The 96,618-nt window shown below is 69.8% G+C and carries 82 protein-coding genes, 7 tRNA genes and 1 pseudogene (1 of these 90 running past the window's edge); 22 read left to right on the top strand and 68 right to left on the bottom strand.

Annotation, left to right across the window (positions count from 1 at the left end; translation table 11 throughout):
- On the bottom strand, nt 1–450 hold a 450-nt coding region (locus ABE487_RS09205), incomplete at its 3' end, for a helix-turn-helix domain-containing protein (RefSeq protein ID WP_346451224.1).
- A gap of 790 nt (nt 451–1,240) precedes the next feature.
- Between ABE487_RS09205 and ABE487_RS09200 the strand changes: the two genes are divergently transcribed.
- Nucleotides 1,241–1,317 (top strand) — tRNA-Asp (locus ABE487_RS09200).
- 198 nt (nt 1,318–1,515) lie between these two features.
- Here the strand turns inward: ABE487_RS09200 and ABE487_RS09195 are convergent.
- Both ABE487_RS09195 and ABE487_RS09190 read right to left on the bottom strand, forming a co-directional pair.
- Entirely contained in the window at nt 1,516–3,087 is a 1,572-nt protein-coding gene (locus tag ABE487_RS09195; RefSeq protein ID WP_346452062.1) for a serine hydrolase domain-containing protein, read from the bottom strand.
- A gap of 3 nt (nt 3,088–3,090) precedes the next feature.
- On the bottom strand, nt 3,091–5,874 hold the full coding sequence (locus ABE487_RS09190; protein WP_346442361.1) for a TonB-dependent receptor: 2,784 nt from the start codon (nt 5,872–5,874) through the stop codon (nt 3,091–3,093).
- A gap of 235 nt (nt 5,875–6,109) precedes the next feature.
- Here ABE487_RS09190 and ABE487_RS09185 point away from each other — a divergent pair, with 235 nt between their 5' ends.
- The 5 genes from ABE487_RS09185 (at nt 6,110) to arsC (ending at nt 10,918) form a co-directional block, all read left to right on the top strand.
- Nucleotides 6,110–7,537 (top strand): SH3 domain-containing protein, encoded by a 1,428-nt coding sequence (locus tag ABE487_RS09185; RefSeq protein ID WP_346452063.1) that lies wholly within the window; start codon nt 6,110–6,112, stop codon nt 7,535–7,537.
- A 23-nt stretch (nt 7,538–7,560) separates the two neighbouring features.
- Nucleotides 7,561–8,661, top strand: coding sequence for a dipeptide epimerase (locus ABE487_RS09180; protein ID WP_346442359.1), 1,101 nt, complete (start codon nt 7,561–7,563; stop codon nt 8,659–8,661).
- A 55-nt stretch (nt 8,662–8,716) separates the two neighbouring features.
- Nucleotides 8,717–9,196 carry a GNAT family N-acetyltransferase gene (locus ABE487_RS09175; RefSeq protein WP_346442358.1) on the top strand — a complete coding sequence of 160 codons (480 nt, stop codon included), beginning with the start codon at nt 8,717–8,719 and terminating at the stop codon, nt 9,194–9,196.
- Nucleotides 9,197–9,263: 67 nt separating this feature from the next.
- A complete protein-coding gene (locus tag ABE487_RS09170) occupies nt 9,264–10,565 on the top strand; it encodes a cation:dicarboxylase symporter family transporter (RefSeq protein ID WP_346452064.1) in 1,302 nt (433 codons plus the stop codon).
- On the top strand, nt 10,562–10,918 hold the full coding sequence (gene arsC, locus ABE487_RS09165; RefSeq protein WP_346442356.1) for an arsenate reductase (glutaredoxin): 357 nt from the start codon (nt 10,562–10,564) through the stop codon (nt 10,916–10,918). The genes ABE487_RS09170 and arsC overlap by 4 nt, the downstream gene beginning before the upstream one ends.
- Before the next feature lie 30 nt (nt 10,919–10,948).
- Here arsC and ABE487_RS09160 read toward each other — a convergent pair whose 3' ends face one another.
- The 10 genes from ABE487_RS09160 to ABE487_RS09115 form a co-directional block, all read right to left on the bottom strand.
- Nucleotides 10,949–11,929: a GGDEF domain-containing protein gene (locus ABE487_RS09160; protein WP_346442355.1), complete on the bottom strand. Its 981-nt coding sequence runs from the start codon at nt 11,927–11,929 to the stop codon at nt 10,949–10,951.
- Between the two features lie 145 nt (nt 11,930–12,074).
- Nucleotides 12,075–12,161 (bottom strand) — tRNA-Leu (locus tag ABE487_RS09155).
- Between the two features lie 117 nt (nt 12,162–12,278).
- Nucleotides 12,279–12,354, bottom strand: a tRNA-Gly gene (locus ABE487_RS09150).
- A gap of 45 nt (nt 12,355–12,399) precedes the next feature.
- A tRNA-Cys gene (locus ABE487_RS09145) sits at nt 12,400–12,473 on the bottom strand.
- An 80-nt stretch (nt 12,474–12,553) separates the two neighbouring features.
- Nucleotides 12,554–12,629: transfer RNA gene (locus ABE487_RS09140), tRNA-Gly, on the bottom strand.
- 36 nt (nt 12,630–12,665) lie between these two features.
- Nucleotides 12,666–13,265, bottom strand: coding sequence for a CDP-diacylglycerol--glycerol-3-phosphate 3-phosphatidyltransferase (gene pgsA / locus ABE487_RS09135; RefSeq protein WP_346442354.1), 600 nt, complete (start codon nt 13,263–13,265; stop codon nt 12,666–12,668).
- 16 nt (nt 13,266–13,281) lie between these two features.
- Nucleotides 13,282–15,165, bottom strand: coding sequence for an excinuclease ABC subunit UvrC (gene uvrC / locus ABE487_RS09130; RefSeq protein WP_346442353.1), 1,884 nt, complete (start codon nt 15,163–15,165; stop codon nt 13,282–13,284).
- On the bottom strand, nt 15,162–16,589 hold the full coding sequence (locus tag ABE487_RS09125; protein WP_346442352.1) for a hypothetical protein: 1,428 nt from the start codon (nt 16,587–16,589) through the stop codon (nt 15,162–15,164). Before ABE487_RS09125 ends, uvrC begins: the two co-directional genes overlap by 4 nt.
- Nucleotides 16,590–16,662: 73 nt before the next feature.
- Nucleotides 16,663–17,466 (bottom strand): 3-deoxy-manno-octulosonate cytidylyltransferase, encoded by an 804-nt coding sequence (gene kdsB / locus ABE487_RS09120; protein ID WP_346452065.1) that lies wholly within the window; start codon nt 17,464–17,466, stop codon nt 16,663–16,665.
- Between the two features lie 187 nt (nt 17,467–17,653).
- On the bottom strand, nt 17,654–18,025 hold the full coding sequence (locus ABE487_RS09115; protein WP_346452066.1) for a hypothetical protein: 372 nt from the start codon (nt 18,023–18,025) through the stop codon (nt 17,654–17,656).
- Nucleotides 18,026–18,528: 503 nt separating this feature from the next.
- On the opposite strand from ABE487_RS09115, the gene ABE487_RS09110 reads away from it, so the two are divergent.
- The gene (locus ABE487_RS09110; protein WP_346452067.1) at nt 18,529–20,160 is read left to right on the top strand and encodes an FMN-binding glutamate synthase family protein; all 1,632 of its coding nucleotides are present in this window, start codon (nt 18,529–18,531) and stop codon (nt 20,158–20,160) included.
- Between the two features lie 24 nt (nt 20,161–20,184).
- Here the strand turns inward: ABE487_RS09110 and lpxK are convergent, their stop codons facing one another.
- The 7 genes from lpxK to ABE487_RS09075 all read right to left on the bottom strand — a co-directional run bounded on the left by lpxK (nt 20,185) and on the right by ABE487_RS09075 (nt 29,303).
- Nucleotides 20,185–21,174 (bottom strand): tetraacyldisaccharide 4'-kinase, encoded by a 990-nt coding sequence (gene lpxK, locus ABE487_RS09105; protein ID WP_346442348.1) that lies wholly within the window; start codon nt 21,172–21,174, stop codon nt 20,185–20,187.
- The gene (msbA, locus tag ABE487_RS09100; protein ID WP_346442347.1) at nt 21,171–22,961 is read right to left on the bottom strand and encodes a lipid A export permease/ATP-binding protein MsbA; all 1,791 of its coding nucleotides are present in this window, start codon (nt 22,959–22,961) and stop codon (nt 21,171–21,173) included. Before msbA ends, lpxK begins: the two co-directional genes overlap by 4 nt.
- Nucleotides 22,962–22,965: 4 nt before the next feature.
- The gene (locus ABE487_RS09095; RefSeq protein WP_346442346.1) at nt 22,966–23,418 is read right to left on the bottom strand and encodes a biopolymer transporter ExbD; all 453 of its coding nucleotides are present in this window, start codon (nt 23,416–23,418) and stop codon (nt 22,966–22,968) included.
- Nucleotides 23,419–23,421: 3 nt separating this feature from the next.
- Nucleotides 23,422–24,063: a MotA/TolQ/ExbB proton channel family protein gene (locus ABE487_RS09090; protein WP_346452095.1), complete on the bottom strand. Its 642-nt coding sequence runs from the start codon at nt 24,061–24,063 to the stop codon at nt 23,422–23,424.
- 59 nt (nt 24,064–24,122) lie between these two features.
- Nucleotides 24,123–26,561, bottom strand: coding sequence for a DNA internalization-related competence protein ComEC/Rec2 (locus ABE487_RS09085; RefSeq protein ID WP_346452068.1), 2,439 nt, complete (start codon nt 26,559–26,561; stop codon nt 24,123–24,125).
- A gap of 158 nt (nt 26,562–26,719) precedes the next feature.
- Nucleotides 26,720–27,403 (bottom strand): DUF4431 domain-containing protein, encoded by a 684-nt coding sequence (locus tag ABE487_RS09080; protein ID WP_346452069.1) that lies wholly within the window; start codon nt 27,401–27,403, stop codon nt 26,720–26,722.
- Between the two features lie 301 nt (nt 27,404–27,704).
- Entirely contained in the window at nt 27,705–29,303 is a 1,599-nt protein-coding gene (locus tag ABE487_RS09075) for a TIGR02594 family protein (RefSeq protein WP_346452070.1), read from the bottom strand.
- A gap of 148 nt (nt 29,304–29,451) precedes the next feature.
- Between ABE487_RS09075 and ABE487_RS09070 the strand changes: the two genes are divergently transcribed.
- Complete coding sequence (locus tag ABE487_RS09070; RefSeq protein ID WP_346452071.1) at nt 29,452–29,958, top strand: DNA-deoxyinosine glycosylase; 507 nt, start codon at nt 29,452–29,454, stop codon at nt 29,956–29,958.
- A 183-nt stretch (nt 29,959–30,141) separates the two neighbouring features.
- Entirely contained in the window at nt 30,142–30,591 is a 450-nt protein-coding gene (locus ABE487_RS09065; RefSeq protein WP_346442341.1) for a hypothetical protein, read from the top strand.
- Nucleotides 30,592–30,613: 22 nt separating this feature from the next.
- Here the strand turns inward: ABE487_RS09065 and ABE487_RS09060 are convergent, their stop codons facing one another.
- The 3 genes from ABE487_RS09060 to ABE487_RS09050 form a co-directional block, all read right to left on the bottom strand.
- On the bottom strand, nt 30,614–31,465 hold the full coding sequence (locus tag ABE487_RS09060; RefSeq protein ID WP_346452072.1) for a pirin family protein: 852 nt from the start codon (nt 31,463–31,465) through the stop codon (nt 30,614–30,616).
- A gap of 189 nt (nt 31,466–31,654) precedes the next feature.
- Nucleotides 31,655–33,862: a bifunctional 23S rRNA (guanine(2069)-N(7))-methyltransferase RlmK/23S rRNA (guanine(2445)-N(2))-methyltransferase RlmL gene (gene rlmKL, locus ABE487_RS09055; RefSeq protein ID WP_346447530.1), complete on the bottom strand. Its 2,208-nt coding sequence runs from the start codon at nt 33,860–33,862 to the stop codon at nt 31,655–31,657.
- Between the two features lie 362 nt (nt 33,863–34,224).
- A complete protein-coding gene (locus ABE487_RS09050; RefSeq protein WP_346452073.1) occupies nt 34,225–35,154 on the bottom strand; it encodes an AraC family transcriptional regulator in 930 nt (309 codons plus the stop codon).
- A gap of 91 nt (nt 35,155–35,245) precedes the next feature.
- Between ABE487_RS09050 and ABE487_RS09045 the strand changes: the two genes are divergently transcribed.
- A complete protein-coding gene (locus ABE487_RS09045) occupies nt 35,246–36,076 on the top strand; it encodes an oxidoreductase (RefSeq protein ID WP_346452074.1) in 831 nt (276 codons plus the stop codon).
- A gap of 58 nt (nt 36,077–36,134) precedes the next feature.
- On the opposite strand, the gene ABE487_RS09040 is transcribed toward ABE487_RS09045, so the two are convergent.
- Nucleotides 36,135–36,659, bottom strand: coding sequence for a YqiA/YcfP family alpha/beta fold hydrolase (locus ABE487_RS09040; RefSeq protein ID WP_346452096.1), 525 nt, complete (start codon nt 36,657–36,659; stop codon nt 36,135–36,137).
- 17 nt (nt 36,660–36,676) lie between these two features.
- Nucleotides 36,677–37,180 carry an MOSC domain-containing protein gene (locus ABE487_RS09035; protein WP_346442338.1) on the bottom strand — a complete coding sequence of 168 codons (504 nt, stop codon included), beginning with the start codon at nt 37,178–37,180 and terminating at the stop codon, nt 36,677–36,679.
- A gap of 95 nt (nt 37,181–37,275) precedes the next feature.
- On the opposite strand from ABE487_RS09035, the gene ABE487_RS09030 reads away from it, so the two are divergent.
- The 4 genes from ABE487_RS09030 (at nt 37,276) to ABE487_RS09015 (ending at nt 40,911) form a co-directional block, all read left to right on the top strand.
- On the top strand, nt 37,276–37,848 hold the full coding sequence (locus tag ABE487_RS09030) for an N-acetylmuramoyl-L-alanine amidase (protein WP_346447533.1): 573 nt from the start codon (nt 37,276–37,278) through the stop codon (nt 37,846–37,848).
- A gap of 76 nt (nt 37,849–37,924) precedes the next feature.
- Nucleotides 37,925–38,812, top strand: a complete 888-nt coding sequence (tesB, locus tag ABE487_RS09025) for an acyl-CoA thioesterase II (protein ID WP_346442336.1) — start codon at nt 37,925–37,927, stop codon at nt 38,810–38,812.
- Between the two features lies 1 nt (nt 38,813).
- Entirely contained in the window at nt 38,814–39,647 is an 834-nt protein-coding gene (locus ABE487_RS09020; RefSeq protein ID WP_346447534.1) for a hypothetical protein, read from the top strand.
- Nucleotides 39,648–39,762: 115 nt separating this feature from the next.
- Entirely contained in the window at nt 39,763–40,911 is a 1,149-nt protein-coding gene (locus ABE487_RS09015; RefSeq protein ID WP_346452075.1) for a sigma-70 family RNA polymerase sigma factor, read from the top strand.
- A gap of 129 nt (nt 40,912–41,040) precedes the next feature.
- Here ABE487_RS09015 and ABE487_RS09010 read toward each other — a convergent pair whose 3' ends face one another.
- Nucleotides 41,041–41,694 carry an EF-hand domain-containing protein gene (locus ABE487_RS09010; protein ID WP_346452076.1) on the bottom strand — a complete coding sequence of 218 codons (654 nt, stop codon included), beginning with the start codon at nt 41,692–41,694 and terminating at the stop codon, nt 41,041–41,043.
- Between the two features lie 44 nt (nt 41,695–41,738).
- On the opposite strand from ABE487_RS09010, the pseudogene ABE487_RS09005 reads away from it, so the two are divergent.
- From ABE487_RS09005 to ABE487_RS08980, 6 genes and pseudogenes are all read left to right on the top strand, one after another.
- A pseudogene (locus ABE487_RS09005) lies at nt 41,739–42,598 on the top strand (arginyltransferase).
- Nucleotides 42,599–42,606: 8 nt separating this feature from the next.
- On the top strand, nt 42,607–43,833 hold the full coding sequence (locus ABE487_RS09000) for an endonuclease/exonuclease/phosphatase family protein (protein WP_346452077.1): 1,227 nt from the start codon (nt 42,607–42,609) through the stop codon (nt 43,831–43,833).
- Nucleotides 43,834–43,977: 144 nt separating this feature from the next.
- On the top strand, nt 43,978–45,234 hold the full coding sequence (locus tag ABE487_RS08995) for an HlyD family efflux transporter periplasmic adaptor subunit (RefSeq protein WP_346452078.1): 1,257 nt from the start codon (nt 43,978–43,980) through the stop codon (nt 45,232–45,234).
- Nucleotides 45,234–47,342, top strand: coding sequence for a peptidase domain-containing ABC transporter (locus tag ABE487_RS08990; protein WP_346452079.1), 2,109 nt, complete (start codon nt 45,234–45,236; stop codon nt 47,340–47,342). Before ABE487_RS08995 ends, ABE487_RS08990 begins: the two co-directional genes overlap by 1 nt.
- Nucleotides 47,343–47,478: 136 nt before the next feature.
- Nucleotides 47,479–47,637 carry a hypothetical protein gene (locus ABE487_RS08985; protein ID WP_183426482.1) on the top strand — a complete coding sequence of 53 codons (159 nt, stop codon included), beginning with the start codon at nt 47,479–47,481 and terminating at the stop codon, nt 47,635–47,637.
- 72 nt (nt 47,638–47,709) lie between these two features.
- Entirely contained in the window at nt 47,710–48,813 is a 1,104-nt protein-coding gene (locus ABE487_RS08980) for a hypothetical protein (RefSeq protein ID WP_346452080.1), read from the top strand.
- Nucleotides 48,814–49,468: 655 nt separating this feature from the next.
- On the opposite strand, the gene pnp is transcribed toward ABE487_RS08980, so the two are convergent.
- The 30 genes from pnp to tpiA form a co-directional block, all read right to left on the bottom strand.
- Nucleotides 49,469–51,577 (bottom strand): polyribonucleotide nucleotidyltransferase, encoded by a 2,109-nt coding sequence (gene pnp / locus ABE487_RS08975; RefSeq protein ID WP_346452081.1) that lies wholly within the window; start codon nt 51,575–51,577, stop codon nt 49,469–49,471.
- A gap of 121 nt (nt 51,578–51,698) precedes the next feature.
- Nucleotides 51,699–51,962, bottom strand: coding sequence for a 30S ribosomal protein S15 (rpsO, locus tag ABE487_RS08970; RefSeq protein ID WP_183426485.1), 264 nt, complete (start codon nt 51,960–51,962; stop codon nt 51,699–51,701).
- 150 nt (nt 51,963–52,112) lie between these two features.
- Nucleotides 52,113–53,084 (bottom strand): tRNA pseudouridine(55) synthase TruB, encoded by a 972-nt coding sequence (truB, locus tag ABE487_RS08965; protein WP_346442326.1) that lies wholly within the window; start codon nt 53,082–53,084, stop codon nt 52,113–52,115.
- Nucleotides 53,085–53,244: 160 nt separating this feature from the next.
- Nucleotides 53,245–53,607, bottom strand: a complete 363-nt coding sequence (gene rbfA / locus ABE487_RS08960; protein WP_241945861.1) for a 30S ribosome-binding factor RbfA — start codon at nt 53,605–53,607, stop codon at nt 53,245–53,247.
- A gap of 124 nt (nt 53,608–53,731) precedes the next feature.
- Entirely contained in the window at nt 53,732–56,335 is a 2,604-nt protein-coding gene (gene infB, locus ABE487_RS08955; protein WP_346452082.1) for a translation initiation factor IF-2, read from the bottom strand.
- 225 nt (nt 56,336–56,560) lie between these two features.
- The gene (gene nusA, locus ABE487_RS08950) at nt 56,561–58,072 is read right to left on the bottom strand and encodes a transcription termination factor NusA (RefSeq protein ID WP_346442323.1); all 1,512 of its coding nucleotides are present in this window, start codon (nt 58,070–58,072) and stop codon (nt 56,561–56,563) included.
- 8 nt (nt 58,073–58,080) lie between these two features.
- Nucleotides 58,081–58,704: a ribosome maturation factor RimP gene (gene rimP / locus ABE487_RS08945; protein WP_346452097.1), complete on the bottom strand. Its 624-nt coding sequence runs from the start codon at nt 58,702–58,704 to the stop codon at nt 58,081–58,083.
- A gap of 222 nt (nt 58,705–58,926) precedes the next feature.
- Nucleotides 58,927–59,003, bottom strand: a tRNA-Met gene (locus tag ABE487_RS08940).
- A 98-nt stretch (nt 59,004–59,101) separates the two neighbouring features.
- A complete protein-coding gene (locus ABE487_RS08935; RefSeq protein WP_346452083.1) occupies nt 59,102–60,427 on the bottom strand; it encodes a cupin domain-containing protein in 1,326 nt (441 codons plus the stop codon).
- Nucleotides 60,424–62,757: a DUF4135 domain-containing protein gene (locus ABE487_RS08930; RefSeq protein WP_346452084.1), complete on the bottom strand. Its 2,334-nt coding sequence runs from the start codon at nt 62,755–62,757 to the stop codon at nt 60,424–60,426. The genes ABE487_RS08935 and ABE487_RS08930 overlap by 4 nt, the downstream gene beginning before the upstream one ends.
- Before the next feature lie 136 nt (nt 62,758–62,893).
- Nucleotides 62,894–64,096 carry a hypothetical protein gene (locus tag ABE487_RS08925; RefSeq protein WP_346447547.1) on the bottom strand — a complete coding sequence of 401 codons (1,203 nt, stop codon included), beginning with the start codon at nt 64,094–64,096 and terminating at the stop codon, nt 62,894–62,896.
- Nucleotides 64,097–64,164: 68 nt separating this feature from the next.
- Nucleotides 64,165–64,344 (bottom strand): hypothetical protein, encoded by a 180-nt coding sequence (locus tag ABE487_RS08920; RefSeq protein WP_346447548.1) that lies wholly within the window; start codon nt 64,342–64,344, stop codon nt 64,165–64,167.
- A 196-nt stretch (nt 64,345–64,540) separates the two neighbouring features.
- Entirely contained in the window at nt 64,541–64,720 is a 180-nt protein-coding gene (locus ABE487_RS08915; protein ID WP_346442318.1) for a hypothetical protein, read from the bottom strand.
- A 320-nt stretch (nt 64,721–65,040) separates the two neighbouring features.
- Nucleotides 65,041–66,504 (bottom strand): NADH-quinone oxidoreductase subunit NuoN, encoded by a 1,464-nt coding sequence (gene nuoN / locus ABE487_RS08910; protein ID WP_346442317.1) that lies wholly within the window; start codon nt 66,502–66,504, stop codon nt 65,041–65,043.
- 28 nt (nt 66,505–66,532) lie between these two features.
- On the bottom strand, nt 66,533–68,044 hold the full coding sequence (locus tag ABE487_RS08905; protein ID WP_346452085.1) for an NADH-quinone oxidoreductase subunit M: 1,512 nt from the start codon (nt 68,042–68,044) through the stop codon (nt 66,533–66,535).
- Between the two features lie 13 nt (nt 68,045–68,057).
- Nucleotides 68,058–70,121, bottom strand: a complete 2,064-nt coding sequence (gene nuoL / locus ABE487_RS08900) for an NADH-quinone oxidoreductase subunit L (RefSeq protein ID WP_346452086.1) — start codon at nt 70,119–70,121, stop codon at nt 68,058–68,060.
- 7 nt (nt 70,122–70,128) lie between these two features.
- Nucleotides 70,129–70,455 (bottom strand): NADH-quinone oxidoreductase subunit NuoK, encoded by a 327-nt coding sequence (nuoK, locus tag ABE487_RS08895; RefSeq protein ID WP_337245097.1) that lies wholly within the window; start codon nt 70,453–70,455, stop codon nt 70,129–70,131.
- Nucleotides 70,452–71,105, bottom strand: a complete 654-nt coding sequence (locus ABE487_RS08890; RefSeq protein WP_346442314.1) for an NADH-quinone oxidoreductase subunit J — start codon at nt 71,103–71,105, stop codon at nt 70,452–70,454. The genes nuoK and ABE487_RS08890 overlap by 4 nt, the downstream gene beginning before the upstream one ends.
- A 3-nt stretch (nt 71,106–71,108) precedes the next feature.
- The gene (gene nuoI, locus ABE487_RS08885; protein WP_183426500.1) at nt 71,109–71,597 is read right to left on the bottom strand and encodes an NADH-quinone oxidoreductase subunit NuoI; all 489 of its coding nucleotides are present in this window, start codon (nt 71,595–71,597) and stop codon (nt 71,109–71,111) included.
- Nucleotides 71,597–72,721, bottom strand: coding sequence for an NADH-quinone oxidoreductase subunit NuoH (gene nuoH / locus ABE487_RS08880; RefSeq protein ID WP_346442395.1), 1,125 nt, complete (start codon nt 72,719–72,721; stop codon nt 71,597–71,599). The genes nuoI and nuoH overlap by 1 nt, the downstream gene beginning before the upstream one ends.
- A gap of 8 nt (nt 72,722–72,729) precedes the next feature.
- A complete protein-coding gene (gene nuoG, locus ABE487_RS08875) occupies nt 72,730–74,961 on the bottom strand; it encodes an NADH-quinone oxidoreductase subunit NuoG (RefSeq protein WP_346447549.1) in 2,232 nt (743 codons plus the stop codon).
- A 103-nt stretch (nt 74,962–75,064) separates the two neighbouring features.
- Complete coding sequence (gene nuoF / locus ABE487_RS08870; RefSeq protein WP_346452087.1) at nt 75,065–76,432, bottom strand: NADH-quinone oxidoreductase subunit NuoF; 1,368 nt, start codon at nt 76,430–76,432, stop codon at nt 75,065–75,067.
- Between the two features lie 14 nt (nt 76,433–76,446).
- A complete protein-coding gene (gene nuoE, locus ABE487_RS08865) occupies nt 76,447–76,974 on the bottom strand; it encodes an NADH-quinone oxidoreductase subunit NuoE (RefSeq protein WP_346442311.1) in 528 nt (175 codons plus the stop codon).
- Complete coding sequence (locus ABE487_RS08860; RefSeq protein ID WP_346447550.1) at nt 76,971–78,287, bottom strand: NADH-quinone oxidoreductase subunit D; 1,317 nt, start codon at nt 78,285–78,287, stop codon at nt 76,971–76,973. Before ABE487_RS08860 ends, nuoE begins: the two co-directional genes overlap by 4 nt.
- Entirely contained in the window at nt 78,284–79,057 is a 774-nt protein-coding gene (locus ABE487_RS08855; RefSeq protein ID WP_346442310.1) for an NADH-quinone oxidoreductase subunit C, read from the bottom strand. Before ABE487_RS08855 ends, ABE487_RS08860 begins: the two co-directional genes overlap by 4 nt.
- On the bottom strand, nt 79,050–79,628 hold the full coding sequence (locus ABE487_RS08850; protein ID WP_346452088.1) for an NADH-quinone oxidoreductase subunit B family protein: 579 nt from the start codon (nt 79,626–79,628) through the stop codon (nt 79,050–79,052). The genes ABE487_RS08855 and ABE487_RS08850 overlap by 8 nt, the downstream gene beginning before the upstream one ends.
- Nucleotides 79,619–79,975, bottom strand: coding sequence for an NADH-quinone oxidoreductase subunit A (locus ABE487_RS08845; protein WP_183426507.1), 357 nt, complete (start codon nt 79,973–79,975; stop codon nt 79,619–79,621). The genes ABE487_RS08850 and ABE487_RS08845 overlap by 10 nt, the downstream gene beginning before the upstream one ends.
- A gap of 345 nt (nt 79,976–80,320) precedes the next feature.
- Nucleotides 80,321–80,405: transfer RNA gene (locus tag ABE487_RS08840), tRNA-Leu, on the bottom strand.
- A 61-nt stretch (nt 80,406–80,466) separates the two neighbouring features.
- On the bottom strand, nt 80,467–80,901 hold the full coding sequence (secG, locus tag ABE487_RS08835; protein ID WP_346452089.1) for a preprotein translocase subunit SecG: 435 nt from the start codon (nt 80,899–80,901) through the stop codon (nt 80,467–80,469).
- Nucleotides 80,902–80,940: 39 nt separating this feature from the next.
- Nucleotides 80,941–81,693 (bottom strand): triose-phosphate isomerase, encoded by a 753-nt coding sequence (gene tpiA / locus ABE487_RS08830; RefSeq protein WP_346442308.1) that lies wholly within the window; start codon nt 81,691–81,693, stop codon nt 80,941–80,943.
- Between the two features lie 173 nt (nt 81,694–81,866).
- Here tpiA and ABE487_RS08825 point away from each other — a divergent pair, with 173 nt between their 5' ends.
- Nucleotides 81,867–82,580 (top strand): DUF481 domain-containing protein, encoded by a 714-nt coding sequence (locus tag ABE487_RS08825; protein WP_346442307.1) that lies wholly within the window; start codon nt 81,867–81,869, stop codon nt 82,578–82,580.
- Nucleotides 82,581–83,256: 676 nt separating this feature from the next.
- Here the strand turns inward: ABE487_RS08825 and ABE487_RS08820 are convergent.
- The 5 genes from ABE487_RS08820 to trpB form a co-directional block, all read right to left on the bottom strand.
- Nucleotides 83,257–84,195: a 2-oxoglutarate and iron-dependent oxygenase domain-containing protein gene (locus ABE487_RS08820; RefSeq protein ID WP_346442306.1), complete on the bottom strand. Its 939-nt coding sequence runs from the start codon at nt 84,193–84,195 to the stop codon at nt 83,257–83,259.
- Nucleotides 84,196–84,212: 17 nt separating this feature from the next.
- Nucleotides 84,213–85,562, bottom strand: coding sequence for a phosphoglucosamine mutase (gene glmM, locus ABE487_RS08815; RefSeq protein ID WP_346442305.1), 1,350 nt, complete (start codon nt 85,560–85,562; stop codon nt 84,213–84,215).
- A complete protein-coding gene (gene accD, locus ABE487_RS08810) occupies nt 85,559–86,440 on the bottom strand; it encodes an acetyl-CoA carboxylase, carboxyltransferase subunit beta (RefSeq protein WP_346442304.1) in 882 nt (293 codons plus the stop codon). Before accD ends, glmM begins: the two co-directional genes overlap by 4 nt.
- 79 nt (nt 86,441–86,519) lie before the next feature.
- Entirely contained in the window at nt 86,520–87,350 is an 831-nt protein-coding gene (gene trpA / locus ABE487_RS08805; protein ID WP_346452090.1) for a tryptophan synthase subunit alpha, read from the bottom strand.
- Nucleotides 87,347–88,564 carry a tryptophan synthase subunit beta gene (gene trpB, locus ABE487_RS08800; protein ID WP_346452091.1) on the bottom strand — a complete coding sequence of 406 codons (1,218 nt, stop codon included), beginning with the start codon at nt 88,562–88,564 and terminating at the stop codon, nt 87,347–87,349. Before trpB ends, trpA begins: the two co-directional genes overlap by 4 nt.
- A 97-nt stretch (nt 88,565–88,661) precedes the next feature.
- Here trpB and ABE487_RS08795 point away from each other — a divergent pair, with 97 nt between their 5' ends.
- Complete coding sequence (locus tag ABE487_RS08795) at nt 88,662–89,546, top strand: LysR family transcriptional regulator (protein WP_346452092.1); 885 nt, start codon at nt 88,662–88,664, stop codon at nt 89,544–89,546.
- 40 nt (nt 89,547–89,586) lie between these two features.
- Here ABE487_RS08795 and ABE487_RS08790 read toward each other — a convergent pair whose 3' ends face one another.
- The 7 genes from ABE487_RS08790 to prmB form a co-directional block, all read right to left on the bottom strand.
- Nucleotides 89,587–90,216 (bottom strand): phosphoribosylanthranilate isomerase, encoded by a 630-nt coding sequence (locus tag ABE487_RS08790; protein WP_346452093.1) that lies wholly within the window; start codon nt 90,214–90,216, stop codon nt 89,587–89,589.
- Nucleotides 90,213–91,001 carry a tRNA pseudouridine(38-40) synthase TruA gene (truA, locus tag ABE487_RS08785; RefSeq protein WP_346442299.1) on the bottom strand — a complete coding sequence of 263 codons (789 nt, stop codon included), beginning with the start codon at nt 90,999–91,001 and terminating at the stop codon, nt 90,213–90,215. Before truA ends, ABE487_RS08790 begins: the two co-directional genes overlap by 4 nt.
- A gap of 7 nt (nt 91,002–91,008) precedes the next feature.
- Nucleotides 91,009–92,811, bottom strand: a complete 1,803-nt coding sequence (locus tag ABE487_RS08780; RefSeq protein ID WP_346452890.1) for a FimV/HubP family polar landmark protein — start codon at nt 92,809–92,811, stop codon at nt 91,009–91,011.
- A 77-nt stretch (nt 92,812–92,888) separates the two neighbouring features.
- Complete coding sequence (locus ABE487_RS08775; RefSeq protein WP_346442297.1) at nt 92,889–93,917, bottom strand: aspartate-semialdehyde dehydrogenase; 1,029 nt, start codon at nt 93,915–93,917, stop codon at nt 92,889–92,891.
- A 75-nt stretch (nt 93,918–93,992) separates the two neighbouring features.
- Nucleotides 93,993–95,009 (bottom strand): D-glycerate dehydrogenase, encoded by a 1,017-nt coding sequence (locus ABE487_RS08770; RefSeq protein ID WP_346452207.1) that lies wholly within the window; start codon nt 95,007–95,009, stop codon nt 93,993–93,995.
- Entirely contained in the window at nt 95,002–96,120 is a 1,119-nt protein-coding gene (aroC, locus tag ABE487_RS08765; RefSeq protein ID WP_346442295.1) for a chorismate synthase, read from the bottom strand. Before aroC ends, ABE487_RS08770 begins: the two co-directional genes overlap by 8 nt.
- A gap of 78 nt (nt 96,121–96,198) precedes the next feature.
- On the bottom strand, nt 96,199–96,618 hold the 3' end of the coding sequence (gene prmB / locus ABE487_RS08760) for a 50S ribosomal protein L3 N(5)-glutamine methyltransferase (protein WP_346442294.1). The gene runs 552 nt beyond the window's last position; only the last 420 of its 972 coding nucleotides appear in the window; the start codon falls outside the window, past its right edge — the gene reads right to left on this strand; it ends in the stop codon at nt 96,199–96,201.

Raw genomic sequence — 96,618 nt, 5'->3', positions numbered from 1 at the left:
ATCCGGCGCCCGCACAACCTGCCGCAACTGGGCCTTATCGAGCGCCTTGACCGTGTGCCAACCCAGTTGGAAAAAGCGGGCAACAGCCAGGATGTTGCTGGATTCAAGCAGTTGGCTGACCGCCTCGGCCAACCGGTTGGTCACCCGCTGGTAGCGCCCCAGCCAGCTCAACTTTTCCAGTCGCGGACCGCCGCACTGGTCGCACCAGACGCGCCGGCGCGGCACCACCAACCGCACCTGAAGTGCCATCAGAGGTAGGTCACGCACCCGCCGCGCAGTCGTCTCATGCACCTGCCGGCACCGACTGCCGCAGTGCTGGCAGTACATCATGCGGGCGCTGGGCTTGAGGTAGATCGTCACGGTCCGGCTGCCGCCCTCGGGCCACGCGATGCGCTCCACCCGATAGCCTTCCCACCCGCCCAGCCTCTTGATCGTCTTCCGGTCGAACATCCCCTCACCCTTGCGCCCTGGAATCAGGCATCAAGCGTAACGGTGGCTGGCAAAGGACTCCCCGCTAATCTGCGAAGAACCTTTTTTTTTGCGTCTGGGTGCGGGTGTGGCGCGCTGTTGAACATGGGCGTCGAGTCCTACGTCGCGAGCCCTGCCCCCACCCAACCCTCCCCCGCATGCGGGGAAGGGCTTTTTCCGCTTCGATCAGAGGATGCAGTCGTCGAGCAGCGCACCACCTCCCCCGCTTGCGGGCGGAGGTCGACGCCGAAGGCGTCAGGTGGAGGCCTGGAGCCCCGGCCGCCAATGCCACAAGCCCCGCATCGACCTGCATCCGCCCCATCTACCCCACATGCGAAGAAGGCTTTCCGCGATCTCGATCAGAGGACGCAGTCGTCGAGCAGCGCACCACCTCCCCCGCTTGCGGGCGGAGGTCGACGCCGGAGGCGTCGGGTGGGGGCGCGGGCTTTTCGCGCTGTGGCAGCTCGAGACGTGCACTCGCATGACGTCACTCTCGATGCGCGTGCCGGTGTAGCGCCCCCGTCACTGTGGCGACCTCGACACGCGGGCCGACGATCCACGCGTGCAGTGACATCGCGCATCGCATGTCGCTGGTCGTCCCCACGTAGCAATCCGGCGACACACCACGCAGCCACGCACGTCGACCGATGCAGATCGCGGGCCTCGCAAACGCGCCGATTCGGGGAGCGCACGCACCGACGAAGGCGAGATGGAAAAAAGATCGCGCAACCCCCTTCCCAAGCGCGCGAATTCGCGTAGAATCTCGCGGCTCGGAGCGGTAGTTCAGCTGGTTAGAATGCTGGCCTGTCACGCCGGAGGTCGCGGGTTCGAGTCCCGTCCGCTCCGCCAGTGTTACGAAAAACCCCTGCAGCGATGCAGGGGTTTTTTCGTTCTGCACGCAGCCGCCCTGCCCCAACCCAACCTTCCATCCGTGACGGGCGCAATGTCCCGCACGCGAAGGGAAGGAGCAACGCACATCGCACGCATCTCCCAGGCACGCGGGGCCGCGCAGATGCACCATCGCCGCCAACGGCGACGCTGCATCGCTCAGTCGCAGTCGCCGACGCGCGTCAGTGCCAGGTCTTCGAAGTCGTAGCTGAAATCCGCGTCCGGATCGACCTTGGCCATTTGCAGCGAGACCGTGCGGCCAGCCGCTGGCGTGGGCCATAGCCAGGCATCGACGTCGACATCGGGCGCGCGCCAGCGCACCTGCAGCCCACCATCGACGGCGACGACATCGCCATCGAGTTTGGGCGAACGCGCCGCGATCCAGCGCAGGCCTCCGTCGCGCGGACACAACGCCACGTCACCAAACCAGGGATCGCGGTAACGACCGGCAAGTGAGGCGGCGACCGCGGCCGAGACGGCGACCGCATCGTGGGCGTCCGGCTGTTCGGCATGCGCTGTCGCGCCGCGCTCCGCCTCCAGCCGGCCGGCATAGGCGTCGACGTCGTGCGGACCACCGTCGGTGGCGACGAACTGCTTGACCAGCGCCTGAGTGAGCACCGTGCGCGCGGGATCGGCATCGCCGTTGATCAACACCACGATGCCGACGCGCTGCTCGGGCAGCAGCACCAGCGAGGACACCATGCCCGTCAGCGTGCCGGTGTGCGACACCTTCGCGGTGCCGTCGACATCGGTCAACCGCCAGCCGTAGCCGTAGGCCGAGAAATGGCTGCGGTCCCAGGCGCGCATGCGCGCAGTCAGCGGCATCGGCATATGCGCGGTCCAAGCGGCCTCGCGCTGCGCAGCCGACAGCCAGGGCTGGCCAGGGGTCCCGGCGTCCGGGTCGAGCCAGGCCTGCGCCCATCGCAGCATGTCGTCGAGACTGCAGCGCAAGCCGCCGGCCGCCATCATCGGTTCGTCGGGAATCATCGCCTCGTCGCCACGCACGACCGTATTGCGGCCATCGAAGCGGGCGTGTGGCTGGGCGACGTTGCCGACCGCATCGCGCTGCCAGGCGCCGGCCTGGCAACGGTGCATGCCGAGCGGCTCGAAGATCTCGCGGCGCACCAGCGTGTCGTATGGGGCGCCGCCCGCCGCAGCCGCGACTTCGCCAGCGACGATGTAGAGCGTGTTGTCGTAGGCGTAGCGTGACCGGAAACTCCAGCGCGGCCGCAGGTGGCGCAGCCCTTCGATCACCTGGGCGCGGGTGAAGGCGTTCGGCGACGGCCACAGCATCAAGTCGCCGGCGCCCGGGCTCAGGCCGCTGTTGTGGATCAGCAGGTCGCGGACCTGCATCTCGCGCGTGACCCAGTCGTCGTACATGCGGAACTGCGGCAGGTAACGCACCACCGGATCGTCCCAGCGCAGCTGCCCGGCATCGACCAGCCGAGCGAGCACGGCAGCGGTCATCGCCTTGCTGTTGGAGGCGATCTTGAACAGCGTCGCGGGATCGACCGCCTCGCCCTCGCCCGCACGCAGTTCGCCGCGCGTATGCCGCAGCACAACCTCGCCATCGACGACCACGCCGACCGCGATGCCGGGCAGCGCGTAGCGCTCGGCCGCAGCGTCGACCAGCGCCGCCAGGCGCGCAGGCGCGACGGGGGTGGCGGCGACTGCGGGCAGGCCGGCGACCAGCCAGCCCGCCAGCGTCCAGGCCAGGCAAGTGGCGCGCATGCCTCAGAAATCGAACGTGATGTTGGCGAACACCTGGCGACCGATCGCACTGTAGGAACTGGCGAAGTACGGCCACGCAGTGTGGGAATCGTCGCGCGGCGGCGTCTCGTCGAGCAGGTTCAGTACGCTCACGCCGAGCGTGACGTGGTCGGTGATGCGACGCGACACGTCGGCGTTCCAGATCACGTAGGCCGGTGTGCGGCCGGGGCGCAGCGTGCCGTTGTAGTTGGGGCGCCCGCCCCAGCGGTAGCCGTAGAGGCTGGTGGTCCAGTCGCCGACCGCCCAGTTGGCGCGCCAGTTGGCGCGGCTGCGGAAGGCGTTGTACTCGACCGTGCTGCGGACGTCGCGCGGCGCCTCGTCGCCGAACTGCGCGACCTCGAACGCGAGCACATGCGTGTAGCCCAATTGCACGCCCAGATCGCCCCAGCGGCCGAGGTCCTGCGCCCAGCGCAAGGTCGCATCGAGCCCTTCGGTGCGCATCAGCGAAGCATTGATCGGATAGGTCGCAAAGCGGGTGATGCGGCCTTCGGGATTGAGATCGGAGACCGTGCGCTCGACCGCCCCGGCGTAGAACTGGCACGCCTGCGAGGTGGTATCGACCGCATTGCCGGCGCGGTCGACACCGAGCCGGCAGTTCGCTTCCTGTTCGAGGTAGTAGCTGTTGGACAGCGCCTGGACGCGACCCTCGAGCTCGATCCGGTACCAGTCGACGCCGATCGACAGGTTCGGCAGCGCGTCCCACACCACGCCGAGCGTCGTCGACTTGCCCTCCTCCTCCTGCAGCAGGGGATTGGAGGATTGGGTCATGTAGGTCTGGTAGTTGTAGGCCGAGGTACACGCGGGCGTTTCGGCGGCGATGCCGTTGGCACGGCACAGATACTCGTCGTCGACAAAAGGATTGGAGCCGGTCGTGCCCGCGTAGATCCACAGCAGATCGGGCGCGCGGAAGCTCGTCGCGTGGGCGCCGCGCAGCAGCAGCGTGGTGAAGGGACGCCATTCCAGGCCCGCCTGCCAGGTGATCGCATCGTCGACCGAGGTGATGTCGTCGTACTTGTCGTAGCGGCCGGCCAGCGTGGCTTCGAGCTTGGAGAAGACCGGCACGCGGAATTCGAGACCGGCGGCGTAGCGATTGCGCGGGCCGCCGCCGGGCGTGCTGGTCAGGTTGTAGACGCGATCCGGGCCGGTGTAGTCGACGGTCGTGCGCGGGTCCGGCGTCAGCGTGTATTCCTGCCGCGCAGCCTCGACGACTGCGGCCATCTGCAAGGGGCCGGCCGGCAGGTCAAACAGCGGACCGCTGAAGACCAACTGCGCCTGGTCGGATTTCGACGTGCCGGAACTGACGACGGTCGTGGTCAGCTGGTCGTAGAGCTCGGGCGTGCCGGGTGCGAACAGCCGGTCGACGAGGAACTCGCGGATCTCGGTGCCATTGGCGGTATAGCCCTGGATCGGCCCCATGTAGTAATCGCGCACCGCGCGGGTCAGAAAGCGCGGCCGCCTGGTTTCGATCTCGAAGCGCGACGAAGTGAAACCCACGTCCCAATCGAAGCGGCCGCCGAACGCCGTGCCGCGCACGCCGGCATTGAGGTTCCAGGCGCGCTCGTCGTACTCGATCCGCTTCACCCCGCCGACCTCGTCGGGCAGGAAGATCCGCTGCGCGGTCACCAGCCCCCGCGTCGGATCCTGCACCGTGAACGGGGTTTCGCCGATGTAATAGTGCGTCTGGCTGGAGCTCTTGTCCTGCGAGCGGCTGCCCAGCACCTGGGCGTAGCCAGTCACCGATTCGCTGAAGTCGACGCTGCCCGACAGGTAGGCCGACGTCTTGCCGTAGGCGTTCTGGATCGAGCGGGCGTTGTAGTAATCCAGTGCGCCGCAGCGATTGGGCAGCGGTGCGCTGGTCGCCGAATGGAACGGCACGAAGCTCGGATTGGTTGCCGCGCACGCCTGCACCATCGCGTCGTAGCTGGGGGACAGCACGCCGTTGTCGCCGCGCCACAGATAGTTGGAACCGGCGAGGAAGTACACGCCCGAGATCGATGCGGTCGGACGCTCGGGGTTCGTGCGGTACTGCGGGTGCGCAAGATAGGTCAGGTCGCGTTGCGCGGCGACGATCTCTTCGCGATCCAGTCGCTCGAATGCGTAGGTCAGGCTCCAGCGGTCGCCGCTGCGGCCGCCGCTCCACTGCAGTTGGCCGGTGTCGCCACCGCCGCCGGATGTCGTGCCGCCGCGCAGGCGCACGGTGTCGCCACTGAAGTTCTCGCGGGTGATGATGTTGACCACGCCGGCCACCGCATCCGAGCCGTAGATCGCCGACGCGCCGCCACTCATGACTTCGATACGCTCGATCGCCGCGGCCGGAATGCTGCCCAGGCTCACCGCGGTACCGCTCGAGCCGTAGGGCTGCGGATAGTCGGCCAGACGCTGGCCGTTGAGCAGGATCAGCTGGTAGCCCGGCCCCAGGCCGCGCAGATTCATGAACTGGCCGTTGGGCGCGTTGCCAGTCTGATCGGATTCGTTGAGCGTGTTGCCGGTGAACTGGGTCAGCGTGCCCAGCGACTCCCAGACCGTGCTGAACCCCTGCTTCTGGATCTCCTCGGCCGTGATCACGGTCACCGGCGCCGGCCCCTCGACTTGCGTGCGCGCGATGCGCGAGCCGGTCACCTGGACCTGGTCGAGCGTGTTGACGTGGGCATCGGTCGACTGCGCCGCGGCCGGCATCGCGATGGCCGCCAACAACGCGATGGCGAGCGGACAACGGCTCGAGCACAGATGTCTGGACGATACGGGCATGCGGCGTTCCCCTGGCGATGGCGTGACGGGCACAGCCGGCGGCCACACGCGCCATCGCGCATCGATGCCGGCCTGCCATGTGTGTGCCCGCTCCCCATGCGCGCGACACGATGCCATTGTGATTACACCGCACCCCGAGCCTTGTCAATCGCGTCGGCCGGCTTGTCCGCTGCGCCAAAACACCTATGCTCGAATGCGTCCCCGCGGCCCGTGCGGCCGCCATGCAGGAGCTGCGATGCAGACGACAACGGCCACGATGCGGACGCGACGCGGCGCCTCGCCCGGGCGCCGCCGTCCCTGGCGATGTATGGCCGGCGCGCTGCTGGCCTCGCTGCTGGCGGCGAGCGCATCGGCGACGCCGCCGGCGATTCCCGGAATGACACGCGCGCAGCTCGATCCGCAGTACTGGATCGACCGGCTCGACGCGCCCGATGCGCGCCTGCTCGATCGCGCCGCGATCGCGACCCAAAACGCCGCGATGCGGCGCGTCGATCCCTCGATCCACGACGTGCTCGCATTGCCCGACACGCTCGACCGCGCCACCGTCGCCGGCTGGATCGAGGCGGTGTCGACGCGCCCCGCGCAGCCGCGCTACACGCTCGATGGCCGCGTGCTGGATGCAGCGGCGCTCGCCCGTCTGCGCGCCGATGTCGACCTGGCGGCCCTGCCCGCCGCGCCGTCGCCCCGTTTCGGTCTGGTCGTGCGCCGCGCGGACCTGCGTGCGTTCCCGACCCGCACACGGGTGTTCAGCCGCCCCGAGGACACCGACATCGACCGGTTCCAGGAAGACGCCCTGTTTCCAGGCGCGCCGGTCGCGGTGGTGCACGCGAGCCGAGACGGCGCCTGGTACTTCGTCGTCAGCGAGCGCTACGCGGCCTGGATCGACGCCACGCAGGTCGCACTGGGCACACGCGACGCGGTCGCCGACTACGTCGCGCGTGCAGCGCACGGGCCGATCGTGACCGGCGCGACCGCGCGGACCGTCTACACGCCGCAAGCGCCCGAGGTCTCCGATGTGCAGTTGGAGATGGGCGTGCGCGTGCCCGCCCTCGACTGGCCCGGCGATCGCGTGCTCAATGGCCAGATTCCGTGGTACGGCCGCGTCGTGGAGCTGCCGGTGCGCACCGCGACCGGCGGCCTGGCGTTCGCGCCTGCGATGCTGCCGCAGGCGGCTGACGTCGCCGACGACGCGCTCGCGTTCACCCGCGCCCAGCTGATCCGTCAGGCGTTCAAGTTCCTCGGCGAGCGCTACGGCTGGGGGCATTCGTACAACGCGCGCGACTGCAGCGGCTTCGTCTCGGAGGTCTACCGCAGCCTCGGGATCCTGCTGCCGCGCAACACCAGCGCACAGGGCACCAGCCCGGCGCTGGACCGGATCGCCTTCGCGCCGGCGATGTCGCGCGAGGCGCGCCTGCGCCCGCTGCGACAGACCGATGTCGGCGATCTGGTGTTCATCCCGGGCCACGTGATGATGGTCATCGGCCATGTCGACGGCGATCCCTATGTGATCCACGACACCGCCGGCACCTCGCTGCGCGGCGCCGACGGCGCGCTCGCGCGGCTGGCGCTCAATGGCGTGGTGGTGACCCCGCTGCTGCCGTTGCTGGGCAGCGACGGCGAGGCGACGATCGACCGCATCACCAGCATCCAGCGCGTGCGCTGAACGCCCTGCCCGGACCTGTCGCCATGAAGATCACCGACATTCGCCTGAGCATGCTGCGCGTGCCGCTCCGAACGCCGTTCAAGACCGCGCTGCGCACGGTCGAGCGGGTCGAGGACATCGTCGTCACGATCCACACCGATACCGGTCACGTCGGCCACGGCGAGGCCGCCGCGACCGCGGTGATCACCGGCGACACGCACGGCGCGATCGTCGCGGCGATCGCCCAGGTCATCGCACCGCGCCTGGTCGGCCGGGAGGTCGGGGATCTCAACCGCCTCGTGCGCCTGGTACAGACCGCGCTGCTGCGCAACACCAGCGCCAAGGCCGCGGTCGAGATCGCGCTCTACGACCTGTTCGCGCAGCTGCACGGCGCGCCGCTGTACCGCATCCTCGGCGGTGGCGGCGAGCCGGTGCTCGCGACCGACCTCACGATCAGTGTCGGCGATGTCGACACGATGGTCGCCGACGCGCAGGCCGCGCTCGCACGCGGCTTTCGCTCGCTGAAGGTCAAGGTCGGCCAGGACACCGCGCTGGACCTGGACCGCGTCCGCGCGGTCCATGCTGCGGTCGACGGCCGCGCCACGCTGCGGCTCGATGCCAACCAGGGCTGGACGCCCAAGCAGGCCGTGCAGACGATGCGCCGGCTCGAGGCGGCCGGTATCCATCCCGAACTGCTCGAGCAACCGGTCCCGGCGCACGACCTACACGGCCTGAAGTTCGTCACCGATCGGGTCGCCGTGCCGGTCATGGCCGACGAAAGCGTGTTCGGCCCGCTCGAGCTGATCGACTTGATCCGCATGCGCGCGGCCGACATCGTCAACATCAAGCTGATGAAGACCGGTGGCCTGTCGAACGCGATCCGGCTGGCCGACATCGCCGCCCTGCACGGCATCGACTGCATGATCGGCTGCATGCTCGAGAGCAGCATCAGTGTCGCCGCGGCCGTGCACCTGGCGGTTGCCAAGGCCGACGCGATCACCAAGGTCGATCTCGATGGTCCGTCGTTGTGCGCGTACGACCCGGTCGAGGGTGGCGTCCATTTCGACGGGCCGACCATCCGCATCAGCGAGGCACCGGGCCTTGGCATCGTGTCGATCCGCGATCTCGCCCCGCTTCCCGCCTGACGCTCGTTCGCCCACGGGCGACAATGGGGCGTCTGTCGTTGTCTGGAGTTGTCCGATGGTGCTTCCTGTCGATCCGGCGCCGCTTGCGCGCGACGCTACCGCCGCCGATCGCGCACATGTGCTGGCGATGATGCGTGCGTTCTATGCGGAGGACCGCTTGGTGTTTGACCCGGTCCGCGTCGGTGCCGGGCTCGATGCGCTGCTGGCCGACCCCGCGCACGGCGTGGTGTTGCTGCTCGGCGATGCCGGCGAGGACGGCTATCTGGTGCTGACCCGGGGCTTCAGCCTCGAACAGGGCGGCGCGTTCGCGCTGCTCGACGAGCTCTATGTCGCGCCGCAGGCGCGCGGCCGCGGCCTGGGGGCGCAGGCGCTGACCCTGGCAGCCGAACGCAGCCGCGCCTGGGGCGTGGCGATGCTGCGGCTGGAGGTGCATCACCACAACCCGCGCGCCAAGGCGCTGTATCTGCGCGCAGGCTTCGTCGACGGCCATCGGGACATGCTGACGCTGTCACTGGACGCCCCTGCGGCGCGATGACCGACCTGCATCGCAGGCGGCCGCCGGCATGGCATGCTCGCCGGGTCCGCCGCTGCCGACCCGACCGATGACGCCCAGCCCGTCCGCGCCCGCTCGCTTCCGCCTGTCGATGCCCGCGCGCGTGCTGCTCGCGCTGCTGGCCGGCGCCGTCATCGGCCTGTCGCTGGCCGCCTGGGACCCGGCGGTGGCGGTGCGCACCGCCGACATCGTCCAGCCGATCGGCACGCTGTGGCTGCACGCACTGCAGATGACCGTGGTCCCGCTGGTCGCAGCGCTCGTGGTCGTCGGCGTGAACGCCGCGTCCGATGCCGCGGCCTCCGGACGCACCGCGCGCCTGGCGATGACCACCTTCGTGGTGATGCTGGCGCTGTCAGCGACGTTCGCCGCACTCGCCGCGCCCGCGCTGCTGTCGCTGGTGCCGCGCGACGAGACCCAGACCGCGCTGTTTCGCGCCGCGATCGGCGCGCCGGACGTACTGCCGCAGGCGCCAGCGTTCGGACTGTGGATCACCAGCCTGATCCCCAGCAATGCGATCGCCGCGGCGGCCGCCAGCGCAATGCTGCCGCTGGTGGTGTTCTCGATGTTCTTCGGCTTCGCGCTGACCCGCCTGGAGGCCGCGCGTCGCGAACGCATGCTCGAGCTGGTGCGCACGGTCGCCGATGCCATGATCGTGGTCGTGCGCTGGGTGCTGGTCGCCGCGCCCTTGGGCGTGTTCGCGCTGGTGCTGTCGGTGTGCGCGCATGTCGGGCTGGGCGTGTTCACCGCGCTGGGCACCTACATCGCGCTGCAATGCGTGCTGTATGTGGCGATCACGCTGTTGATGTACCTCATCGCCGTCGTCGTCGCCGGCGAGCGTCCGGCGCGCTTTGCCGCAGCGCTGCTGCCGGTGCAGGCGATCGCGGCGAGCACCCAGTCGTCGCTGGCCGCGTTGCCGGTGATGGTCGACAGCGCGCGCAGCCGCCTGGGCTATCCGCTCGCGGTAACCTCGCTGGTGCTGCCGATGGCGGTGTCGCTGTTCCGCATCGCCAGCCCGGTCCAGTATCTGAGCGTGGTCAGCTTCATCGCCTGGATCTACGGGATCGAGCTGGGCGCCGGCCAATTGGCGATCGCGGTCGCACTGGCCATCGTGATCAGCATGGGCTCGGTCGGCCTGCCCGGGCAGGTCAGCTTCATGACCAACAACCTGCCGGTCACCCAGGCTGTCGGCCTGCCGGTCGAACCACTGGGCGTGCTGCTGGCGGTCGACACCCTGCCCGATGCGTTTGCGACCGTCACCAACACCACCGCCGACGTCACCGCGACCGGCGTGGTCGCACGACGCAGCGGCGTGCCTCCCTCCGCCTCCGATCCCGAAGCTCCCCCGACATGACCGATTCCTTCGTCCTCTATCACAACCCCCGCTGCTCGAAATCGCGTGCCGCGCTCGAGCTGTTGCAGGCGCGCGGCATCGCGCCGCAGGTGGTGCTCTATCTGGAGACCCCGCCCGATGCCGCGGCGCTGCGCGACCTGCTCCAGCGCCTGGACCTCGCACCCCGGGCGCTGCTGCGCACCGGTGAGGCGGTCTATGGCGAGTTGGGCCTGGCCGACCCGGCGCTCGATGACGACGCGATCATCGCGGCGATGGCGGCGCATCCGCGCCTGATCGAACGCCCGATCCTGCTGCACGGCACGCGCGCGGTCGTCGGTCGCCCCACCGAGCGCCTGCTCGACCTGCTGCCCTGACGCCGCAGCGCCGGGCGAGGCGACACCGCGTCAGTCCAGCCCTTTGGCGATATGCGTGCGGTTGCGCCCTGCGCGCTTGGCAAGGTACAGCGCGGTATCGGCCCGCCCGAACCAATCCTGCCAGTCCTGCTCGGCGGCGAGCATGGCGCCACCGATCGACACCGTGATGGGGCCGGCGGGACTGCGCAGGCGCCGCTCGACCTCGACCCGCACGCGCTCGGCCGCGGCCGTCAACCCCGCATCGTCGTCTGCGGGCAGCACGAGGACGAACTCCTCGCCGCCGAATCGGTAGACGGCATCGCCCTCGCGCAGCGTGTCGCGCAGGATCGTGCCCAGTTCGACCAGCACCGCATCGCCGACCGCATGGCCGAAGGTGTCGTTGACCGCCTTGAAGCGGTCGAGGTCCAGGACCAGCAGGCCGATCCCGGGCTGCCGGCGATCGTCCACGAGGCTGCGCAGATGCGCTTCCATCGCGCCGCGGTTGGGCAGCCGGGTCAACGGGTCGAGCATCGCCCGACGCTCCAGCGAGTCGCTGTAGTCGCGCAGGCGGCGCGAGAAGGCGAACGAGAACGCATACACCAGCGACCAGGTGATGACGGTCGCCCACCGCCCCAGACTGGCATCGGGCACGATCAGCAGCGTCGTCGCGCCCACGATCAGCAGCGCCCCGCACCACGCGGCGATCTCGGTCCGCGCAATGTAGAAGTTGGTCATCAGCACCACGTACACCCAGCCGCTGGCGGCATCGCCGATCAGCACGCAGGCGGTGAGGCAGAAGCCGGAGTTCAGAATCGCCATCAACCCGCCGGCCGCATTGGTCCGGCCCGTGCGCCAGGCACGCCCGACGATCAAGGCGATCACCACGATCACCAAGGCGTCGAACGCAGCCAGCGTCCATTCCCCACGCAGGCAGCGCCAGAGCATGAAGCCCGACAGCGTCAACAGCGTCGTCAGCCCGAGCAGGGAGACGATCGCGAGTTGAAAATCGTCGCGGACTCTGGAGACGGCCATACGTTGCATCGCATCCGCGGTTGCGATGCGCCTCGATCCCCAGTGAGCGTCGACAGGGAATCTAGAGCCCGCCGGGTGAAGGGGGAATGACACGATGCGCGGGCACGCCGCGGGTCCACGCGGCCGCCGCCCGCAGGGCTTGCGATGGTGCCCGGAGCCGGAATCGAACCGGCACGGCCTTGCGGCCAACGGATTTTAAGTCCGGTGCGTCTACCAGTTTCGCCATCCGGGCATGCGGCGCCAAGCGTGCCTGAGCGCCCGGGGAATTGAAACCCGAACCCCGGCAGGCCGGCGACGTCACGTGTCGCACAGACGAAAAACCCCGCTTGCGCGGGGTTGTTCATCGAACTGGAGCGGGAAACGAGACTCGAACTCGCGACCCCGACCTTGGCAAGGTCGTGCTCTACCAACTGAGCTATTCCCGCATGACTTCAATTGTACCCTGCCTGCGACCTGTGTGGTGCGCCGGCTGGAGGCCTGGGTCGGAATCGAACCGGCGTACACGGATTTGCAATCCGCTGCATAACCACTCTGCCACCAGGCCGGTGACCCGTCGCCGGGATCCGGAGGACCCTGCCGACAAAACGAAACCCCGCGTACCACCCGGGGTTTCGCGTTTGAAACTGGAGCGGGAAACGAGACTCGAACTCGCGACCCCGACCTTGGCAAGGTCGTGCTCTACCAACTGAGCTATTCCCGCTTGGGAGGCGAAATTCTACCGTTCGCCGGCAGGGTGTCAATACTTGTTGCGTTCGGCGGCGCGCATGATCGGCCAGGCCGCGCGCAGATACGCCAGCCCCGACCACAGCGTGAGCAGCGCGGCGAGCGCCAGCAGCCAGTCGCCGACGACGAAGATCTCGCGCCCCAGCCACGGCGGCGGCGGTACCGGCCGCTCGGGCGTGACCGAGTACAGCAGGCACAGCAGCGCGACCATCTGCGCGATCGTCTTGATCTTGCCGATCGCCGCGACCTTGACCGTCGCCCGCTGCCCCAATTCGGCCATCCACTCGCGCAGCGCCGACACGGCGATCTCGCGCCCGACGATCACCGCCGCCCAGATCGCCATCCACGGCGACGGGTGCCCCTGCACGATCAGAAACAGCGCCACGGCGACCATCAACTTGTCGGCGACCGGGTCGAGAAACGCGCCGAACGCCGAGGACAGGCCATAGCGACGCGCGATCCAGCCGTCGAGCCAGTCGGTGACCGCCGCCAGCCCGAACACGAACGCGGCGGCGAAGTTGGTCCATTTGAACGGCAGGTAGAACACCAGCACCAGCACCGGGATCATCAGGATCCGCAGCAGCGTGAGCCAGGTGGGAATCGTCAATTTCATCGCAAACTCGTGGCAATCAGTCCTGGCCGGCACCCGATGCGCCGGCATCGAGCCCGTGTAGGGTCGCATAGATGCGCTGCGCGAGCGCTGCATTGACGCCCTCGACCTGCGCGATCTGCTCGGCACCGGCCGCCTTGAGGCCGCCGAGTCCACCGAAATGCTTGAGCAGGTTCGCACGGCGCCGCGGGCCGATGCCCGGGATGTCTTCCAGCCGGCTGGTGTTGCGCGCCTTCTGGCGTCGGCCGCGATGGCCGGTGATCGCGAAGCGGTGGGCCTCGTCGCGCACCTGCTGCACCAGTTGCAAGCCGGGCGAGGCGGCGCCGGGCTTGAGTTCGCGGGCCGGCTGCCCGTCGGTGGCGGGCAACAGCAAGGTCTCGTCGCCCGGCTTGCGCGCCTCGCCCTTGGCCACGCCGACCAGACAGATGCCGGTGATGCCGTAGCCGTCGAGCACCGCGCGCGCCTGGGCGACCTGGCCGGCGCCGCCGTCGATCAGCAGCACGTCGGGCATCACGCCGCCCTCCTCGGCCACCTTGCGGAAGCGCCGGGTGAGCGCCTGGTGCATCGCCGCGTAGTCGTCGCCCGGTTCGATGCCGGCAATGTTGTAGCGCCGGTACTGGCTGCGCACCGGCCCTTGCGCATCGAACACCACGCACGAGGCCACGGTGGCCTCGCCCATCGTATGGCTGATGTCGAAGCACTCGATGCGCTGCGCCGGCTCGGCCAGGCCCAGCATCTGACGCAGCGAGTCGGCGCGCGCCTGCTGCGCGGCCTGGCTGCCGAGCTCGCTGGCCAGCGCGATCTCGGCATTGCGCCGCGCCAGATCGACGTAGCGCGCCCGGTCGCCGCGCACGTTGCACTTGAGCTGCACCCGGCGTCCGGCCGCCTCGCTGAACGCCTGCTCGAGCAAGGCGACATCCTCGATCGCGCGATCGAGCACGATCTCGCGCGGCGGCACCTGCTCGGCATAGTGCTGGGACACGAACGCGGCGAGCACCTCGGCCGGGTCCTCGCTGCCGTTGGTGCGCGGGTGGAACGCCCGCGTGCCCAGGTTGCGGCCATCGCGGAACGACAACAGCAGCACGCAGGCATGGGTGCCGCGCATCGCGCAGGCGAGCACGTCGAGCTCGGCGACCTTGCCGTCGACGTACTGCCGCGCCTGCATGCCGCGCATGTTGCCCAGCAGGTCGCGCAAGCGCGCGGCCTCTTCGAAATCCAGGCGTTCGGCCGCCGCTTCCATGTCGCGCGTGACCTCGTCGGTCAGCGCATCGCTGCGACCTTCGAGGAACATCGACGCGCGCCGCACCGCGTCGGCGTACTCGCGCTCGGACACCAGCCCGACGCACGGCGCGGTGCAGCGGCCGATCTGGTGCTGCAGGCAGGGCCGCGAGCGGTTGCGGAACACGCTGTCCTCGCAGTTGCGCAGCTTGAACAGCTTCTGCATCAGGTTCAGCGTTTCGCGCACCGCGGTCACGCCCGGGTACGGCCCGAAGTAGCGTCCGGGCACATTGCGCGGGCCGCGATGGACCGCGATCCGCGGCCAGGTGTCGCGGGTGACCAGCACGTAGGGATAGCTCTTGTCGTCGCGCAGCGAGACGTTGTAACGCGGCTTGAGCGACTTGATCAGCTGGTTTTCCAGCAGCAGCGCCTCGGCCTCGGTGCGGGTGACGGTGACTTCCATGCGCGCGATCTGCGCGATCATCGCCATCGTCCGCGTCGCCTTGGGCGTGGCGTTGAAGTAGCTCGCCACGCGTTTGCGCAGGTCCGCGGCCTTGCCGACGTACAGCACCGCATCGTCGGCCGCGATCATGCGATAGACGCCCGGCGCAGTGCTCAGGCCTGCAACGAAGGCCTTGCCGTCGAATGTCGGCCGCGCGCCGCGCGCTTTCGTCGTGCCGGTCATTCGCCCACCGGGACGCGGCGCAGCGCGCCGGTGGTCGGGTCCAGCCGCAGCACGGCATGGGCATCGGTGTCGGCGATCCACAGCCGCCCGTTCCCGACGGCCAAGGCCGCGGGCCCATGCAGGCGCTGGGGCAACGCGAGCGTCGACAGCGCGCCGCCGCCCAGACGCAGCTGGCGCAAGGTGTCGTTGCCGCTGTCGGCGATCCATAGCACCGGCGCCTCGGGATCGAGTGCCAACGCCTGGGGCGCCTGCAACTGCGCATCGTCGCGCGCGCCGTCGACGGCCCCGAATTGCCACGGTCCGCCGCCGACCAGCGTGGCGACCTGCCCGGTCGGCAGGTGCACACTGCGGATCGCCGAGCCCGCGGCATCGCAGACGTAGAGCGTGTGCTGCACGCACGCCAGTGCCACCGGCTCGGCGAATGCGGCCTGCGCGCCCACACCGTCGCGCGTGCCGAGCGCGCCACTGCCGCACAGCGGCGCAATCCGGGTCTGGCCCAGGTCGAGCTGCCAGATGCGGTTGTCGCCGGCGGTCGCGACATACAACCGGTCGCCCGACAACACGACGGCACGCGGCTGGTCGAGCGCGACCGCGCGCGGGTCGGCCAGCGATCCGGGCACGGTGACGCCGGGTCGGCCGGCACCGCAGACGGTGGACACGTCGCCGCTGCGCAGGTCGATCCGGCGCACGGCATGGTTGCCGGTGTCGGCGACATAGAGCGCGCCGCGCGCCAGACACAGCCCGTGCGGCCGGGTCACCGCGGCCAGTTCCATCGGGCCGTCGATGAAGCCGGCGCGTCCGCTGCCGAACTGGCGCAGGATGCGCCCGCGGGCATCGCATTCGAGCACGCGGTGATGGCCGCAGTCGGCGATATAGAGCAGATCGCCCGACACCGCCAGCCCTGCCGGGAACCGCAGCGGTAGCGCCGACTCGCTGTCCCGGCGCAAGCGGATCGGATCGCCGGCAAGCGGTTGCGGGGTCAGGCCCTCGACCAACATGCCGATCCGCGCATCGAGGTCGCGGATGCCGTTTTCGCCGACGATGCGCTCGCGCACCCGCCCTTCGCCATCGATCAACAGGACCGTCGGCCAGGCATCGAGCCCGAAGTGCTGCCAGGCCGTCCAGTCGCCGTCATGCGCGACCGGGAAGTCGTACTGCTGCAGGTCGACGCGGTGCGCACTGCGCCTGGCGTCGCGTTCGGCATCGAAACGCGGGACGTGGACGACGACCACCTGCAGGCGCTCGCGATGGCGCGCGCGCAGGTGGCCGAGATCGGCGAGCCGTTGCTGGCACCAGGCCGAGCTCAGATTGACGAACGCCAGCGCGCAGACCCGCCCGCGCAGCTGCGCCATGCGCAGCGGGTCGCGCAGGTTCAGCCAGGCCAGGCCGGCCGGGAATTCGGGCGCTGCGACAGCGTCGTTCATGACGCAATTATGCGGGATCCCGCCGCGGCCCCCTGTCGAGAGCACTGCGGTCAGCGCAGGCCGCCGAACGCGTTCAGGCAGGCGCGCCGGAGCCGGTGCCACGCCCGGCATCGGCACCCGACAACCGCGCCTGGGCCCGCGCCAGATCCTCGGGGGTGTCGACGCCCGGCGGGAACGGTGCAGGGGTCGGGCCGACCGCGACCCGAAGCCCGGCTTCGATCACGCGCAACTGCTCGAGCATTTCGATCTGTTCCAGGCGCCCGGGCGCCATCGCGGCGAACCGGCGCAGGAAACCGGCGCGATAACCGTAGATTCCGATATGCCGCCACCACTCGCCGGCCGGCATCGTCGCGCGGTCGCGGGCGAACGCATCGCGCGGCCACGGCACCGGCGCCCGGCTGAAATAGAGCGCATCGCCGCCCGCGCCGAGTACGACCTTGACCGCGTTCGGGTCGAGCAGCGTCTGGACATCGTCGATCGGGGCGGCCAGCGTGGCCAGCGCGACCTGCGGCTGCGCCGCGAGTGCCGCGACCGCACGGATGCCGGCGGCCGGCGCGAACGGCTCATCGCCCTGCAGGTTCACGACCACCCGCTCGTCTGCCCAGCCTGCAAGCGCCGCGCATTCGGCCAGCCGATCGGTGCCGGAGAGATGCGCGGACGAGGTCATCGCCACGTGGACGGGTGTACCGGCCAGCGCATCGCGGACCCGGACATCGTCGGTGGCCACCCACACTTCGGCAGCGCCGGCCTCGAGTGCACGCTGGGCCACGTGCAGCACCAGCGGGGCATCGCCCAGCGGCTGCAGCGGCTTGCCGGGCAGACGGGTCGAGGCATAGCGGGCCGGAATGGCGACGATGAAATCAGCGGGGACGTCCATGGCGCGATTCTCGCATGGCGGCCGATGTACGACGCGGTGGTTCTAGGGGTGCGCGCGACCTCGTCGCCGAGCGCGTCGCGCGGTGCGCGTCACAGGCTGCGCGCCTGTCGGTTGCCGCCCCGGATGGGAGCGGCACAGGTGCACCGGTATGGGCCGCGATGACGCACGACAGGACCGCCGTACTGGCTCAGGAGCGGAGTCCCGCTGCCTGCGCGTCCGGTTCCTGCTCGTCGGCTGCGGCGGCGTCAGCAGGTGCGCCACGCATCTGCGCCCACAGCGCGCGCGCGGACGAACGGCGGCGGCCTTCCGCGGCACGGACGCGGACATGCCGCACCGCGCGGCGCATCGTCGCCAGTCGCCGACGCCAACGTACAAGCCCGCCTACAGCCAGCGCGACGGCCAGCATCACCGAGACCGCCAACGCCCACGGCGCAAGCCCAGCCATCGCCCCGATGATCGAACCCTGCGTGCGGGCGAGCGCGAATGCAAACACTGCACCGGCGATCAGGACATACGACGGCAGGATGAGGATCCGCCAGACGGCACGTGCGGGCATCATGGCCGTGGCGCCTGTCGGGACAAGGATGACGCGGGCCGAACCAGACCGCGTCCGCCCCCCTCGACACAAGCAGCGAGACCGGACTTGCGCACCGGCGGTGCCAGCACCAACGCCGGACACGGATACTGATCGCCCGACCGCCAATGCGTGGCGGCCTGCGGCCGCACCTGTTCCCAGCTCGCGCCGCGCGTGGCCGACTCCCAGACCTGACGCATCATCGGCTCGACTTCATGCCAATCCGCATCCGGATGTCCGGCCCGGGTCGCGCGCGCCAGTTCGGCGAGGATGACCTGATGCTGGGCTTGGGGGACGGCGCGGTGCATTGGGGGTCGAAACGTTCTGGGAATGTGGCGTCAGCCTAGGCAAGGCGACGCCAATCCGCCGTGAAGTCATCGCCGGGTCGGCAAACCGTTCAGATCCGGGGTGGCCGGCCGGTCGCGCCCTCTCCTACCATGGCTATCCGCATCGGGATCGGCATCGGCCGGGCCGCACGAAGGAGTCGGATGATTCGTTACCTGACATATGGCGTCTCGGTCCTGATGGCGATCGTCGCACTGGTCTGCGCATGGACCTTGCGTTCGGGCGGTTGGGCGGTCGCGGCGGCGGTGTTCCTCGCGCTGGCGTGCCTGGGCACGCTGGACCTGCTGCAGCGCCGGGCGACGTTACGCCGGCTCTATCCGCTGACCGCACATTTCCGCTATGGCCTGGAATCCTTCCGACCCGAGATCCGCCAGTACTTCATCGAGGACGACCAGGACGAAGTGCCGTTCTCGCGCCAGCAGCGCGCGTTGGTCTACCAGCGCGCCAAGAACGTCAGCGACGTGGTGCCATTCGGCAGCGAACTGCCGATGTACGGCACGCAGTACGAATGGATCAACCACTCGCTGGTACCCGCGCACGCCCAGTCGCACGATTTCCGCATCCCGGTCGGCGAGGAAAGCGCGCAGCCCTACGCCGCCAGCGTGTTCAACATCTCGGCGATGAGCTTCGGTTCGCTGTCGGCCAATGCGATCCGGGCGTTGAACCTGGGGGCGCAGCGCGGCGGCTTCTATCACGACACCGGCGAAGGCGCGATCTCGCCGTACCACCGCGAGCACGGCGGCGATCTGGTCTGGGAGATCGGCTCGGGCTACTTCGGCTGCCGCGACGAGCAGGGCCGCTTCGACGAAGCGCGCTTCGCCCGGCACGCTGCCGAAGCGCAGGTCAAGATGATCGAGATCAAGCTCTCGCAAGGCGCCAAGCCGGGACACGGCGGGCTGCTGCCCGGCGCCAAGGTCACGCCCGAGATCGCCCAGACCCGCGGTATCCCGGTCGGGATCGATTGCGAATCGCCGGCGGCGCATTCGACATTTTCCACCCCGCGCGGACTGCTGGACTTCGTCGCGCGGCTGCGGACGCTGTCGGACGGCAAGCCAGTGGGCTTCAAGCTGGCGATTGGCCATCCCTGGGAATGGTTCGGCATCGCCAAGGCGATGCTCGAAAGCGGTATCCTGCCCGACTTCATCGTCGTCGACGGTGCCGAAGGCGGCACCGGCGCCGCGCCGTCGGAGTTCATCAACCACGTCGGCCTGCCGCTGCAGGAGGCCCTGATGCTGGTGCACAACACCCTGGTGGGCATCGGGCTGCGCGAACGCATCCGGGTCGCCGCGGCGGGCAAGATCACCAGCGGCTTCGACATCGCCCGGCAACTGGCGATGGGCGCGGACTGGTGCAATGCCGGCCGCGGCTTCATGTTCGCGCTCGGCTGCATCCAGTCGCGCAGTTGCCACAACGACCGCTGCCCGACCGGCGTGGCGACCCAGGACCCGCGTCGCTGGCGCCTGCTCGACGTGCCCGACAAGGCCGAACGCGTGTTCCATTTCCACCAGAACACCTTGCGCGGGCTGCGCGACATGCTCGGCGCGGCCGGGCTCGAGCACCCGATGCAGATCGGGCCGGAGCACATCCTGCGCCGGGTCACGCCGACCGAGGTCCGCTCGCTGGCGGCGCTCTACCGGTTCCTGGAGCCCGGCGAATTGCTGACCGGCGTGCCCGAGCACGCGGTGTTCCGGACGTTCTGGCCGGTGGCGCGCGCCGACAGCTTCGCGCCGCCCGAGCGCGCGCGCGCGATGGCCGCGGTCAAGCGCGCCTCCTGACCGGCGCTGCGGCCCGCGCCGCGTTCAAGCCTTGCCGGCCGGGCTGCGGACCGCCTCGAGACGGTCGAGCAATGCGATCCAGAACGCTTCGGGCAGCCGCGCGGCGACCGGCACGCTGTAATGCCGCTCGCCGGCGAACCGCATGCACTTGACCGCGTCCTTCTCGGTCATCAGCACCGGCAGGTCGCTGCCGAAGCGCAGGTCCTCGGGCGTGTAGCGATGGTGATCGGCGAACGCATGCGGCACCACGGCGATGCGCTGGCGGCGCAGCGTGTCGAAGAAGCGTTCGGGATCGCCGATGCCGGCGACCGCATGCACGCGCTGCCCGGCGAAGGCCGACAACGGCCGCGCCCGCCCGCCGGCCAGTGGCAGCGCGTGCGCGGTCTCCAGCCGCATCGGCCACTCGCCGAAACCAGGCTCGAGGCTGTCGTCCATGCCGGTGTTGAGCACGCGAAAATCGCAGCGTGCGCCGCGCTCGGCCGGCTCGCGCAGCGGTCCGGCCGGGATCAGGGCGCCGTTGCCGTAACGGCGGCGGCCATCGATCACCTCGATCTCGACGTCGCGCTGCAAGCGGTAATGCTGCAGGCCGTCGTCGCAGACTACGATGTCGCAGCCCGCTTTGATCAGCGCTTTGGCGGCCGCGACCCGGTCGGCGTCGACGCGGACCTTCGCCCCGGTGCGGGCAGCGATCAGCACCGGCTCATCGCCCGACCAGCGCGGGTCGCTGACCGGCTCGACCCAGCGCGGTGTCCCCGCCTCGTCGCGGCCGTAGCCGCGGCTGGCGACGCCGGGCGTCCAGCCCGCGGCCTGCAGCCGCTCGACGATGGCGATCGTCAACGGCGTCTTGCCGCTGCCACCAGCGATCAGGTTGCCGATCACCAGCACCGGCCGCGCGACCTTGCGGGTGCGCAGCCACGCGCGTCGCCAAGCACTGGCGCGGGCGTACACGCGGGCGAGCAAGCGCGCGTGCAACGGTGGGCGGCTGCCGTCGAACCAGTAGTCCGGTGCCTTCACGCGCCCTGCTCCGCCGACGGCTCGGGCTCGCGGAACTGCATGCGATGCAGATGCGCGTACAGGCCGCCGCGCGCGAGCAGTTCGCGATGGGTGCCGTGCTCGACCAGCCGGCCATGATCGAGCACCAGCACCTGATCGGCATGCTCGATCGTCGCCAGCCGATGGGCGATGACCAGCGTGGTGCGGTCGGGCATCAGGTGCTCGAGCGCATCCTGCACCAGGCGCTCGGATTCGGCGTCCAGCGCCGCGGTCGCCTCGTCGAGGATCAGGATCGGTGCGTCCTTGAGCATCGCGCGGGCGATCGCCAGGCGCTGCCGCTGGCCGCCCGACAGACGGCCGCCGCGACTGCCGATGCCGCTCTCGAGCCTGCCGGGCAGCTTGTCGACGAACTCCATCGCGTTCGCGCCGCGGATCGCCCCCTCGAGCGCAGCGATCGGCGCGCCCGCCATCTCGCCATAGGCGACATTGGCTGCGACGGTGTCGTCGAACAGCATCACCTGCTGGCCGACCAGCGCGATCTGCCGGCGCACGTCGGCCAGCCGGTAGTCCTCCAACGGATGGCCGTCGAGCAGGATCTCGCCGGTCTCGTGTTCGTAGAAGCGCGGCAGCAGTTTGATCAGCGTCGACTTGCCGCTGCCCGAGCGGCCGACGATCGCGGTGACGGTGCCCGGACGCGCGACGAAGCTCACATCCTCCAGCGCCGGCTCGGCCTGCCCCGGATAGCGCGCGCCGACGTGGCGGAACTCGATCTCGCCGCGCGCGCGCGCCAGCGGCCGCACGCCCGGGTCGTGCTCGTCGGGCGCATCGAGGATCTCGAACAAGCGCTCGGCCGACGCCACCCCGCGCTGGAGCATGTTCTGCACGTTGGTCAGCTGCTTGAGCGCGGGGATGATCGCCATCATTGCGATCATCAACGCGACGAAGCCGCCTGCGGTCAGCCGGCCCTGCGAGGCTTCATAGCCGGCGATCAAAAGCAGCAACGCCAGACCGATCGAGCCCATCAGTTGGACCACGCCCGAGGAGATCGCGCGCGTCGCCTCGACCTTGAGATTGAGCCGCATGTGCCGCTCGGCGACCTCCGCATAGCGCGCGTTCTCCGCGGCCTGGGCGCCGTAGATCTTCACTTCCTGCTGGTTGCTCAGCGACTGATCGGCGGTCTGCATCAGCATCGCGGCGCTGTCCTGGATGCTGTGGCTGACGCGGCGGTAGCGGCGCGCGACCTTGCCCATGATCCACGACAACGGGGGCGCGATCGCCAGGATGGTCAGCGTGACCTGCCAACTGGTCATCAGCATCACGATCAGCGAAGCGATGATCTGCAGCGACTGCTGCAGCATCACCTTGGCCGCGTCGATCGCGGCCTGCGAGACCTGGTCGCTGTCCGAGCCCAGTCGGACCAGCATCGACGGCACCGGCTCGGCATCGAAGCGCATGCCCGGCAGCCCGAGGTACTTGGCGAGCACGCGCACGCGCAGATCCCGCGCAATGCCGCGCCCGGACTTGGCCATGTTGTAGTCGGCCAGGTAGCCGGCCAGGCCACGGACCACGAACAGCGCGATGATCGCCGCCGGCAACCAGAGGTTCACGCCGGCATTGGCCGACACGAACGTCTCGTCGATGATCGGTTCCATCATCTTGGTGAAGGCGCCGCCGGCAGCGGCCTCGATCAGCATGCCGACCAGCGCGACCGACAGCAGGCCGCGATAGGCGCCGGCGAAAGTCAGCAGCCGGCGGTAGACCGGCCAGGCGCGATCGGCGCGTGTCGCGCCTTGGGGGGGAGAAGCCATGACGTCAACGTTCCTGTGAAGCGGGCTCGGCAACGCGTCCGGCCGTCTGCGGCGCGGTCGCGTTGGCGATGCGGGTGAAGCCCAACTGGCCGAGCGCATCGTAGGCGGTGACGACCGCCTGCCAGGGGGTGCGGGCGTCGGCGCGCAGCAGCACCACGCGCTCGCGGTCGTCGCCGGCGACCTCGACGATCGTGCGCTTGAGCGCGTCGACATCGGTGCGCAGCGCCTCGCGGTCCTGGACGAAGTAGCGGCCATCGGCATTGATCAGCAGGGTCAGCGTATCGCCCCGGGCGTCGTTGCGCTCGCCGGTGGCCTGCGGCAACTCGAGCTTGAGCACCGAGCGCGCGTCGAACGTGGTGGTGATCACGAAGAAGATGATCAGCACCAAGATCACGTCGATCAACGGCACGAGGTTGATCTCGGGCTCGTCGCGCGCGCGCCGGTCGCGGATGCGCATCGCTCAGCCCCGCCCCGGCACGACGGAAGGCGGGCGGCGCGCCGTGCGCGGGTCGATCGCGTCCATCAGCAGGATCGCCTCGTGCTCCATCGCCACGATGTAGCCGTCGATCCGCGCGCGGAAATGCCGATGGAACATCAGCGCCGGCACCGCGACGATCATGCCCGTCGCCGCGCACACCAGCGCCTTGCCGATGCCGCCGGCGAGCTGGTCGACATCGCCGATGCCGTGGTCCATCACCCCCAGGAACATCTGGATCATGCCCACCACCGTGCCGAACAAGCCCAACAGCGGGCCGGCCGCGGCGATCGTGCCCAGCGCGTTGAGATGGCGCTCCATCGCGAAGGCGACATGGCGGCCGACGTCCTCGACGCGCTCGCGGATCTCCTCGCGCGGCCGGTCACGGACGTCGAGCGCCGCCGCCAGCAATGCGCCCAGCGGCGCGGTCGCGCGCAGCGAGGCGATGTGCGTCGGGTCGAGCGCGCCGCGCGCAGCCCAGGCCCGGACTTCCTCGCCCAGCCCGGGCGGCAGCACCGCGCGGCGACGCAGGGCCCAGAAGCGCTCGACGATGATTGCCAGCGCGAACGCCGACAGCAGCAGCAGCGGCATCATCGGCCAGCCGCCGGCCTTCACCAGTTCGAGCACGCAAACCCCTTCGGCCACGGGGCCGGTCCACTCGGGCGACTAGGATAACGTAGCGCGACTCAGCCCCCGGCGCCGCGCTCGCTGCGGCGGGCCGCGTCCCAGAGCCGCGGCGTCCGGGTGCGCTCGCCGGCCACGCGGACCCCGCCCTGCCCCAGGCGCACCCGCAGCGCGCCGGCCTCGGCCGTGCCCGGCGTGGCAGCCCCCCCGTGCGTCCAGCGCGCGAGCGCCTGGGCATGTGGATGGCCGAACCGGTTGCCGTGGCCGGCCGACATCAGCGCATGCCCCGCCCCGGTCGCGGCCACGAACGCCGGATCCGACGACCCGCTGCTGCCGTGATGCGCGGCGACCACGACGTCCGCCGCCAGCGCTTCGGCGTCGCGGTGCACCAGCAGCCGCTCCACGAGCGTATCGATGTCCCCGGGCAGCAGCGCCGTGCCGTGCGCGGTCTCCACGCGCAGCACGCAGCTGGATGGATTGCGGAACGGTGGGAAATACAGATCCGGATGCAGAAAGCGGAACACGACGCCATCGGCGCGCCAGGCCACGCCCATCAGACACGGCGAAGCCCCCGGCACCCGGTCCCATTGCGGCGCGAACACCACCGGCGCGGCGAAACGCCGCTGCACCGCATCCAGGCCCCCGGCGTGGTCGGCATCGCCATGGCTGACCACGATCGCGTCGAGCCGGCGCACCCCCAGGGCGTGCAGTGCCGGCACCACGACCCGTTCGCCGGCATCGTAGCCATCGGGCATCGCCGGCCCGGTGTCGTAGAGCACCGTGTGGCTGGCAGTGCGGATCAGCACCGCCAGCCCCTGGCCGACATCGAGCACCACCAGCTCGGCCTCGCCGACGCCGGGCAAGTCCCGGTCCGGCCACAGCAACGGCAGCCACAACAGCGCGGCGAGCCCCTTGCCCGGCACGCCGCGCGGCAGCAGCAGCCAGAACGCGGCCAGCAGCGCCAGGGGCAACGCGAGCCGGTGCGGGGCCGGCAGCCACCACAGTGCGAACGGCGCGGCCGCGAGCCAGTCGAACAGCCGCCAACTCGGCGCGAACGCCCACGCCGCCAGCCGCCAGGCCCAGTCCCCGGCGCCGGCATGCAGCGCTTCCAGGCCGGTGCCCAGCACCGAAAGCGGCACCACGACCAGGCTCCACCAGGGAATCGCGACCAGGTTGGCCAACGGACCGGCCAGCGACGCCTGGCCGAACAGAGCCGCGGTCAGCGGCAACAGCCCGAGCGTCGCCACCCACTGCGAGGCCAGCAGCCCCCGCGCCGCCGACAGGGCGCGCGCGTCGGGCAGACACCACACCAGCCAGGCAACGCCGGCGAAGCTGAGCCAGAAACCCGCCGACAGCACCGCCATCGGATCGACCAACACGACGGCGGTCGCGGCATAGGCCAGGGCATCGGCGATGCGCAGCCGACGGCGCACCAGCCGGGCGACGACGGCGACCGCGATCATCAACACCGTGCGCACGGTCGGCAGCTCCCAGCCGGCCGCCGCGGCATAGAGGCTGGCGGCGGCCAGCGCGACCAGCGCCGCCGCCTGCGGCCGGGGCAGCAGGCGCCCCAGCGACGGCAGACACCACCACACCGCGGCCGCCAGCAATGCGAACGCACCGCCGACCATGCCGACGTGGAAGCCCGAGATCGCGATCAGGTGGGTCAGGCCGGTGGCGCGCAGCGCTTCCCAGTCGAGTTCGCCAAGGCCGCGCGTATCGCCGACCGCCAGCGCCCGGACAAAGCGCGCGGCGTCCCCGTCGACCACCCGCTCGATCCGCTCGGCGGTGCGATGCCGCCAGCGGTCCATGCCGCCGGTCGCTTCGAGCCGCGTCATCGGCTCGCCGGTGCGCAGGTAGCCCACGGCGGTCACGCGCCGCGCCATCGCGTGCTTCTCGCTGTCGATCCAGCCGGGATTGCGCAGGCCGCGTGGCGCGCGGATGCGCGCGGTGAAGCGCCAGCGGTCGCCGGGTTCGAGCGCCAGCCGGCTCGGGTCCGGGGCCGCGTCGCGGGCATCGAACCACGACAACCGCAGCAGCCGGCCGCGCAACGCCGCAGGCCCCGCATCGGCGTCGACCCGGAACTCGAACCAGGTCCGTTGCGCCTCGTGCACCGGCAGGCCGACCAGGCGCCCCGACACCACGACGTCGCTGCGCGCCATCGCGGCCGGCCACTGCAGCGAGAGCGCGTGCGTCGCCTGCAATCCGCACAGGGCAAGGCCGAAGATGCCCGCACCCGCCATGCGCAGCGCCACGCGCCCGAGGGCCCAGGCCACCGCCCCGAGCGCGAGCAGGCCCCACAGCACCCACATCGGCAGCAGCGCCGGCAACGCGAGACAGACGGTCGCGCCGAGCACCAGCGCCGCGGCGGTCGCGGTGCCGAACGTCGCGGCCGACGGACCCGTCGCGCCGACCTCGATCCGGCCCGATCCACCGCCACTGCTGTCACTGTCGCCGGCGCCTCCATGCGGCCCGGCGACCGCAGCCTCGTCCTGTTCCATCGCGCGCGTCCTGCACTGTCCTGGTGACAGCCTGCGGCGCGGCGCGGCCGCGCGCAGTCCGGCAACGGTGCACCCCGGGGTCAGAAATCGCCGCGTCCGAGCCCGTGCGAGACGTCGGCGCCGGCCTCACGCTCCGCCATCTGGCATCGGCTGCGTGGCTACGGCCGGTAGTACTCCACCCAGCGCCAGCAGCCCGCCTCCCGGGCGAAGATCAGCGCACCGACGCGCGCTTGGTCGTCGACGCCAGGCGCGATCCGCCAGTTCGGCATCGCACCCTCAGACGAGGCCGCATAATCGGCGAGCGGACGCGAGGCTCGCGCCAGGCCGGCATCGTCGTCGAGCCAGGCCGGGCACGCCGCCAGCAGCGCGGCGCGGTCGAGGGTCTGCACCGGATCGTCGTCCAACAGGCCCGGCGCGCGCAGCGGGAGCCGGGCGTGATTGACCAGGGCGGCACAGTCGCGCCGGGCCAGCGCGTCTCGGAATGCCGGCCACGCGGCGTCGAACGGGCCCTCCAGGCAAGCCGCGGTGTCTTCACCGGCGGACAGGCAGGCGTCCGAGGGGGCGCTGTCGGCCACCTGGATCAGCACCTCGGTGTAGTGGTGCCCGGTCTCGGCAGGGAACAACGTGCCGCGCACACGTCGGCAGCCGGGCCGGAGTCCGGCAGCGCCGCTGCCGGCGAGTTGCAACGCGTCCACCCGCCGCATCGTGGCGCCGTCCTCGACCTCGATCGGCGCGTCCAACTGCAGCACCGGCACCCGCACCACCGGATCGTCTGGCGATTCACCGAAGTCCGGCGGGCCCCGCTCCTCGCGCATCGCCACCCGGCCGGTGACGACAGACACTTCGGGCTCGAGGCGATAGCGCACAGGCGCTGCGGGCGCTGGTGCTGACGCGACAGCCGCTGCGGCCTCGGCTCCTGGCGGCACAGGCGGCGCCTGGGCCGGCGCTGCCGGTTGCGGCCCGCAGGCCACGAGCCCGGCCAGGGCCAGCATCCAGGCGGATCTGCAGTTGCGAACGGCCATGCGGCAGGGTCCGAACCGGACGATGGCCCAGCCTAGAGGCCGGCGCGCCGGCGCGCCAGATCCCCACAGCTGTGCGCCGCACGCACCGGCCGGACTGCGGCCGGCAACGCGTGCCGCGCCGTCATGGCGTGCGGGTCACGTGGCCTTCCTGCCAGCCCTCGACCACCTGGATCGCGCCGACCACGCGCGCCAGTTCGGCGGCCGACAGGCTGGCGATGCTGCGGCCGCTGTCGAGCCCGGTCAGGCGTTCGATGGTGCGCTGGTAGGCGTTGGTGTCGTTCTCCACCGGCGGTGCGTAGCGATGGATCGCGTTGTTGATGCTCAGATCGCGATAGCTCGCCCCCTGCAGCAGCGCGCCGATGGCGCGTTCGCCGGTGGCACGATCGGGGAAAACCGCAAATCCGCGCGGCCCTGTGCCCAGGGCGCCATGGGCATTGGCGAAATCGCCGGCGCGGATGTTGCCTGGATTGTGGTTGCGCCAGGCCAGCGTGCCGCCGCTGCGGGTCTCGACCGAACCGTCGGCGTGCGTGATGACGGTATCGCGCCCCTGCGCGCGGGCGCGTGCGCCGCCCTCGCCCGTCGCCGCCGCGGCATCCGGGCCGGACGCGGTGGACGTGGACGGCGTGGACGCCCCTCCGCTGGGCACCCGGACGAACTGCCCGGGATGGATGAGGTCCGGGTTCGCCGCCAGGTGCGGATTGGCCTGCAGCAGCGCCGGCAGGCCGACGCCATGCCGGCCGGCGATCCCCGACAGGGTATCGCCGTCGCGCACGGTCACCGTGGTGCTCGCCCCTGCCGGCAGCGCGACGGTGTCGCCAGGATGGATCCGGTCGGGCGCCGCGGACAAGCGTGGATTGGCCGCCAGCAGCGCATCGAGCCCGATGCCATGACGATGCGCGATGCCCGACAGGGTGTCGCCGGCGACCACCGTGACCTGCCCACCGCGCGGAGCCGGCGATGGATCGGGCGCGGGAGCCGGCGCGTCCGGCGTCGACGGCGGCGCGACCGGCGCCCCGCTGGGGCGGCGGATCGCGATCGCGTTGCCCAGGTCGTACGGGGCCACGTTGACCGCATTGCTCTGATTGCCGCCGAGCAAGTGCACGGTGTCGCCCTCGACCTGATCGACGAAGCCGACATGGTTCGGGAACACGACCACGTCGCCGCGCTGGATCTCGGCGCGCGGCACCGCGTCGCCCCAGTTCGCCCACTCGCGTGCGCGGTAGGCCTCGTTGGCGATCGGATGACCCGCCGCCTTCATCACGAAGGCGACGAACGAGCCGCACCAGGCGTTGTCGCGGCCGCTGTCGTCCTTGCCCCAGAAGCCGGACGCGGCGTGGTATTCCATGATCCGCGGGTTCGCGCGCTTCCCCGAGACCTCGGCCTGTCCGAGCTCGCGCTCGGCGATGGTCATCCAGTCAGCGCCGCCGTCGTTGGCCGCCGGCAACTGCGCGCGGATGCTCGGGTGCACGCTCGACAACGGCTCGGAGCTGGCATGCGCCGCCGGTGCCGCGGTCCCGGCGACCGGTTCGGGAATCGACAGTGTCTGGCCGCCGGCGATCCGATCCGGATCGCGGACCTGGGGATTGGCGGCGAGCAGCGCATCGACGCTGACACCGTGCTGCTGCGCGATGGCCGAGAGCGTGTCGCCCGGACGGACGGCGTAGTCGCTGCCGGCACTGCGGTTGGCGTGGCTGGAAAGCGATGAGACGGCATTGACCATGGCGGCAGGCTCGCAACGCGATAGCACCACCCTCGGCGACCCGCGCAGCCGGCACAATCCGGGGCCGACCCCAGCCCGGGTCGACCCCAGGAGCGCAGGCGTCATTGCAGGCATGGCAGCATGCGGGCCCCGCCTCAGTTCCACACCGATGCCAGATCCCGTGCTCCGCAGCTTCGCTCCCGTCGTCGGCCCCGGCGCACGCGTGCTGGTGCTCGGCAGCATGCCGGGCGTGGCCTCGTTGGAGGCCAGTCGCTACTACGCGCATCCGCGCAACCTGTTCTGGCCGATCATGGGCGCGCTGTTCGACGCCGGACCCGAACTGCCCTACGCGCAGCGGCTGGCGCGCCTGCAACAGGCAGGGATCGCTTTGTGGGACGTCGCTGGCGAATGCGTGCGGCCGGGCAGCCTGGATGCCCGGATCGAGGCCGGCAGCGTCGTCGCCAACGACATTGCCGGCCTGCTGGCGGCCCATCCTGGCATCGACCGCATCCGCTTCAACGGCAGCGCCGCGCAGACCCTGTTCCGTCGCCACGTGCTGCCGGCACTGCCGCGCGTCCCGGACTTGGCGCGGCTGCCCTCGACGAGCCCGGCGCATGCGGCGCTGCGGTTCGACGCCAAGCTCGCCGCCTGGCGCACCGGCCTGTGCGACGCCTGACCGGCCGTGGGCGCGCGCCCGTCGCCAACGCGAGAGCGCGACTGCCGCGATGCGGATCGCCGGCACACGCGCAGGTCCCCGATCCGCGGACGCGGCGCTTTCCCAAGCGCGTTCTCTTCGTTTCCCATACGCGCTCGCCGGGCCCTGCGCTATGGTCTGTTCAAGTCACACAGGGAGCCAATGATGCATCGCATCCGAACGCTGGCGTTGCTTGGCGCATTGGGTTGCGGCGCCAGCGCCGCGCAGGCCGAGACCACCAGCGCCTGTCCGCAGTTGCCGGTCATCGCCAACGTGCAGTGGATCGTGCAGGAGAGCGACGATTTCGTGTTCTGCCGCGCGATCGAGTTCGACACCCAGCGTCAGCCGTTCGCAGTGGCGATCGGACGCACGCCGACCTTCCAGCCGCGCCGGGGCGAACGGATCGGCCAACCGATCCGCATCGACGGGCTGTCGGCGTGGTGGCACGCACCGCAGAACGACCTGACCAGCGCCATCGTGCGCGAGACGCTGCTGGAGCTGGCCTCGGGCGACTACGCCCACATCATCGTGCGGGCCGACGACCCGGCGCAGCTGGCACGCACGCTGCGCCAGGTCGAACAGTTGGAATTCGCCGACGTGCGCCTCGGCAACTGAGAGGGCGTGCCTGGGGCCGGCTTTAGAACCGGCCCTCCTGGAAATCCACGAAGGCCTGCATCAGTTCTTCGCGGGTGTTCATCACGAATGGGCCGTGGCGGGCCACCGGCTCGCGCAGCGGACGACCGCCCACGACGATCAGCTTTGCGCCGTCCTCACCGGCGCGCAGTTGCAGCCGCGCGCCGCCGCCGAGCACGCCCAGCTCCTGCGCGGCGAGCGGGCGCATCTGTTCGCCCTCGCCCACCGTCGTCTGGCCTTCGTAGACGTAGGCGAAGACGTTGTGACCTTCGGGCAGGTCGAACGCCCAGGCGCTGCCCGGCGCCAGCGCGATGTCCAGATACAGCGGCTCGGTCGCCGGCTGCGCGATCGGGCCAGCGGTGCCGTCCACGCTGCCGGCGATGAGCTTGACCGTCACGCCGGGCGCAGGCTCAGCCACCGGCAGCCGCTCGGGCGCGAACTCCTGGTAGCGCGGCGCGGTCATCTTCTCGCGCGCGGGCAGGTTCACCCACAACTGGAAGCCGCGCATCCGTCCGGCCTGCTGCTCGGGCATCTCCGAATGCACCACGCCGCGCCCGGCGGTCATCCACTGCACGCTGCCGGGGACCAGCAGGCCCTCGTTGCCGTGGTTGTCGCGGTGGCGCATGCGCCCGTCGAGCATGTAGGTCACGGTCTCGAAGCCGCGGTGCGGGTGCTCAGGGAAGCCGGCCAGGTAATCCTCGGCGCGATCGGTGCCGAACTCGTCGAGCATCAGGAACGGATCGAGATCGGGCAACTGCGGCGTGCCGATGACGCGGGTGAGCTTGACGCCGGCACCGTCGCTGGCGGGCATGCCGCGCACGGTGCGCACGACGCGGGCAGTCTGGGAGGCAGTCATCGGGAACTCCGGTCAGGGTCGGAATGCACACGATGCGGGTGCGACAGGCCAATTCCATCGGCGCGGATGGAACGCAGGTTTCCGTGGGCACCTGATGCAGCGCGCCTGATCGTCGTCATGACGGGCCAGCTCCATCCCCGGCCGCATCGCCGAGGTCCATGACCGGGCGCGATCGCACGCCCGGCCGCGTCAGCGCGCGATCAAGCGCCAGGCGCGATGGATGCGCGGATTGCGCTCGAAATCGGGCGCGATCGTCGCCGGCGTAATGTCCTCGCAGTGCGCGAACGCGGCCACGGATTCGGTATCGAGCCGGAACCGGCGGAAGTTGTTGGAGAAATACAGCGCGCCGCCCGGCGCCAGCCGCGCAACGGCCGCGCGCAGCAGCCGGACGTGCTCGCGCTGGATGTCGAAATCCTTGGCCCGCGCCGAGTTGGAGAACGTCGGCGGGTCGCAGAAGATCAGGTCGTACTGCGCGGTCTCGGCCTCCAGCCACTGCAGCGCGTCGGCCTGCACCAGCCGGTGCCGCGCGCCGCCCATGCCGTTGGCGGCGAGATTGTCCGCGCACCACTGCAGGTAGGTTGCCGACAGATCGACGGTCGTGGTCGTCCGCGCACCGCCGGCCGCGGCATGCACGGTCGCGGCCCCGGTGTAGCCGAACAGGTTGAGAAAGCGCGTGTCCGCCGCCTCCTCTGCGATGCGCAGGCGCATCGGGCGATGGTCGAGGAACAGCCCGGTATCGAGATAGTCGAACAGGTTCACGCGCAGACGCACCTGACCCTCGTCGACCAGCATGAACGCATGGCGCGCGTCGAGGCGGCCGTACTTGCTGCCGCCCTTGCCGCGGCTGCGGGTCTTGATCGCGATGCGCTCGCGCGGCATGCGGAACACCTCGCGGGCCGCGCTCAGCACGTCGCCGAAGCGGCGCCGGGTCGTGGCTTCGGGAATCTCGGCCGGCGCGGCGTACTCCTGGACGTGCAGCCACAGCGGCGCGCCGTCGGCAGCCGGATCGGATGCGGACTGGATATAGACGTCGATCGCGGCCGCGTACTCGGGCAGGTCGGCGTCGTAGACGCGATAACAGGTCACCGCTTCGCGCTCGCGCCAGGCCTTGAACCTGCGCAGGTTCTTGCGCAGGCGGTTGGCGACCATCGTCGCGCCCTCGCTCAGCGCCTGCGGCGCGTCGTCGACCTCGCGCTGGGGCGGGCGCACCGGATCGCAGACGATCAGGCTGCACTCCAGCGCACCGTTGAAGACCTGATACTTCTTCTTGGCGCGCAGGCCGGTGGCATGCGCGAGTTCGGCATCGCCGCACAGCAGGCTCGCGCGCCAGTCCGGCACCGCGCGCGCCAGCGCATTGCCGAGACTGCGGTAGAGCGCAGCATCGGCGGCCAAACGGGCATCGTAGGGCGGATTGCAGACGACCAGGCCGCGCGGCGCGGCGGCATCTGCTGCGACATCGTCGGACGGCGCGGACGCCGGCGGCGCCTGCAGGGCGACAACGTCGCCGACCTGCCAATCGATCGCATCGCGCAGCCCGGCCGCGGTAGCGTTCTCGCGGGCGGCATGGATCGCGTGCGGGTCGAGGTCGCGGCCGAAAAACGCCTTGCGCAGGCGCTCGCGGCCGCTGCGCTCGCGTGCCAAGGCCTCGTCGCACAGGGTCCGCCAATGCCCGGCGTCGAAGCCGTGCCAGCGGCTCGGGGCGCGGCCTGCGGTCGCCGCGCCGCCATCCCGTGCCAGGCCCGGCGCGACATCGGCGGCCATCAGCGCGCCTTCGATCAACAGCGTGCCGCTGCCGCACATCGGGTCGAGCAGTGCGCCGCCCGCGGCATACAGCGCCGGCCAGCCGCCGCGCATCAGCACCGCGGCGGCGAGGTTTTCCTTCAGCGGCGCCTCGCCTTGGGCGCGGCGCCAGCCGCGGCGGTGCAACGGCCCACCGCCCAGGTCCACCGAGAGCAGCGCGCGCCCCTTGCGCACCACCAGGCTCAGGCGCAGGTCCGGCGCCTCGACATCGACATCCGGGCGCGCACCAGTGGCCTCGCGCAGGGTGTCCACGATCGCATCCTTGACCCGCTGCGCGGCGTAGCGCGCATGGGTGATCGCGCTGCCCGAGACATGGGCATCGATCGCCAGCGTCATCGACGGGTCGAGATGGGCCGCCCAGTCGACCGCGCGCGCGCCGGCGTACAGCGCGTCCTCGTGCTCGCAGGCGTAATCGGCGATCGGCCACAACACCCGGCTGGCGAGCCGCGACCACAGCACCGCGCGCTGCGCGTCCTGCAGCGTGCCTTCGGCGTTGACCCCGGCGACGGTGGCGGTGGCCTGGACCGCGCCCAGCGCGAGCACCTCATCGACGAGCAGGTATTCCAGGCCCTTGGCGCAGGAGACGAAGAATTTCACGGACAGGCGGTCCACAACGAAAGGGAAAAGGAGGATGCGGCGCACGCCGCACGCGTGCGCATCGCCAGCAGCCGCGCCGGATCCTCGGCGGCCGCAGCGATGACCACGGATCGGGAATGGCGTGCAACGGACGGCACGACGATGGCGCGCAAAATACCACAGGGCCCTGCTCGCCCCGGCTGCAGGGCGATACGACGCGCAGGCCGCCAGCCATCGCGAAGACGACCGCGGCGCGCACCTGGAGACCGCAGCGCGGTCACGCAGCCGACCATCTCGCGCAACCCGGCGCCCCGGCCGATGACGCGCGTGCGGCCCGATCGTCACGCGCTGACCGCTGACGGGGGTCGCGCGCGTGGCGCCGCTCAATGCGAGGCGACGAAGCCACCGCCGGGCGCAGCCGGGGGCACGGCGAAATCGGCGCGCATGCGCGCGACCTCCGCCCGTGGCGGCCGGCCGAACAGCCGTTTGAACTCGCGATTGAACTGCGACGCACTCTCGTACCCCACCGCATGACAGGCGGCCGTGGCGGTCATCCCGTCGCGCGCCATCAGCACGCGCGCCTGGTGCAGGCGGATCGACTTCAGATACTGCATCGGCGCGACCTGGGTCACGGCCTTGAAATGGGCATGGAACGACGGTGCGCTCATGCCGGCCGCCTGCGCCAGCTGTGCGACGTCGAGCCGCCGGGCGTGATCGCGGTGGATCCGCTGCAGCGCCCGGCCGATCCGGCCGAACTGGCCCTGCTGGGCCAGCGCCGCGCGCAGCGTCTGCCCTTGTGGTCCGGTCAGCACACGGAAGTACAGCTCGCGTACGAGCGCGCGGCCGAGAATCGCCGCGTCCAGCGGCCGGCTCAGCACCCGCAGCAGACGCTGCAGGGTCTGGTGCAGCGTGTCATCCATCGGGCTGGACACCAGGCTTCTGGGCGCCTGCGCAGGCGGCACGCCGCCGGCGTGTTCGATCTCGAGCATCAGGCCCGCGGCGAGCGGCACGTCCAGATGCAGGTACAGCGCCAGCAATGGCCGCTCCGCGCTGCCCTCGGACTGCATGGTGAAGGGCACCGGCACCGAGACGGCGAGGTAATGCTGCTCGTCGTAGACGAACACCTCGTCGCCGAAGTACCCCCGCTTGGCACCCTGGCACACGAAGACGATGCCGGGGTCGTAGAGCACCGGCGTGAGCGTCAGCGGCCGGTCCGACCGCAGCACCCGCACGCCCGGCAGGGCCGTCAGGGTGTAGCCCTCCCGCGGCGCCAGGGCGCGCAGCAGCGCGACAGAATCGAGTGCAGCATTCATAGAAATAGGCAAGCAAAGCAGACGTTTCGGCGTCGTGCCCGCAGGGTGTTAATAGCATCCTACAGGCCTTCATTGAACTCCGGAGCGTGCAATGGCGCAGCCAAAAACCGTGCTCATCACCGGCGTCAGCAGCGGCTTCGGCCGTGCGCTCGCCCAAGCGGCGCTGGCCGCCGGCCATCGCGTCGTCGGCACGGTCCGCAGTTCACAGGCGCGGCAGACGTTCGAGGTATTGGGCGCCGGCGCGGTGGGCCGGGTGCTGGATGTGACCGACTGCGATGCCATTGCCGGCGTCGTCGACGCGATCGAGGCCGACATCGGGCCGCTGGACGTGCTGGTCAACAACGCGGGCTACGGCCACGAGGGCGTGCTGGAGGAATCCCCACTGGACGCGCTACGCCGGCAGTTCGACGTCAACGTGTTCGGCACGGTCGCCATGATCAAGGCGGTGCTGCCCGGGATGCGCCGGCGGCGGCGCGGGCACATCGTCAACATCACTTCAATGGGCGGTTTCATCACGATGCCTGGCATCGCCTACTACTGCGGCAGCAAGTTCGCGCTGGAAGGTATTTCCGAGGCACTGGGCCAGGAGGTTGCGCCGCTGGGCATCCACGTCACCGCGGTTGCGCCCGGGTCGTTTCGCACCGATTGGGCGGGCCGTTCGATGGTGCGCACGCCGCGCAGCATCGCCGACTACGACGCGCTGTTCGACCCGATCCGCGAAGCGCGCCGGTCCAGGAGCGGCCACCAGCCGGGCGACCCGGCCAAGGCTGCGCGCGCCATCCTGGCCATGCTCGACGCGCCGCGTCCGCCGACGCACCTGCTGCTGGGCAGCGATGCACTCGACCTGGTGCGCGGCAAGCTCGCCACTCTCGAAGCCGACTTGGCCGCCTGGGAGACGGTGACCCGATCGACGGACGGCTGATCGCCGCGCCTCGCCACCCCGCAGTCTGGTGTTCGGCGCAAGCCCTGCGCGCGCCGCCCTAGAGCCGCACCAGCAACTCGGCAAAGGCCTGCGCCGAGGCCGCGACGTGCGCGCCCAGGCGGTGGTCGTCGTCGACCAGCAGCAGCCGACCCCGGCGCGCGCGGGTCCAGTCGACGACATCGGCGGCCGGGATCAGCTCGTCGTGCCAGCCATGGATCACCGACAGCGGCACCTCGGCGGCCTGCAACGGATGCGCGGCGTCGAGCCGGACCGGCGGCGCCATCAGGAACAGCGCCGCGACCGGCACCCGTTGCGAGACGTGCCCGGCGATCCAGGCGCCCAGGCTGGAGCCGGCCAGCACCAGCGGGCCGCGCGCGGCCGCGGCGGTCGCGGCCTGCATCAGCCGCTCGATGCGCGCGGCGACATCGCCCAGCGGGCTCACCTCGCGCCGCACGTCCAGATCGGTGTAGTCGGGCCGCTCGTGGGTCCAGCCCAGCGCCTCGGCCGCCTGTGCCAGCGCGGTCACCTTGGTCGCGTCCGGCCCGCTCTCGAAGCCGTGCGAAAGGATGCAGTGGCCTCGCATCGGCATGCGCCGCGCGCTCATGCGGCGGCCTCCCAGTGCACGGCGTCGCCGACGCGCAGCGTGCCGCCCTGCACGATCCGCGCGCACAGGCCGCCCATGCCGCGCATCGCGTTGTAACCGCCCGCCCCCAGCGCGGTCTCCATGCGCGAGCACGGATCGCAGGGATCGGTGCCTTCGAACACGACCTCGCCGATCCGAAAGCGCCGGCCCTTGAACGCGATCAGCGGGATGCCCGAGACCACCAGATTGCGGCGCAAGGTCATCGGCGCGACGGCGTCCCGGCCGCTGAATGCAGCGATCGCCGGCAGGTGCTCGGCCTGGATCAGGGTGGCGCCGCGCTTGCCGCTGCCACCGGCGTAGCGGTCGCCGGCCAGGCCTGCGCCCGCATGTGCCTGCGCGGTCTCGACGACCGTCATCGGCACATCGCGTGCCGGACGCAGGCCGATCCAGTCGAGCCGGCCGGCGCGGGGAAACTGCGTCATCAAGGCGTGGAGCGGGGAATCGGCGGGCGGAAGTCTCATCGCGGCAATGGTAGCCCGGAACGCCTTTCGGACACGCGCACGCGCCAAGTCCAACAGCGCGTTCGCGCCGTGCGATCCGGGCTACCATCCGCGCCATGTCCACCGCCGCGCCCTTCTCGACCATCGTGCAGCAGCCGCTGCCCTACGTGGACCGGCTGCCGCGACGTGCGCGCACCGACATCGCGCTGGTGGTGATCCACTGCACCGAGTTGCCGGACCTGGCGACCGCCCGCAATTACGGCGAGCGCGTGCTCTACGCGGCCGGCACCGGCAACAGCGGACATTGGTACATCGACCGCGACGGCACGATCGTCGAGTACGTGCCCGCCGAGCACGTCGCCCACCATGTGCGCGGCCGCAACGCCGAATCGGTGGGCATCGAGCTGGTCAACCGCGGGCGCTTCCCGCACTGGCTCGACTCGCGCCATCAGGCGATGGACGAGCCCTACACCGACGCGCAGATCGAGGCCCTGGTGGCGTTGCTGCGGCAGCTGTGCGACACGTTGCCGTCGCTGCGCGAGATCGCCGGCCACGAAGACCTCGATGTCGAGCAGGTGCCGGCCAGCGACGATCCGCAGCGCCGTGTACCGCGCAAGCGCGACCCCGGCCCGCACTTCCCCTGGGACAAGGTGCTGGCGCAGGTGCCGTTGCGGCGCGCCGTCGCCTGAACGACGCGATCGGGGGCGGGCATCGTACGCCCCCTATAATCGTCCGCCCGGTGCCGCCCGCCACGACCCTGCCGCGATGACCCCGCCCGTTTCGGAACTGATCGACCTGCTTTCGCTCGAGCGCCTCGAGGACAATCTGTTCCGCGGCCAGAGCCGCGACATCGGCACCAAGTACGTGTTCGGCGGCCAGGTGCTCGGCCAGGCGCTGTCGGCCGCGCAGGCGACGATGACCGCGCCGCGCCCGGCGCATTCGCTGCATGCCTATTTCCTGCGCGCCGGCGATGTCGACGCGCCGATCGTCTACGACGTCGACCGCACCCGCGACGGTGGCAGCTTCTCGGTGCGCCGCGTCACCGCGATCCAGCACGGCAAGGTGATCTTCTTCTGCGCGGCCTCGTTCCAGGAGGCCGAAGCCGGCGCCACGCACCAGTTGACGATGCCCGAAGTGCCCGCGCCCGAGGACATCGCCCCGCAGGACCCGCTGCCGGCCGAAGTGCTGGCCCGACTGCCGGTCAAGGTCCAGCGCTGGCTCGACCGCAGCGGCCCGTTCGAGTTCCGCCACGTGTATCCGCGCGACGAATTGCAGCCGCCCAAGCGCCCGCCGTTCCAGCAGGTGTGGTTCCGGCTGTCGGAGCGCGTCGGCGATGCGCCCTCGCTGCACCGTGCGCTGCTGGCCTACGCCTCCGACTTCCACCTGCTGGGCACTGCCACCTTTCCGCACGGCATCAGCTATTACCAGCCGAACGTACAGATGGCCTCGCTCGACCACGCGCTGTGGTTCCATCGTCCGTTCCGGGTTGACGAGTGGCTGCTGTATTCGCTCGACAGCCCGAGCGCACAGGATGCGCGAGGGCTGGCCCGCGGCCAGATCTTCGACCGCACAGGGCGCCTGGTCGCCAGCAGCGCGCAGGAAGGCATGATCCGCGTGCGCCCCGACGCACCGCCGGCCCCGGCGGCCGACTGACATGCGCCAGGTCTTCTCCAGCGCGCGCCTGGAAAACGTCGAGCGCGTCGCCGAGATGCTGCGCGCCGAAGGCATCGAGGTGCAGATCAGCAACGGCCGCTCCTACAAGGGCAACCGGCGCGGCACCTTCAGCTATCGCGACCAGGCCGCCGGCCCCCGTCCCGCGGTCTGGGTGACGCGCTCGGAGGACCAGCCGCGCGCCCGCGCGCTGCTGCGCGACACCGGCCTGCTGCAGACCCAGCCCTCGACGCGCAGCTACCTGACGCAGGGCGAACTGACGTTCGCGGCCGACAACGCACCGCCGCCCCGCCGGGGCCTGAGCCGGGCGGCGAAGATCCGCTACGCATTGCTGGGCGGCGCAGTCGTGGTGATCGGGCTGTCCTGGTGGTCGCGGCCGTCACCCGAGGCACCGGCGCCGGCACCCGCCGCCACGCCGGTCGCCGAGCAGGGCCCGGCGCTGGACATGCTGCCGCAGACGGTCGAGGCCGGCGTGTTCCGCATCCCGGTGCCGCAGGCGTTGGCCGCGACGGTGCTCACCGATGCGCTGCGCGCGCAATCGGGCCCGGTCTGCGTGGCCGTCGACGGCGATACCCCGACCGCCCCGCTGCTGGCCGAGCTCGAGGCCGGCTATGCGCAGGTGCTGCCAGCCTCGGCATGCACGGGCGGCGACGGCCAGGCCGCGTGGCTGGAAGTGCGCAACTACCGCACCGACGGCTCGGGCCGGGGCACAGTGGAGTTGTCGAGCGGGGGCACCGACGCCGCCCAGGGCGTGATCACGCACACCTTCGACGTCCAGCGGCAAGGCCGCGACTGGCACTTCGCGCCGGCCAAGTAGCCGGGACTCGTCGCCGGTCGCTGCGCGCGGGCGCCGGGATGGGGCATGATCGGCGGGTCGGTCACATCCGGCCACCGGGCTGCGTCCTGGTCAGATCCTCCGCTGGAAGCGACCGATGTCCGCGATTGCCGTCGACCCGAGCCTCGAAGACCGGATCCACCTGGAGCTGCCCGCCGCGCGCGACGGCGACCAGGCCGCGTACGGTCGCATCGTGCGGCTGAGCCAGAACGCGACGACCGCGATCGCCCTGGCGATCACCCGCGACGTGCAGGCCAGCCAGGACATCGCCCAGGAAGCCTACTTCAAGGCCTGGCAGCAGCTCGGGCGGCTGCAGAACCCCACCAGCTTCCTGCCGTGGCTGCGCCAGATCACCCGCAATCTCGCGCGCGATCACCTGCGCGCGCGCCGCGACCGGCTGGTCGCCGGCGAGGCTGCGGAGCTCGCGATCGCGCAGGCCGCCGATCCCGATGGCTGTCCGATGCAGCAGATCATCGACGACGAGAGCGGGCGCGTGGCCGCCGACCTGATCTCCGAACTGCCCGACGACAGCCGCGAAGTGTTGTTGCTGTACTACCGCGAGGGCGGCAATTCCCGCCAGGTCGCCGCCCTGCTCGGTCTGTCGGATGCGGCCGTGCGCAAGCGCCTGTCGCGCGCGCGGCGCAGTCTGCGCGAGGAGTTGATCGCGCGCTTCCGCGATTTCGCCGAAGGCTCCGCCCCCGGCGCCGCGTTCACGGTGCTCGTCGTCGCCGGACTGGGCACCTTCGCCAAGCCAGCGATGGCGGCCGGTGTGGCCGGCGGCACGATCGGCAGTGGCGTCGCCGGCAAGGCGCTGTTCGGCTCGGCCGGTGCCGCCAGTGCCGGTTTGGTGTTCGGCGCGCTGACCTGGTGGCTGTGCCGCAAGCTGCTGCTGCAATACGCCGACACCGACGATGAGCGGCGCACGCTGCTGCGCTTCTACGATCGCTGGATGCTGGCCTCGGTGATCGGCGGTGCCTTCGTGGGCCTGGCGTATGCGGTCTCGGGCAACAGCTACACCGCGTTCTGCATCGCGACCGTGACCTTGCTGGTCGCGATGACGTTACCGGCCCTGACCCACCTGCCGCGGCTGATGAATCCCTTGCTCGCCCGCGATGCCGCCCGCGATCCGGTCGGGGCGCGTCGTCGCGCGCGGATCTATCACCTGACTTTCGGCCGCAGCAGCATGCTGCTCAGCAGCCTGCTGGTGATCGGCATGCTGGTGATCGTCGGCCTGCGCGGGCATTGATCGTAGCGGCCGCATTCGATGGCGTATCGGTCCGACCGCGCATGCCGATGCGCATGCGCCTGTGTGCCGTGCACATGGCCGCACCCGGAGACGTCACGTGATGCGACGTCTCCGGCCCAATCCTTCGACTCAGCGCTGCGGTCGGGCGGCCCGCAGTTCCTCGCGGCTCAGCGTACCGTCGCGGTTCTCGTCGAACCAGGCGAAGCGCGGCGCCAGCCGCGGCATCGCCTCGTCGACCTCGACCCGGCTCAGACGGCCGTCGCCATTGAGATCGGCGGCGCGGAACATCGCATCGAAGCGACGCTCGCCTGCGGCGCGACGCTCGGCCTGCTTGCCCTCGTGCCAGCGCCGCAGTTCGCTCCGGGTCAGATAGCCGTCGCCATCACGGTCGATCGACGCGAAGTCGGCGACCAGATCGAAGCCACGTCCGCCACGCGCATGCGGTCCGCCATGCGGCTTGCGTGCGGCGCGGTCGGCCGACAGCGCCGCATCACCCTCGCGCGCTGCATGCGCGGCCAATCGGGCGTCGCGTCGGGCCTGCCAGGCCTGCTGCCCCGCCTCGGCCTCGGCCCGGCTGATACGGCCATCGCCATCGATGTCCAGGCGCGCCAACGCGTCGACCGGATCGCGGGGCGGTCCAGGGCGGCCATGGCCGCGATGCGCTGCCGCCTCGGGGCCGGTGGGCGTGGCGCCCTCGGCCACGGCCGGCGAACGGGCCGACGCGGTGCCGGCAGCGAGGGTCAGCGTGGCGAGCAACGCCGCCGATAGCAGGGTCTTGTGCATGTGGGGTTCCCGTTGCGGACGGCACCGCGCCGCCCTGTGCATCGATCAACGCGTCGGCCGGACCTTGCGTTGACGCCGCCCCGGGACGGTTCAGCCGGCAGACGGCGGGCGCAGTCGCATCGGTTGCGACGACCGGCGCTATCCTGCCGGCATGCCGCAATCGCCCCGCCCCAGCCCCCCGGATGCCGCGGTCGCGGACGAGCTGCGCCTGTTCCACAGCGGCGCCCACGCCTGCGGCTACTGGCCCGAGCGCGTGGCCCGCGATCTGGTGCTCGATCCCGACGATCCCCGCCTCGCGCTGGCCTATCCGCAGGCCCTGCGCTGGGGCTTCCGCCGGTCCGGCGACCTGCTCTACCGGCCGCACTGCGCGGCGTGCCGGGCCTGCGTCGCGGTGCGCGTCCCGGTCGCCGCCTTCGTGCCCAACCGCAGCCAGCGCCGGACCCTGGCCCGCAATGCCGACATCGAATCGCGCGTGGTGCCGGCCGAACGCAACGACGAGCGCCTGGCGCTGTACCGGCGCTATCTCGTCTCGCGACATCCGGCCGGCGGCATGGACGACCATGGTGCGCACGAGTTCGACCAGTTCCTGATCGGCAGCTGGAACGAGGGCCGCCTGCTGGAACTGCGCCTGCACGGACAGCTGGTGGGGGTTGCTGTGACCGATCTCATCGAGGATGCGCTGTCGGCCGTCTACACTTTCTACGACCCCGACTTCGTGTCACGCGGCCTCGGCACACTGGCGATCCTGCGCCAGATCGCCTGGGCGCAGCGCGACCGCAGGCGATACCTGTATCTCGGTTACTGGATCGAAGGACACCGCAAGATGGACTACAAACGCAATTTCCAGCCGCTCGAAGGCTTCGATGGACGCCAGTGGCGCGCGATGACGGCGTGGGCACGATGAGGCGCGGCATGCTCTGGCTGCTGCTCGTCGTCGTCGCGCTGGGACTGGCCGCCTGCGTCCGGGTGCATGTGCACGGCGACCGCCCGACCACGGCCTCGCCGCCCGCGCCGGCCGCCGGCGCGCTGCGCATCGCCACCTACAACACCTCGCTCAACAGCGACGAGCCCGGCGGCCTGCTTGCGCGCCTGCAGGGCGACGACGCGGGTGCGCAGAAGGTCGCCGCGGTCCTGCAGCAGGTGCGTCCCGACATCGTGCTGCTCAACGAGTTCGACTACGTCGCCGACGGCAGCGCGGCGACGCTGTTCCAATCCCGCTGGCTCGAGCGCGCACAACCGGGCGGCGGCGCACCGCTGCACTATCCCTACCGCTATCTGGCTGCGGTCAACACCGGCGTGCAGAGCGGTCTGGACCTCGACGGCAATGGCACCGTTGGCGGCGAGGGCCGCGACCGCGGCAACGACGCCTGGGGCTACGGCCTGCATCCGGGCCAGTACGGCATGCTGCTGCTCTCGCGCTATCCCATCGACGCGGAGGCCGCGCGCACGTTCCAGTTGCTCAAGTGGAGCGCGATGCCCGATGCGCAGCGCCCGCGCGACCCGGCGACCGGCGCGCCGTTCCATCCCGACTCGGTGTGGGCGCAGCTGCGACTGTCGTCCAAATCGCACTGGGACGTGCCGGTGCGCACGCCCACCGGCGTGCTGCACGTGCTCGCCTCCCATCCCACGCCACCGGCGTTCGACGGGCCGGAGAAGCGCAACGTTGCGCGCAACCACGACGAGATCCGCTTCTGGCAGGACTATCTGTCGCCGGGCGCGCACGACTGGCTGTGCGACGATGCGGGGCGCTGCGGTGGCCTGGCCGCCGGTGCCCGGTTCGTGATCCTGGGCGATCTCAACAACGACCCGGTCGACGGTGCCGGTGCGCACGAGGCGATCGTCGGTCTCCTCGAACACCCGCGCGTGTTGCGGATGGCCACGCCGCGCAGCGAAGGCGCGGTCGAGGCGGCCGCGCGCGATGGCGGCGCCAATCTCGAACACCGCGGCGCGGCCGCGCACGACACCGGCAGCTTCGGCCCGCGGGTGGGCAACCTGCGGCTCGACTACGTGCTGCCGTCGGTGGGCCACGTCCCGCTCGCCAGCGGCGTGTTCTGGCCGCCCAGCGACACCCCGCATGCCGAGATCGTCGACGGGACCGACCACCGCCTGGTCTGGATGGACGTCGCCGACGGCGGCTGACGGCCGGCCATTGCGTCCCGGCCAGGCGCCGTGCGGCGATCGCGACAGTGCGACCGCCGCCATGCTGGCGATCACGGCGCCGCCCGTGCACCATCGGGGGATGCCGCCCGCCGCACCGCCCCGCCAGCACGAGTCCTGCGCCCGATGAGCGCGGGGCTGTTCCGCGACGAGGTGCTGCGCGCGCGCCGCGAGGCCTGGCTCGGCACCGTGAGCCTGCCGGTGCCGCGCCGCGGCTGGCTGCTCGCCGCGCTCGGTGGCGCTGCGCTGCTGGTGATCGCCGCGACGCTGGCGTTCGGCAGCCTGCACCGGACGGTGCGCGCCTCGGGCACGCTGCAACCCGCCGAAGGCCTGCAGCGTGTGCAGGCGCCCGAGGCCGGCGTCGTCGTCCGCGTCCACGTGACCGACGGCGCGATCGTCGCAGCCGGAGATCCCTTGCTCGACATCGCGGTCGATCGCGACCTCGCCGATGGCGGCGCGCCACTGTCGGCACGGGTGGCCGAGAGCCTGGAGGCCGAACGCACGCGCCTGCGCGCAGCGCTGCAGACCTTCGACGTTGCGCAGCCGGCCCGCGAAGCCGACCTGCAGGCGCGGCTGGCGACGCTGGTCGACGAGGCCGGCTCGGCACGCGACGAGATCGCGCTGCGCGAGCGCCAGGCTGCCAATGCCGACGATGTGTTCGCACGGCTGCAGCCGTTGCGCGAGGCGCGGATCGTCAGCGAGGTCCAGGTCCAGCAGTACGAGAACCAGGCCCTGGAAGCGCGCGCCGCGCTCGGCGCTGCCCGGCGTGCGGGCCTGGAGGCCGAGCGCCGGCTCGCCGATGGACGTCGCAGCCTGCGCGAGCAGGCACTGTCCCAGGCCAACGAGCGCGGCACGCTGGCCCAGGCGTTGGCCGACCTGGACCGTGGCGATGCCGAGAACCGCGCACGCGGCACGATCCGGCTGCGCGCCCAGCGCCCGGGCGTGGTCAGCACCTCGGGGTTGTCGACCGGCAGCCCGGTGGCCGCGGGCGAGCCGTTGCTGACGATCGTGCCCAATGACGCGCGCTTCGTCGCCGAACTGTGGGTGCCCGCGCAGGCGGTCGCGCACCTGGCGCCGGGGCAGCGCGTGAAGATGCGCTACGACGCCTTCCCGCACCGTCGTTACGGCCAGCAGCCGGGCGAGGTGATCAGCGTGGCCCGTGCTGCACAGTCCGCACCGCCACATGCGCGCACCGGCGCCGACGCCAGCGTGCCGCTGTACCGCGTGCTGGTGCGGCCCGACCATCAGAACGTACCAGGCGCCGACGCCGCGTTGCGCACCGATATCGGGGTCGACGCCGACTTGATTCTCGAACGCCAACGGCTGTACCAGCGCCTGTTCGGCGATCGCTTCGCCCGCCCCACCGTCGCCCGAGCCGACTGATGGCCCTGTCTTCCCGTCGACGCGTGCCCGTCGTGCAGCAGAACGAGATCGCCGAATGCGGGCTGGCCTGCCTGGCGATGGTCGCGGTGCATCACGGCCACGATCTCGACCTGGCGGCGATGCGCCGGCGGTTTCCGATTCCGATCCAGGGCGCGAGCCTGTCGCGGCTGATGGCGATCGCCCGCGAGCTCGGTCTCGAAGCGCGCCCGTTGCGCACCGAACCCGAGCATCTGCACACGCTCCAGGCGCCGTGCGTGTTGCACTGGGACCTCAATCATTTCGTCGTGCTCGTGCGCGTGTCGCGCGGCCAGGCGCTGATCCACGATCCGGCACGCGGCGCGGTGACGATGCCGCTGGCCGAACTGGGCCGGCACTTCACCGGCGTGGCGCTGGAACTGACGCCAGCCGCCGATTTCGCCCCGGTCTCCGACCGTACCCGAGTGCCGCTGCGCGCGCTGTTCGGCCGAATCTCCGGCATCGGCCCGGCGGCGACGCAGATCCTGCTGCTGGCGCTGTCGCTGGAACTGTTCACGCTGCTGCTGCCCCTCGCCCTGCAGTGGACGATCGACGGCGTGCTGGTCACCGCCGATACCAGCCTGTTGACGCTGATCGGGCTGGGTTTCCTCGGCGTGGTCGCGTTCCAGGCGACGATCGCGGCGGTGCGCGGCTGGCTGGTGGCCGACCTGGGCGCCTCGCTCAATGCGCAGTGGATCGGCAACCTGTTCGCGCACCTGTTGCGGTTGCCGCTGGACTACTTCGAGAAGCGCAGCGTCGGCGGCGTGCTGTCGCGTTTTCTGTCGGTGCAGTCGGTCCAGCAGACCCTGACCGGCAGCTTCGTCGAGGCGGTGCTCGACGGGCTGACCGTGCTGCTGGTGTTCGCGCTGCTGCTGTTCTACAGCGGGCCGCTGACCGCCCTGGTGCTGCTGGCCTTCGCGCTGTACGCGCTGCTGCGCTGGCTTGCCTACCGGCGCCTGCGCGACCTCAAGGAGACCCAACTGGTCCACCTGGGGCGGCAGCAGAGCCAGATGATCGAGTCGATCGGCGGCATCCAGACCATCAAGCTCGCGGGCCTGGAGGCCGCGCGCCTGGCGCGGCTGCGCAACGCGACGCTGGAGGTCGCCACGCGCGAGGCCGCGATCGCGCGCACGACTGCGACCTTCGGCGCGCTCTCCAAGCTGATCTTCGGCCTGATGCGCGTGGGCCTGATCTGGCTGGGCGCGCTGTTGGTGCTCGATGGCCGGTTCACCGCCGGCATGATGGTGGTCTTCGTCACCTACGCCGACTTGCTGGCCATGCGCGGCGGGGCGCTGGTCGACAAGTTGGTCGAGTTCCGCTTGCTGGGCATGCACGGCGAACGCATCGCCGACGTCGCGCTGGCCGCGCCCGAGGCCGATGTCCAGGCTGTGCATTCGGGCCCCGACCCCGCGCCCGAGCTCACGATCGAGGGCGTGTCGTTCCGCTACGACGAGAGCGGCCCCTGGGTGCTGCGCGACTGCTCGCTGCGAATCAACGCCGGCGAGTCGGTGGCGATCACCGGCGCCTCGGGCTCAGGCAAGACCACCCTCGCCAAGCTGATCCTCGGCCTGCTGGCGCCCAGCGAGGGCCGCATCCTGATCGATGGCGTCGACATCCGGCACCTGGGCCTGGCGCGCTACCGCGCCCGCTTTGGCGTGGTGATGCAGGACGACGTCCTGTTCGCCGGCTCGATCGCCGACAACATCAGCGTGTTCGATCCCGATGCGACGCTGGACCGGATCGAGAACGCCGCACGGATCGCGCAGATTCACGACGACATCGCCGCGATGCCGATGGGCTATGAATCGCTGGTCGGCGACATGGGCTCGGCCTTGTCGGGCGGCCAGAAGCAGCGCGTGATCATCGCCCGTGCAGTGTATCGCCAGCCCGATCTGCTGCTGCTCGACGAGGCCACCAGCCATCTCGACGTGCCGCGCGAGCGCGCGGTCAATGCGCTGATCGCCGACCTGCATGCGACCCGCATCATCATCGCGCACCGCACCGAGACTGTGCGCAGCGCCGATCGCGTCGTGCGGCTGGTGAATGGGCGCGTCGTCGAAGACGACGGCGCGGACGACACCAACGGCACCTGACCGTCGGCATCGAAAGTCCGGAAACACGACGTAGGTCCGGAATCCGGGGTTCCGCATCGTCCCTGCAGGCGACTAGCATCGAAGACGCCGGAACCGGACCGGCCCCTTTCGATCCGGACAAGCCACTGGAGGAAACATGAGCCATCAAGACGCGCAGCATGTCCGCCCCATCGCACGCCTCGCGGCCCGCGAGCTGACCGAGGACGAGGTCGCCGCTGTCGCCGGCGGCAAGCCCGACCACACCCACGCCACCGGCCCCAACGGCGACGATCCGGGCGACCCGGGCGTCGTCTGACCCGCTGCGAGCCATGCGCGGCCGGCCGTCCCCGACGGTCGGCCGCATTGCATTCCAGATGCCGCCAACGCCATGACCGCCCCTCTGATCGTGTCGTCGCTCGCGCACGACATCCATGCCGCCGCCGCGTCCTGGGGGCTGCGTCGCACGGGCCTTGCGCCGCGCTGGATCGCCGGCTGGCACGCTGGCGCGCCGACGCTGGAGATCGCGTCCGACGGCGCCCCGACCGTCGACGGCTGGGGACCTGACGGCATGCCGCGCAGCGTGTGGTTCCGACGCCCGATGCCACCGTCGCAGTTGCCGGGCGTGGCCGAGCCCGACCAGCGTTTCGTCGGCGACGAGTGGCGCCGCTTCGCCGGCAATCTGCATGCGATCGCCGGCGACGTGGCCGGGCCACTGTGGGTCAATCCGCCGGCATCGGCCCTGCGCGCCGAGCACAAACTCGTCCAACTGCAGGCCGCCGCGCAACTCGGCCTGCCGGTCCCAGCCACACTGATATCCAGCGATCCGGCGCGCATTCGCGCGTTTTTCGCGCGCCACGGCCGGGTCGTCTACAAACCATTCCAGACACACAGTTGGCAGGATGCCGACGGTCGGTTGTTCAGCACCTACGCGCGCGTCGTCGATGCGCAGATGCTCGCCTCCGACGCGAGTCTGCAGCTCTGTCCGGGGATCTACCAGCAGGCGATCGACAAGGTCTGCGACCTGCGGGTGACGGTGATCGGCGCGCACGTGTTCGCCGCGCGCCTCGACGCGCCGCACGATGACGTGGTCGACTGGCGTTCGGCCTCGATCGCCGGTGCGGTGGAGACGTCCGCTTACGCACTCCCCGCCTTCTGGCACGACGGTCTGCTCGCGCTGCATCGCAAGCTCGATCTCGCGCTGGGGTGCGTCGACCTCGTCGTCGATCGCAGCGGCGCGCTGCACTTCATCGAGGTCAACCAGGCGGGGCAGTTCCTGTTCCTGGAGCAGGCGTTACCGGAGCTTCCGCTGCTGCGCACGCTATGCGCATTGCTCGCGCAGGGACGGCTGGATTGCGATCCGGCCGCGATGCCGGACGATGTCGGCTTCGCGTCCTATCTCGACAGCGCGGTCTACGCCGACTGGTGGGCCGAGGTCGCACCGCGCCTGCACACCGCCGGCACCGTGCCGCCAGGCGTCAGCCTCGAGGACTGAGCGGCGCACCCGCACTTTCTCGCACGTCGAAACGAGCACGCAGTGTTGACACAGGGCGTTCTACTTCGGATGGGCAGCCGCCTGCCGGCCGGAAGCCGTTTTCCCCTCGGTCAAGGCCGCTTCGCGGTCCAGCCACGCGAAGCACGCGTGGCGTTCGCATGGATGCGCGGCAGTGCCGCGCATGCCATCCATGCTCACCCTGCCTTGACTCGGGCGCGCGCCCGCTCCGCTTCGCGGATCGGTCCGGCCCGGCGCAGCACGCCGGGCGTTCGCCCGCTCGCGCGGCATGCCGCGCAAACAGAGCGGGCTCACCCATGGCGCGCTCGACGCGGCCACCGGCCGCCAGTCCGCTGCAGCAGACGAATACACCCCGACTTCGGTAGACGCCTCGCGTCCGCTGGAAGAAGTCGTACGCCTTCGGACTCAGTGCGTCGTGCTGGTCGGGGATTGCGATAGCGGGCCAGGGATGGCCCGCGGCGGCGAGTCAGCCATGGATGGCTGACCGAGCCGATGAGCAGTCCCCGGCCGGCGCGACGCGCTCTCCGGAGACGAACGCCCGATCGAGCGCGCAGAAGCAGGATGACCGCAACTTCGCAAAGAACCAAAAAAAGCGGGCCTTTCGGCCCGCTTTTTCTTCGTCTCGTAACGCCAGGCCTTACTCGGCCGGCGTGCCCTCGCCTTCGGCGACGGCCTTCATCGACAGGCGGATGCGGCCCTGCTTGTCGACTTCCAGCACCTTGACCTTGACCACGTCGCCTTCCTTGAGCACATCGCCGACCTTCTCGACGCGCTCGTTGGAGATCTGCGACACGTGGACCAGACCGTCCTTGCCGGGGGAGATCGTCACGAACGCACCGAAGTCCATCAGCTTGACGACCTTGCCCTCGTAGATACGGCCCGGCTCGACGTCGGAGGTGATCTGCTCGATCCGCGACTTCGCGGCCTGGCCGGCAGCGCCGTTGACCGAAGCGATCGTGATCGTGCCGTCGTCCTGGATGTCGATCTGGGTGCCGGTCTCCTTGGTGATCGCCTGGATGACCGAACCGCCCTTGCCGATGACCTCGCGGATCTTGTCGGGGTGGATCTTCATCGTGATCAGGCGCGGCGCGAACTCGCTGAGCTCGGCACGCGGGGTGGTCAGCGCGCTGCTCATCTCATTGAGGATGTGCAGACGGCCTTCCTTCGCCTGTGCCAGCGCGACCTTCATGATCTCCTCGGTGATGCCCTGGATCTTGATGTCCATCTGCAGCGCCGAGATGCCGTTCGTGGTGCCGGCGACCTTGAAGTCCATGTCGCCGAGGTGATCCTCGTCGCCCAGGATGTCGGACAGGACGACGAAGTCGTCGCCTTCCTTGATCAGGCCCATCGCGATACCCGCGACCGGCGCCTTGACCGGCACGCCGGCGTCCATCAGCGCCAGCGACGAACCGCAGACCGAGGCCATCGACGAGGAGCCGTTCGACTCGGTGATCTCCGACACGACGCGGATCGTGTACGGGAACTCTTCCATCGTCGGCATCACCGCGAGCACGCCGCGCTTGGCGAGGCGGCCGTGGCCGATCTCACGACGCTTCGGGCCCATCATGCGGCCGGCCTCACCCACCGAGTAGGGGGGGAAGTTGTAGTGGAACAGGAAGTGTTCCTTGTACTCGCCGGCGACCGAATCGATGATCTGGCCATCGCGGGCGGTGCCCAGCGTGACGGCGACGATCGCCTGGGTCTCGCCGCGGGTGAACAGCGCCGAGCCGTGGACGCGCGGCAGCACGCTGACCTTCGAGCTGATCGGACGCACGTCCGCCGGGCTGCGGCCGTCGATGCGCTTCTTGGTCTTGAGGACCGAGTTGCGCATGGTCTGGTATTCCTGCTCGCCGAACTCCTTCGACAGCTCACCCTGCGACCAGGCATTGGCCTCGGCGTGCGGCGCGATGGTTTCGAGGATCGCCTTCTTGAGCTTGGAGATGGCGTCCTTGCGCTCGAGCTTGTCGCGCACCTGGAACGCGCCCGCGAGCTGCTCGCCGATGGCGGTGCGCAGGGTCGAGATCAGGCCTTCATCGGCGGCCGGAGCCTGCCAGTCCCACTTCGGCTTGCCGGCTTCGGCGACGAGCTCGTTGATCGCGGCGATCGCGACCTGCTGCTGCTGGTGACCGAACACCACCGCGCCAAGCATCACGTCTTCCGACAGCTCCTTGGCTTCGGACTCGACCATCAGCACCGCCTTGGCGGTACCGGCGACGACGAGCTCGAGCTCGGAATCGACCAGCTCGCTGGTCGTGGGGTTGAGCAGGTACTGGCCGTTCTTGTAGCCGACCTTCGCCGCGCCGATCGGGCCGTCGAACGGCGCGCCCGACAGCGACAGGGCGGCCGAGGCGCCGATCAGGGCGAGGATGTCGCCGTCGACCTCGGGGTTGAGCGACATCACCGTGGCGATGACCTGAACCTCGTTGCGGAACCCTTCGGGGAACAGCGGGCGGATCGGACGGTCGATCAGGCGCGCAGTCAGCGTCTCCTTCTCGGTCGCGCGACCTTCGCGCTTGAAGAAGCCGCCCGGGATCCGGCCGCCTGCGTAGAACTTCTCCTGGTAATCGACGGTCAGCGGGAAGAAATCCTGCCCTTCGCGCGCGGTCTTGTTGGCGACCGCGGTGACCAGCACCTGCGTGCCTTCGCACGAGACCATGACCGCACCGCCGGCCTGGCGGGCGATCTCGCCGGTTTCGAGCGTCACCGTCTGGTTACCGAACTGGAAGCTCTTTGTCACTTTTGCCACGTTGAATTCCCTTGATGACTCTTGCGATGGACCGGACGGAACCCTTGCCCCGACCGGGCGGACGCTGCACGCGCCCAAAAAACGACCGCGGCGCATTTCTGCGCCGCGGGGGGAGACGGGTTCAGCGACGCAGGCCGAGCTTCTCGATCAGCGCCTTGTAGCGGTCTGCATCCTTGCGGTGCAGATAGTCGAGCAGACTGCGACGGCGATTGACCATCATCAGCAGGCCGCGGCGGCTGTGGTGGTCCTTCTTGTGCGTCTTGAAGTGCTCGGTCAGGTGCACGATACGTGCGGTCAGCAGGGCGACCTGGACCTCCGGCGAGCCGGTGTCGTTGTCGCCGCGCTTGTGTTCTTCGATGATCTTGCTGTTGTCGATCGTGGTCATGTGTTCGCTCTTGACGCGCGTCCCGCAGAGACAGCGACGGATCAACCGTCACGTACCGCCCGGACCGCCTGTGGATGGAGAGTGCATTTCGCCTGGAAAAAGGCGGCCAAGATTGTATCGCCTGCGGCCTGCCCGAACAAGGCGACCTATTCAGTCCGGCACGCCCGCACGCCGGAACATGCGCCGCGGCCACAGGCTGCCGTCGCCCTGCACCTGTGCCAGCCCCTCGGCGCGTGCGTTCGGTCCGAAGACCGCGACCTCGCCGGTCGCCGCGAACGGGCCGGGCAGCGACTGCCCGTTCTGCAGCCGGGCCGCCTGGCGGGCGTCGACGTGGACCGCCGGCCAGGCCAGCATCCCGGCCTCCAGGTCCAACAGGCAGGCCTCGAGCTGGTGCTCGCCGCGCGCGGCGAGCGCCTGGAGTTCGTCGAGCGTCCACATCCTGGGATCGCGGAACGGGTCGACCCACAGCCGGCGCAACTGCGCGACGTGCGCGCCGCAGCCCAGCAGTTCGCCAAGGTCGCGGACCAGGCTGCGCACATAGGTGCCCGAGCCGCACTCCACGTGCAGGCGCAACTGCGGCGCCCCCCCTGGGTCGAGCACGCCGTCGAGCAGGTCGGCCGCCGACTGCAGTTCGAAGGCGTGCACATCGACCGGCCGCGACTCGACCTCCACGGCCTCACCGCGGCGGGCCTTGGCGTACAGCGGTTCGCCGCCGCGCTTGAGCGCCGAATAGATCGGCGGGCGCTGGTCGATGCGACCGGTCAGGCGCCGCAGCGCGGCGTCGATCGTGGCCAGATCCAGCGGCGGCACCGGCCGCTCGCGCAGCAGTTGGCCGGCCGCATCGTCGGTATCGGTGACCTGGCCGAGCCGGGCGACGGTGGTATAGGCCTTGCGGGCGCCCAGCAGCCCGCCGGCGATCTTGGTCGCCTCGCCGAAACAGACCGGCAGCAGCCCGGTCGCCAGCGGATCGAGGCTGCCGGTGTGGCCGCCCTTCTCGGCGCGGAACAGATGGCGCACGCGCTGCAGGGCCTGGTTGGAGCTCAGGCCGCCCGGCTTGTCGAGCAGCAGGATGCCGTCGAGCTTGCGGAACTTGGTGCGCGGGCGGGACTGGGGACGGCTCATCGGATATCGGCGGACGAAAACAAGAGCGACGTCCCGCAGGACACGGGCGGCGTCATGGCCGCAGCGTGGGCGTCCGACGCCCTGCGTGCGGCCTCGTATCGAGCCACGACGACCATGCGGCACCGACGAACGCCGGGCCGCCGGTTCACGACGATCGCGGTCAGGCCCGCTCGCCGCCGTCGTCGAGATCGCGCAGCAAATGGTCGATGCGCTCGCCACGATCGACCGAATCGTCGTAGTGGAAATGCAGCTCGGGCACGTGGCGCAGCTTGACCGCGCGCGCGAGACGGAAGCGGATTTCGGGCGCGACCGCCTTGAGCCCCTTCAGCGCCTCGGCCGCGCGCTCGGACTGCAGCGCGGTCACGAACACCTTGGCGTGAGCCATGTCGCGCGTGACCTCGACGTCGGACACGCTCACCGACGGCAGGCCGTGCTCGGACACGGCCTCGCGGACCAGGGTGCCGAGTTCACGGCGAAGCTGGGCGGAGACGCGGTCGGTGCGGTGGAAGGATTTGGTCGGCACGTGATTCGTAGTTCGTGATTCGTCAGGGGGGTGCGAAAAGCTTGCTCGATCCTGCGATGGAGTGCGGACCCGTGACCCGCGTTCGCGGATCACGAATCCCTCATCGCCGATCGGTCGCGGACGCTTACAGCGTCCGCTGCACCTCGATGCGCTCGAAGCACTCGATCTGGTCGCCGGCCTTGACGTCGTTGTAGGCCTTCACGCCGATGCCGCACTCGGTGCCGTTGCGCACCTCGTCGACGTTCTCCTTGAAGCGGCGCAGCGATTCGAGTTCGCCTTCGAACACCACGGTGTTGTCGCGCAGCACACGGATCGGCTTGGAGCGCTTGACCACGCCCTCCACCACCATGCAGCCGGCCACGGCACCGAACTTGGAGCTGCGGAAGACGTCGCGGACCTCGGCGATGCCGATGATCTCTTCGCGGATCTCCATGCCCAGGATGCCGGACGCGACCTGCTTGACCTGGTCGATCACATCGTAGATCACCGAGAAGTAGCGCAGGTCCAGACCGTTGCCTTCGATGACCTTGCGCGCCGAGGCGTCGGCACGGACGTTGAAGCCGATGATCGTCGCCTTCGCCGCCGCGGCCGAGTTGGCATCCGACTCGGTGATGCCGCCCACGCCCGAGACGATGATGTTGACGCGGATCTGATCGTTCGACAGCGCGGTCAGGGCCTGCTTGAGCGCCTCCACCGAGCCCTGCACGTCGGCCTTGACGACCAGGTTGAGCGACAGCTGCTGCTCGGCCTGGCCCATCTGCGCCATGATGTCTTCCATGCGGTTGCCCGCTGCCTGCACAAGACGCGTCTCGCGGCGCTTTGCCTCGCGCTGCTGGGCGACGTCCTTGGCCAGGCGCTCATCGGCGACGACCACGAAATCGTCGCCGGCGTCGGGCACGCCCGACAGGCCGAGCACCTGCACCGGGATCGACGGCCCCGCGGTCTGCACCTGGGTGCCGGTCTCGTCGAACAGCGCACGCACGCGGCCGTACTGCACGCCGCAGACCAGGTAGTCGCCGCGGGCCAGCAGGCCCTGCTGCACGAGCACCGTCGCCACCGGGCCGCGGCCCTTGTCGAGCGAGGACTCGATGACCGTGCCGCTGGCACGGCCTTCGGCGACCGCGCGCAGCTCCAGGATCTCGGCCTGCAGCGAGATCGCATCGAGCAGGTCGTCGACACCGTCACCGGTCTTGGCCGACAGCTCGACCATCTGCGTGTCGCCACCGAAGTCCTCGGCCACGACCTCGTGTTCGAGCAGCTCGTTCTTGACCCGGTTCGGATCGGCATCGGACTTGTCGATCTTGTTGATCGCCACGATCAACGGCACCTTCGCCGCCTTCGCGTGCTTCACCGCCTCGACCGTCTGCGGCATGACGCCGTCGTCGGCCGCGACCACCAGCACCACCAGGTCGGTGAGCTTGGCGCCGCGGGCGCGCATCGAGGTAAACGCCGCATGGCCCGGGGTGTCGAGGAAGCTGATGACGCCCTTGTCGGTTTCGACATGGTAGGCGCCAATGTGCTGGGTGATGCCACCGGCTTCGCCCGAGGCGACCTTGGTGCGCCGGATGTAGTCCAGCAGCGAGGTCTTGCCATGGTCGACGTGGCCCATGATCGTGACCACCGGCGGACGCGCGGCCAGCTCGCCCTGCGACTCGCCGACGTGGGCGATCAGCTCGCTCTCGGCGTCATCGGCATCGGCGCGCACGGCGGTGTGGCCCAGTTCCTCGACCACCAGCACCGCGGTGTCGTGATCGATCGACTGGGTGATCGTCGCCATGACGCCCATCTTGAACAGCGCCTTGACCACGTCGCCGCCCTTCATCGCCAGCTTCTGGGCGAGATCGGCCACGGTGATCGCCTCGCCGATCGCGACTTCGCGCACGACCGGTGCGGTCGGACGCTCGAAGCCGTGCGGACCGGCGCCGCTGCGCGCAGGCGCACTGCCGCGGCGCTGCGGGCCACGGGTCGGCCGGCCGCGCGTGCTGGTGCTGCGGCGCGCCCGGTCGGACGCACTCAGGTGCAACTGTCCGGCGAAGCGCGCGGTGCTGTCGTCGTCCTCGACGCCCGACACCATCGCGTGCGAACCGCGGTTGCCCTTCTTGGCATTGGCGTTGCGGTCGTCGCTGCGCGGCGCCGCCGGCGCCTTGTGCGCATGTGCGTGGCCACCGACCGGCTTGCGGGCGGTCGCGGCCTCGGCGACGTCCGGCGCGGCGGCCGCAGCCGCGGCAGCCTGGCGCAGCCGCTCGGCTTCGGCCTCGGCTTCGCGCTTGCGCTGCTCGGCCTCGTCGGCACGGCGCTTGTCTTCCTCGGCCAGGCGCTGCTGCTCGGAGAGGTTGCGCTGGCGCGATTCCTCGAGCTTGCGCAGGATCTCGGCGCGCTCGCTGTCGGGATCGACCGGCGCCCCGCCATCGGCAGGCCGACTGAGCGTGACCTTCTTGCGCACGACCACGTCGACCGTCTGGCGGTTCTTGCCGCCGCCGACCGTCAGTTCCTGCTTGCGGCTGCGGCTGAGCGTGATCTTCTTCGGCGCGGAGGTTTCCTCGACCGGGGCATCGCCCTTGCCATGGGCGCGCTTGAGGAAGCCGAGCAGCTTGAGCTTCTCGGCACTGGTCACGACCTGATCGGGGTTGCTGAACTGCATGCCCGCCTCGGACAGCTGTTCGAGCAGTTTCTCGACCGGCGTGTTCACCAGTGCGGCCAGCTTACGGATGGTGGTTTGTTGCGACATTCGTGATTCCGATTCCTTGCGCGCCGCCGCAGGGGGCGGCGCAGTGGATTTGTCATTCTAGCGCTGCATGGGGTGCATTCCGAACGCGACCGCCTACCGGGACCGGGCGACTGCAGGCGCGCCCCTCGAAGGAGCCTGCGACCTGCGCCATCACTGCGGCCTTCCCGACGGTCCGACTACGACTTCGGGTCGTCCTGCCCGGCCTTCACACGACCGGGCGGCAGATCACCCCTCCCGTTCCAGACGTGCGATCTCCTCGGCACGCGCGGCCAGGATCAACGCCGCGGCGCGCGCCTCGTCCAGGCCCTCGATGCCGAACTCCAGCACCTCGTCGGCGCCCAGGTCGGAGAGGTCCTCGCTGGTGCGCACGCCGTGGGCGGCGAGCGCAAACGCGGTGTCCTCGTCCATGCCCTCGAGTGCCAGCAGGTCCTGGGCCGGCGCGTTCTCGTCGGCTTCCTCCTCGACCGCGAGCGCGTCGTTGAGCAGGGCGTCGCGGGCGCGCGAGCGCAGCTCTTCGACGATGTCCTCGTCGAAGCCCTCGACGGCGAGCAATTCGCCGACCGGCACGTAGGCGATCTCCTCGACGGTGCCGAAGCCCTCGGACACCAGGATGCCGGCGATTTCCTCGTCGACTTCCAGCTTGTCCATGAACAGCTGGCGCGCGGCGGCCTGCTCGGCTTCCGACTTCGCGGTCACCTGGTCCTGGGTCATCACGTTGAGCTGCCAGCCCGCCAGGCGGCTGGCCAGGCGCACGTTCTGCCCGCCCTTGCCGATCGCCTGCGCCAGCTTGTCCTCGGCGACTGCCAGGTCCATCGAGTGCTTGTCCTCGTCGACGACGATCGACTGCACCTCGGCCGGGGCCATCGCATTGATGACGAACTGCGCCGGGTTGTCGGACCACAGCACGATGTCCACGCGCTCGCCGTTGAGCTCGTTGGACACCGCCTGGACGCGCGAACCGCGCATGCCGATGCACGCGCCGATGGGATCGGTGCGGGTGTCGTAGGCGACGACGGCGATCTTGGCGCGGTCACCCGGATCGCGGGCGCAGGCCTTGATCTCGACCAGGCCCTGGCCGACTTCCGGCACCTCGAGCTTGAACAGCTCCATCATGAATTCGGGCGCGGCGCGGCTGATGAACAGCTGCGGGCCACGGGGCTCGCTGCGCACGTCGTACAGGTAGCCGCGCACCCGGTCGCCGGCGCGCACGACATCGCGCGGAATGGCCTTGTCCTTCTGGATCAGCGCCTCGGCATTGCCGCCCAGGTCGACATAGACATTGCCGCGTTCCACGCGCTTGACCACACCGGTCACCAGCTCGCCGACGCGATCCTTCCACGCATCGACGACCTGCTGGCGCTCGGCCTCGCGCACGCGCTGCACGATCACCTGCTTGGCGGCCTGTGCGGCGATGCGGCCGAAATCGACGTTCTCGATCTGCTCTTCGATGTAGTCGCCGACCTCGACGCCGTCGGCCTCGTCGACCGCGTCCATCAGGCGGATCTGGCGATCGGGCGACTCCATCACCACGTCGTCGGCCACGACCTCCCAGCGGCGGAAGGTCTCGTAGCTGCCGTCCTTGGGATCGATCGCCACGCGGGTCAGCACGTCCTGATCGACATAGCGCTTCTTGGCCGCCGTGGCCAGCGCGGCCTCGATGGCCTCCAGGATCACGGTCTCGGGGACGCCTTTTTCGCTGGCGACCGCATCGACGACCAGCAACAGTTCCTTGCTCATCTTTTCATTCACTCCGCACCGGCCGGCTTGCGCGGCCGCTTGTTGTCACGTGGTGTGTTGTCAGCGTTGCGGGCCGCGCCGGCGGCGCGGCCCTTCTTGTCCTTCGACGGCGCCAGGCCCAGCGCGGCCCAATCGGGGACCAGCCGCGCCTTGTCGATGTTGTCGATGCGCACCGTCAGCGGCGTACCGTCGACGTCGAACGTGATGGTCTCGCCGTCGACCGCGTCGATGCGGCCGGTCAGGCGGCGGCGCCCGTCCTGCGGCAGCTTCAGACCGACCTTCGCGGTCTGGCCGGCGAAGCGCGCGAAATGCGCGGCCTCGAACAGCGGCCGGTCGACGCCGGGCGAGGACACCTCGAGCGTGTAGTTGCCGCTGATCGGATCTTCGACGTCGAGCTGCGCGGACACTTCGCGGCTGACCGCCTCGCAGTGCTCGATGGTCACGCCCTGCCCGGCCTCGCCGTCGGTCGCGTCGCCTTCGGCGGCGTCCGTATCGGTGGCCGGCAGATCGATATACAGCCGCACCAGTGCGCCACCGGGCGCAGGCAGGTACTCGATGCCCAGCAGTTCGAGGCCGAGGGATTCGACCGTCGCCGCCAGCATCGTCTTGAGTTGTGTCGCCTTGTCCGCCACTCGTCCCTCGCGTTGTCCGGTACCGCGTCCGATCGCCTGCACGTCGACGACCTGCCGACGCGCGCGTCGGTTTTTGCGGTCGTGGAAAACGACAAGGGGCCCGACGGGCCCCTTGTCCGATACCACTGGATGTCGGCGCCGAAGCGAAGCAGGAGCTTCGGCAAGCCCAGACTTTTCGCTTCCGGGCGCTTTGCGGACACCCATCGAACAACGCGAAAAATTTGGTAGCGGGGGCAGGATTTGAACCTGCGACCTTCGGGTTATGAGCCCGACGAGCTGCCAGACTGCTCCACCCCGCATCAGGAGTGCGATTATGAAGCGAGCGGTGCGGAATTGCAAGCCAGAACACCCTGGCACATCCCGCTTCGCATCGCTCGATCGTGTGCCGGTGGCCGGATCACGAAAGACCGCGCCGGCATGATACCGCATGCGCATCGGCGCCGCCATCGCGCGTCGACGCCGATGCCGATGCAGGGACCAGCGCGCGCGTGGACACCAGCCATTCGAGCAATGCTCGCGCCTGCGTTTGCTGCAGCGTCACGCCGGTCGCCGATGCCTCGGGCGCGGTGCCGGCGAAGGGCGCGAGCAGTTCGGCGACGCCGACGCCCGCCCCCGAATCGAAGCGGCGCAGCAGCGCCGCAGCCCTGTCGTCGAAGCCCTCGACGCGGCGCACATGGCCGGCTGCGCCGCACAGCGCACTGTCGCCGTCGTGCATCCAGGCGAGTGGAAACGACGGGTCGGCGAGCCGCCATCGCCCCTGCGCATGCAATGGCGCCACAGGCGACGCCGGGGGTGGCGGCACGAAGCCGCCGCCCGTGCGCAACGCCAGATAGCCGGCCGAGGCGGCGCTGCGCAGCGCCGCCGGCGTGGCCAGGCGCCGGACCGTCGCCAATGCCCCAGCGACCTGGTCGGCCGCCCCCGCGTCGTCTCCGCACGCATCGCCTGCAGCGGCGGCCTGCGCATCCACCGCATCGGCCGCACGCACGATCGCATCGAAGTCGTAGAGCAGCGCATGACCGTCACGCGGGATCCCCACGTTGACACTGGTCGCCACCTCGACGCCGAGGGTTTCGCCGACGTGGTAGTACGCCGCGGGCCAGTAGAGCAGATCGCCCGGCCCGACATCGATCGCGAAGGAGTCGGCCAGATGCTCGGCGTAATCGACCCGCGTCGCCACCGCGTCCTGCCAGGGCCGCGTGGGCCAGAACCGCATGCGCTTGCGCCCCTGCAGCACGAATACGAAGGTCGCGAACCGGTCCTTGTGCACCCCCACCGGCGTGCGTTCGTAGTTACCGTGGAACAGCGTGGTGATCGCCCCGGTCGACGGTAACCCGACCTGCGCGAACAGGCCCTGGAAAAAACGCCGCCCGCCCTCCCAGATACGCCGATCGTGTCGGTGGAACTCGTTGACGATCAGCGCATAGCTGCGCCCGCCGCCCTCGCGCAGTATCCGCTGCGCGTAACGTTCGAACGTGGCGTCCTCGTGGCGCGGCAACCAGGCACCGGGCTGCCGCCGCTGGCGATCGTCGAGCACGAACCGGCAGGCCTGCTCGTCGCCGTTGGCCGTGCGCGCGGCTGACGCCGCTGCCGCCAGTGCCGCGTCCAACGGATACGGCGCCGCGCCATGGCGCCGGAACACCACCGGCCGGTGGTCCCAACACGTCGCAACGAACTGCGCCCAGTCGATCGGTCCCTGCGCTTGCAGGTAGGGCATGGCCTTCATTCCCCTCCTCCCCCGTAGACACGTTCCAGCAGCGCCCGATACTCGGCCAGGGGCGGCAGGCCCATCTGTCGCCGCCACGTATCGACCTGCGTCGGCGACTGGAGCGGATACGGCACCAGCCGCCCCCGTCGCCGCCTGAACTTCGTCCCGTAGCGTTGCCTGCGGCCCGCGTTCACGCAGACCGCGTCGGTCAAGTAGGCGAGGTGGCGCAGCGGCACGTCCCCTTCGGCCGCAGCGGCCTGCACCAGCGCCAGGCATCGTCGCTGCAGCGTCGCGCCACGGCGATCGGCATGCTGGGCGAGTGTCACCGCGGCCTCGCAGGCACGGGGGCCGACCCGGGCCACCGTGGGCCAGCCGTGTGCGTCGAGCACGGACTCGAGCCAGGCCAGCGCGGTCTGCGTCAGTGCCCGCAGGCGCGCAGCGGTCTCGCGATCCCGGAAACCGTCGGCCGCCCATTGCCGACGCAGCGCGCCGTCGAGTCGCTGAATCGCCAGCAGCCGCCGGCCTATCGCGCGTAGGCGCGGCGGACCGGCAGGCAACGGCAGCGCCTGCACCTCGATCCGCTGGCGATTCCAGCGGTAGGCCACCCGGCAACCGGCCTGGGCCCAGTCGAAATGCACGCTGCCGGCCTGGGTGCTGCGGATACGCAGGTCCACGCCAAGCGCTGGGTCGCGCAGCCGCCAGCCGGCGCCGTCGCGCCATGCGTCGGGCGCATCGCGCGCCAATTCTGGAAAGGCGTGCGCGACAGCATCTTGGATCAACGTCGCCAGATCGACGAAATCGAGCTCGCGTGCCAGCAGCCCGTCCAGGTCGGGCAACAGCGACGGCACCTCGACCGACAACGGCCCGACCCGCCGCGCGCGTGCGAACGACGGCGCCGCCAGCGCGCGCGGGGCGCCGCCGTCGAGGGGCGCGAAGAAGTACGGCACGTCGCCGCGCGCCAACTGCGCGCGCTCCTCCTCACACAACGGCACGCCCGCGTCCGCGCGCTCCCCGCCGTCGGCGCCGCGCTCGAGTGCGCGCGCATAGGTCGACGTGAGTTTGGGCAAGACGCGGACCCGGCCGCCGCGCAGCGAGGCGCGCAGGCGCGCGTGCAGCGCCTGGCGATGCTGCAGCAGGCAGGTCCACGTGTCGAACATGCCGCGCAGCATCGCCGGCAGTTGGCGCGCCGGCCCGAGGTTGCCGACGGCATCGGCCACCGCGGCACGGGTCTCACGGCGCGCCCAGGCAGCCACCGTGCGCCGCAACTGCAACGTCCTGCCCGGGGCGGAGAAGAATGCTACGGCCGGCCCTTCGACGTCGTCGGGCCGCAGTTTCGACGCAAACGCCGGATGGCCCCCGCAACGGTGCGCGGGCGAGGCGACCAATCCGGTGCCGGTCATTCGCTGCATCCGGCACCCGAACACTTCCAGATCGACGACGTGCGGCATGGGATCGCGCGCACCCGACCGCACTCCGCACAACACGTTGCTCTCGCCCAGGTCGGTCGCGCCGACCACGTGACAGGCCACGCCCAAGGCACCGGCCGAGCGCCAATACGCGCGCACTGCAGGTGGCGACAACCGCGCCCCCTCGATCGCCGGACGCGCCTGCGGGTCCAACATGCCCCAGTCTCGTGGCCGCTCCACCCAGTCCTGCCAACTGTAGGTCCAGCGATCGCGGCCGACGCCGCGCCACACGCGCAACGTGGGCAGGCGGATCGGACCGGACACCGGCGCCAGACCATTGAGCCAGGCGAAGATCGACACGCGCCCGTCGACCGGCGCGTCCGCCAGGAAGATCCGCTCGCCATCGACCGGCCTGGGTTTGTAGGCGATGCGGGTGCCATTGCGCAGGCGCAGACACAGCACCCGCTGGCCGCCATTGTGGGTTTCCGAGGGGCTGGCCCACAGCCCGACGACGGGGCCACGCACTGCATCGCCGAAGACCCCGGCCTGCAGGTCGCGGCGCAGGCGCGCAATAAACCGCATGAGGAAGGTCCGGAACAGGCGACAGCGCTCGGCGACCTCGTCACGATGACCGGCACCGCCGATGGCGCAACGGACGAAGGCCTCGCTGACCAACGGCGCAAACAAGGCCGCATTGCCGAGGCCGAGCACGCGAACGCCGAACAGGTCGGCATGCGCCCGTCCCAATGCCCGGCACCAGGGACCCAGCGTCTCGAGCATCTCGACGAATGCCGCGAACTCGGGCCGCGCCAGCACCACCGCCAGCGATCGCGCATCATCGCCCCCCCGCAACGTGCGCAGCGGTTCGATCCGTCCGTCGGCGCGATGACACGCGACCGGCGGCAACAGCGCCCCCCCATCGCCGCGAGCGATCCTGCGCACGAGGGCCCGGGTCTGGGGCGGTAGTCGGACCGGGCGCGCCGACCGTGGCAGCGATACCAGTGCGTCCTGCAGCGCGGGGCGATCGAGCGCGTCCCGAATGCGCCCGGCGCGCGCCCCCGTCCGGCCGGCCAAAGCCTCAGGGCTCCCCGTCGCGATGGCCGACGGCCGCCGGGACATCCGGCACGACGCCACGCACGCTCTGGAGTTGCGCCAGCACGGCGCGCAGCGCGGGATCGGCGCCGCAGAGCGCGTCGACCGTCCAGGCGCCACCGCCGGCAAGCGTCATCCGCAATGCGCGACTGGCTGGCGTGTCGTCGACGGCCAGCGTGTGGCCATTGACCGCCCACAGCCGCACCCCCTCGCCGGCCGGGATCTCGAGAATCCGCGCGCCAGGCACCGTGCGAACACGATCTGCCGACGCCAGTGCGGGGAGCGCCAGGCGACCGGGCACCGGTTCGAGTGCGCACGCACTGGCCCGAGCGAGTCGATGCACACGGTCGGCCAGGTCGGCCGACGCGCCGGCCACCCATGCGCCCAGCGCATCTGCGTTGCGCGCGAGCGCGGCCGGCAACTCGAGCGCGCCGTCGACGCCCGTGCCGCGGACCGGCAGCGACGGCACGGCGTCCCCGTCAGGGCGTTCTGTCGGCAGCAGGGAAGCGAACAGATCGAGCAGTTCGCGAGTCGCGCCGACGCGATGCCGGGGTATGCCCAAACGAAGCGCGACGCAGCTCCCGTCGCCGGTCTCCTGCCAAGCCTCGCCGCACGGGCGATACAGCAGCGCGCCGGCACCCGCGGCCGCGACTGGGTGGCCGCTGCGCGCGCAGGTCAACGCGACCTGCCCCGACAACGGAAAGATCAGCGCCGCGTCCCGATGCGCGGCCGCCTCCCGTCGATACCGGCCCAGCAGCAAGTGCGCCACGATCGGCCGTGCGGGGCAGCCGAGATGCGCACACCAGGCCCACAGGAAGTTTCGGACCCGCCTCCATGCCGCGGCATCGGCGATCAGCGGCGCCTCGATCTCCAGCGACACCGGGTCGTCCGGCGCCCAGGCCTGCAACCGACGCAGATACCCCTCGCCCGACCGGTCCCGCTCGTCGGGCAACAGCGCGCCCGGCGCGCGGATCTCGGCCTCGCCAACGAACAAGCGCACTGCGGGCAGCGTGAAAAAGCGGATGCCGGAGCGCGATGGCCCGCAGATCGCGACCGCCAGGCGATACGCCGCGGCGGCCGACCAGGGCGCGACCGCGCGAAACAAGCCCGGCGCCTCGCTGCGATGACACAACGCCAGACGATTCCAGTCCAGTTGGGCGGGCTGCGCCTGCGCTGCTGCCGTGTCCATGGCCGATGCCTTCCGATCCGCAAGAGCCGCACCCGGCGGGCGTCGCCAGCCGGGTGCGGCGGCTGCGCTCAGACGCAGTAGATCGTGCGCGAACAGGTCGCCTGCGGCGCGACGCCCGCGTTGTCGAGGGCGGTGCCCTTGGGCGCCGACTTCTGCATCTGCCCGATCAGATGGTCGAGTGTCGACTTCGCATCGCCTGCCCGATCGTGGGCGGCGCCCCGCTCCTTGCTTGCGCTGACCTTGTGCATGCTCGTCTCCTTCGCTGTTGGGATGAGGTCCGCCCGCCGTCTTTGACGGGCCACCATCGAGATCGCGCGCGCCCACGGCACGACGCAAATGAATGCGATGGCCGCGAGCCCGCGCCATGGCCGGCGTCACATCGCCTGGGCCAGCGTGCTTGGCAACACCCGCCCCAGACCGCCGGCTCGACGCGGCGACAGGCGCCTAGAAGCAGTAGATCGTCCGGAAACAGGTCGACTGCGGTGCGATACCCGCGTTGTCGAGTGCGGTCCCCTTCGGCGCCTGCTTCTGCATCTGCCCGATCAGCCGATCGAGGTTGGTCCTCGCATCGACGGCCGGATTGCAACGAGTCCCCTGATCCTTGCTTGCCTTGACCTTGTCCATGATCGTCTCCTGTGCTCGGTTGGGTGACATCCCGGGGCGTTCTTGCGATCACCGGCGGATCCGGCGAGTCGCGTCGCACCGGCCCGCCGTCCTCGACGGGCGGTTCCGGAGTAGCACGCCACAGCGGAGCCATGCAAATGAATGCACCGCACACAAGCGCGAGCCATGACAGCGGTCACACCCTGGACTCGCCGGCATCACCCAGATGCCAGTCTCCGATGGCCCCCACGCGAACAGGCGTACAAACGACGCCGGCCGGGTCGAAGACCCGGCCGGCGTTGGTGACATCGAGGGTCAGCGCGACTGCGCGCGGCCCTGGGTCAGGCGAACGCCTGCTGGCACCAGGCCATCAGCGGGCTCCAGAACAGCCCCAGGCCCAGTAGCGCCAGCGCATTGACCGCGAACACGATGCGCAGCAGCTGGCCCGGGCGCTGCGCGACCGGCGCGGCGTTGGGCGCATCGAAGTACATGACCTTGATCACGCGCAGGTAGTAGAACGCGCCGATGACCGCGAACACGATGCCGACGATCGCCAGCCACAGCAGGTCGCCTTCCAGCGCGCCCTGCAGCACGACCAGCTTGGCCCAGAAGCCGAGGAACGGCGGCACGCCGGCGAGCGAGGCCATGATGCACAGCACCAGGCCGGCCATCCACGGGCTGCGCTGGTTCAGGCCCTTGTAGTCCTCGATCCGCTCGGCCTCGAAGCCGGCGCGCGAGAGCATGACGATCGCGCCGAACGAGGCCACCGACATGATCGCGTAGCTGATCGCATAGAACATCGCCGCCGCATGTCCGGTCTCGCCACCGCCGGCCAGGCCGAGGAACAGGAAGCCGACGTGCGAGATCGTCGAGTAGGCGAGCATGCGCTTGAGGTTGGTCTGCGCGATCGCGAACAGGTTGCCGACCGCCAGCGACAGCGCCGCGAGCAGCGCCAGCAGCAGCTGCGACTGGTCGTGCACCTGGCCCAGCGCGGTGTCGAGCAGGCGCCAGGCCATGCCGAACGCAGCCAACTTGGGCACCGAGCTGATGAACGCGACGATCGGGGTCGGCGCACCGTGGTAGGTGTCGGGCAGCCACATGTGGAACGGCGCGGCGCCGAACTTGAACGCGATGCCCACCAACACGAAGACCATGCCGGTCAGCAGCAGCACGCGCCCCTCGCCCACCAGCCCACCGACCGCCTGGTCGATGCCGGGCAGCGACAGCGTGCCGGTCGCACCGTAGATCAGCGACATGCCGAACAGCAGCATGCCCGAGGCCAGTGCGCCGAGGACGAAGTACTTCATCGCCGCTTCCGACGACAATGGGTTGTCGCGGTCGCAGGCCACCAGCGCATACGAGCACAGCGCCAGCAGTTCCAGGCCGACATAGACCATCGTCATGTTGTTGGCCGAGACCAGCAGCATCATGCCGGCACTGGTGAACAGGAACAGCACCGGGATCTCGCCCTGGTACAGGCCCCGCTCGCGCAGGTACGGCCATGCGTAGCCCAGCGCGATCGCGCCGACGATCAGACCGGCGACCTTGAGCACATCGGCGCCGGCATCGCGGACGAACATGTCGGCCAGGATGGTGCCGTGACCGCCGACGCCGGCGGCGATCAGTGCGGCCGCGCCGAGCATCGTGGCCACTGCCAGCGCATGGGTGACGATGCGGCGGCGCGGGTCGAGGAACAGGTCGAGCATCAGCAGCGCGAACGCGCCCAGGATCACGACGAGCTCGGGCACGATCGGGCCGAGCTCGGCCAGCGTGCGGACGGGGGGCGTCATCGGAGCGGAAATCATCGCGGCACGGCTCTCATTGAATATGGACTCACAGCTTGCTGGCGGCGATCACATTCGCCAGTTGCGCGATGGACGGCTCCATCAGGTCGGTCAGCGGCTTGGGATAGACACCGATCAGCAGCGTGCCCGCAGCAAACACGCCCAGCACCAGCGCCTCGCGGCCGTTGATGTCCTTGAGCGCGGCGACGTGCGCATTGGCGACTTCGCCGTAGAGCACCCGCTTGACCAGCCACAGCGTGTACGCAGCGCCGATGATCAGCGTCATCGCCGCGAAGAAGCCGATCAGCGGATGGTTCTGGAACGCGGCCAGGATCACCATGAACTCGCCGACGAAGCCCGACGTGCCCGGCAAACCGGAGTTGGCCATCGCGAACAGCACGTAGAACGCCGCGAACCAGGGCATCACATTGGCGACGCCGCCGTAGTCCTTGATCATGCGCGTGTGCATGCGGTCGTACAGGATGCCGATGCACGAGAACATCGCACCGGACACGAAACCGTGCGAGACCATCTGCACCATCGCGCCCTGCAGGCCCAGACGGGCCGCATCGCCGGCGTCGACGTCGCGCACCAGCGCAAACGCGATGAACACGCCCAGGGTGACGAAGCCCATGTGCGAGACCGACGAGTACGCCACCAGCTTCTTCATGTCCTGCTGGACCAGCGCGACCAGGCCGACGTAGACCACCGCGATCAGCGACAGTGCGATCACCAGCCACGCCCACTCGTGGCCCGCATCGGGGGTGATCGGCAGGTTGAAGCGCAGGAAGCCGTAGCCGCCGATCTTGAGCATGATCGCCGCCAGGATCACCGAGCCGCCGGTCGGCGCCTCGACGTGCGCATCGGGCAGCCAGGTGTGCACCGGGAACATCGGCACCTTGACCGCAAACGCGGCGAGGAACGCGAAGAACAGCCAAGTCTGCTCGGTCGCCGACAGCCGCACCGCGTACAGGTCGGGCAGCTGCCAGCTGCCGGCCTGCAGATACAGGTAGATCAGCCCGACCAGCATGAACACCGAGCCGAGGAACGTGTAGAGGAAGAACTTGACCGAGGCGTAAACACGCCGCGGACCGCCCCACACGCCGATGATGATGAACATCGGGATCAGCATCGCCTCGAAGAACACGTAGAACAGCATCACGTCCACGGCGCAGAACACGCCGATCATCATGCCTTCGAGGATCAGCATGGCGGCGTAGTACTGGTGCACGCGCTTGCTCACCGACGTCCAGGCGCCGATCAGCACCAGCGCGGTGGTCAGCGTGGTCAGGATGATCAGCGCCACCGAGATGCCGTCCGCGCCCAGGTGGTACTCGATGTCCAGCGACGGGATCCACTCGCGGCGCTCGAGGAACTGCATCCCCGCATTCGCGTAATCGAAGCCGGTGAACAGCGGCAGGCTGAGCACGAACACCGCCACGGCGACCGCGAGCGACACCCAACGCACGGCATCGGCGCGGCGATCGCCCAATGCGAGCACGCAGGCGCCGCCGAGGATCGGCAGCCAGATCAATAGACTGAGAAGAGGCCAGTTCGACACGTGGGTATTTCCGTCAGCGCCAGTACTTGATGAGGACGGCCAGGAGCACGATCAGGCCGACGATCATCGCGAATGCGTAGTGGTAGAGAGCGCCGGACTGCAGCCGGCGGACGAGGCCCGAGACCAGGTCGACGACGCGCGCCGAGCCGTTCACGAACAGGCCGTCGATGACCTTGGTGTCGAACACGCGCGACAGCTTGCCCAGCGCGACGCCGCCGCCGGCAAAGCCGCCGATCCACAGGTCGTCGGCGAAGTACTTGCGCTCCAGCACCCGGATCGGCAGCGCAAACACGCGCGCGGCCTTGGCCGGCAGCTCCGGCTTCCACCAGTACATCACCGTGGCAAGCAGGAAGCCGGCCACGACCAGCCAGAACGCCGGTGCAACGAAGCCGTGCAGCGCGAAGCCGACCGGGCCATGCCACAGATCTTCCTTCAGCGCCGCCAGCACGTCGTTGGACGCCAGCACGTGGATCACGCCATCGAAGAACCCGGCACCTGCATGGTGGCCGCTCCAATCGGTGCCGAAGAGCATCGGCCCTGCGGTGAAGTAACCGATCAGGATCGACGGGATCGCCAGCAGGATCAGCGGCAGCGTCACCACCCACGGCGACTCGTGCGGCTCGTGTGCGCCATGGCCGTGATGACCATGGTCATCGTGCGCATCGTGCGCATCGGAGGCGTGCACGTCGCGGAAACGCTCCTTGCCGAAATAGGTCATGTACAGCAGGCGGAAGCTGTAGAACGAGGTCACGAACGCACCCAGCAGCACCGACCAGTACGCGTACTGGTACACCCAGCCGCCGTCGCCGGCATGCTTGGCCGCCTCGATGATCGTGTCCTTGGAGTAGAAGCCGCTGAAGAACGGCGTGCCCACCAGCGCCAGCGTGCCGATGACGCTGGTCCAGAACGTGATCGGCATGTACTTGCGCAGGCCGCCCATCTTGCGCATGTCCTGCTCGTGGTGCATGCCGATGATCACCGAGCCGGCGGCCAGGAACAGCAGCGCCTTGAAGAACGCGTGCGTCATCAGGTGGAACACCGCGGCCGAATACGCCGACACGCCCAACGCCACCGTCATGTAGCCAAGCTGCGAGAGCGTGGAGTACGCGACCACGCGCTTGATGTCGTTCTGCACGATGCCGATCAGGCCGGTGAAGAACGCGGTGGTCGCACCGATGAACAGGATGAACTGCAGCGCGGTCTCCGACAGTTCGAACAGCGGCGACATGCGCGCCACCATGAAGATGCCGGCGGTGACCATCGTCGCGGCGTGGATCAGCGCCGAGATCGGGGTCGGGCCTTCCATCGAGTCGGGCAGCCACACGTGCAGCGGGACCTGGGCCGACTTGCCCATCGCACCGATGAATAGGCAGATGCAGACCAGCGTGGCCACCGACCACTCGAAGCCGCCGATGATCTCGACCGTCTGCCCGCCGCCGATCGTGGTGTCGGCGGCTGCGAACACGGTCGCGTAGTCGAGGCTGCCGAACCAGTACAGCACGCCGGCGATCCCGAGCAGGAAGCCGAAGTCGCCCACGCGGTTGACCAGAAACGCCTTCATGTTGGCGAACACCGCGCTGGGCTTCTTGAACCAGAAGCCGATCAGCAGGTACGACACCAGGCCCACCGCCTCCCAGCCGAAGAACAGCTGCAGGAAGTTGTTGCCCATCACCAGCATCAGCATCGAGAAGGTGAACAGCGAGATGTAGCTGAAGAACCGCTGGTAGCCGGGGTCCTCGGCCATGTAGCCGATCGTGTACAGATGCACGAGCAGCGACACGAAGGTCACCACCACCATCATCATCGCCGTCAGGTTGTCGACCAGGAAGCCGACATGCGCCGAATAGTTGGCGACCTCGAAGAACGTGTAGACGTTCTCGTTGAACGGTGCGGCGCCCTGCAGCAGCTGCCACAGCGTGTAGACCGACAGCGCACAGCTGACCGCGACACCGGCGATCGTCGCCACGTGCGCGCCGACGCGCCCGACCTGGCGTCCGAACAGGCCGGCGATGACCGACCCCAGCAGCGGGGCCAGGACGATCGCGACCAGGATGCTCTTTGAAATCGTGTACTCCATGCCCGGCTCAGCCCTTCAGCGTGTCGAGTTCGGCGACGTTGATCGTGCGCCGGTTGCGGAACAGCGTGACCAGGATCGCCAGGCCGATCGCGGCCTCGGCCGCGGCCACGGTCAGGATGAAGAAGACGAAGATCTGGCCGGCGGCATCGCCGTACTCGCGCGAGAACGCGACGAAGTTGATGTTGACCGCGAGCAGCATTAGCTCGATCGACATCAGCAGGATGATCACGTTCTTCCGGTTGAGGAAGATGCCCGCCACGGAAATGCAGAACAGCACCGCGCCCAGCGACAGGTAGTGGCCCAGCGACAGGCCGGTTCCGAACAGCTCGGTCATTTCGCTTCTCCCTCGGTCGGCAGGTCGCCGGCATCGGCCGGCCCCTCGACCACCGGACGCACCGCGTCCATCTTGACCACGCGCATACGGTCCTTGGCACGCACGCGCGCCTGCTCGCCCGGGTTCTGGTGCTTGGCGCCCGGACGGCGGCGCAGCGTCAGCGTCACCGCGGCGATCACCGCAACGGTGAGGATCACTGCGGCGACCTCGAACGGCAGCAGGAAGTCAGTGAACAGCCGGCGGGCCAGCCACACCGTGTTCGAGGCCCCGGCCGCGTCGACCGCATCGACCGCGAATGGCGTCATGCGGCTGCGCACGCCGATCAACGCGAGGATCTCGAGCAGCATCACCACCGCCACGATCAGGCCGACCGGCAGATAGCGCACGTAGCCTTCGCGCAGCGGCGCGACATCGATGTCGAGCATCATCACCACGAACAGGAACAGCACCATCACAGCGCCGACATAGACCAGCACCAGGGCGATACCGAGGAACTCGGCGCCGATGAGCAGCCAGGTGCAGGCGGTGGAGAAGAACGTCAGCACCAGGAACAGCGCCGCATGCACCGGGTTGCGGGCGCTGATCACCGCAACCGCGGACATCACGGTCGTCGCGGCGAAGACGAGGAAGAAGATCAGGGCGAGGTCCATGGCTTACCTGTACGCGGAGTCGGCGGCGCGGCGTTCGGCGATCTCGGACTCGAGACGGTCGCCGATGGCCAGCAGCTGCGGCTTGGTCACGATGTTCTCGCCGCGGTTCTCGAAGTGGTACTCGTGGATATGCGTCTCGACGATCGAATCCACCGGGCACGACTCTTCGCAGAACCCGCAGTAGATGCACTTGAACAGGTCGATGTCGTAGCGCGTGGTGCGGCGGGTGCCGTCGGCGCGCTGCTCCGAATCGATCGTGATCGCCAGCGCCGGGCACACCGCCTCGCACAGCTTGCACGCGATGCAGCGCTCCTCGCCGTTGGGATAGCGGCGCAGCGCATGCAGCCCGCGGAAGCGAGGCGACTGCGGCGCCTTCTCCATCGGGTACATCAGCGTGTACTTGTCCCGGAACAGATACCGGAACGTCAGTGCCATGCCGCCGAGCAATTCGAGCAGCAGCAGGCTCCTGAACCATGCAACGAACTTGCCCATCACTGCCCTGCCTCGAATACACCGAAGTACGCCATCAACGCGGTGACCACGATCCAGCCGATGCTGATCGGGATGAACACCTTCCAGCCCAGCCGCATGATCTGGTCGTAGCGATAGCGCGGGAACGACGCGCGGAACCAGATGAAGCAGCTGGCGAAGAAGAACACCTTCGCAAACAGCCACCACCAGCCGTCGACCGCCAGCCATTCGAGCACCGGCACGCCGTCGAACCAGCCCTGGAACGGCGACAGCCAGCCGCCAAGGAAGAACGTCGCGGTCAGGAAGCTGATCAGGATCATGTTCGCGTACTCGGCCAGGAAGAACAGCGCGAACGCCGACCCCGAGTATTCGACCATGTGACCTGCGACGATCTCCGACTCGCCCTCGACGACGTCGAACGGCGAGCGGTTGGTCTCGGCGACACCGGACACGAAATAGATCACGAACAGCGGCAGCATCGGCAGCCAGAACCAGTCGAACAGGCCCTTGCCGCCGGACTGCGCCATGACGATCTCGCTCAGATTCAGGCTGCCGGCGCCGACCATCACGCCGACCAGCGCGAAGCCCATCGCGATCTCGTAGCTGATCATCTGCGCCGAGGCGCGCATCGCGCCCAGGAACGCGTACTTGGAGTTCGACGCCCAGCCGGCCAGGATGATCCCGTAGATGCCCAGGCTGGTCATCGCCAGCAGGTACAGCAGGCCCGCATTGGCGTTCGACAGCACCAACTGGGTATCGAACGGCACCACCGCCCAGGCCGCGAATGCCGGCGCAAGGGTGATCAGCGGCGCCAGCACGTACAGCACGCGCTGCGCGTTGGTCGGCTGGATGACTTCCTTGAACAGCAGTTTGAAGACGTCGGCGAAGGCCTGGAAGATGCCCATGCCGACGTACATCGGCCCGTGACGCACGTGCATCCAGCCGATCAGCTTGCGCTCCCAGACCACGTAGAACGCCACGGCGATGATCACCGGCATCGCGATCACGAGGATCTTGAGCACGATCCACAGCACCGCGCCGATGCCGCCCAGCGACAGCAGGGCCTCGTGCAGCGGCGCGGTGAGATCGCCGAGCAGCGTTGCAGTGTTCGTGACGCCGGCCTGCGAAGTGCCGGCTTGCAACATAGGCATGCTCATGCCGCCACCACCTTGACCTTGCCGGCCACCAGCGCCGCGGTGGCGCCGTAGCCCGATTCGATCCATGCCGCACCGAGCGCGACGCGATCGTCGACGACGACCTGCAACGTGCCGGTGCCCACTGCGTTAGTGACCTTGGCCATGCGTCCGTCGGCCACCCCATGCGCCGAGGCGTCATCGGGATGCAGCGCGATGCGCGGACCCAGGGTCAGCGGATGGGACTGCAACGCCGCAGCGCGACGGGTCAGCGCATCGACCCGGTAGATCGCCTGGGTCACCGCCAGCTCGAGCCCGTCGCCGTCCACCGTCGGGGCCGCGGAGGCCGCAACCGCCACGGTCCGCGGCTGCAGGCTGGCACGCAGGCCGGCCAGATCGGTGAACTCGAAGCCCGGCACCGCCAGCTCGCCGCCGAGCGCACGCAGCACACGCCAGCCCGCCCTGGCATCGCCCGGCAGCTTGCCCGCTGCGGTCGCATGCTGCGCGCGTCCGTCGAGGTTGGTCAGCGTGGCATCGATCTCGGCGAGCGCGCCGATCGGCAGGATCACGTCGGCGACGCTGCGGGTGGATTCGCAGGCGAACTGGCTGAAGGCCACGACCTGGGCTGCACCCAGTGCCTGCATCGCCTGCGCCGGATCGGCGAAGTCCAGGCCCGGCTCGATGCCGTAGATCACATAGGCGCCGCGACGCTGCGCAAGCATCGCGTTGGCATCGCGCGTGGTCGGCAGCACGCCGGCCGCCGTCAGGCCAACCGCGTTCGCGCCCTGCGGGATCCGGCACAGCGCGGCCCCGGTCGACTGCGCGAGCGCGGCCGCGGCCTTGCGGATGTCGGCGGCGTGCGCGCTGGCTTCCGCCTGCGCGCCGACGATGATCGCCGCATGCGCGGCGCCGCGCAGTGCGTCGGCGAGCTCGCCGACCTGCAGCGTCTGGGCGATACGCGACGGCGGCACGATGGCCTTGTCGGCGATGTCGAAGGTGAACTCGAAATCGACCGGATTGACGACGTAGACCTTCGCGCCGCGCTTCCATGCCTGGCGCACACGGTGGTGCAGCAGCGGCACTTCGTGGCGCAGGTTGGATCCGACGATCAGCACCGCGTCGGCCTTGTCGAGCTCGGCGACCGGCATCGCGAAGGCTTGCGCGACGGCGCCGTCGGACAGGTCGCGCTGGGCGATGCGGTGGTCGAGGTTGCCCGTACCCAGGGCATCGGCCAGACGCGCCAGCAGCGCGCCCTCCTCGTTCGAGGTGGCCGGATGCACCAGCATGCCGAGTTCGTCGGCCGGGTTGTCGCGCAGGATCCGGGCCGCGCGCGTGAGCGCCTCGTCCCAGGTCGCCTCCCGCCACTGGCCACCGTCCTTGATCTGCGGATGCAGCGCCCGGTCCTCGGCCGCCAGCCCCTGATGCGAATAGCGATCGCGATCCGACAGCCAGCACTCGTTGACCGCTTCGTTGTCACGCGGCACCGCCCGCATCACTTCACCGCGGCGCAGATGCAGGAACAAGTTGCTGCCCAGCGCGTCATGGCCGCCGAGCGACTCGCGCGCGATCAGTTCCCACGGCCGCGCGCGGAAGCGGAAGACCTTGTTGGTCAGCGCGCCGACCGGGCACACGTCGATGACGTTGCCCGACAGTTCGGTCGTCAGCGGCTTGCCGTCGTAGGTGCCGATCTGCAGGTTCTCGCCGCGCTGCATGCCGCCCAGCTCGTAGGTGCCGGCGATTTCGGCGGTGAAGCGGATGCAGCGCGTGCACTGGATGCAGCGCGTCATCTCGGTGGCGACCAGCGGACCGAGGTCTTCGTCGGGCACCACGCGCTTGCGCTCAGCAAAACGGCTGACCGAGCGGCCGTAACCCAGCGACAGGTCCTGCAGCTCGCACTCGCCACCCTGATCGCAGATCGGGCAATCGAGCGGATGATTGATCAGCAGGAACTCCATCACGTTGCGCTGCGACTTGAGAGCCTTTTCGCTGCGCGTGACGACCTTCATGCCGTCCATCACCGGCGTGGCGCAGGCCGGCGCCGGCTTGGGCATCTTTTCGACTTCGACCAGGCACATCCGGCAGTTCGCCGCGATCGCCAGCTTGTCGTGATAGCAGAAGCGCGGGATCGCGATGCCGGCCTTGTCGGCGGCCTGGATGATCATCGAGCCCTTGGGCGCGGCCAGCTCGACGCCGTCGATGAAGACGGTGACGTGGTCGGGCGGCAGATTCGGATTCACAGGTTGCGCGCTCATGCGGCGACACCCTTCAACATTGCGACGACGCCCCTCGAGTCGAGGGGCTGGGCGCGTTCGCGCGACGCGCGAATGCGTCCGGGGAGCTGGAGACGTGCTGCGCTCATGCGGCCACCGCCTTCGCCACCACGGTGCCGTTGCGCTGATCGTCGACCAGGAAGCGCCGGTTGACGATCGCGTACTCGAACTCGTCCCAGAAGTGGCGCAGGAACCCCTGCACCGGCCACGCAGCGGCCTCACCGAACGCGCAGATGGTGTGTCCCTCGATCTGGCCGGCGGCCGCCCGCAGCATCTGCAGGTCGTCGACGGTCGCCTTGTGTTCGGCGATGCGGGTCAGCATGCGGTACATCCAGCCGGTGCCCTCGCGGCAGGGCGTGCACTGGCCGCAGGACTCCTTGAAGTAGAAACGGGCGATGCGCTGACAGGCGCGCACCATGCAGGTGGTCTGGTCCATCACGATGACCGCACCCGACCCCAGGCCCGAACCGGCCTTCTGGATCGCGTCGTAGTCCATCGTCAGACCCATCATCGTCTCGCCCGGCAGCACCGGCATCGACGAGCCGCCCGGGATCACCGCCTTGATGCGGTGCCCGTTGCGCATGCCGCCGCACAGGTCGAGCAGTTCGGAGAACGGCGTGCCCAGACGGATCTCATGGTTGCCAGGACGCGCGACGTGGCCGGAGACCGAGAAGATCTTGCAGCCGCCGTTGTTGGGCTTGCCCAGGTTCAGGAACCACTCCGGGCCGTTGCGCACGATCGCCGGCACCGAGGCGTAGGTCTCGGTGTTGTTGATCGTGGTCGGCTTGCCATACAGGCCGAAGTTGGCCGGGAACGGCGGCTTGAAGCGCGGCTGGCCCTTCTTGCCTTCGAGCGATTCCATCAGCGCGGTTTCCTCACCGCAGATGTAGGCGCCCGCGCCGAGCGCGTTGTAGATGTCGATATCGATGCCCGAACCGAGCACGTTCTTGCCCAGCCAGCCATTAGCGTAGGCCTCGGCGGTGGCTTCCTCGAGATGCTCGAACGGCTCGTGGTGGAACTCGCCGCGCAGGTAGTTGTAGGCCACGCTCGAGCCGGTCGCGTAGCAGGCGATCGCCATGCCCTCGATGACCGCGTGCGGGTTGTAGCGCAGGATGTCGCGGTCCTTGGCGGTGCCGGGCTCCGACTCGTCGGAGTTGCAGAGGATGTACTTCTGCATCTCGCCCTTGGGCATGAAGCTCCACTTCAGGCCGGTCGGGAAGCCCGCGCCGCCGCGGCCGCGCAGGCCCGACTGCTTGACCATCTCGATGACGTCGGCCGGCGGGATCTTCTCTTCGAGGATCTTGCGCAGCGCGCTGTAACCACCCGTCTTGAGGTAGTTCTCGTAGCTCCACGGCTTGTCGAAATGCAGCGTGGTGTAGACCGCCTGGTGTTCCTTGGGCGCAGGCCCGACGGGCCCGTAGCCTTCAGAAGACTTGGGATGGTGATGTGCCATGTCCGCGCGTTGCCCTACTTCAGACCATCGAGCAGCTCGTCGACCTTCTCGGGCGAGAGCTTCTCGTGGTAGTGACCGTTGATGACCACGACCGGCGCGCCGCAGCACGCGGCGACGCATTCTTCCTCGCGCTTGAGGAAGACGCGGCCGTCGGCCGTGGACTCGCCCAGCTTGCAGCCGAGCTTCTTCTCGGCGTGCGCAACCAGGTCCTCGGCGCCGTTGAGCCAGCAGCTGATGTTGGTGCAGAAGGCGACGTTGTTGCGGCCGACCTTCTCGGTTTCGAACATCGAGTAGAACGTCGCGACTTCGTAGGCCCACACCGGCGGCAGGTCCAGGTACTTGGCGACACCGGCGATGATCTCGTCGGTGAGATAACCGCCATTCTGCTCCTGCGCCGCGAACAGGCCCTGCAGCACCGCCGAACGCTTGCGGTCGGGCGGGAACTTGGTCAACCAGTGGTCGATGTGCGCGCGGGTGTCCTCGCTGAGCACGACCATCGGGTCGACGTTGCGGGCGTTCTCGAAATTTCCGGTCGCCTTCATCGGTCGACTTCTCCGAACACGATGTCGTAGGTGCCGATCATCGCGACGACGTCCGAGAGCATGTGGCCCTTGGTGATCGCGTCCATCGACGAGAGATGCGCAAAGCCGGGCGCGCGCAGATGCACGCGGAACGGCTTGTTCGCGCCGTCGGAGACCAGGTAGCAGCCGAACTCGCCCTTGGGCGCTTCGACCGCGCTGTAGGTCTCGCCCTCGGGCACGCAGTAGCCCTCGGTGAACAGCTTGAAGTGGTGGATCAGCGCTTCCATGTCGTCCTTCATCTCCGCACGGGAGGGAGGCGACACCTTGTAGTTGTCGAGCATGACCGGGCCGGGGTTGGCCTTCAGCCACGCGACGCACTGGGCGATGATCCGTGCCGACTGGCGCATCTCGAAGACGCGGACCAGGTAGCGGTCGTAGCAGTCACCGTTGACGCCGACCGCGATATCGAAGTCGACATCGGCATAGCGCGCATACGGCTGGGTCTTGCGCAGATCCCACTCGATGCCCGAACCACGCAGCATCGGGCCGGTCATGCCCCAGGCCATCGCCTGTTCGGGCGGGATGACGCCGATGCCGACGGTGCGCTGCTTCCAGATGCGATTGTCGGTGAGCAGGGTCTCGTACTCGTCGACGCGGCTGGGGAAGTCCTTGGCGAACGCCTCCAGATAGTCGAGCATCGAGCCCTCGCGCCAGGCATTGAAGCGCTTGAGCTTTTCGCCCTTGCGCCAGCGCGATTCCTTGTACTGCGGCATGCGCTCGGGCAAGTCGCGGTAGACACCGCCGGGTCGGTAGTAGGCCGCATGCATGCGCGCGCCCGAGACCGCCTCGTAGACGTCCATCAGCTCCTCGCGCTCGCGGAACGCATAGAGCATCACCGCCATCGCCCCCAGATCGAGCGCGTTGGAGCCGATCCACATCAGGTGATTGAGGATCCGCGTGACCTCGTCGAACAGGGTGCGGATCCACTGCGCGCGCTCGGGCGCCTCGATGCCCATCAGCGTCTCGATGGCGCGCACGTAGGCGTGCTCGTTGCACATCATCGACACGTAGTCGAGGCGGTCCATGTAGCCGATCGACTGGTTGAACGGCTTGGACTCGGCCAGCTTCTCGGTCCCGCGATGCAGCAGGCCGATATGCGGATCGGCGCGCATCACCGTTTCGCCGTCCATTTCCAGGATCAGGCGCAACACGCCATGCGCGGCCGGATGTTGCGGGCCGAAGTTGAACGTGTAGTTGCGGATCTCCTGCTTGAGGACATCCGCGCTCGGCGTGGTGTTCGCCTGGTGCAGGGAGGTAGTCGGCACGGCACTCATTTGGCGTCCTCCGCGCGGCGGGCCATCTGCTCGCCGCTGGCGGTCGCGTAGCGGGCATCGTCGCGGATCACGCGCGGCACGCCGACGCGCGGCTCGACCGAGGTCACCGGCTCGTAGACCACGCGCTTGCGCTCGGCGTCGTAACGCACTTCGACGTTGCCGATCAACGGGAAATCCTTGCGGAACGGATGACCGACGAAGCCGTAGTCGGTCAGGATGCGGCGCAGGTCCGGATGGCCTTCGAAAATCACGCCAAACAGATCGAACGCCTCACGCTCGAACCAGTCGGCGACCGGCCATAGCCCGGTCAGCGAGGAGACGACCGGCAGGTCGTCGCTCGGCGCGAAGCAGCGCACCGTCAGGCGGCGGTTGTGGCGGATCGACAGCAACTGCGCGACCACGACGAAGCGACGCTGCGGGACCGGGATCTCGGCGGTCGCATCGGGCTGGCCGACCTGGCGGCTCGGCGCCTCGCCGAAGCGGAAGCGCCCCGGACCACGACCTTCGACGCCGCGGCTGAAGCCCTCGGAGGACACCTCGGTGTCCCACTCATCGCTGCCGTAGCCCAGATAGTCGACGCCGCACAGGTCGATCAGCGACTCGAAGCCGAACTCCTCGCGCAGCACGCGACAGGTGTCGAGCCAGTCGCCGGCGGTGGTGATCGCCACCTCGCCACGCGGCAGCGCGACGGCGACCTCGGCATCTGCAAAGCGGGTGCGCAGGCGCGCGGCGAATGCGCTCGCCGATTCCCGAACAGGTTGGTCACGCATCGCGCAGCCCCGTCTTCTCTTCGCCGAAATTGGTGGCGCGGCGGATCTTCTTCTGCAGCTGCAGGATGCCGTAGACCAGCGCCTCGGCCGTCGGCGGACAGCCCGGCACGTAGACGTCGACAGGCACGATGCGGTCGCAGCCGCGCACCACGGAATAGGAATAGTGGTAGTAACCGCCACCATTGGCGCAGCTGCCCATCGAGATGACCCACTTCGGGTCGGGCATCTGGTCGTAGACCTTGCGCAGTGCCGGCGCCATCTTGTTGACCAGGGTGCCGGCCACGATCATCACGTCGGACTGGCGCGGGCTGGGACGGAACACCACGCCGTAGCGGTCCAGGTCCAGACGCGCCGCGCCGGCGTGCATCATCTCGACCGCGCAGCAGGCCAGGCCGAAGGTCATCGGCCACATCGAGCCGGTCCGCGCCCAGTTGAGCAGCGCGTCGGAACTGGTCGTGACGAAACCACGCTCGAGCAGCGGATTCTCGCCTTCGGGGCGCAGGATGTCGTCGACCCGGCCTTCCGGCAGCGGGTTGTTCATCAGGCGCGCAACGGTCTGGCTCACTCCCATTCCAGCGCTCCCTTCTTCCACACGTAGATGAAGCCGAGCAGCAGCATGCCGGCGAAGATGCCCATCTCGATCAGGCCGAGCATGCCGAGTTCGCGGAACACGGTGGCCCAGGGCACGATGAAGATGATTTCCAGATCGAAGACGATGAACTGGATGGCGATCAGGTAGTAGCGCACATCGAACTGCATGCGCGCGTCCTCGAATGCTTCGAATCCGCACTCGTAGGGCGACAGCTTCTCCAGCGACGGGCGCTTGGGCCCGAGCAGGTTGCCAACGACCAGCAAGGCGATGCCGATCCCCGTGGCAACGATCAGGAACAGCAGGGTCGGCAGATATTCGGCCAGCACTGGATTGTTCTCTCGGCTACAGCCGCACGATCGCGGCCTTGGCTCGACGTCGTGACGTCGCACTCACAAGGCGCCTGGGCGCCTCACGCATATCGGGGACCGCCGCCTTGGCGACGCCTCCACCGATCCCCCTAATTGTACCGTTTTCAGAACTGGCGAGTAAACGATTACCCCGGCGGACACAGCATTTCGACCGCCCGCAGCGCGCCGAGCACGGGCCGACCGGACCCACGCCGCAAGATCCCGCCCCAACGACGCCCAAGCGCGCCCGATGCAAACGAAAAACCCCCGCTTTCGCGGGGGCTTTTCGCCGGTGCGACACCGTGTGCCGACGTCCGTACTTCCTGGTGCCCAAGGGGGGACTCGAACCCCCACGACCTAAGCCGCTACCACCTCAAGGTAGTGCGTCTACCAATTCCGCCACCTGGGCAAACCTGAAACTTTCCCGGCGCGATACCGAAGCGCTCGGGAGCCGCGCATTGTAGCGTGAATTATTCCGTCTGGGGAGCCTGCGGTGCAGGGTCCTGCGCCGGCGCCGACGGCACGGTCGCGGCATCGGCCGGCGCCTGCGGAACCGCATCCGAGGCCGCAGGCGCTGCGGGCACGGCGGCATCGCCCTGCGGCGCTGTCGGAACGGCCGGCACCTGCTGCGCGCCCATCACGCCCAGATCCATGTCCAGCGCATTGGGGTTGGCGCGATGCATCGCGTACCAAGCCATGAACAGGGTGATCGAGAAGAACGAGATCGCCAGCCACTTGGTGGCCTTGGACAGGAAGTTCGACGAACCGCGTGCGCCGAAGACCGTGGCCGAGGCGCCGCCGCCAAAGCCCGAACCGGCCGACGCGCCGGCGCCGCGCTGCATCAGGACCAATGCAATCATCGCGATCGCGATGATGACAAACAGAATGTTGAAGACGAACAGCATTGCGTGGGCGCTCGCAGAACGTGTGGTACGAGGGGCCGCTCAGCGCGCGGCTGCAGCGACGATGGCCAGGAAATCGGCGGCCGACAGCGAGGCTCCGCCGATCAACCCGCCGTCGACATCCGGCTGCGCGAACAGCTCGGCCGCGTTGGCGGGCTTGACGCTGCCGCCATACAGGATCGGCAACGAATCGGCGATCTTAGCATCCCGTGCCGCGATTTCGCTACGGATGAAGGCGTGGACGGCCTGGGCCTGGTCCGGGGACGCGGTCCGGCCGGTACCGATCGCCCAGACCGGCTCGTAGGCGACCACCGCGTCGGCGAAGGCGGCCGCGCTGACCAGATCGAGCACCGGGCGCAGCTGGGCGGCGATGGCGTCCTCGGTGAGGCCCGCGTCGCGATGCTGCAGCGATTCGCCGACACACAGGATCGGCCGCAGCCCCGCGTTGACCGCCGCCAGGAACTTGCGCCCCACATGCTCGCTGCTCTCATGGTGGTACTGCCGGCGCTCGGAATGGCCCACCAGCCCGAAGCGCGCGCCGACATCGACGAGCATCGTCGCCGAAACCTCGCCGGTATAGGCGCCTTCCTGGTTGCTGCTGACATCCTGGGCACCGAACGCGACGCCCTGGGCACCGGCGAAGGCTTTGGCCAAATCGCCCAGATAGGGCAACGGCGGCAGGATCACCACCTCGACCCCTGGCGTAGGGGTCGCGGCGATCCGCGACACGAGCGCGCTCGCGAATTCGCGACTGCCATGCAGCTTCCAGTTGCCGGCGACGATGCGTGGACGCATGGGGCGATCCTCATGAATGCGGAACAGGGGATTCTAGGCGCTGGACCCCGCAGGGCATAGCGCAAGCGCCCTACCGGGCTTCAAAGCGCGTCCTTCACATTGCAGAATACGCACAGCCGGCAGTTGCCGGCTTTTTTCGTTCCGCGACACACCTGCGATTACTGGAGTCCTGCATGCGCCCCTACCCCATCCTCACCGCCCTGGCTTGCTGCCTCGCACTCGCCCCCGCCCACCTCCTGGCTGCCGACGGCTGGAGCGGCACCGGCGAACTCGGCGTGGCGATCTCCAAGGGCAATACCGACAGCGAAACCGTCGTCGGCAAGCTCGCGCTCGCCCGCGAGGATGCGCTGTGGAAGCATGCCGTGAACGCCGCATTCCTCTACGGCACCGCCGACGACGTCGAGAATGCGCGCCGTTACGAGTTGTTCGGTTCGTCCGGCTACCGACTCGGCGAGCGGCACTATCTGTTCGGGTCGGCACGCAACGAACGCGACCATTTCAGCACCAACGAGTACCAGACCACGGTCGCGGGCGGCTACGGTTTCGAGGCGTTCATGGACGAGCGCACCAAACTGGTGTTCGAGATCGGCCCCGGCTACCGCTGGGCCAAGGAGCAGGACGTGCGCGTGCACAACAACGAGGCGATCGTCCGCGGCTTCATGGACTTCAGCCACCAGCTCAACGACAGCACCCGCCTCTACGACATCCTGCTGATCGAATCGGGCAGCGACAACACCTTTGCCCGCAACGAGCTCGGCGTGCAGGTGAAGATGACCGACGCCCTGGCGCTGAAGGCCGGCTTCGAGATCCGCCACAACACCGAAGTCACCGACGACCGCCAGCGCACCGACCGTCTGACGACGGTGAACGTGGTGTACGGGTTCTGAGAGGCTTTTGATGGGTGCAGGGGCGATCCGAAGGGGCAACAACGCCCGAAGAAGGTTCTCCGCCGAGATCAGGGGATCCTACTTCTGCTCGCTCGATCATGGGGCCATCTCCGGAGCGAGCGTCGCGCCGGCCGGGGACTGCTCCCCGGCTCGGTCAGCCCGCTCCGCGGTCCGGCCCGGCGAAGCACGCCGGGCGTTCGTGTGGGCTGCGCGGCATGCCGCGCGAGCAGCCCGCACTCACCCATGGCTGACTCGCCACCGCGGGCCATCCATGGCCCGCTATCGCAATCCCCGACCAGCACGACGCACTGAGGCCGACAGTGCGCGACTTCTTCCAGCGGGCGACTTCACATCCACCCGAAGTCGGGTTGCAAACGTCTATGGCAGCGGACTGACAGCCGGTGGCCGCGTCGAGCGCGCCATGGAGGGCGCGCGCCCGAGTCAAGGCAGGGCGAGCATGGATGGCCTGCGCGGCACTGCCGCGCATCCATGCGAACGCCACGCGTGCTTCGCGTGGCCGGACCGCGAAGCGGCCTTGACCGAGGGAAGAGCGGCTTCCGACTGACAGGCCGGTGCCCATCCGAAGTGGACTCTCATCCGCAGTTGAGAGAAGCACCAAAAGAAACGGCGCCCAAAAGCGCCGTTTCAAATCAGCTATAACGCATCGCGAATCTCGTTACTTGAGCTTGATCTCGCGCAGCCGCTCCTCGAGATAGCCCTGGGCGGTGATCGGCTCGGGATAGCGGCTCGGATTGTCGGCGGTGACCGTCGAGGGCAGCACGTCGATCACGAAGTCCGGATTGGGATGCAGGAAGAACGGGACCGAGTAGCGCGGCTGGCGTGCGGCCTCGCCCGGCGGATTGGTCACCCGGTGGGTCGTCGACGGATACACGTGATTGGTCAGGCGCTGCAGCATGTCGCCGATGTTGACCACGATGGTGTCGGCGTCCGAAGTGAACGGCACCCACTCGCCCTCGCGCGAACGCACTTCCAGCCCGGCAGCACTGGCACCGACCAGCAGCGTGATCAGGTTGATGTCCTCGTGCGCGCCGGCGCGCACATTCGGGATGTCATCGGCGGTGATCGGCGGATAGTGGATCGGGCGCAGGATCGAGTTGCCGAAGTCGGTCTTGTCGGCGAACCAGTCCTCGGGCAGGCCGATGTGCAGCGCCAGCGCCGACAACACCCGCGCGCCCAGCGCGTCGAGCGCCTGGTACAGCCCGTAACCGTGCTCGCGGAAGCCCGGCACCTGGGATGGCCACAGGTTGGGCGGCATCACGTCGCGATACTTCGAATCGTCGGGAATCTCGCGGCCGATGTGCCAGAACTCCTTGAGATCGAAGTGCTTCGCGCCCTTGGCGGTCTCCACACCGAAAGCGGTATAGCCCCGCGCGCCGCCGCCGCCGGGCACGTGGTACTGCAGCTTGGTCGCCTCGGGCAGCGCGAAGAACGCCTTGAAGACATCGTAGGCGGCATCGATCTGCGGCTGCGCAATGCCATGACCCTTGATCCCCGCAAAGCCCCACTGCCTGTAGGCGGCGCCGAGTTCGGCGACGAAGGCGTCTCGGTCTGTGTCGAAGCGTCGGATGTCGAGGGTCGGAATGCGGGCGGTCATGACAGGGTCTCCAGGCATCAGGCAGCGGCCGCGCGCACGGCGTCGGCCAGTCGATCGAGTGTGGTTTGCATCAACGCGGCATCGTCGGCCTCGACGGTCACGCGCACGACCGGCTCGGTGCCCGACGGCCGCAGGAACGCGCGGCCGCGGCCCTCGACCGCCGTCTGCGCCTGCACCAGTGCAGCCTGCACCGACGGCGCCTGGGCCGGCTTCGCATCGCCCGTATAGCGGACGTTGACGGTGCGCTGCGGCACCTTGACCAGGCCGTGCAGCGCCTGTTGCAGCGAAACGCCACGACGGCGCAGCACTTCGAGCACCTGCAGCGCACTGATGATGCCGTCGCCGGTGCTGGCGCGATCCAGGCACAGCAGGTGACCGGAGGTCTCGCCGCCGAGCACGCCGTCGTGCTCGATCAGCGCCTGGTGTACGTAGCGATCGCCGACCTTGGCGCGCAGGAAGCCGATTCCGGCCTCGCCGAACGCGCGCTCCAGGCCATAGTTGCTCATCAGCGTGCCGACGACCGGCCCTTGCAGGCGGCCCTGCTGCTGCCAGTCGCCGGCCAGCACGTACAGCAGGTCGTCGCCGTCGCGCACGGTGCCGTTGCTGTCGACGAACAGCACGCGGTCGCCATCGCCGTCGAAGGCGATGCCGAGGTTCGCACCGCTGTGGCTGACGCGTGCGGCCAGGCCTTCGGGATGGGTCGAACCGACGCCGTCGTTGATGTTGACGCCATTGGGCTCGGCGCCGATCACCTCGACCTGGGCGCCGAGTTCGCGCAGCACGATCGGCCCGACCTGGTAAGTCGCGCCGTTGGCGCAGTCGACGACGATGCGCATGCCATCGAGGTCGAAACCGCGCGGCACCGAGGCCTTGCAGGCCTCGACATAGCGGCCGACCGCATCGCGCGTGCGCACCGCCTTGCCCAGCCGCTCCGACGCCACGGTGCGGAATGGCTGGTCGAGCGCGGCCTCGATCGCCAGTTCGGTGGCATCGTCGAGTTTCTCGCCCTGCGCGCTGAAGAACTTGATGCCGTTGTCGTGGTGCGGGTTGTGCGAGGCGGAGATCACGATACCGCCGTCGGCGCCGAGCGAGCGCGTGAGGTGCGCGACCGCAGGCGTGGGCATCGGCCCCATCAGCTGCACATCGACGCCGGCTGCGACCAGACCGGCCTCGAGCGCGGCCTCGAACATGTAGTTGGAGATCCGCGTGTCCTTGCCGATCACCACTTGCGGGCGCCGCCAGTCGGCGCCGCGCGCGCGCAGCGAATGGCCGTAGGCATTGCCCAGGCGCAGCACGAAATCGGCCGAGATCGAGCCTTCGCCCACCCGGCCGCGAATGCCGTCTGTGCCGAAGTATCTGCGGCTCACGCGGCGGCCTCGACTGGCGCGTCCTGCCGGGTCAGCAGCGCCAGCAGGTGTGCGATGCGCGGACGCAGTTCGCGGCGGTCGCAGATCTGGTCGATCGCGCCGTGCTCGAGCAGGAACTCGCTGCGCTGGAACCCCTCGGGCAGGGTCTCGCGCACGGTCTGCTCGATCACGCGCGGACCGGCGAAACCGATCAGCGCCTCGGGCTCGGCCATGTTGATGTCGCCGAGCATCGCGAACGACGCCGAGGCACCGCCGAAAGTCGGATTGGTCAACACCGAGATGTACGGCAGGCCGGCGTCGCGCAAGCGGCCGAGGGCGGCCGAGGTCTTGGCCATCTGCATCAGCGAGAACATGCTCTCCTGCATGCGCATGCCGCCGCTGGCGGCGAAGCTCACGAACGGGGTACCGGCGGCCAGCGCCTGTTCGGCGGCGCGCGCGAACTTCTCGCCGCCGACCGAGCCCATCGAGCCGCCCATGTAGGCGAAGTCCATTGCGCTGGCAACGATCGGGCGCTGCAGCAGCGTGCCTTGCATCGCAACCAGGGTGTCGCGCTCGCCGGTCGAGCGCTGCGCGGCCTTGATGCGGTCCGAATACTTCTTCTGGTCCTTGAACTTCAGGATGTCGGTCGGGCCGAGATCGGCCGCGATCTCCTGCGTGCTGCCCGGATCCAGGAACGCCTTCAGGCGCGCGCGTGCGCGAATCGGGCGGTGGAAACCGCACTTGGGGCAGACCTCGAGGTTCTCTTCGAGTTCGGGGCCGTAGAGCACGGCGCTGCAGCGCTCGCACTTCTCCCACAGGCCCTCGGGGACGCTGCGCTTGCGGACCGCGGCGGCATCGGTGCGGATGCGCGGCGGCATGATCTTCTGCAACCAGGACATGGCTCGTGTACTCCCGCCGGCCCGTACGGGGCCGCGAAGCGCGGAAGTGTAACCGACGGCCGGGGCCGGGCCGCGCCGTTCAGGCAGCGTCGAGCGCGGCCCGCAACGGCGCCAGGAACGCCCCGGCGCGACGCGCGGCTTCGCCCGGATCGGCGGCCTCGGCAATCTCGGCGACCAGGGCGCTGCCCACGACCACGCCATCGGCGTCGGCCGCCATTGCCGCGGCCCCGGCAGCATCGCGGATGCCGAACCCGGCGACGACCGGCGCGTGGCTGGCCCGGCGCAGCGCCTGCAACCGGGTCGAGGCCTGCGTCGGATCGAGCCGGTCGGACGCACCAGTGACCCCGGCGAAGCTGACGTAGTACAGGTAGCCCTGCGCCTGGGCGCACAGGGTCTCGATGCGGGCGGCATCGGTCGTCGGCGAGGCCAGCAGGATCAGCGCCAGCCCTTGGGCATCGAAGGCGGCGCGGTACTCGCCGGCCTCCTCCGGGGGCAGGTCCACCAGCAGCACGCCGTCGACGCCGGCATCGCGCGCCTGCGCAGCGAAGGCCACCGGGCCGCGGATGTCGACCGGATTGAGATAGCCCATCAGCACGACCGGCGTGGCGACATCCTTCGCCCGGAACGCACGTACCGCATCGAGCACCCAGGCCATGCCCGCGCCACGCTGGAGTGCGCGTTCGGAACTGCGCTGGATCGTCGGGCCGTCGGCCATCGGGTCGGAGAACGGCACGCCCAGTTCCAGGATGTCCGCGCCCGCGTCGACCAGCGCATGCATCACAGGCACCGTCGCCTCCAGCGACGGATCGCCGGCGGTGACAAACGGGATCAGCGCCTTGCGGCCGCTGGCGCGCAACGCGGCGAAGCAGGCGTCGAGGCGGGACGTGCGAGATCCGGTGGCCGCGCTCACAGCGTGAACCCCTCGCGCCCGGCGATCGTGTGCACGTCCTTGTCGCCACGGCCCGACAGATTCGCGAGCACGATCGCGTCCTTGGGCAGTTCGCGCGCGAGCTTGATCGCCTGGGCGATCGCATGGCTGGATTCGAGTGCAGCGAGGATGCCCTCGGTCCGGGCGAGCTGGTGGAACGCGGCCAACGCTTCGTCGTCGGTGACGCCGACGTACTGCGCGCGGCCGGCGTCGGCCAGGAACGCATGCTCGGGGCCGACGCCCGGGTAGTCGAGGCCGGCCGAGACCGAGTGGGTCTCGGTGATCTGGCCGTCGTCGTCGCAGATCACATAGGTTCGGTTGCCGTGCAGCACACCTGGCCGGCCGGCCGCGATCGAGGCGGCGTGGCGCCCGGTCGCGATGCCGTCGCCAGCAGCCTCGGCACCGACGATGCGCACATCTCGGTCGTTGAGGAAGGCATGGAACAGGCCGATCGCGTTGCTGCCGCCGCCCACGCACGCAGTGATCGCGTCGGGCAGCCGCCCGTACTCGGCGAGCATCTGCGCGCGCGCCTCGCGGCCGACGATGGCATTGAAGTCGCGCACCATGCGCGGGTACGGGTCGGGGCCGGCGACGGTGCCGATGATGTAGAAGGTGTCGGCGATGTTCGTGACCCAGTCGCGCATGGCCTCGTTGAGCGCGTCCTTGAGCGTCGCCGAGCCCGAGGTCACCGGCACCACCTGCGCGCCGAGCAGGCGCATGCGGTAGACGTTGATCTTCTGCCGCTCGATGTCGGTCGCGCCCATGTAGACCACGCATTCAAGCCCGAGGCGCGCGGCGACAGTCGCCGAGGCCACGCCGTGCTGGCCGGCGCCGGTCTCGGCGATGATCCGGGTCTTGCCCATGCGGCTGGCGAGCAGCGCCTGGCCGATGGTGTTGTTGATCTTGTGCGCACCGGTGTGGTTGAGGTCCTCGCGCTTGAGCAGGATGCGCGCTCCGCCGACCGCGTCGCTGAGCCGCTGCGCGTGATAGATCGGACTGGGCCGACCGACGTAATGCGCGAGGTCAGCGTCGAACGCCTGCTGGAAAGCGGGATCGACCTTCGCGGCATCGTAGGCGGCCGCGAGCTCGGCGACCGGCCCGACCAGCGTCTCGGCGATGAAGCGCCCCCCGTAGCGACCGAAGTGGCCGGCGGCATCGGGATAGGCGTGGAAGTCGGTGATCGGAGCGTTGGACATCGAACAGACACGGCGGAGATGATGGCTTGCACTCTAGCGCACACGTCCAGGCCCAGGAACCGATAAGATCTGACCATTCCGTCAGGAAATCTCACAGATGACCGATGCCGATCTGCCGTCGCTCAATGCCGTGCGTGCATTCGAGGCCGCCGCCCGGCTGGGTAGCCTCACCCGGGCCGCCGAGGCCCTGCACGTGACCCACGGCGCGGTCAGCCGCCAGGTGCGACTGCTCGAGGACGCGCTGGGCACACCGTTGTTCGTGCGTGCCGGCCGCGGCCTGCGGCTGACGCCGGCCGGGGAACGCCTGCGCGACGCGGCCGGCGATGCCTTCGCGCGCCTGCGCGGCGCGGTCGCGACGATCCGGCACACGCAGGGCGATGCCGCATTGGTGCTCGGTTGCCCGGGCAGCCTGGTCGCACGCTGGATGATCCCGCGCCTGCCGCGGCTGGCCGGGGCGTTGCCTGAGCTGCGCTTGCACCTCTCGCCGCACGAGGGCGCGTTTCCACCCAAGCTCGCCGGCTTCGATGCTGCGCTGCTGATCGGCCAGGCGCCTTGGCCTGCCACCTGGCGCGTGCGCCCGCTGGCGCCCGAACGCGTCGGGCCGGTGATCAGCCCACGGCATCCGGAGGTCGCGCGCCTGCGCACGCTCGCGCCAGACGCCCTGCTGCGCGAGCCGCTGCTGCACACGATCTCCCGGCCGCAGGCCTGGCCCGCCTGGGCCGCCGCCGCGGGCGCAGCGCCACCCCAGGCCCTGGGCACGGGATTCGAGCATCTCTACTTCTTGCTCGAGGCCGCGGTCGCCGGGCTCGGCGTCGCGATCGCGCCGCAGGAACTGGTCGCCGACGATCTCGCTGCCGGCCGCCTGCTCGCCCCCTGGGGCTTTGCCACCACCGGCGCGCAGTGGGTGCTCGCGAGCCCGCGCGACGGCGACGATGCGCGCGCCGACGCCCTGGCGGACTGGCTGTCGCGGGAACTGGCATGACCACCGCGCGCAAGCGTCGCCAGCCCTGCGCCGAACCCGGCTAGGACGCGATCCCCCGCACCGCCGCCACGAACGCACGCATGCGCTCGGCGTCCTTGCAGCCGGGTGCCGATTCGATCCCGCTCGACACGTCGACCCCCGCCGGCCGCGCGGTCGCGATCGCCTGTGCCACATTGGCGGCATCCAGGCCACCCGCCAGCCAGAACGGCCGGTCGAGCGTCGCGGGCAGCGCCGCCCAGTCGAAGCGCGCGCCGCCGCCGCCCGGCTCGCCGGCCGCATGGCCGTCGAACAGGAACGCCGCGGCATCGGGCCAATCGGCGAGCGTGCGCAACGCGGTAGCCGGATCGCCGCCCATCGCGATCGCCTTCCAGTAAGGCCGCCCGAAGCCACGACAGAATGCGGCGTCCTCGTTGCCGTGGAACTGCAGCACGTCGGGGGCCAAGCCCTCGACGATCGCCGCGACCTCGGCAGCGGCGTTGTCCATCGTCAACGCGACCACCTGCACCTGTGGCGGCACGATCGCGCGCAGCGCCTGGGCCCGATCGAGATCGAGCCGGCGCGGGCTGCGCGCCGCGAACACGAAGCCGACATGGTCGACGCCGAGTGCGACCGCAGTCTCGACGTCCTCGCGCCGGGTCAGCCCACAGAATTTGATCTGGACCGCACTCATGGCGTTAGCGTGACCTCCGCCGGCAGCTCCCACTCCGGCGGATACAGCGGCCCGAGGAACACCAGGCCGGCGGCAGGGGCGGTCGGGCCAGCGAGACGTCGATCGCGGCCGGCCAACACCTCGGCGATCCAGCTTTCCGGCTGCGCCCCGGCACCGACTTCGAGCAGCGAGCCGACGATGTTGCGGACCATGTGGTGCAGGAACGCGTTGGCCTGCACCTCGACGACGACCTCGTCGCCATCGCGGCGGACCGCGATGCGCTGCAGGTCGCGGCGCGCGTGCGGCGCCTGGCAGTGCACGGTGCGGAATGCGGAGAAGTCCTGCTCGCCGACCAGCGCCTGCGCCGCACGATGCATCGCCGCCGCGTCGAGTGGCCGCAGTTCCCACGACAGGTATTGCCGGTGCAGCGCCGGGCGCACCTGGCGGTTGAGGATGCGGTAGCGGTAATGCCGCGCGCGCGCGGAGAAGCGCGCATTGAATGTCTCGGGCACTGGCTGGCACCAACGCACGCTGACCTGCGGCGGCATCAGCGTGGTCGCACCGAGCATCCAGGCGCGCGGCGCGCGCGCAGCGTCGGTATCGAAATGCACGACCTGGCACTGCGCGTGGACGCCGGCATCGGTGCGCCCGGCGCACACGGTGGCCACCGGATGCGCGGCGATCTTCGACAGCGCCGTCTCCAGCGCGGCCTGCACCGACTCCTGCCCGCCCTCGCCGGCCTTGCTCAGCCGTTGCCAGCCCAGAAAGCCGTTGCCGTCGTACTCGACGCCCAGCGCGAATCGCATCGCGCGATCAGCCGAGTGTGCGCAGCAGGCGCGCGGCCTCGGCCGCGGCGACCGGGTCGCCGCCATCGACCACATCCTGCAGCAGGCTGCGCGCGGTCTCGACATCGCCCAGATCGATGTAGGCACGGGCGAGTTCCAGACGCTCGATGCCGGGCGGCGGCTCGACCGCATCGCCGCGATCGAGCTCGACCGGGGCAGACACATCTGGCGCTGCCGCAGGCGCGGCGTCGGCCGCCGAAGGCGCATCGCCGACATGCCAGGTCGGCCCACCTGCGGCCGGCACAACAGGCGCAGGTCCCGGCGCTGCGGCAGGCGGCGCCGACCGCGCGAACGCGGGCACAGCGTCGGCCGGCTGCGCGGCGGTCGGCGAGCCGTCCGCGGCACTTGGGGTCGTCCGCGCCGGTGCCGCCCGGCGGCCACGGCGACCGAGCAGGAATGCGAGCGCGCCGACCACCAGCAGCGCCGGGGCCAGCCACAGCCAGGACCAGGGCGCGCCCTGCGATGCCGTGGCCGCGTCCAGACGCTGCTGCGCAGCCGCGAGGTCGGCCTCCTTCATCTCGATCAGCCGCTGCTGCTGGCGTTGCAACTGCTCCAGATCGTCGAGCCGGGACCGCAGTTCGGCAAGTTCGGCGTCGCGCGAGATCGCGGCTTCTTCGGCCTGGTGCGGGTCCTGACGCAGCATGTCTCCTCCAGCGCCGGCCGCGATGCCCGACTGTGTCGCCGCCGACGCAGCGTCGCCGACCGGCGGTGTGATCTCAAGCCGGGCCGATGGCGCAGCAATCGCCGCCGGTGCAGCACGGGGCGCAGTTGGTGACGGCGTCGTGGCGGCGGGCGTCGCCGTCGCGACCGACGACCCGGCCTCGGCCGGTGCAGACGCGGGCCGGCGCATGTCGCGCCACTGCCCCACCTGCTGGCGCACCAGCGCATCGGCCTCGGCGGTGCCGGCCTCGGCCCAGTCATCGCGCGGGGGCACGCGCAACACGGCGCCTTGGCGGATCAGGTTGAGATTGCCGCCGATGAAGGCATCGGGGTTGTGCCGCAGCAGCAACACCATCGCCTGGTTGACGCTGATGCCGGCCTCGCGCGCCAAGGGCGCGGCGATCGTCGACAGCGTCTGGCCGGGGCGGACGGCCGGCAGCGTCTGCGCGCGATCGGCGGTCGCCGGCTGGACCGCGTTGGCTGCGGGCGGCGCAGGCGCGGGCCTGGGCGCTGCACGCACCGGCGGCGCGGGCGCCGGCGGCTGCGCCTGTTGTGTCGCGCCTTGCGCCTGTGCCTGCACCGGGCCGGTTCCAGCGGGCGTGTCGGCGGCAGCAGCGGCCGGCGGCCGCACGATCGCATCGGCCGGCACGGCGACCGGCGCCTGGATCGCCGGCTGCGCTTCGGCCGCGACGGTGTCGGGGACCGCGAGCAGCGCCGAGTACTCGCGCACCAGCTTGCCCTGCCCCCAATCGACCTCGACCAGGAAAGCGAGCGCCGGTTGCTGCACCGGTGCGGCACTGGTGACGCGGATCACCGGCCGGCCACGGGCATCGAGCGCGACGCCGAAACGCAGGTCCGACACCACGCCGCGCGGCGGCGCCAGGCCGATGCGGGCGAAGGTCTCCGGAGACGCCAGCCGGGCCTGCAGTTGGCGCAGTTCGGCCGGGTCGCTGGAGATCACCGGAATCTCGGCCAGCAAGGGTTCGCCCTGCTGCGAGCGGACCTCGATGCGCCCCAGTCCCAGCGCCAACGCTGGCCCGGCGACGCCCAGCAACACGCTCGCCACCAGCAGGGGCTGCACGATGCGCGACACGATCTTCCCCCGATCCATCGGACGACTGTAGCGGCCGGCCGCTGCGCTGCGCAACGTCGGCGACGTCGCGCCCGGCGAGCAGCCAGCGCGCATGCTCAGCGCTCCGCTGCGACCAGTTCGGCCACCTGCACCGCATTGAGCGCGGCGCCCTTGCGGATGTTGTCCGAGACGATCCACAGGTTCAGGCCGTTGGGATGCGAGAGATCCTCACGGATGCGGCCCACGAACACCGCGTCGCGGCCGGAGGCGTGAGTGACCGGGGTCGGATAGCCGCCCGCGCGCCGCTCGTCGACGACCTCCACGCCGGGCGCCTGCGCCAGCAGCGCACGCGCCGCCTCGACAGTGAGCTTGTCGCGCGTTTCCACCGCCACCGCTTCGGAGTGTCCATAGAACACCGGCACGCGGACCGCAGTCGGGTTCACCAGGATGCTGTCGTCGCCGAGGATCTTGCGCGTCTCCCAGACCAGCTTCATTTCCTCCTTGGTGAAACCGTTGTCCAGGAAGTCGTCGATGTGCGGGATCAGGTTGAAGGCGATCTGCACCGGGAACTTCTGCGGGTCGAGATCGCGGAAGTTCAGCAGGTCGCCGGTCTGGCGGCCGAGTTCCTCCATCGCCGAGCGCCCCGCGCCCGAGACCGACTGGTAGGTGGCGACGTTGATCCGCACGATGCCCGCCTGCCGGTGCAGCGGCGCCAGTGCGACCAGCATCTGCATGGTCGAGCAGTTGGGGTTGGCAATGATGCCGCGCGGGCGATTGCGGGCCGCCTCGGGATTGACCTCGCTGACCACCAGCGGCACGTCATCGTCGTAGCGGAACGCCGAACTGTTGTCGATGACGACCGCACCGGCCGCGGCGAACTTCGGTGCGTACGCCTTGCTCGTATCGCCGCCGGCCGAGAACAGCGCGATGTCGACGCCGGTCGGGTCGAACGTCGCCAGGTCCTGCACGACGATGTCCTCGTCGCCGAACTTGACGGTGGTGCCGGCCGAGCGCTCGCTCGCCAGGGCGACGAGTTCGGACACCGGGAAATCGCGTTCGGCGAGGATCGACAACATGGTGTCACCGACGGCACCGGTGGCACCGACGACAGCGACGCGGAAGGCGCGGGAGGGAGACTGGGACATGACAGGCACTCTCGAAAAAGGGGACGTGGGAGACGCGGGCACTGATCGGGGTTCGGGGAACCGCTCGCCGGGAACTCAGGCGGTTCCCGGTCGTTTCGCATCCTGGCCGGCCGGCGCGATCGGGCTCGGCGGATGACCGGCATCGGGGCCGGCGCCCAGTGCGGCGATCAGGTTGTCCACCGCCAGCGCGACCATCGCCCGGCGCGTGGCCAGGCTGCCGCTGGCGATGTGCGGGGTCAGCACCACGTTGTCGAGCGCGAGCAAGCGCGGGTCGACGTCGGGTTCGCCTTCGAACACGTCGAGCGCCGCCGATGCCAGGCGGCCATGCGCCAACGCGTCGGCCAGCGCGCCCTCGTCGACGATGCCGCCGCGGGCGATATTGGTCAGCGTCGCCGTCGGCTTCATCCGCGCCAGCGCGGCCGCATCGACGATGTGGTGGCTGGCAGCCGAGTACGGCAACACCAGGACCAGGTGGTCGGCCTGCGCGAACAGCGCATCGAACTCGACGTAATGCGCGTTGCAGCTGCGCTCGACCTCCGCCGGCAGGCGGCTGCGATTGTGGTAGCACACGCGCATGTCGAAACCGGCGGCGCGCCGGGCGATGCCCTGCCCGATCCGCCCCATGCCCAGGATGCCCAGCGTACTGCCGTGCAGATCGGCGCCCAGCAGGCCCTTGAAGTTCCAGCCCTGCCAGCGGCCCGCGCGCAGGTGGCGTTCGGCCTCGGTGATACGGCGCGCGGCGGCCATCATCATCGCAAAGCCGAAGTCGGCGGTGGTCTCGGTCAGCACGTCGGGCGTATTGGTCGCGACGATGCCGCGCGCGTGCAGCGCGGCGATATCGAGATTGTTGTAGCCCACGCCGACATTGGCGATCGCACGCAGGCGCGGCGCCGCGGCGATCTCGGCCTGGCCGATGCGCTCGTTGAGGGTCACCAGCGCGCCGTCGGCGTCGCGCAACGCGGCGGCGACCGCGGCCGCGTCGTGCTCGACGACCGAGAGCACCTGCACGACATCAAAGTGTGCATGCAGCCGCGCGACGATGTCGTCGAACAGCGGCTGCGCGACCCAGACCCGCGGACGCGGCTCAGCCATCGAGGCGCCCCGGGATCCGCGGCCCGACCTCGCCGACATCGCCGCACTGCGCGCGATGGCGCAGGGCCTGGTCCATCAGCACCAGCGCCAGCATCGCCTCGCAGATCGGCGTGGCGCGGATGCCCACGCACGGATCGTGGCGGCCGGTGGTCACCACCTCGACGACGTTGCCGTCGACGTCGACGCCGTCGGCCGGCAGGCGCAGGCTCGACGTCGGCTTGAACGCGGTCGAGACCACGATCTGCTGGCCGGTGCTGATGCCACCGAGCACGCCGCCGGCATGGTTGGATGCGAAGCCGGCCGGCATCATCAGGTCGCGGTGCACGCTGCCGCGCTGGGCGACCGCTGCGAAGCCGTCGCCGACTTCCACGCCCTTGACCGCATTGATCGACATCATCGCCGCCGCCAGGTCGCCGTCGAGCTTGCCGTAGATCGGCGCGCCCCAGCCCGGCGGCACGCCGTCGGCGACCACGGTCACGCGCGCGCCGACCGAATCGCCGGACTTGCGCAAGGCATCCATGTAGGCCTCGAGCTCGGGCACCTGCGCCGCATCCGGCCAGAAGAACGGGTTGGCCTCGACCACGGCCCAGTCGATCGCCTGGGGGTCGGACACCGACGGCTTGAGTTCGCCCAGTTGCGACAGCCAGCCGTGCACCTGGACCCCGTGGCGCTGCGCGAGCCACTTCTTGGCGATCGTGCCCGCCGCCACGCGCATCGTCGTCTCGCGCGCCGACGAACGTCCGCCGCCGCGCGGATCGCGGATGCCGTACTTCTGCCAATACGCGTAATCGGCATGGCCGGGCCGGAACTGCGCGGCGATGTTGGCGTAGTCCTTGCTGCGCTGGTCGGTATTGCGGATCAACAGCGCGATCGGCGTCCCGGTGGTGGTGCCTTCGTAGACGCCGCTGAGGATCTCGACGGCATCGGCCTCGCGACGCGCCGAGGTGTGCCGGCTCTTGCCGGTCGCCCGGCGCGCCAGATCATGGACGAAATCCTCAGGCGCGAGCGCGATGCCCGGCGGGCAGCCATCGACCACGCAGCCGATCGCCGGCCCGTGGCTCTCGCCGAAGGTCGTGACGCTGAACAGCTGGCCGAAACGATTGCTGGACATGGCACCACGGCGCGGGCGCGCCGTCGAAACGGAGGGCCGCCAAGCTTAACGCGCTGAGCCGGCCCGTGGTGCGGTGCGTCAGAACAGGTCGCTGGCCGAGCCGCCCGCCACGTCGGGGCCCGCGACCGGGGTCGATTCGCGCGCGGCCGCAAGCTCGGCAATGCGCGCATTGTGTACGGCCAGGTCGCGGCGCTCGACGACGAACACGCCCATCTGCCCGACCTGGAACTCGACCCACAGCAGGGGCAGCTCGGGCAGCAGCTTGACCAGATGCTGCTCCGATTCGCCGACTTCGCAGATCAGCAGCCCGTCTTCGGTCAGGTGCAGCGGCGCATCGCGCAGGATCTTCAGCACCAGGTCCAGACCGTCGTCGCCGGCGCGCAAGCCCATCTCGGGCTCGTAGCCGTACTCGCGCGGCAGCGCATCGGTCTCGTCGTTGGTCACGTAGGGCGGATTGGTCACGATCAGGTCGTAGTGCTCGCCCTGCAGGCCCGCGAA

Source organism: Luteimonas sp. TWI596, assembly GCF_039674105.1.
In the GTDB taxonomy this organism is placed as follows: Bacteria; Pseudomonadota; Gammaproteobacteria; order Xanthomonadales; family Xanthomonadaceae; genus Luteimonas.
This window is presented reverse-complemented; position numbering and strand designations above follow the sequence as displayed.

Excerpts from the sequence above, each read along its gene's own strand:
- ABE487_RS09195 (WP_346452062.1), bottom strand. The coding sequence starts at position 3,087 with ATGCGCGCCACTTGCCTGGCCTGGACGCTGGCGGGCTGGCTGGTCGCC.
- ABE487_RS09190 (WP_346442361.1), bottom strand. The coding sequence starts at position 5,874 with ATGCCCGTATCGTCCAGACATCTGTGCTCGAGCCGTTGTCCGCTCGCC.
- ABE487_RS09185 (WP_346452063.1), top strand. The coding sequence starts at position 6,110 with ATGCAGACGACAACGGCCACGATGCGGACGCGACGCGGCGCCTCGCCC.
- ABE487_RS09180 (WP_346442359.1), top strand. The coding sequence starts at position 7,561 with ATGAAGATCACCGACATTCGCCTGAGCATGCTGCGCGTGCCGCTCCGA.
- ABE487_RS09175 (WP_346442358.1), top strand. The coding sequence starts at position 8,717 with ATGGTGCTTCCTGTCGATCCGGCGCCGCTTGCGCGCGACGCTACCGCC.
- ABE487_RS09170 (WP_346452064.1), top strand. The coding sequence starts at position 9,264 with ATGACGCCCAGCCCGTCCGCGCCCGCTCGCTTCCGCCTGTCGATGCCC.
- arsC (WP_346442356.1), top strand. The coding sequence starts at position 10,562 with ATGACCGATTCCTTCGTCCTCTATCACAACCCCCGCTGCTCGAAATCG.
- ABE487_RS09160 (WP_346442355.1), bottom strand. The coding sequence starts at position 11,929 with ATGGCCGTCTCCAGAGTCCGCGACGATTTTCAACTCGCGATCGTCTCC.
- pgsA (WP_346442354.1), bottom strand. The coding sequence starts at position 13,265 with ATGAAATTGACGATTCCCACCTGGCTCACGCTGCTGCGGATCCTGATG.
- uvrC (WP_346442353.1), bottom strand. The coding sequence starts at position 15,165 with ATGACCGGCACGACGAAAGCGCGCGGCGCGCGGCCGACATTCGACGGC.
- ABE487_RS09125 (WP_346442352.1), bottom strand. The coding sequence starts at position 16,589 with ATGAACGACGCTGTCGCAGCGCCCGAATTCCCGGCCGGCCTGGCCTGG.
- kdsB (WP_346452065.1), bottom strand. The coding sequence starts at position 17,466 with ATGGACGTCCCCGCTGATTTCATCGTCGCCATTCCGGCCCGCTATGCC.
- ABE487_RS09115 (WP_346452066.1), bottom strand. The coding sequence starts at position 18,025 with ATGATGCCCGCACGTGCCGTCTGGCGGATCCTCATCCTGCCGTCGTAT.
- ABE487_RS09110 (WP_346452067.1), top strand. The coding sequence starts at position 18,529 with ATGATTCGTTACCTGACATATGGCGTCTCGGTCCTGATGGCGATCGTC.
- msbA (WP_346442347.1), bottom strand. The coding sequence starts at position 22,961 with ATGGCTTCTCCCCCCCAAGGCGCGACACGCGCCGATCGCGCCTGGCCG.
- ABE487_RS09095 (WP_346442346.1), bottom strand. The coding sequence starts at position 23,418 with ATGCGCATCCGCGACCGGCGCGCGCGCGACGAGCCCGAGATCAACCTC.
- ABE487_RS09085 (WP_346452068.1), bottom strand. The coding sequence starts at position 26,561 with ATGGAACAGGACGAGGCTGCGGTCGCCGGGCCGCATGGAGGCGCCGGC.
- ABE487_RS09075 (WP_346452070.1), bottom strand. The coding sequence starts at position 29,303 with ATGGTCAATGCCGTCTCATCGCTTTCCAGCCACGCCAACCGCAGTGCC.
- ABE487_RS09070 (WP_346452071.1), top strand. The coding sequence starts at position 29,452 with ATGCCAGATCCCGTGCTCCGCAGCTTCGCTCCCGTCGTCGGCCCCGGC.
- ABE487_RS09065 (WP_346442341.1), top strand. The coding sequence starts at position 30,142 with ATGCATCGCATCCGAACGCTGGCGTTGCTTGGCGCATTGGGTTGCGGC.
- ABE487_RS09060 (WP_346452072.1), bottom strand. The coding sequence starts at position 31,465 with ATGACTGCCTCCCAGACTGCCCGCGTCGTGCGCACCGTGCGCGGCATG.
- ABE487_RS09050 (WP_346452073.1), bottom strand. The coding sequence starts at position 35,154 with ATGAATGCTGCACTCGATTCTGTCGCGCTGCTGCGCGCCCTGGCGCCG.
- ABE487_RS09045 (WP_346452074.1), top strand. The coding sequence starts at position 35,246 with ATGGCGCAGCCAAAAACCGTGCTCATCACCGGCGTCAGCAGCGGCTTC.
- ABE487_RS09040 (WP_346452096.1), bottom strand. The coding sequence starts at position 36,659 with ATGCGAGGCCACTGCATCCTTTCGCACGGCTTCGAGAGCGGGCCGGAC.
- ABE487_RS09035 (WP_346442338.1), bottom strand. The coding sequence starts at position 37,180 with ATGAGACTTCCGCCCGCCGATTCCCCGCTCCACGCCTTGATGACGCAG.
- ABE487_RS09030 (WP_346447533.1), top strand. The coding sequence starts at position 37,276 with ATGTCCACCGCCGCGCCCTTCTCGACCATCGTGCAGCAGCCGCTGCCC.
- tesB (WP_346442336.1), top strand. The coding sequence starts at position 37,925 with ATGACCCCGCCCGTTTCGGAACTGATCGACCTGCTTTCGCTCGAGCGC.
- ABE487_RS09020 (WP_346447534.1), top strand. The coding sequence starts at position 38,814 with ATGCGCCAGGTCTTCTCCAGCGCGCGCCTGGAAAACGTCGAGCGCGTC.
- ABE487_RS09015 (WP_346452075.1), top strand. The coding sequence starts at position 39,763 with ATGTCCGCGATTGCCGTCGACCCGAGCCTCGAAGACCGGATCCACCTG.
- ABE487_RS09010 (WP_346452076.1), bottom strand. The coding sequence starts at position 41,694 with ATGCACAAGACCCTGCTATCGGCGGCGTTGCTCGCCACGCTGACCCTC.
- ABE487_RS09000 (WP_346452077.1), top strand. The coding sequence starts at position 42,607 with ATGCTCTGGCTGCTGCTCGTCGTCGTCGCGCTGGGACTGGCCGCCTGC.
- ABE487_RS08995 (WP_346452078.1), top strand. The coding sequence starts at position 43,978 with ATGAGCGCGGGGCTGTTCCGCGACGAGGTGCTGCGCGCGCGCCGCGAG.
- ABE487_RS08990 (WP_346452079.1), top strand. The coding sequence starts at position 45,234 with ATGGCCCTGTCTTCCCGTCGACGCGTGCCCGTCGTGCAGCAGAACGAG.
- ABE487_RS08985 (WP_183426482.1), top strand. The coding sequence starts at position 47,479 with ATGAGCCATCAAGACGCGCAGCATGTCCGCCCCATCGCACGCCTCGCG.
- ABE487_RS08980 (WP_346452080.1), top strand. The coding sequence starts at position 47,710 with ATGACCGCCCCTCTGATCGTGTCGTCGCTCGCGCACGACATCCATGCC.
- rpsO (WP_183426485.1), bottom strand. The coding sequence starts at position 51,962 with ATGACCACGATCGACAACAGCAAGATCATCGAAGAACACAAGCGCGGC.
- truB (WP_346442326.1), bottom strand. The coding sequence starts at position 53,084 with ATGAGCCGTCCCCAGTCCCGCCCGCGCACCAAGTTCCGCAAGCTCGAC.
- infB (WP_346452082.1), bottom strand. The coding sequence starts at position 56,335 with ATGTCGCAACAAACCACCATCCGTAAGCTGGCCGCACTGGTGAACACG.
- nusA (WP_346442323.1), bottom strand. The coding sequence starts at position 58,072 with ATGAGCAAGGAACTGTTGCTGGTCGTCGATGCGGTCGCCAGCGAAAAA.
- ABE487_RS08935 (WP_346452083.1), bottom strand. The coding sequence starts at position 60,427 with ATGAAGGCCATGCCCTACCTGCAAGCGCAGGGACCGATCGACTGGGCG.
- ABE487_RS08925 (WP_346447547.1), bottom strand. The coding sequence starts at position 64,096 with ATGGACACGGCAGCAGCGCAGGCGCAGCCCGCCCAACTGGACTGGAAT.
- ABE487_RS08920 (WP_346447548.1), bottom strand. The coding sequence starts at position 64,344 with ATGCACAAGGTCAGCGCAAGCAAGGAGCGGGGCGCCGCCCACGATCGG.
- ABE487_RS08915 (WP_346442318.1), bottom strand. The coding sequence starts at position 64,720 with ATGGACAAGGTCAAGGCAAGCAAGGATCAGGGGACTCGTTGCAATCCG.
- nuoN (WP_346442317.1), bottom strand. The coding sequence starts at position 66,504 with ATGATTTCCGCTCCGATGACGCCCCCCGTCCGCACGCTGGCCGAGCTC.
- nuoL (WP_346452086.1), bottom strand. The coding sequence starts at position 70,121 with ATGGAGTACACGATTTCAAAGAGCATCCTGGTCGCGATCGTCCTGGCC.
- nuoK (WP_337245097.1), bottom strand. The coding sequence starts at position 70,455 with ATGACCGAGCTGTTCGGAACCGGCCTGTCGCTGGGCCACTACCTGTCG.
- ABE487_RS08890 (WP_346442314.1), bottom strand. The coding sequence starts at position 71,105 with ATGGACCTCGCCCTGATCTTCTTCCTCGTCTTCGCCGCGACGACCGTG.
- nuoI (WP_183426500.1), bottom strand. The coding sequence starts at position 71,597 with ATGGGCAAGTTCGTTGCATGGTTCAGGAGCCTGCTGCTGCTCGAATTG.
- nuoH (WP_346442395.1), bottom strand. The coding sequence starts at position 72,721 with ATGTTGCAAGCCGGCACTTCGCAGGCCGGCGTCACGAACACTGCAACG.
- nuoG (WP_346447549.1), bottom strand. The coding sequence starts at position 74,961 with ATGAGCGCGCAACCTGTGAATCCGAATCTGCCGCCCGACCACGTCACC.
- nuoF (WP_346452087.1), bottom strand. The coding sequence starts at position 76,432 with ATGGCACATCACCATCCCAAGTCTTCTGAAGGCTACGGGCCCGTCGGG.
- nuoE (WP_346442311.1), bottom strand. The coding sequence starts at position 76,974 with ATGAAGGCGACCGGAAATTTCGAGAACGCCCGCAACGTCGACCCGATG.
- ABE487_RS08860 (WP_346447550.1), bottom strand. The coding sequence starts at position 78,287 with ATGAGTGCCGTGCCGACTACCTCCCTGCACCAGGCGAACACCACGCCG.
- ABE487_RS08855 (WP_346442310.1), bottom strand. The coding sequence starts at position 79,057 with ATGCGTGACCAACCTGTTCGGGAATCGGCGAGCGCATTCGCCGCGCGC.
- ABE487_RS08850 (WP_346452088.1), bottom strand. The coding sequence starts at position 79,628 with ATGGGAGTGAGCCAGACCGTTGCGCGCCTGATGAACAACCCGCTGCCG.
- secG (WP_346452089.1), bottom strand. The coding sequence starts at position 80,901 with ATGCTGTTCGTCTTCAACATTCTGTTTGTCATCATCGCGATCGCGATG.
- tpiA (WP_346442308.1), bottom strand. The coding sequence starts at position 81,693 with ATGCGTCCACGCATCGTCGCCGGCAACTGGAAGCTGCATGGCAGTCGC.
- ABE487_RS08825 (WP_346442307.1), top strand. The coding sequence starts at position 81,867 with ATGCGCCCCTACCCCATCCTCACCGCCCTGGCTTGCTGCCTCGCACTC.
- ABE487_RS08820 (WP_346442306.1), bottom strand. The coding sequence starts at position 84,195 with ATGACCGCCCGCATTCCGACCCTCGACATCCGACGCTTCGACACAGAC.
- accD (WP_346442304.1), bottom strand. The coding sequence starts at position 86,440 with ATGTCCTGGTTGCAGAAGATCATGCCGCCGCGCATCCGCACCGATGCC.
- trpB (WP_346452091.1), bottom strand. The coding sequence starts at position 88,564 with ATGTCCAACGCTCCGATCACCGACTTCCACGCCTATCCCGATGCCGCC.
- ABE487_RS08795 (WP_346452092.1), top strand. The coding sequence starts at position 88,662 with ATGACCGATGCCGATCTGCCGTCGCTCAATGCCGTGCGTGCATTCGAG.
- ABE487_RS08790 (WP_346452093.1), bottom strand. The coding sequence starts at position 90,216 with ATGAGTGCGGTCCAGATCAAATTCTGTGGGCTGACCCGGCGCGAGGAC.
- truA (WP_346442299.1), bottom strand. The coding sequence starts at position 91,001 with ATGCGATTCGCGCTGGGCGTCGAGTACGACGGCAACGGCTTTCTGGGC.
- ABE487_RS08780 (WP_346452890.1), bottom strand. The coding sequence starts at position 92,811 with ATGGATCGGGGGAAGATCGTGTCGCGCATCGTGCAGCCCCTGCTGGTG.
- ABE487_RS08775 (WP_346442297.1), bottom strand. The coding sequence starts at position 93,917 with ATGTCCCAGTCTCCCTCCCGCGCCTTCCGCGTCGCTGTCGTCGGTGCC.
- ABE487_RS08770 (WP_346452207.1), bottom strand. The coding sequence starts at position 95,009 with ATGGCTGAGCCGCGTCCGCGGGTCTGGGTCGCGCAGCCGCTGTTCGAC.
- aroC (WP_346442295.1), bottom strand. The coding sequence starts at position 96,120 with ATGTCCAGCAATCGTTTCGGCCAGCTGTTCAGCGTCACGACCTTCGGC.